The organism is Roseovarius pacificus, from assembly GCF_900142665.1.
In the GTDB taxonomy this organism is placed as follows: domain Bacteria; phylum Pseudomonadota; class Alphaproteobacteria; order Rhodobacterales; family Rhodobacteraceae; genus Roseovarius; species Roseovarius pacificus.
Window position 1 is genome coordinate 1 of sequence record NZ_FRBR01000015.1, and the last position, 96,146, is coordinate 96,146.

At 61.2% G+C, this 96,146-nt stretch carries 100 protein-coding genes, 4 pseudogenes and 1 riboswitch; of the genes and pseudogenes, 58 read left to right on the plus strand and 46 right to left on the minus strand.

The features are described 5' to 3' along the window. Window positions 1-161: 161 nt before the first annotated feature. The 5 genes from urtE to urtA form a co-directional block, all read right to left on the minus strand. On the minus strand, window positions 162-860 hold the full coding sequence (gene urtE, locus BUB53_RS18300) for an urea ABC transporter ATP-binding subunit UrtE (protein ID WP_073036843.1): 699 nt from the start codon (window positions 858-860) through the stop codon (window positions 162-164). A gap of 3 nt (window positions 861-863) precedes the next feature. Beyond that, window positions 864-1,604, minus strand: coding sequence for an urea ABC transporter ATP-binding protein UrtD (urtD, locus tag BUB53_RS18305; protein WP_073036845.1), 741 nt, complete (start codon window positions 1,602-1,604; stop codon window positions 864-866). After that, on the minus strand, window positions 1,601-2,800 hold the full coding sequence (gene urtC, locus BUB53_RS18310) for an urea ABC transporter permease subunit UrtC (protein ID WP_073036847.1): 1,200 nt from the start codon (window positions 2,798-2,800) through the stop codon (window positions 1,601-1,603). Before urtC ends, urtD begins: the two co-directional genes overlap by 4 nt. A gap of 4 nt (window positions 2,801-2,804) precedes the next feature. Beyond that, window positions 2,805-4,745 (minus strand): urea ABC transporter permease subunit UrtB, encoded by a 1,941-nt coding sequence (urtB, locus tag BUB53_RS18315; protein ID WP_073036849.1) that lies wholly within the window; start codon window positions 4,743-4,745, stop codon window positions 2,805-2,807. Between the two features lie 65 nt (window positions 4,746-4,810). Then, the gene (gene urtA, locus BUB53_RS18320; protein ID WP_143163273.1) at window positions 4,811-6,073 is read right to left on the minus strand and encodes an urea ABC transporter substrate-binding protein; all 1,263 of its coding nucleotides are present in this window, start codon (window positions 6,071-6,073) and stop codon (window positions 4,811-4,813) included. 515 nt (window positions 6,074-6,588) lie between these two features. Here urtA and BUB53_RS18325 point away from each other — a divergent pair. Genes BUB53_RS18325 through ureG form a run of 8 tightly spaced genes read left to right on the plus strand, consistent with a single transcriptional unit; the run spans window position 6,589 to window position 11,571 of the window. Beyond that, window positions 6,589-7,323: an urease accessory protein UreD gene (locus BUB53_RS18325; protein ID WP_229709592.1), complete on the plus strand. Its 735-nt coding sequence runs from the start codon at window positions 6,589-6,591 to the stop codon at window positions 7,321-7,323. Window positions 7,324-7,326: 3 nt separating this feature from the next. Next, complete coding sequence (locus BUB53_RS18330) at window positions 7,327-7,629, plus strand: urease subunit gamma (protein WP_073036851.1); 303 nt, start codon at window positions 7,327-7,329, stop codon at window positions 7,627-7,629. A gap of 34 nt (window positions 7,630-7,663) precedes the next feature. Then, a complete protein-coding gene (locus tag BUB53_RS22560) occupies window positions 7,664-7,822 on the plus strand; it encodes a peptidase M23 (RefSeq protein WP_143163274.1) in 159 nt (52 codons plus the stop codon). Continuing rightward, on the plus strand, window positions 7,819-8,124 hold the full coding sequence (locus tag BUB53_RS18335) for an urease subunit beta (RefSeq protein WP_073036853.1): 306 nt from the start codon (window positions 7,819-7,821) through the stop codon (window positions 8,122-8,124). The genes BUB53_RS22560 and BUB53_RS18335 overlap by 4 nt, the downstream gene beginning before the upstream one ends. 1 nt (window position 8,125) lies before the next feature. Beyond that, the gene (gene ureC, locus BUB53_RS18340; RefSeq protein WP_073036856.1) at window positions 8,126-9,838 is read left to right on the plus strand and encodes an urease subunit alpha; all 1,713 of its coding nucleotides are present in this window, start codon (window positions 8,126-8,128) and stop codon (window positions 9,836-9,838) included. 8 nt (window positions 9,839-9,846) lie between these two features. Continuing rightward, window positions 9,847-10,308: an urease accessory protein UreE gene (locus BUB53_RS18345; protein ID WP_073036858.1), complete on the plus strand. Its 462-nt coding sequence runs from the start codon at window positions 9,847-9,849 to the stop codon at window positions 10,306-10,308. Next, window positions 10,301-10,939, plus strand: a complete 639-nt coding sequence (locus BUB53_RS18350) for an urease accessory protein UreF (RefSeq protein ID WP_073036860.1) — start codon at window positions 10,301-10,303, stop codon at window positions 10,937-10,939. The genes BUB53_RS18345 and BUB53_RS18350 overlap by 8 nt, the downstream gene beginning before the upstream one ends. Beyond that, entirely contained in the window at window positions 10,936-11,571 is a 636-nt protein-coding gene (gene ureG / locus BUB53_RS18355) for an urease accessory protein UreG (RefSeq protein WP_073036862.1), read from the plus strand. Before BUB53_RS18350 ends, ureG begins: the two co-directional genes overlap by 4 nt. Before the next feature lie 335 nt (window positions 11,572-11,906). Here ureG and BUB53_RS18360 read toward each other — a convergent pair whose 3' ends face one another. The 9 genes from BUB53_RS18360 to BUB53_RS18400 form a co-directional block, all read right to left on the minus strand. Continuing rightward, a complete protein-coding gene (locus tag BUB53_RS18360) occupies window positions 11,907-12,962 on the minus strand; it encodes a cytochrome-c peroxidase (protein WP_159437870.1) in 1,056 nt (351 codons plus the stop codon). 70 nt (window positions 12,963-13,032) lie between these two features. Continuing rightward, a complete protein-coding gene (locus tag BUB53_RS18365; RefSeq protein ID WP_073036864.1) occupies window positions 13,033-15,687 on the minus strand; it encodes a TonB-dependent receptor plug domain-containing protein in 2,655 nt (884 codons plus the stop codon). A 267-nt stretch (window positions 15,688-15,954) separates the two neighbouring features. Then, window positions 15,955-17,040, minus strand: coding sequence for a TRAP transporter substrate-binding protein DctP (gene dctP, locus BUB53_RS18370; RefSeq protein ID WP_073036866.1), 1,086 nt, complete (start codon window positions 17,038-17,040; stop codon window positions 15,955-15,957). Between the two features lie 24 nt (window positions 17,041-17,064). After that, window positions 17,065-18,390: a TRAP transporter large permease gene (locus tag BUB53_RS18375; RefSeq protein WP_188745032.1), complete on the minus strand. Its 1,326-nt coding sequence runs from the start codon at window positions 18,388-18,390 to the stop codon at window positions 17,065-17,067. After that, complete coding sequence (locus tag BUB53_RS18380; protein ID WP_073036868.1) at window positions 18,387-18,875, minus strand: TRAP transporter small permease subunit; 489 nt, start codon at window positions 18,873-18,875, stop codon at window positions 18,387-18,389. The genes BUB53_RS18375 and BUB53_RS18380 overlap by 4 nt, the downstream gene beginning before the upstream one ends. Window positions 18,876-19,055: 180 nt before the next feature. Further along, window positions 19,056-19,814 (minus strand): DeoR/GlpR family DNA-binding transcription regulator, encoded by a 759-nt coding sequence (locus BUB53_RS18385; RefSeq protein ID WP_073036870.1) that lies wholly within the window; start codon window positions 19,812-19,814, stop codon window positions 19,056-19,058. A 1-nt stretch (window position 19,815) separates the two neighbouring features. Further along, the gene (locus tag BUB53_RS18390) at window positions 19,816-21,507 is read right to left on the minus strand and encodes an ABC transporter permease subunit (protein WP_073036872.1); all 1,692 of its coding nucleotides are present in this window, start codon (window positions 21,505-21,507) and stop codon (window positions 19,816-19,818) included. Then, window positions 21,504-22,532 (minus strand): ABC transporter ATP-binding protein, encoded by a 1,029-nt coding sequence (locus BUB53_RS18395; protein WP_073036875.1) that lies wholly within the window; start codon window positions 22,530-22,532, stop codon window positions 21,504-21,506. The genes BUB53_RS18390 and BUB53_RS18395 overlap by 4 nt, the downstream gene beginning before the upstream one ends. Before the next feature lie 82 nt (window positions 22,533-22,614). After that, on the minus strand, window positions 22,615-23,628 hold the full coding sequence (locus BUB53_RS18400; RefSeq protein WP_073036876.1) for an ABC transporter substrate-binding protein: 1,014 nt from the start codon (window positions 23,626-23,628) through the stop codon (window positions 22,615-22,617). 212 nt (window positions 23,629-23,840) lie between these two features. Between BUB53_RS18400 and hisN the strand changes: the two genes are divergently transcribed. Then, window positions 23,841-24,638 carry a histidinol-phosphatase gene (gene hisN / locus BUB53_RS18405; RefSeq protein ID WP_073036878.1) on the plus strand — a complete coding sequence of 266 codons (798 nt, stop codon included), beginning with the start codon at window positions 23,841-23,843 and terminating at the stop codon, window positions 24,636-24,638. 231 nt (window positions 24,639-24,869) lie between these two features. Here hisN and BUB53_RS18410 read toward each other — a convergent pair whose 3' ends face one another. Both BUB53_RS18410 and BUB53_RS18415 read right to left on the minus strand, forming a co-directional pair. Beyond that, window positions 24,870-25,829 carry a LysR family transcriptional regulator gene (locus BUB53_RS18410; protein WP_073036879.1) on the minus strand — a complete coding sequence of 320 codons (960 nt, stop codon included), beginning with the start codon at window positions 25,827-25,829 and terminating at the stop codon, window positions 24,870-24,872. A 15-nt stretch (window positions 25,830-25,844) separates the two neighbouring features. Further along, window positions 25,845-26,969: a zinc-dependent alcohol dehydrogenase family protein gene (locus tag BUB53_RS18415; RefSeq protein WP_073036880.1), complete on the minus strand. Its 1,125-nt coding sequence runs from the start codon at window positions 26,967-26,969 to the stop codon at window positions 25,845-25,847. 215 nt (window positions 26,970-27,184) lie between these two features. Between BUB53_RS18415 and BUB53_RS18420 the strand changes: the two genes are divergently transcribed. The 8 genes from BUB53_RS18420 (at window position 27,185) to BUB53_RS18455 (ending at window position 35,168) form a co-directional block, all read left to right on the plus strand. After that, window positions 27,185-28,144: a cyclase family protein gene (locus BUB53_RS18420; RefSeq protein ID WP_073036881.1), complete on the plus strand. Its 960-nt coding sequence runs from the start codon at window positions 27,185-27,187 to the stop codon at window positions 28,142-28,144. 28 nt (window positions 28,145-28,172) lie between these two features. Further along, window positions 28,173-29,474, plus strand: coding sequence for an ABC transporter substrate-binding protein (locus tag BUB53_RS18425; protein ID WP_073036883.1), 1,302 nt, complete (start codon window positions 28,173-28,175; stop codon window positions 29,472-29,474). A gap of 73 nt (window positions 29,475-29,547) precedes the next feature. Next, a complete protein-coding gene (locus tag BUB53_RS18430) occupies window positions 29,548-30,453 on the plus strand; it encodes a branched-chain amino acid ABC transporter permease (protein ID WP_073036885.1) in 906 nt (301 codons plus the stop codon). A gap of 47 nt (window positions 30,454-30,500) precedes the next feature. Beyond that, window positions 30,501-31,460, plus strand: a complete 960-nt coding sequence (locus BUB53_RS18435; protein ID WP_073037037.1) for a branched-chain amino acid ABC transporter permease — start codon at window positions 30,501-30,503, stop codon at window positions 31,458-31,460. Next, complete coding sequence (locus tag BUB53_RS18440) at window positions 31,457-32,206, plus strand: ABC transporter ATP-binding protein (RefSeq protein WP_073036887.1); 750 nt, start codon at window positions 31,457-31,459, stop codon at window positions 32,204-32,206. Before BUB53_RS18435 ends, BUB53_RS18440 begins: the two co-directional genes overlap by 4 nt. Beyond that, window positions 32,206-32,886, plus strand: a complete 681-nt coding sequence (locus BUB53_RS18445; RefSeq protein ID WP_073036889.1) for an ABC transporter ATP-binding protein — start codon at window positions 32,206-32,208, stop codon at window positions 32,884-32,886. Before BUB53_RS18440 ends, BUB53_RS18445 begins: the two co-directional genes overlap by 1 nt. Further along, on the plus strand, window positions 32,883-34,349 hold the full coding sequence (locus BUB53_RS18450) for an aldehyde dehydrogenase family protein (RefSeq protein WP_073036891.1): 1,467 nt from the start codon (window positions 32,883-32,885) through the stop codon (window positions 34,347-34,349). The genes BUB53_RS18445 and BUB53_RS18450 overlap by 4 nt, the downstream gene beginning before the upstream one ends. Before the next feature lie 69 nt (window positions 34,350-34,418). Continuing rightward, entirely contained in the window at window positions 34,419-35,168 is a 750-nt protein-coding gene (locus BUB53_RS18455; protein WP_073036893.1) for an SDR family oxidoreductase, read from the plus strand. 65 nt (window positions 35,169-35,233) lie between these two features. Here the strand turns inward: BUB53_RS18455 and BUB53_RS18460 are convergent, their stop codons facing one another. The 11 genes from BUB53_RS18460 to dctP (BUB53_RS18510) all read right to left on the minus strand — a co-directional run bounded on the left by BUB53_RS18460 (window position 35,234) and on the right by dctP (BUB53_RS18510) (window position 47,211). Further along, window positions 35,234-36,727 (minus strand): fumarate hydratase, encoded by a 1,494-nt coding sequence (locus BUB53_RS18460; RefSeq protein WP_073036896.1) that lies wholly within the window; start codon window positions 36,725-36,727, stop codon window positions 35,234-35,236. Next, entirely contained in the window at window positions 36,724-37,533 is an 810-nt protein-coding gene (locus BUB53_RS18465) for an HpcH/HpaI aldolase/citrate lyase family protein (protein ID WP_073036898.1), read from the minus strand. The genes BUB53_RS18460 and BUB53_RS18465 overlap by 4 nt, the downstream gene beginning before the upstream one ends. Before the next feature lie 22 nt (window positions 37,534-37,555). Next, window positions 37,556-38,008, minus strand: coding sequence for an acyl-CoA thioesterase (locus BUB53_RS18470; protein WP_073036900.1), 453 nt, complete (start codon window positions 38,006-38,008; stop codon window positions 37,556-37,558). 113 nt (window positions 38,009-38,121) lie between these two features. Then, window positions 38,122-38,964: an HTD2 family dehydratase gene (locus tag BUB53_RS18475; RefSeq protein ID WP_073036902.1), complete on the minus strand. Its 843-nt coding sequence runs from the start codon at window positions 38,962-38,964 to the stop codon at window positions 38,122-38,124. A 3-nt stretch (window positions 38,965-38,967) separates the two neighbouring features. Next, window positions 38,968-40,062, minus strand: coding sequence for a CaiB/BaiF CoA transferase family protein (locus BUB53_RS18480; protein ID WP_073036904.1), 1,095 nt, complete (start codon window positions 40,060-40,062; stop codon window positions 38,968-38,970). Continuing rightward, on the minus strand, window positions 40,062-41,222 hold the full coding sequence (locus BUB53_RS18485) for an acyl-CoA dehydrogenase family protein (protein ID WP_073036906.1): 1,161 nt from the start codon (window positions 41,220-41,222) through the stop codon (window positions 40,062-40,064). The genes BUB53_RS18480 and BUB53_RS18485 overlap by 1 nt, the downstream gene beginning before the upstream one ends. 293 nt (window positions 41,223-41,515) lie before the next feature. Next, window positions 41,516-43,033 carry a malonate--CoA ligase gene (locus BUB53_RS18490; protein WP_073036909.1) on the minus strand — a complete coding sequence of 506 codons (1,518 nt, stop codon included), beginning with the start codon at window positions 43,031-43,033 and terminating at the stop codon, window positions 41,516-41,518. A gap of 4 nt (window positions 43,034-43,037) precedes the next feature. Then, window positions 43,038-44,294: a malonyl-CoA decarboxylase domain-containing protein gene (locus BUB53_RS18495; protein WP_073036911.1), complete on the minus strand. Its 1,257-nt coding sequence runs from the start codon at window positions 44,292-44,294 to the stop codon at window positions 43,038-43,040. Beyond that, window positions 44,294-45,607, minus strand: coding sequence for a TRAP transporter large permease (locus BUB53_RS18500; protein ID WP_073036913.1), 1,314 nt, complete (start codon window positions 45,605-45,607; stop codon window positions 44,294-44,296). The genes BUB53_RS18495 and BUB53_RS18500 overlap by 1 nt, the downstream gene beginning before the upstream one ends. Further along, window positions 45,607-46,155: a TRAP transporter small permease gene (locus tag BUB53_RS18505; protein WP_073036915.1), complete on the minus strand. Its 549-nt coding sequence runs from the start codon at window positions 46,153-46,155 to the stop codon at window positions 45,607-45,609. The genes BUB53_RS18500 and BUB53_RS18505 overlap by 1 nt, the downstream gene beginning before the upstream one ends. Window positions 46,156-46,224: 69 nt before the next feature. Further along, a complete protein-coding gene (dctP, locus tag BUB53_RS18510; protein ID WP_073036917.1) occupies window positions 46,225-47,211 on the minus strand; it encodes a TRAP transporter substrate-binding protein DctP in 987 nt (328 codons plus the stop codon). Between the two features lie 138 nt (window positions 47,212-47,349). Between dctP (BUB53_RS18510) and BUB53_RS18515 the strand changes: the two genes are divergently transcribed. The 8 genes from BUB53_RS18515 to BUB53_RS18550 all read left to right on the plus strand — a co-directional run bounded on the left by BUB53_RS18515 (window position 47,350) and on the right by BUB53_RS18550 (window position 53,375). Beyond that, the gene (locus BUB53_RS18515; protein WP_073036919.1) at window positions 47,350-48,006 is read left to right on the plus strand and encodes a GntR family transcriptional regulator; all 657 of its coding nucleotides are present in this window, start codon (window positions 47,350-47,352) and stop codon (window positions 48,004-48,006) included. Window positions 48,007-48,131: 125 nt separating this feature from the next. Then, window positions 48,132-48,755 (plus strand): YdeI/OmpD-associated family protein, encoded by a 624-nt coding sequence (locus BUB53_RS18520; protein WP_200797823.1) that lies wholly within the window; start codon window positions 48,132-48,134, stop codon window positions 48,753-48,755. A gap of 165 nt (window positions 48,756-48,920) precedes the next feature. Continuing rightward, window positions 48,921-49,021: riboswitch (TPP riboswitch) on the plus strand. A 60-nt stretch (window positions 49,022-49,081) separates the two neighbouring features. After that, on the plus strand, window positions 49,082-49,885 hold the full coding sequence (gene thiD / locus BUB53_RS18525; RefSeq protein ID WP_073036922.1) for a bifunctional hydroxymethylpyrimidine kinase/phosphomethylpyrimidine kinase: 804 nt from the start codon (window positions 49,082-49,084) through the stop codon (window positions 49,883-49,885). Further along, a complete protein-coding gene (gene thiO, locus BUB53_RS18530; protein ID WP_073036924.1) occupies window positions 49,882-50,868 on the plus strand; it encodes a glycine oxidase ThiO in 987 nt (328 codons plus the stop codon). The genes thiD and thiO overlap by 4 nt, the downstream gene beginning before the upstream one ends. Further along, a complete protein-coding gene (gene thiS, locus BUB53_RS18535) occupies window positions 50,846-51,043 on the plus strand; it encodes a sulfur carrier protein ThiS (RefSeq protein WP_073036926.1) in 198 nt (65 codons plus the stop codon). Before thiO ends, thiS begins: the two co-directional genes overlap by 23 nt. A gap of 3 nt (window positions 51,044-51,046) precedes the next feature. Beyond that, on the plus strand, window positions 51,047-51,820 hold the full coding sequence (locus BUB53_RS18540) for a thiazole synthase (protein WP_073036929.1): 774 nt from the start codon (window positions 51,047-51,049) through the stop codon (window positions 51,818-51,820). Beyond that, the gene (locus tag BUB53_RS18545) at window positions 51,817-52,413 is read left to right on the plus strand and encodes a thiamine phosphate synthase (RefSeq protein ID WP_073036931.1); all 597 of its coding nucleotides are present in this window, start codon (window positions 51,817-51,819) and stop codon (window positions 52,411-52,413) included. Before BUB53_RS18540 ends, BUB53_RS18545 begins: the two co-directional genes overlap by 4 nt. Continuing rightward, the gene (locus BUB53_RS18550; RefSeq protein ID WP_073036933.1) at window positions 52,410-53,375 is read left to right on the plus strand and encodes a HesA/MoeB/ThiF family protein; all 966 of its coding nucleotides are present in this window, start codon (window positions 52,410-52,412) and stop codon (window positions 53,373-53,375) included. Before BUB53_RS18545 ends, BUB53_RS18550 begins: the two co-directional genes overlap by 4 nt. Before the next feature lie 155 nt (window positions 53,376-53,530). On the opposite strand, the gene BUB53_RS18555 is transcribed toward BUB53_RS18550, so the two are convergent. From BUB53_RS18555 to BUB53_RS18570, 4 genes are all read right to left on the minus strand, one after another. Next, window positions 53,531-54,673 carry an ABC transporter substrate-binding protein gene (locus BUB53_RS18555; protein ID WP_073036935.1) on the minus strand — a complete coding sequence of 381 codons (1,143 nt, stop codon included), beginning with the start codon at window positions 54,671-54,673 and terminating at the stop codon, window positions 53,531-53,533. Between the two features lie 40 nt (window positions 54,674-54,713). Next, complete coding sequence (locus BUB53_RS18560) at window positions 54,714-54,950, minus strand: Lrp/AsnC ligand binding domain-containing protein (RefSeq protein WP_073036937.1); 237 nt, start codon at window positions 54,948-54,950, stop codon at window positions 54,714-54,716. 76 nt (window positions 54,951-55,026) lie between these two features. Beyond that, window positions 55,027-55,734, minus strand: a complete 708-nt coding sequence (gene deoD, locus BUB53_RS18565) for a purine-nucleoside phosphorylase (protein ID WP_073036939.1) — start codon at window positions 55,732-55,734, stop codon at window positions 55,027-55,029. A 10-nt stretch (window positions 55,735-55,744) separates the two neighbouring features. Then, window positions 55,745-56,185 (minus strand): GNAT family N-acetyltransferase, encoded by a 441-nt coding sequence (locus BUB53_RS18570; RefSeq protein WP_073037041.1) that lies wholly within the window; start codon window positions 56,183-56,185, stop codon window positions 55,745-55,747. A gap of 187 nt (window positions 56,186-56,372) precedes the next feature. Here BUB53_RS18570 and BUB53_RS18575 point away from each other — a divergent pair, with 187 nt between their 5' ends. Continuing rightward, window positions 56,373-56,762 carry a DUF4168 domain-containing protein gene (locus BUB53_RS18575; RefSeq protein ID WP_073036941.1) on the plus strand — a complete coding sequence of 130 codons (390 nt, stop codon included), beginning with the start codon at window positions 56,373-56,375 and terminating at the stop codon, window positions 56,760-56,762. An 88-nt stretch (window positions 56,763-56,850) separates the two neighbouring features. Here the strand turns inward: BUB53_RS18575 and BUB53_RS18580 are convergent, their stop codons facing one another. Next, window positions 56,851-57,432, minus strand: coding sequence for a hypothetical protein (locus tag BUB53_RS18580; RefSeq protein WP_073036943.1), 582 nt, complete (start codon window positions 57,430-57,432; stop codon window positions 56,851-56,853). Between the two features lie 181 nt (window positions 57,433-57,613). Continuing rightward, window positions 57,614-59,593 (minus strand): protein meaA, encoded by a 1,980-nt coding sequence (locus tag BUB53_RS18585; protein ID WP_073036945.1) that lies wholly within the window; start codon window positions 59,591-59,593, stop codon window positions 57,614-57,616. Between the two features lie 137 nt (window positions 59,594-59,730). Between BUB53_RS18585 and BUB53_RS18590 the strand changes: the two genes are divergently transcribed. The 7 genes from BUB53_RS18590 to BUB53_RS18615 all read left to right on the plus strand — a co-directional run bounded on the left by BUB53_RS18590 (window position 59,731) and on the right by BUB53_RS18615 (window position 66,692). Then, window positions 59,731-61,110, plus strand: a complete 1,380-nt coding sequence (locus BUB53_RS18590; protein ID WP_073036947.1) for a 1-acyl-sn-glycerol-3-phosphate acyltransferase — start codon at window positions 59,731-59,733, stop codon at window positions 61,108-61,110. Window positions 61,111-61,244: 134 nt separating this feature from the next. Next, complete coding sequence (ccrA, locus tag BUB53_RS18595) at window positions 61,245-62,531, plus strand: crotonyl-CoA carboxylase/reductase (protein ID WP_073036949.1); 1,287 nt, start codon at window positions 61,245-61,247, stop codon at window positions 62,529-62,531. Between the two features lie 239 nt (window positions 62,532-62,770). Further along, window positions 62,771-62,965, plus strand: coding sequence for a hypothetical protein (locus BUB53_RS22300; RefSeq protein WP_143163276.1), 195 nt, complete (start codon window positions 62,771-62,773; stop codon window positions 62,963-62,965). Further along, complete coding sequence (locus BUB53_RS18600) at window positions 62,928-63,629, plus strand: helix-turn-helix transcriptional regulator (RefSeq protein ID WP_143163277.1); 702 nt, start codon at window positions 62,928-62,930, stop codon at window positions 63,627-63,629. Before BUB53_RS22300 ends, BUB53_RS18600 begins: the two co-directional genes overlap by 38 nt. 113 nt (window positions 63,630-63,742) lie before the next feature. Beyond that, a complete protein-coding gene (locus tag BUB53_RS18605; RefSeq protein ID WP_073036954.1) occupies window positions 63,743-64,375 on the plus strand; it encodes an acyl-homoserine-lactone synthase in 633 nt (210 codons plus the stop codon). Between the two features lie 50 nt (window positions 64,376-64,425). After that, complete coding sequence (locus BUB53_RS18610; protein ID WP_073036956.1) at window positions 64,426-65,961, plus strand: ATP-dependent DNA helicase; 1,536 nt, start codon at window positions 64,426-64,428, stop codon at window positions 65,959-65,961. Continuing rightward, on the plus strand, window positions 65,958-66,692 hold the full coding sequence (locus BUB53_RS18615; RefSeq protein ID WP_073036959.1) for an SDR family oxidoreductase: 735 nt from the start codon (window positions 65,958-65,960) through the stop codon (window positions 66,690-66,692). Before BUB53_RS18610 ends, BUB53_RS18615 begins: the two co-directional genes overlap by 4 nt. 27 nt (window positions 66,693-66,719) lie before the next feature. On the opposite strand, the gene BUB53_RS18620 is transcribed toward BUB53_RS18615, so the two are convergent. From BUB53_RS18620 to BUB53_RS18640, 5 genes are all read right to left on the minus strand, one after another. Further along, a complete protein-coding gene (locus BUB53_RS18620) occupies window positions 66,720-66,989 on the minus strand; it encodes a Txe/YoeB family addiction module toxin (RefSeq protein ID WP_073036961.1) in 270 nt (89 codons plus the stop codon). Continuing rightward, window positions 66,986-67,237 (minus strand): type II toxin-antitoxin system Phd/YefM family antitoxin, encoded by a 252-nt coding sequence (locus tag BUB53_RS18625; RefSeq protein ID WP_073036963.1) that lies wholly within the window; start codon window positions 67,235-67,237, stop codon window positions 66,986-66,988. The genes BUB53_RS18620 and BUB53_RS18625 overlap by 4 nt, the downstream gene beginning before the upstream one ends. A 179-nt stretch (window positions 67,238-67,416) precedes the next feature. Further along, the gene (locus tag BUB53_RS18630; protein WP_073037043.1) at window positions 67,417-68,223 is read right to left on the minus strand and encodes a mechanosensitive ion channel family protein; all 807 of its coding nucleotides are present in this window, start codon (window positions 68,221-68,223) and stop codon (window positions 67,417-67,419) included. Window positions 68,224-68,360: 137 nt separating this feature from the next. Beyond that, the gene (gene mscL, locus BUB53_RS18635) at window positions 68,361-68,783 is read right to left on the minus strand and encodes a large conductance mechanosensitive channel protein MscL (RefSeq protein ID WP_073036965.1); all 423 of its coding nucleotides are present in this window, start codon (window positions 68,781-68,783) and stop codon (window positions 68,361-68,363) included. A gap of 132 nt (window positions 68,784-68,915) precedes the next feature. Next, window positions 68,916-69,365 carry a YtoQ family protein gene (locus BUB53_RS18640; RefSeq protein WP_073036967.1) on the minus strand — a complete coding sequence of 150 codons (450 nt, stop codon included), beginning with the start codon at window positions 69,363-69,365 and terminating at the stop codon, window positions 68,916-68,918. A gap of 156 nt (window positions 69,366-69,521) precedes the next feature. Here BUB53_RS18640 and BUB53_RS18645 point away from each other — a divergent pair, with 156 nt between their 5' ends. Beyond that, window positions 69,522-69,977 carry a hypothetical protein gene (locus BUB53_RS18645; protein ID WP_073036969.1) on the plus strand — a complete coding sequence of 152 codons (456 nt, stop codon included), beginning with the start codon at window positions 69,522-69,524 and terminating at the stop codon, window positions 69,975-69,977. Window positions 69,978-69,990: 13 nt separating this feature from the next. On the opposite strand, the gene pheT is transcribed toward BUB53_RS18645, so the two are convergent. Continuing rightward, window positions 69,991-72,390: a phenylalanine--tRNA ligase subunit beta gene (gene pheT / locus BUB53_RS18650; RefSeq protein WP_073036972.1), complete on the minus strand. Its 2,400-nt coding sequence runs from the start codon at window positions 72,388-72,390 to the stop codon at window positions 69,991-69,993. Window positions 72,391-72,481: 91 nt separating this feature from the next. Then, a complete protein-coding gene (locus tag BUB53_RS18655) occupies window positions 72,482-72,769 on the minus strand; it encodes a hypothetical protein (protein ID WP_073036974.1) in 288 nt (95 codons plus the stop codon). Between the two features lie 179 nt (window positions 72,770-72,948). Between BUB53_RS18655 and BUB53_RS18660 the strand changes: the two genes are divergently transcribed. Then, window positions 72,949-73,188, plus strand: a complete 240-nt coding sequence (locus tag BUB53_RS18660; RefSeq protein ID WP_143163278.1) for a hypothetical protein — start codon at window positions 72,949-72,951, stop codon at window positions 73,186-73,188. Between the two features lie 91 nt (window positions 73,189-73,279). Continuing rightward, window positions 73,280-73,513, plus strand: coding sequence for a hypothetical protein (locus BUB53_RS22565; protein ID WP_143163279.1), 234 nt, complete (start codon window positions 73,280-73,282; stop codon window positions 73,511-73,513). A 421-nt stretch (window positions 73,514-73,934) separates the two neighbouring features. Here BUB53_RS22565 and BUB53_RS18665 read toward each other — a convergent pair whose 3' ends face one another. The 4 genes from BUB53_RS18665 to BUB53_RS18680 all read right to left on the minus strand — a co-directional run bounded on the left by BUB53_RS18665 (window position 73,935) and on the right by BUB53_RS18680 (window position 76,536). Beyond that, window positions 73,935-74,924 carry a M23 family metallopeptidase gene (locus BUB53_RS18665; RefSeq protein WP_073036979.1) on the minus strand — a complete coding sequence of 330 codons (990 nt, stop codon included), beginning with the start codon at window positions 74,922-74,924 and terminating at the stop codon, window positions 73,935-73,937. A 172-nt stretch (window positions 74,925-75,096) separates the two neighbouring features. After that, window positions 75,097-75,411: a DUF1244 domain-containing protein gene (locus tag BUB53_RS18670; protein ID WP_073036981.1), complete on the minus strand. Its 315-nt coding sequence runs from the start codon at window positions 75,409-75,411 to the stop codon at window positions 75,097-75,099. 23 nt (window positions 75,412-75,434) lie between these two features. Then, a complete protein-coding gene (locus BUB53_RS18675) occupies window positions 75,435-75,776 on the minus strand; it encodes a tautomerase family protein (protein ID WP_073036984.1) in 342 nt (113 codons plus the stop codon). A gap of 19 nt (window positions 75,777-75,795) precedes the next feature. Further along, on the minus strand, window positions 75,796-76,536 hold the full coding sequence (locus tag BUB53_RS18680; protein WP_073036986.1) for an N-formylglutamate amidohydrolase: 741 nt from the start codon (window positions 76,534-76,536) through the stop codon (window positions 75,796-75,798). A gap of 196 nt (window positions 76,537-76,732) precedes the next feature. Here BUB53_RS18680 and pyk point away from each other — a divergent pair, with 196 nt between their 5' ends. The 7 genes from pyk to BUB53_RS18725 all read left to right on the plus strand — a co-directional run bounded on the left by pyk (window position 76,733) and on the right by BUB53_RS18725 (window position 81,974). After that, window positions 76,733-78,178, plus strand: coding sequence for a pyruvate kinase (pyk, locus tag BUB53_RS18685; RefSeq protein WP_073036988.1), 1,446 nt, complete (start codon window positions 76,733-76,735; stop codon window positions 78,176-78,178). A 39-nt stretch (window positions 78,179-78,217) separates the two neighbouring features. Next, window positions 78,218-78,442, plus strand: a complete 225-nt coding sequence (locus BUB53_RS18690; RefSeq protein ID WP_073036990.1) for a hypothetical protein — start codon at window positions 78,218-78,220, stop codon at window positions 78,440-78,442. 168 nt (window positions 78,443-78,610) lie between these two features. Beyond that, on the plus strand, window positions 78,611-78,811 hold the full coding sequence (gene rpmI / locus BUB53_RS18695; protein WP_073036992.1) for a 50S ribosomal protein L35: 201 nt from the start codon (window positions 78,611-78,613) through the stop codon (window positions 78,809-78,811). Window positions 78,812-78,830: 19 nt separating this feature from the next. Next, window positions 78,831-79,196 (plus strand): 50S ribosomal protein L20, encoded by a 366-nt coding sequence (rplT, locus tag BUB53_RS18700; RefSeq protein WP_073036994.1) that lies wholly within the window; start codon window positions 78,831-78,833, stop codon window positions 79,194-79,196. Window positions 79,197-79,548: 352 nt separating this feature from the next. Next, the gene (pheS, locus tag BUB53_RS18710; protein WP_073036997.1) at window positions 79,549-80,622 is read left to right on the plus strand and encodes a phenylalanine--tRNA ligase subunit alpha; all 1,074 of its coding nucleotides are present in this window, start codon (window positions 79,549-79,551) and stop codon (window positions 80,620-80,622) included. A 127-nt stretch (window positions 80,623-80,749) separates the two neighbouring features. Then, window positions 80,750-81,031: a YrhK family protein gene (locus tag BUB53_RS18715; RefSeq protein ID WP_073036999.1), complete on the plus strand. Its 282-nt coding sequence runs from the start codon at window positions 80,750-80,752 to the stop codon at window positions 81,029-81,031. A gap of 313 nt (window positions 81,032-81,344) precedes the next feature. Then, the gene (locus BUB53_RS18725; protein WP_073037003.1) at window positions 81,345-81,974 is read left to right on the plus strand and encodes a helix-turn-helix domain-containing protein; all 630 of its coding nucleotides are present in this window, start codon (window positions 81,345-81,347) and stop codon (window positions 81,972-81,974) included. A 132-nt stretch (window positions 81,975-82,106) separates the two neighbouring features. Here BUB53_RS18725 and BUB53_RS22855 read toward each other — a convergent pair whose 3' ends face one another. Together BUB53_RS22855 and BUB53_RS18730 are read right to left on the minus strand one after the other, a co-directional pair. Then, window positions 82,107-82,256 carry a hypothetical protein gene (locus BUB53_RS22855; RefSeq protein WP_159437871.1) on the minus strand — a complete coding sequence of 50 codons (150 nt, stop codon included), beginning with the start codon at window positions 82,254-82,256 and terminating at the stop codon, window positions 82,107-82,109. Between the two features lie 134 nt (window positions 82,257-82,390). Next, window positions 82,391-83,173, minus strand: a complete 783-nt coding sequence (locus BUB53_RS18730) for a hypothetical protein (RefSeq protein WP_073037006.1) — start codon at window positions 83,171-83,173, stop codon at window positions 82,391-82,393. A gap of 227 nt (window positions 83,174-83,400) precedes the next feature. Between BUB53_RS18730 and BUB53_RS23250 the strand changes: the two are divergent. From BUB53_RS23250 to BUB53_RS22575, 15 genes and pseudogenes are all read left to right on the plus strand, one after another. Further along, a pseudogene (locus BUB53_RS23250) lies at window positions 83,401-83,733 on the plus strand (transposase); the annotation flags it as partial. 73 nt (window positions 83,734-83,806) lie between these two features. Beyond that, a pseudogene (locus tag BUB53_RS23255) lies at window positions 83,807-83,959 on the plus strand (transposase); the annotation flags it as partial. Continuing rightward, window positions 83,887-84,996: an IS3 family transposase gene (locus tag BUB53_RS18745; RefSeq protein ID WP_229709591.1), complete on the plus strand. Its 1,110-nt coding sequence runs from the start codon at window positions 83,887-83,889 to the stop codon at window positions 84,994-84,996. The pseudogene BUB53_RS23255 and the gene BUB53_RS18745, both read left to right, overlap by 73 nt. 329 nt (window positions 84,997-85,325) lie before the next feature. Next, complete coding sequence (locus BUB53_RS18750) at window positions 85,326-86,054, plus strand: GntR family transcriptional regulator (protein WP_073037014.1); 729 nt, start codon at window positions 85,326-85,328, stop codon at window positions 86,052-86,054. Beyond that, on the plus strand, window positions 86,051-87,271 hold the full coding sequence (locus BUB53_RS18755) for a CaiB/BaiF CoA transferase family protein (protein WP_200797824.1): 1,221 nt from the start codon (window positions 86,051-86,053) through the stop codon (window positions 87,269-87,271). The genes BUB53_RS18750 and BUB53_RS18755 overlap by 4 nt, the downstream gene beginning before the upstream one ends. 35 nt (window positions 87,272-87,306) lie before the next feature. Next, window positions 87,307-88,311, plus strand: a complete 1,005-nt coding sequence (gene dctP / locus BUB53_RS18760) for a TRAP transporter substrate-binding protein DctP (RefSeq protein WP_073037018.1) — start codon at window positions 87,307-87,309, stop codon at window positions 88,309-88,311. 63 nt (window positions 88,312-88,374) lie between these two features. Beyond that, window positions 88,375-88,872 (plus strand): TRAP transporter small permease, encoded by a 498-nt coding sequence (locus tag BUB53_RS18765; protein WP_159437873.1) that lies wholly within the window; start codon window positions 88,375-88,377, stop codon window positions 88,870-88,872. Continuing rightward, entirely contained in the window at window positions 88,865-90,175 is a 1,311-nt protein-coding gene (locus BUB53_RS18770; protein ID WP_073037021.1) for a TRAP transporter large permease, read from the plus strand. The genes BUB53_RS18765 and BUB53_RS18770 overlap by 8 nt, the downstream gene beginning before the upstream one ends. Further along, window positions 90,175-90,960, plus strand: coding sequence for an enoyl-CoA hydratase/isomerase family protein (locus BUB53_RS18775; RefSeq protein WP_073037023.1), 786 nt, complete (start codon window positions 90,175-90,177; stop codon window positions 90,958-90,960). Before BUB53_RS18770 ends, BUB53_RS18775 begins: the two co-directional genes overlap by 1 nt. A gap of 117 nt (window positions 90,961-91,077) precedes the next feature. Then, complete coding sequence (locus tag BUB53_RS18780; protein ID WP_084729329.1) at window positions 91,078-92,001, plus strand: ATP-binding protein; 924 nt, start codon at window positions 91,078-91,080, stop codon at window positions 91,999-92,001. A 175-nt stretch (window positions 92,002-92,176) separates the two neighbouring features. Beyond that, on the plus strand, window positions 92,177-93,322 hold the full coding sequence (locus BUB53_RS18785; RefSeq protein WP_073037025.1) for an acyl-CoA dehydrogenase family protein: 1,146 nt from the start codon (window positions 92,177-92,179) through the stop codon (window positions 93,320-93,322). Between the two features lie 5 nt (window positions 93,323-93,327). Continuing rightward, window positions 93,328-94,368: an enoyl-CoA hydratase/isomerase family protein gene (locus BUB53_RS18790; RefSeq protein WP_073037047.1), complete on the plus strand. Its 1,041-nt coding sequence runs from the start codon at window positions 93,328-93,330 to the stop codon at window positions 94,366-94,368. A 3-nt stretch (window positions 94,369-94,371) separates the two neighbouring features. Then, complete coding sequence (gene mmsB, locus BUB53_RS18795; protein WP_073037027.1) at window positions 94,372-95,244, plus strand: 3-hydroxyisobutyrate dehydrogenase; 873 nt, start codon at window positions 94,372-94,374, stop codon at window positions 95,242-95,244. Beyond that, window positions 95,241-96,004, plus strand: a pseudogene (locus tag BUB53_RS18800) (enoyl-CoA hydratase-related protein). The gene mmsB and the pseudogene BUB53_RS18800 overlap by 4 nt, the downstream one beginning before the upstream one ends. Window positions 96,005-96,051: 47 nt before the next feature. Further along, a pseudogene (locus BUB53_RS22575) lies at window positions 96,052-96,146 on the plus strand (electron transfer flavoprotein subunit beta/FixA family protein); the annotation flags it as partial.

Genomic DNA, 96,146 nt, shown 5'->3' on the forward strand with positions numbered 1-96,146 from the left:
CGGATCGGGCGTCCGTCAACTTCGATTGTATCTCCGTCCCGAACATGGGTCACGCGGCCTGAGGTGGGGCCACCAGCCCCGCTACGCCCGGCAATGGCCTGTCCGTCGCCCCTTTGCATCGCATTGACGGTTTAGAACCGGGAAGCGTGCAAGGCGTCTGATCAGACCGATACGTGTTCCAGCAATGCCGCGCGGCTGGTTTCAGCGCGCGGGGCGTTGTGGGTGACTGTGCCACGGGTCAGGGTGACGAAATGATCGCCCAGTTCATAGGCGAAGTCGAAGAACTGTTCGACCAGCAGGATGGCCATGTCGCCCCGGTCGCGCAGATACGAGATAACCTCGCCAATCTGCTTGATGATATTTGGCTGGATGCCTTCTGTCGGTTCATCGAGCAGCAACAGCTTGGGTTTGGTCACCAGCGCGCGCGCAATGGCCAGTTGCTGTTGCTGACCGCCGGACAAATCGCCGCCGCGCCGTGTTTTCATCTCGGCGAGGACGGGGAAGAGTTCGAAAATCTCGTCGGGGACATGGCGTTCGGAGCGGTCCAGGCAGGCATATCCCGTTTCCAGATTTTCCCGCACCGTCATCAGTGGAAACACGTCACGCCCCTGCGGCACGTATCCGACGCCCATCCGGGCGAGCGCATGGGCCGGCACGGTGCGCGCGACGGGATGTCCGTCGAGCACAATGTCGCCGCCCGAACGCGGATGCGTCCCCGAGATCGCCTTGAGCAGGCTGGTCTTGCCCACCCCGTTGGTGCCCATGAGACAGGTCACAGCGCCGGTTCTGGCCGAAAGCGAAACGTCATGCAGGATTTGCGAATGCCCGTAATGCAGGGTGAGATTGTCGATTTGCAGCATGTCCTAGCGTCCCAGATAAACATCGATGACTTCGGGGTTTTGCGTCACGTGATCCAGTGATCCTTCGGCCAGAACAGACCCTTCATTCAGCACGGTCACCTTGCAGTCCAGCCGGCGCACGAAATCCATGTCGTGTTCGACGACCACAACGGCGCGGGTCCGGGCGGCCTCGACCAGAATGTCGGTGGTCTTTTGACGTTCTGCCGGGGTCATTCCCGCGGCGGGTTCGTCCACCAGCAAAAGGCGGGGTTCCTGGGCGAGGAGCATGCCGATTTCCAGCCATTGCTTTTGTCCGTGACTGAGTTCGCCCGCGGTTCGTTCCAGCGCATCGCTCAGCCCGATCTGTTCGGCCACCTTTTCGATCCGTGCCGCCCCTCCGGCGTTCTTGCGGTAGAAAAGCACATCGAACGGGCCACGCGGATTGCGGAGCGCCATTGCAAGGTTGTCGCGCACGCTTTGCGCTTCGAAGACCGTGGGTTTCTGGAACTTGCGCCCGATGCCTTCGCGCGAGATGCGGCTTTCGGACAGGCCGATCAGGGAAATACCCTTGTCACCCCACAGCACCCGGCCTTGATCGGGTTTGGTTTTGCCGGTGACGATGTCCATGAAGGTGGTCTTGCCCGCGCCGTTCGGGCCGATGATGGCGCGCAGTTCGGGCTCGCCGATCTGAAAGGACAGGTTGTTGATCGCCTTGAACCCGTCGAACGAAACGCTGACGCCGGAGATTTCGAGAAGTGTGGTCATGACGATCTCCGCACCAGTTTGTCGAACAGGCTGCCGATGCCACCGGGGAAGAAGAGCGTCACGGCAACGAAGGAGAAGCCCAGAAGCACGAGCCACCAGTCGGTCCACTGGATCGTGTAGAATCCGAGATTGATGGCCGGGGCGCCTCCGCCGGTGAACCAGCTTGACAGAAGCGATACGAGTGCCGCGCCGATCACCGCGCCATACAGCCGCCCGCGCCCGCCAATGGCGACCCAGACCGCGAGATAGATGGATGCGATGGGCGCCACCTCGCCGGGGTTGATGATGCCCGCCTGCGGGTAATAAAGCGCCCCGGCGATCCCCGCGACGATGGCGGTGAGCGTGAAGATGAACAATTTGTAGCTTTCCACGTGATAGCCAAGGAAACGCACGCGCGCCTCGTCATCGCGGATGGCGCGGATCACGTTGCCGAACTTGCCGCGCAGCACCCAGGCGAACATCACGTAGCCCAACCCGAGCGCGACTGCCGAGGCCCAGAAAAAGGCCATGGAAATCTGTGCCTGCGGCACCTGTTCGAAACCGGGGATGTTTTGCAGCCCCGAGAGGCCGTTATTGCCGCGCAGGCCGCTGTCGTTCTGGAACAGGTAGAGCGCCAGTGCCAGTGTCATCGCCTGTGTCAGGATCGACAGGTAAACGCCTGTCACCCGGCTGCGAAAGGCGAGCCAGCCAAAGACCAGTGCCAGAAGTCCGGGGATCAGAACCACCATGGCCAGTTGCAGCACGAGGCTGTGGGAGAACGCCCAGATCGCCGGGAATTCCGACGCGCCCACAACGCCGAAAATCTGCGAGGCGATGGCATCGCTGAGTTCCGCCGGAGTGGGCGGGATGACGGATGCGGACAGGTTTTCGACCACGATGGCCTGGGTCCGGGCATACATCAGCCACATGCCGATGGCGTAACCGCCGATTCCGAAAAAGGCGAAGTGGCCGAGCGAAAGAATGCCGCAATAGCCCCAGACCACATCCATGGCGATGGCAATGAGACAAAGGCAGAGCGTCTTGCCGAGCGTTTTCACGAAAGAGGTGGAGATCACCCCGCTGCCCGTCGCCTCGGACAGGGCGGTCACGCCCAGCGTGAACAGGGCCAGGGCCAGAAGGAACCACAGTACCGAAGGATTGTTCGCGATGAAACTGCGGGGTTTGCTTGTGGGAGTGGCGTCGGATGGTCGGGTCATGGCGTCAGTCTCCTGCTGCGCGGCCCTTGAGGGCGACGATGCCCTTGGGTCGGAACTGGATGAACAGAATGATGAAGAGGATCATGTAGGTCTGGGCGGCCAGGGTGTTCGAGGGATTCAGCCACTCGATCCATTTTTGCAGCACACCAATGAGACCGGCCCCTGCAAGCGTGCCCCAGACATTGCCGACACCGCCCACGACCACGGTCATGAAACTTTGCACGATGTAGTCCGAGCCCATCTCGGAAGTGACCTTGGCATAAAGCCCGATGGCCACGCCCGCGATCCCGGCGATTCCCGAGCCGAGCCCGAAGGTCAGCATGTTGATCTTGTCCGGGTTGATCCCCATGGAGCTTGCCATGCGCGGGTTTTGCGTGACGGCGCGCACTTCGAGCCCGAGGCGGGTTTTCTTGAGAACGAACAGCAGCAGCCCGAGGAACAGAACGGCGAGTACGAAAATCGCGATCCGGATATAGGCGATCTGGATCACGTCATTGATCATCCACGCGCCATCCAGCCACCCTGGCGACGTCAGCGGGCGGGCCTGTGTGCCAAAGATGTTCTTGGCCAGTTGTTGCAGGGCAATCGAGATGCCGAACGTCGCCAGCAGTGTTTCCAGCGGGCGGTGGTAAAGCCAGCGGATCACCAGCCGTTCCATCGCCACGCCCGCGGCGAAGGTCACGGCGAAGGACAGCGGCAGTGCGACAATCAGGGACAGGGTGTAGTCGGGAATGAAAAGCTGAACGACATAGCCCGTATAGGCCCCCATCATGATGAATTCGCCATGGGCCATGTTGATCACGCCCATCACGCCGAAGGTGATCGCCAGACCTATGGCCGCAAGGAAATAGATCGAGGCGAGAGACACCGCATCGAGGCCGATGTCGACCGTCTGGCTGAAGGCGACGCGGGTCGCGACCGACTCCTGAATCCTGGTTGCAGCGGTGGTGACGGCGGTGTCCGTTTCCTCGTACAGTTCTGCGAAGGTCCAGTTCGCCAATATGGCGTCCAGATCGGTAACGCGCGGCGGGGCCAGCCCCTGATCGGCCAGCGTGTCATAGGTGCGATAACGCATGTCCCAGGAGGTCATCGCCGCGAGCGCCACACCGCCCGAGCGGCCGCCGTCGATATTGGCTTCGATCGTCTTCAGAACGTCCTGATCGGTGACGATCGGCGGTAGCCCGGCCTGCGCGACCAGCATGTCATAGGCTGCTGAGCGGCTGAGGTTTTCGTCGCCCGGTGTCAGGATGCGCGCGACATTGGCGTCGTCCGGCAGGTTTTGTGCTGCGGTGAGGCGGGTTCGCAGGATTTGTGACAGGACCGCGCGGCCATCGACGCTGAGATCGTCGGAAAGGTTCTCGATTGCCGCAACACGCGCCTCGGAAGTGTCGCCGAAGCGGGCGATCAGGTAATTGGCCAGCCGTTCCTTGCGAAGCCGCAGCACGGCATCGGGTTCGTCCGCGATGGAGGCCTGAAGCGGGCCGAGCTGTGACGGGTCGAGATTGCGTGAGATGGCGTCCAGAGCTTCGCGGCGCTGCGCCGGATCGGGGGCGGACAGGCGGAATTGCACCAGGGCCTCGCCAATGGCGCGGCGGACGCCGCCATTGGGTTTGATTTGGTCGAGGGTGCCTGCGGCGACGTTTTGTGCGCTGACGTTGCGGGTTTCGATATCAAGCAGCGTGATGGTGTCGCCGTGATCCTCGATATAGAAGAACAGCCCGTCCGAGAGCCGTTGATAGACGTTCTTGCCTTGCCACGCTTCGAGAAAGGCCGGAAGCGCCGGATGACCGGAGGCCACCAGTTCTGCAAGCACCGGACCGACCGAGCGGCGGGAGGGTTTGGCAATCTCGTCCTTGTGGACCTGAAGGAGCGTCTGAAAGTCCTGAGCCGTGGCCGAGAGAGGCAGGAACAGAAGCATCAGCGCCGCAAAAACGACACGGAGCATGGTCAGCTTTCAATATCTGTGAGTGTCGGGGCCCGCGCGTGGCGGACCCCGGAAGATCGGCAGGATCAGTAGTTCGACTTGAGCTGTACGCAGCTTTCGGTTTCGGTGTTGTACATACCGCAACCCAGCTCTTTCCAATCCGATTTCAGGACGGCAGATTCCGGCAGAAAGTCGGTCCAGGCATCGCCGGGCACCTCTGCGGTCTGCGAGATGATGTCGAATTGGCCATCCGCCTGAATCTCGCCGATGAGGACCGGCTTGGACAGGTGGTGGTTGACCAGCATCTCGGCGGTGCCGCCGGTCAGGTTCGGGAAGGTCTGGCCATACATGGCCGAACGCACGGCATCGACATCGGTGGTTCCTGCTTCGGTCACGGCGTTCACCCACATGTTGAAGCCGATATAGTGGGCTTCCATCGGGTCGTTGGTCACGCGTTCTTCACCCATGCGGGCCTTCCAGGCGGCCACCCATTCGGCGTTGGCCGGGGTGTCCGCGGACTGGAAGTAGTTCCACGCGGCGAGGTGGCCGACGAGGTTCGACGTGTCGAGTCCCGAGAGTTCCTCTTCGCCCACGGAGAAGGCCACGACGGGGATGTCGTCGGCCGAAACGCCGGCGGCGGCCAGTTCCTTGTAGAAACCGATATTGGCGTCGCCATTGATGGTCGAGATCACGCCGACCTGTTTGCCGTCTTCACCCAGCGCGACAACATCGGATACGATAGTCGCCCAGTCCGAATGACCGAACGGGGTGTAGTTGACGAAGATGTCCTCTGCGGCGATACCCTTGGATTTCAGGTAGCTTTCCAGGATGTTGTTCGTGGTGCGGGGATAGACATAGTCGGTTCCCAGCAGGGCGAATTTCTCGACGCCCAGTTCCTCGAGAAAATAATCGGTTGCCGGGATCGCCTGCTGATTGGGAGCGGCGCCGGTGTAGAATACGTTCTTGGAGCTTTCTTCGCCTTCGTATTGCACGGGATAGAACAGCAGGCCGTTCAGTTCTTCGATGACCGGCAGGACGGATTTGCGCGAGACCGACGTCCAGTTTCCGAAGATCACGTCGACATTGTGTACGGTCAACAGCTCGCGTGCCTTTTCGGCGAACAGCGGCCAGTCAGAGGCCGGATCGACGATGACCGCCTCAATGTCGCAGCCCAGCAGTCCGCCTTTGTCGTTCTGCTGTTCGACCAGCATTTCGATCGTGTCTTTCAGCGTGGTTTCCGAAATCGCCATCGTGCCGGAAAGCGAATGCAGAACGCCGACCTTGACGGGGCAATCGGCGGCAAGGGCCGGTGCTGCGGCAAACAAGCCTGTAGCAGCAATACTGGTCATGGTTTTTGTCAAACGGTTCATGATTTCTGTATCTCCCGCAGGGCGCCCCGACATTGCGTGCCTGCACGCATGGGCCTAGGGTTTGTCCCCGCAACGTAAGTGTTGCAAATCGTGTGGCGGCCGAAACGAATGCCAACTCTGCTCGGTCGTCACACCCCCGCCCCATCTTGGCTCCCCCAGGCGGCGCAGGTGGGCCAAGCATTCTGCGATGCAGCATCAGTATCAATTTTCGCGAACCGCTTTCCGGGAAATCGCCTTTATTTGCTTAATTATTGGGCGATTATTGCAGTGAGTGCTTGGGGATTGGTCGTTTGAGCGCGGGTTTTCCGCAATTTCCGGTCATGGTCTCGCCAAGTTCCGTTTTCCCGTGCTGAATCCGCCGCGGCACACAATCTTTTGCGGAGAGTCCGATTACACAGTTGCCCCGACATGTGACGCGCGATCGGGCCATTCCGGCCCAACCCCGTACGCGCGGGGTCATAAGGCTGTCGACCAAACGTCTGGGGTCCCGCAGCGTGATCGACCAGCTGCATCAGGCCGGATCGTATAAGGCGCTTTTCCCGCGCACGGGCGACATGCTGCAAAGTATCGTGGTCAACACCTCGGGTGGGATCACGGGCGGAGATCGGTTGCGGCTCGATGCCGAGGTCGCCCCCGGTACGGTGCTGAGCCTGACGACACAGGCCGCCGAGCGCGCCTATCGGTCCCGTGATGGCAGCGATGGCGATGTGTCCAGCCGGACTCGCGTGGCCGAGAGCGGGGTGCTGCATTGGCTGCCGCAGGAACTGATTCTGTATGATGGCTGTGCGCTTGATCGGCGGTTGGAAATTGACCTGGCCCGGTCCGCGCGCCTTCTGATGGTCGAGCCGGTGATTTTTGGCCGCGTCGCCATGGGGGAAACCTTGCGTAGCGGGCGCTTTCGTGACCGGATCGCGATCAACCGGGCCGGTCGTCCGCTTTATCACGATGCGCTGCACCTGAGTGGGGACATCACGGCGCGTCTTGGTCGCCCCGCTGTCGCCGCCGGGGCAACCGCCATGGCAAGCCTGCTGTTTATCGATCCGCGCGCGGAGGCATTGCTGCGGCCTGTTCGTACCCTGCTGCCCGATACCGGTGGGGCGAGTTTGCTGGATGGTGATGTACTTGCCCTTCGTCTGCTGGCCGAAGACAGCCATATGCTGCGACTGCATCTGCTGCCTGTTCTGGACCTCTTGTCGGACGGAACCTTGCCGATTTCCTGGAGACTTTGACGCATGAACCTTACCCCGCAAGAAAAGGACAAACTATTGATCGCCATGGCGGCGCAGGTGGCCCGCAACCGGCTTGCCCGTGGCGTCAAGCTCAACCACCCCGAAGCGATTGCGCTGATCACCGATGCGGTGGTCGAGGGCGCTCGCGACGGGCGCTCGGTGGCCGAGATGATGGAAGCTGGCGCGCAGGTCATCGCCCGAGGCGATTGCATGGAAGGTGTACCAGAGATGATCCACGAGGTGCAGGTCGAAGCCACTTTTCCCGACGGCACCAAACTTGTCACTGTCCACAATCCGATCCGGTAATGTTGCTGGCTCGCCCTTTAACAAGGAGACTCTCATGAAACGCATCTTTCCTCCCCTGCTGCTTGTTTCAGGCAGTCCGGCACTGGCCCATTCCGGAGCGCATCTGCATCCTCATGGTTCTGGCCATTGGATCACCATCGCTTTGACGTTCGGGCTGGTCGCCATCACCGCCGTTCTGTTCGTCCGCAAATGATCCCCGGAGAGCTTTTCCCAGCCGAAGGTATGCTGATCCTCAATGAGGGGGCCGAGGCGATCACGCTGATGGTTGCCAATACAGGGGATCGCCCGGTTCAGGTGGGCAGCCATTACCACTTTGCCGAGGCGAACCCGGCGCTCGAATTCGATCGTGGCGCCGCGCGTGGCCTGCGTCTTGATATTGCCGCCGGGACAGCGGTGCGGTTCGAGCCGGGGCAAAGGCGCGAGGTGCAGTTGATTCCGATCTCCGGCGCGCGCCGCATCTTCGGTTTCAACCAACAGGTCATGGGGAATTTGTGACATGCCCGCCACTATCAAGCGATCCGATTATGCTGCCATGTTCGGGCCCACCACGGGGGACAGGCTTCGCCTTGCCGATACCGATCTGATCATCGAGGTCGAACAGGATTTAACCGGACCCTATGGCGAAGAGGTGAAATTCGGCGGTGGCAAGGTCATCCGCGACGGGATGGGCCAGAGCCAGGCCAGCCGTGCCGAGGGGGCCGTTGACACCGTCATCACCAATGCGCTGATCGTCGATCACACGGGGATCATCAAGGCGGATGCGGGCCTGCGCGACGGGCGTATCGCGGCCATCGGCAAAGCAGGCAATCCCGACACCCAGCCGGGCGTGAACATCATCGTGGGGCCGGGGACCGAAGCCATCGCCGGTGAAGGCCGCATTCTGACGGCGGGCGGGTTCGATAGCCACATCCACTTCATCTGTCCGCAGCAGATCGAAGATGCGTTGCATTCCGGGCTGACCACCATGCTTGGCGGTGGCACCGGGCCGGCGCATGGGACGCTGGCCACCACATGTACGCCCGGCCCCTGGCATATCGGGCGGATGTTGCAGGCGGCGGATGCGTTTCCGATGAACCTTGCCTTTGCCGGCAAAGGGAACGCCTCGTTGGGGGCGGCGTTGGTCGAACAGATCGAGGGCGGGGCCTGTGCGCTCAAGCTGCACGAAGACTGGGGGACCACGCCCGGAGCGATAGATTGTTGCCTGTCGGTCGCCGATGACATGGACGTGCAGGTGATGATCCACACCGATACGCTGAATGAATCGGGGTTTGTCGAGAATACCGTCAAGGCCATGAATGGCCGAACGATCCATGCCTTCCACACTGAGGGGGCGGGTGGCGGTCATGCGCCGGACATTATCAAGCTGTGCGGTAAGGATCATGTGCTGCCCTCATCGACCAATCCAACCCGTCCGTTCACCGTGAACACGATCGAGGAGCATCTCGATATGCTCATGGTTTGCCACCATCTGGACAAGTCGATCCCCGAAGACGTGGCGTTTGCGGAAAGCCGCATCCGCCGCGAAACCATCGCTGCCGAGGACATCCTGCACGATATGGGGGCGTTTTCGATCATCGCGAGCGACAGCCAGGCCATGGGACGTGTCGGCGAGGTTCTGATCCGAACCTGGCAGACTGCCGACAAGATGAAGAAACAGCGCGGGCGTTTGCCAGAAGAAAAGGGCGACAACGACAACCTGCGCGTTCGGCGCTACATTGCCAAATACACGATCAACCCGGCCATCGCGCATGGTATCAGCCGCGAAATCGGATCTGTCGAGGTTGGAAAACGCGCCGACCTCGTTCTGTGGTCCCCTGCCTTTTTCGGTGTGAAACCGGAAATGGTCCTGCTTGGCGGGACCATCGTCTGTGCCCAGATGGGCGATCCGAATGCGTCGATCCCCACGCCGCAGCCCGTCTATTCCAGGCCGATGTTCGGAGCCTATGGGCGTTCGGTGGAAAACTCGGCTGTCACGTTCGTCAGCGCCGCAGGCCAGGCCAATGGCATCGGCGATGCGCTTGGTCTTGCCAAAGAGACCGTGGCTGTCGGGAACACGCGCAAGATCGGCAAGAAGGATCTTGTTCTCAACGATTATGTGCCGGAAATCGAGGTCCATCCTGAAACCTATGAGGTGCGCGCCGATGGTGAGTTGCTGACCTGCCAACCGGCGCAGGAACTGCCGATGGCGCAGCGCTATTTCCTGTTCTGAGGTGTATCATGACCGTCCTTCCCGTTGCCCAGATTCTGCACGATCACGCCCATGAGTGCGTGACGACCGTCACGCTGGATTACGCCAGCCGCTTTTTGCGTCGCAAACGACTGCGGACAGATGCGGGCTGGGCGTTCGTGGTCGATCTGGAAAACACGCGTTCGCTGGATCATGGCGCCGGGCTGGAACTGACGGATGGGCGGATGATCGGGGTGCGGGCGGCGGTCGAGCCCGTTCTGGACGTCACCGGCGACCTGCCACGTCTTGCCTGGCATATCGGTAACCGCCACACGCCTTGCCAGATATTGCCGGATCGGCTTCGTATCCAACGTGATCCGGTGATCCGCCACATGCTGGAACATCTCGGTGCGGGGATTTCCGAGGTCGATGCGCCGTTCACGCCGGAAGGGGGGGCCTATGGTCATGGCCGTACCCATTCGCACGAGCATGGGGCCAGCGCGCATGTTTAGGGACCCGCGTCTGCTGACCCTGACGCAATGGCTTTCTCCGGCCTATCCGACTGGCGCCTTCGCTTGGTCACATGGTCTGGAAACGGCTGTGGCGGAGGGCTGGGCGTATGATGAGGACAGCCTGGAAGGTTGGCTGCGCGATGTGATTTCCGAGGGCACGGGCAGGATGGATGCGATCTGGATCATCCGGAGCTACGGCGCTGAAACGCAAGAGGCTGTCCTTGAAATTCATGGGCTGGCCCGTGCCTATGCCGCGTCCGCCGAGCGCCTTCTGGAAGGCGAGCGTCAGGGCGCGGCTTTTGTCCGTGTCACGCGGCAGGTCTGGGCGCTGGACCTGCCGGACATGATTTTTCCCGTGGCTCTGGGCCGTGCGACACGGCTTGCCGATCTGCCTTGTGCGCCATGTGTCGCGCTTTATCTGCAAGGCGTTTGCACGAACCTCGTTTCCGCCGCACAGCGGCTTATGCCACTGGGGCAGACAGGGGCGCAGCGCGTTTTGCACCGGATGATGGCGCTTTGCGTTATGGTGGCGGAAGAGGCGGCGGAGCAAGAGCCTTGTTCCCAGTCTTTTCTGTCGGACATTGCCGCAATGAGGCATGAAATCCAAAAACCGAGGATTTTTCAGTCATGACAAAGATGAACGGACCCTTGCGTATCGGCATCGGTGGTCCTGTAGGCGCGGGGAAGACCACGCTTGCCGCCCGCCTGGCAGAACGGTTGAAGGCGCAGTTTTCGGTCGCCGTCATAACCAACGACATTTACACGCAAGAGGATGCGGAAGCATTGATGCGTATGCAGATTTTGCCGGCTGACCGGGTGGTCGGGGTCGAAACAGGGGGGTGTCCGCATACGGCGATCCGCGAGGATGCCTCGATCAACCTTGCCGCCGTGGCCGAACTGAGCCAGCGCCACCCCGACCTTGAAATCGTATTGATCGAATCGGGCGGTGACAATCTGTCTGCCACGTTCAGCCCCGAACTGGCCGACCTGACGGTGTATGTCATCGACGTGGCCGCGGGCGAAGAAATCCCCCGCAAAGGCGGCCCGGCCATCACCCGTTCCGATCTGCTGGTGATCAACAAGACCGATCTTGCGCCCTATGTGGGGGCCTCGCTGGAGGTGATGGAGCGCGATGCAACGCGGATGCGATCCGGGCGCCCCTTTGTGTTTGCGTCGCTTCGCCAGCATGAAGGGGTGGACGCCATCATGGCGTCCATATGTGAAGCCGCAGGTTTGTCGGTTCTGGCGTCCAAGGCGGTTTGAGGCGGTTTTTGGGTGCCGGTACGGGGCAGAGCGGTGCAGTCAGGATTCGAACTCAGGGTTTTGTTCTGAGAACGAGAAGTGTGCTGGTTCGACATGGGTCGAATCCTGCTCCCGCAACCAAAATATACAAAATAATATCCAATTCTTACATGGCGTAGTTGAGCTGCTTGTCGTTCGCTCAAAATTCCCGTCGAAGCATACGAGGCAGGGTCAACAGTGCATCTCGGTGCGCTACGGTTGGAGCAGGATATTCGAGCAAAATTTGAGTTGCTGATGTCGCGAAGGTTCGGTGGGCAAGTACAGCCGGAATATGTTGGGCGCTTTGATCCAATTCTTCAGAGCGCCCGGAGGAAGGCTTCGATCTCCCGGATTTCCGCAGGGGTGAGTGTCAGCGGTTTCAAGTGAGGAGAGGGGGTTTTGGCGTTTCGTTCCAGCGCAGGAGAAAATTCGGAAAGGTCGCCCTGACGTGCACCGCCTGCAATGTAGAGGTTGATGATACCTCGCAGGCTGGGGAAAAGGCCGTTGTGCATGTAGGGTGCGGTCCTGGATATATGGCGAAGACTGGGGGTGAGGAATTTTCCGGCATCATTCGAGTTTCCGGTGACTTCGTAGCGCCCCAAATCCTGATACTTTCGGCCAAAATAGGCCAGGCCGAGATTATGGAATTCCCCATCTGACAAATCCGGTCCGAAATGACAATTCACGCAGCGCGCTTTCGTTCGAAACAGGTGCAGCCCGCGGATTTCGGCATCGCTCAGAGCATGGTGTTGACCTTGCAAGAAGCGGTCGAACTGTGAGGGTACGTCGAGATATCTCTGAAATGTCGCAATCGCATCGGCGATCCGTTCAAGGGAAATCGTTTCAAACCCATAGGCGTCTGCGAACAATGCCGGGTATTCCAGGGTGTTTTGCAGGCGGTCTGCTACATCGCCCAGATCGTGGTTGGCCATTTCGGTCGGATCCGCCAATGGGAAAAGCGCTTGTTGTTCGAGGGTTCGCGCCCTGCCATCCCAAAACAATGGATCGCGGCGGGCCGCTGCGAACAGGGCGGGGGCGTTGCGCCGTCCCTCGGTTCGGGCGTGGCCAAAACTGCGCGGAAGTCCGTCGCCCCAGCCAAGTCGCCGATTGTGGCAGCTTTGGCAGGCGACATGTCCGGACGCTGACAGGATCGGGTCGTTGAACAAGCGTTCGCCCAAGGTACGGCGTTTTCCGGTTTGACTGTTCGGTTTGGGGCGGGTTGGCAAATCCGGCGCAGCCAGTTCGATATAGGCAACGCTGGAATCGATCCATGGGGTGGGCCAATTGCCGGAAGGCCCGGAATAGACCCGGCGCAAATCGGCAGGGTTATCCAGATCGGGCTGCAACGCAGCCACGCCGCCGATGACGATCACCGCCGCAGTAGCTGCGGCGATGATCCAGCGCCATCGCGCTGCGATAGGGGACAATACGCTTATATCGGGGTTACCAACTGACATTGGTGCCCAGGTAGAAGCTGCGCCCGGCCATCCATGGGTTTGAATTGGTTGCCGTGCGGTTGCCCGCTTCGTTGAAGAGATTGGAGACCTTGAGGTTCAGGTCGATGGCCTTGCCCCGAATTTCCGCGATGCGGGCGCTGGCAGACAGGAAAGCGGTTGCATGGGCCTTGAACCGCTTGTCGACGAAGATGTCATGCCGTTGCGATCCGTGAACCGGATGGGTGAAAATACCGGTCTGGTCACTGAAAACCACCCCGTCATAGCCGAACACAACGTCCGCACCGAGACCGAGCGAATATTTGCCGCCGGCCCATTTGGTCCGCAGTTCGACCGTCGACCGTACCGGGATATCCATATTGCCTGTAACCTGGCCGAATTCATCCAGTGTGTAGCTGTTTCCAGCATAATAGATAAATTCATCAACCCCGTCTCCATCGGTGTTGAAATAGGTCAGACTCGAGGTTTCCCGCTCGGCCCAGACGCCCGAAACGTAGAAGCTCACACTGTCGAGGACCTTGCTGTGCCGCCGCATGTCCCAGGCCTTGCTGTACTCCAGTGAGATAGAATTGTATTCGCTTGTCCCGTCATTGGTGAGATAGCTTTCGCGCGAGTTTGCACCCGGGGACCGCGAGAACTGATCCTTCCCTTTACGGTGTTTACCCCGCAACCGCCATGTACCGTCGGTCCATTTGTCACGGTAGGTCACACCAAAGGTGAACTCGTCGGTATAGGGGGTTTTCAGGTTGCCCTGAGTGTAAGAATATTGCCCTTGGTTGATGCTGCGCGCACTGCTCCATGGATCGACAACACCTGTAGTGCTATCATGATCGCGAAGCTGAGTATTTCCGCGCGGCATTTCGTCATGCAACGCATAAGCCATGTAATTGTCGCTGTAATAGCGGTTGGCCCCCAAAGTGAATCTAAGGTTGTCATGCGGCGACCAGCGGCCTGTCAGGCGTGGCGACCAATCCCAGTTGTCCAGAACGTCATTGTGGTCAAGGCGCAGACCGGCATGCAGCCCGAAGTCACCCCATGTCTGGTCGATTTCGGCCCAAAGTTCAGTTTTAATGGCATCGACGGATACGTTGTAGGGGTCTTGCTTGACCCGCACATCGATATATTGCTCCGCGAAACAGCTTGTATCACCGGGCGGGCAGGTGAAGCCAGCGAACGGATCCAACGGATCATAGCGTTCGTTGGCACTGTAAAAAGTAAAGCCGGTGCCCCGACGCTTTGCCTTGACTTCCTGAATAGAGGCACCAAGCGTGAAGCTGCCGCGCGCAATCTCACCCGTGAGTTCGGCAATCAACTGCTTGCGGTTGTCAGTATAGTACGTGCTGCCCAACCCGCCCGTACGGCAGGCTGTATGGTTCTCGGTTGTATCAGCCGTACACCACGCGTCGAATGCGTTGGTGAGATAATTCTCACGTTGGTACCATGCGTACCAGTTGTACATTTCAGTTCGCGGATTGATGTTGGTCGTTTCGTTATCCTGCCATGCGCCGCGCAACGTCAGATTCACATCCCGCGCGTTGATCCCGGCAAAAGACAGGCTGTCCCATTCCTTTTCGTACTTGGCATCCACAGACAAGCCCTGGGTTTCGACATCGAGATGGAAATCCTCTACGTCATTGCTGTCCCAGCCTTGGGAGTAACTGGTCAGTTTACCCGATACGGTCAGCTTGTCGCCATTTCCGAACTCGTGCAATACGCCAAGCGTATAGAAGTCGCTGTGGGAATCATTCTTGACGATGCGATCCTTGTACTGAACATCCATTTGTTTGCGCGACTCCGCCTCGCGGCGACCGTAGCCGAACAGGATAGCGGTGCGCTCGGACACGGGTTGATTGTGGACTACCGAATAAGACAACTTCGTCCAGCTTGGTTTTAGGCGAAAATCGGGGTTTAGCCCATCGGGAGTTCCCAGAACGTAATCGGTCATCTCGTCGGTCGAGTAACTGAACGACAACTGCCCCGAGGCTTTATCAAGCTTGGGTTGCTTACTGGTATAGTTCACGACACCCCCCTGAAACCCGCCATAGCGGGCGGAGACGTCAGAATCGATAACCTCGACCTCGTCTACCATTGATGTGGGTACAAATTGGGTTTGTGAGTGCAGGCCGTAGATTGCATAGGTGTTGGGCACGTTATTCTCGCGGCTTAGCTCGGGGTTGCCGAGGGGGTCCTCATTGCCGGTCAGCGAGTTGATGCCAATTCCGTCCAGAGTAAAGTTGTTCTCGGTCACGCGCCCACCCGAGATCGACAGCTCAAGGGGTTTGAGGTCCAGCACATCGTCGTTGTTTTCGCCAGCGTCAGTATCGGCGTCGTTGCGGTATTGCACGCCGGGCAGGCTGGTCAAGGCTGTATTGGCATCGCCCGATCCATCGGCGCGAATAACGACACCCTCTGAATCTATCGTTGTCGCACCTGGGCCTTCTTGCGATCCCGTTATACGTGTCTGGGGTAGGCCTGCTCCGTCGCGATCATCCGTTTCCTGCTCGATGTTGATCGGGTCGAGTATGATATCGTCCTGTGCCTGAACCTCTACGGGCATCGCTATCGCGAAGGCCATTCCAATGGCCCAAACGTTTTCTTTCAGCACAAACGGTTCCCGTTTGTGTGTCTCTTTGTGGTGTGGCATTTTTCCAGCGTCCCCATGCGTGATATTAGTCGCTGGCTGAAACGCTTGCTTGCGGACTTAAGTGTCCGTTTTTAAATGCGATATAATACCAAAGTATTTTAGTCAACATATAGTCGGGAAAGCGTAGGACCGATCTGAACCATTCTGTAAAAAGGCGGGCCTGGTATCGGGCCAAAGCGTGAAACGCTTCCAATAGAAAGGGTATCCCAATGAAAAATGCCCGCCAAACTGGCGGGCATTCTCGGGTTCTGCGGGATGTGCGGTGCTTTACTCGATGCAGGCCCGCAGCGCTTCGGCATCCGGGCCGTTCGGGGTGCGCCCGAGGTTGAACGGAGCCGACGCATCGCGCCACTGGGCATAGTCGTTCAGGTATTCCACCATGCTCAGGTACACCTTGGCCGAGTTGGGGTTCTCACACGCCGTTTCGACGATGACTTCGTTTGCCATTTTCTGAACTTCGGCAAGCGTTTCGTCGTCGTAGCGGTTGATTTCAACGACTTCGTCGAATTTCGCATAGGCTTCGGTGGCCCGTTTTTCAGTGAAGGCCAGTGACCACAGCAGGGTTGCGTCAGCCGCGATCCGGAGCTTCTCCTGGGTTTCTGCGCTCAGCGCATCCCAAGACGCCTGGTTGATCATGACACCGAAAACCGATGCCGACTGGTGCCAGCCGGGGGTCGCCCAATACTCGGTAACCTGCTGGAAACCGCCGGACCAGTCCACGTTCGGGGTGGAGAATTCAGCACCGTCGATCACGCCGCGTTCGAGCGACTGATAGATTTCGCCGCCCGCCATCGAGACCTGATTGCCACCGAGACGCTCCAGAAGTTTGCCTTGTTCCAGCCCGGACAGGCGCAGGCGCTTGCCTTGCAGATCGTCAAGAGAAACAATCGGTTCCTTCGTGCGGAAGCCGGATTCGTTGTTGGTCACGCCATAGGGCAGATAGACCATGCCGAAGTTGCCGTAGATCTCGTTATAGAGTTCCGCACCGCCCCATTGCTGAATCCAGTTCACGTAGTCCACCGCATTGAACAGCGAGGGCGTGGTGGCCAGCGGCGAAAAGGCCGCGTCACGGCCCGCCCAGTATCCAGGCCAATCTGCACCGGCCTGAATGGTCCCGGATTCAACCGCGCCGAAAACTTCGCCGGACGGAACAAGTGATCCGCCGTCAAAGAATTCGATGGTCAGTTCACCCGCAGTCAGCTTGTTGGCGAGCTCGACAAAATGCCTGTCGGTCTCGATCAGTTCCAGCGACGAGGGCCATGTCGTCGTCATTGTCCAGCTTTCCTGAGCCATGGTTTGGCTTGCCATGGCCGTTGCCGCAGTAGCGGCAAGAGCAATTGCTTTGAAAGTCATACTTATCTCCTCTCTGGGTTAACGTTACTTCGTGTAGAGAACATCCGGCAGCCAGGTCACCAGTGACGGGAACAGCGCAACCAGCAGACACATGATCACGATCAGCCCGATGAACGGCATCACGCCCCGGATGATGGCGCCAGTGCGAACCTCGGGTGGGGCGATCGCGCGCAAATAGAACAGGGCATAGCCGAATGGCGGGGTGAGGAATGAGGTTTGCAGAACCACCGCCATGAGCACCACGAACCACAAGAGGCTGACATCGGGCATTTCCTGAATGATCGGCAGGAAGATCGGGAATGACAGCAGTACGATCCCGGTCCAGTCCAGAAACGCGCCAAGGATGAAGACAACGAACATCATCATGCTGATCAGCATCCATGGTTCCATGTCCAGTGCCCGGATCAGTTCCTGCGTGGCGCGCAGACCGCCGGTGATGTTGAAAACGCCGGTAAAGGCCGTTGCCCCTACGACGATAAACAGGATCATCGCCGAAGTCCTGCCCGTTTCCAGCATCGCGCTATAGAATGTTTCCAGTTTGAACTTGCCACGCAGGATCACGATGATCAGGGCCAGTGCCGCGCCGATGGCCGATGCCTCGGTCGCTGTCGCGATTCCGGCGAGAAGCGACCCGAGGATACCGAAGATCAAGGCCAGCGGCGGCAGGGCTTCGACGATCAGCATGCGCAGCAATTCACCGCGGGAGAGTTTCTCGTCCGGCTCGACCGAGGGCGCCAGTTCGGGACGCACGACAGAGACCACATAGACATAGAGTGCATAGCTCAGCCCGAGCAAAACACCCGGGATCATCGAGCCTGCGAAAAGCTCGCCGACGGATAGCGGCGAATAGCTGGCCATGAGGATCAGCATGATGGACGGTGGAATGAGGATGCCAAGACATCCCGAGGCTGCGATGACCCCTGTCGTCAAGGTTTGAGCGTAACCGTATTGCAGCATGGGCCGCAGGGCCATGACTCCCATGACGGTGATCGAGGCACCGATGATTCCGGTCGTCGCGGCCAGCAGGATCGAGATGAAGACCACCGCCAGCGCCAGCCCGCCCCGAACCCGGCTCAACAACAAGCGTAAAGTTTCGAACATCCTGTCGGTCACGCCGGAATCCGACAGGAAACGCGCCATCAGGACAAAAAGCGGGATCGCGATAAGCGTATAATTGTCCAGAACGTCGCCGAAAATCCTGTTGATCACGATACCCAGCACCATCGGCTTGCCGGCGATGATGGCGGTCAGAACGGCGGTGCCGCCCAGTACGAAGGCCAGCGGATGCCCCATGAACAGGCCCACAACCAGCAGGCCGAACATTAATGCGGCGATATACTCGGGACTCATCTGGAGGCCTCCTGATTTCCGAACAGCAGTTTGAGAACCTCCGAGATTCCCTGCAATAGCAGGAGCCCCGCGGCGACACACATGGCCATCTTCAAGGGATAGACAGGCATCTGGATGGCTCCGTAGGTCACTTCGCCCTGCGCCCAGGAGCGGGATGCGAACTCCCACGAGCGGGTCAGGAATACCCATGTGAAGGGAAAGAAGAAGATGACATAGCCCAGCAATTCAACAACCTTATGCGCGCGGTCGCCCAGTGTTTCGGTCAGAATATCGACCCGCACATGGGCGTTATGGCGCAAGGCATATCCGCCGAGCAGGACAAAGTAGAAACCGAACATTTGTTTGGATACATCGAAGGCCCATCTTGTGGGCTCGCTGAGCGCGTAACGCATTACGACATCGAAAATGATGATTGCGGCGAACAGAATCGCCACAACTGAAACGAGCTTGCCTACGATCTCATTCAGGCCGTCGATTAAACGCATAATCCTACGATCCCCCCTTTACCCCAATAACCTGTTCGCGGCGCTCGGTCAAAAGCGCGCAAACGGCCTGTAATCCCTGCGCGCAAGTTGAACCGTTTGGAAGGGGAGCGCAAGTGATTTGCATGCCATAGCATGCTGCGGCGGGATGCCGTGATGCAGAGCGAGGGCTTGTGGATGCAACTAGTTCACAAGCCGGATACCGACTTGGCGAAATGGATGGAGGATGTCGTCGCTGGTTGAATTGTCAGTGACGATTTTGTCTATCGCGTCGGTGTCGCAAATGCGAACCCGGCTGGTTTGGCCCATTTTCGTATGATCGACCAACAGAACCGTTTCGTTCGCCTGCTCCAGCATGGCGCGGGCAATTTCCGCCTCGTGCAGGTCGTAGGAAAACGCGCCCTGTGCGGAATCCAGCGCCACAGGTGCGATGAAGGCCGTATCGACCTTGAAACGCCGGATTTCGGAGAGGGTCAATTCGCCAAATGTGGCGGGTACGTCGCTCATCATCTGTCCGCCCAGGAGGAAAAGGTCGATGTTCGATTGTGCACTCTGGATGGTGTTCGCAATATCGAAGGAGTTTGTGATTACCGTCATATCCGAAAGCCCGGCCAGGGCCTGCCCGAAAATCGATGTCGTGGTGCCGGCATCCACAAAGATCGAACAGCCCGGCACAAGAAGCGCCGCCGCCTTGCGCGCGATGTCGCGTTTGGCCCGGGTTTGTGCCGTGCGGCGTTTTTCAAACGGGGCTTCGCCGCCGGTCTGGCGCAACACCGCGCCGCCATGCACCCGGTCGATCGTGCCGTCGCTTTCCAGATCGACCAGATCGCGGCGCACCGTTTCGCGCGAGACGCCCAGAACCTGCGCCAGATCGCCCGCCGAAATCTGCTGGTTTGTCGCCAGCATCGCCAGAATGCGGCGGTGACGTTCTTTTGACCACATGCTACCCGTCCGATCCGGTTCCCGCGTTTCGGCCCAGATAGGCCAGTATCGCCTTCATGCCAAGCAAGGCCGCTGCCACCACCGCCATGACGCAGCATGAAAATGCCGCCGCCTGCGAGGTCAGCCCGGCATCGTCCAGCCGCATGATGGTGACGGCGGCCACCGACAAATCCGGCGTGGTCAGGAAAACCACGGCTGAAAGCGTGACCATAGAGCGCATGAACAGGAAGAAAAACACCGAGATCAGCATCGGCGCGACGAAAGGCGCGATGATGTTGACGGCTACGCGTCCTAGTCCCGCGCCAAGGCTGCCAGCCGCCTCTTCCAGTGCCGACGGCAGTTGCCGAAAGCCGGTCATTACCGTCAGGAAGGCCTGTGTGTGGTAATGATAGAAATTCACGATCCCGATCAGGGCCGCCGTGCCATACAGCAGGTAGAGTGGCGTCGCCGTGGAATTGAAGGTCAGGATATAGGCCAGGCCCAGCACCATCCCCGGCACCGCCGCAGGCATCGCCGCCAGAACCTGCAGCGGCTGAGCCAGCATGGCCGGAGCGCGGCGCAACCCGACCGCCAGCAGGAACACCAGGAATGTGCCGCCCGCCGCTGCGGCCAGAGAAATCCAGATCGTGATCCAGAGCGAGGAATACCCGCCGGCAAGCGTGATGTCGTAATGTTTCAGCGTCAGCGACATGTTATAGGGCCAAAGCCGCACGAAGCTGGCGTAGAACACGATGGCGATCACCGACAGGACCGCAAGACAGATCAACAGGTTCAGCCCGGCCATGGGCAGATCGCGTGCCGGGGTGAAGCGAGGTACGAAGCGCTGCGCATTGACAGGGTGCCGTCCCTGAAGCCGCATCGCGCGGCGTTCAATGTAATAGGCCGCCACCGTGGGCAGCAGCAGCATGATGCCCACGACCGCGCCCATGTTGAAATTCCGCTGTCCGATCACCTGAGAATAGATTTCCGTGGCCAGAACGGAGTAATCCCCGCCGATCACCGCGGCATTGCCGAAATCGGTGATGGTGATGATGAACACCACGAAAGCAGCATTCAGGATGCCGAAACGCGCGGCGGGCAGGGTCAGGTCGCGAAACTGGCGCATGGGCGATGCGCCCATGACCTCGGCGGCTTCATAGGTGCGCGCATCCAGCAGAACCAGCGCCGCGCCGATGATCATCACGGCCTGCGGCAGGGCGTAAAGGGTATTGGCGATCAGCAGGCCCCAGAACCCGTAAATCTCCATCTCGACGCCGAATAGCTGATTGACCACGCCATTGCGCCCCAGCAGGAAAATCAGCCCGAGCGCCTGCACCAGCGATGGCGCCAGCAATGGCAGGACGATCACCGCCCGGATCAGACGCTTGCCCCGAAAGGCGCAGCGATAAAGCCCGTGCGCGATGATGAATCCCAGAACGACACTGAGGAGTGTTGTCGCGCCGCCCATGATCATCGAGTGGCGTGTCGCCCGCCAGAAACCGGACGATCCCAGTACCTCGGCATAGTTTGACAGGCCGTATTCTCCGTCGACCGTAGTGATCGAGCGCAGGAACACGATGGCCATCGGATAGAGAAAGAACAGCACCAGCCCGATCAGGGGAACGCCGACACAGACCAGTGCAAGTGCTTTGTCGCCGTCGAAGCGGGCAGGGGGTGCGCCCGAAGTGCCACGCGGCAGGGTCTTGTCCGTCATGCCGCCGCCCCGATCACGTCATCCCGGACCCACACGCAATGCTCCGGCGCGATCCCCAGTGCCAGCTTGTCACCGGGGCTGAACCCGCCGGCGCCGTGGGTTTCCACCAGAAGCGGGCCAAGCGGGCTATCCAGTTCGATGCGTTTGAGATTGCCCAGAAAGCTGATCTCGCGCACGGTTGCGGTGCCATCGGCATCGGGCGTCAGCTCGATATGTTCGGGACGGATGCAGGCGATGTAATCCGCATCCGGCGCGTCGGGCCGTGTTTGCAACAGATCGGGCTGAACCCGGCGGATCACGTCGGTTTCGATCAGATTGCTGGTGCCCATGAAATCGGCCACGAAACGGGTTTCAGGCCGGTGATACAGGTCTTCAGGGGTGCCTGCCTGCACCACGGTGCCGTGGTTCATGCAGATGATCTTGTCGGCCAGCGCCAGCGCCTCTTCCTGATCGTGGGTGACCATCAGGGTCGGAATGCCCAGAGTTCGCTGAAGCTGTCGGATTTCGCTGCGCAGATCGGCGCGCACTTTCGCGTCGAGCGCCGAAAGGGGCTCGTCCAGTAACAGAACGCGCGGATCGACCGCGATGGCGCGGGCCAGGGCGATGCGCTGTTGCTGACCGCCCGAAAGCTGGGAGGGAAACTTGTCGGCCAGTTGCGGTAGTTTGACCAGTTCCAGAAGTTCGCGGACCCTGGCGGCGATCTGATCGTTTGCCGCGCCCCTGATCCTGAGGCCATAGCCGATATTTTCGGCCACGGTCATGTTCGGGAAAAGCGAATAGGATTGAAAAACGATGCCGAACCCGCGCTTGCGTGCGGGTTGATTGGACAGGGTTTCCCCTTCGATGGTGACGACGCCCGAGTCGGTTTCGGCCAGGCCCGCGATGATCCGCAACAATGTGGTCTTGCCACAGCCGGAAGGCCCCAGAAGGCAGACGAATTCGCCTTTCTCGATGGCGATGGATACATCATCGAGGGCCACGAACGGGCCAAAAGTTTTGGTCGCATGCTCGACGGTAAGATACATGTGGGATCTTCCGATACCTGAAATGAATTCTGCTAGGATGGTGTGACGGCGGGTTTCCCCACCGTCACATGAGTGGCGTGTCTTAGCGACCGAAGCGTTCGCGCCATTCTTTCTTGGTCTCGACCTGGCTTTTGGCGGAGGCGTCGAAATCGACATCGGCCAGAACGGTGCCAATATCTTCCGGCAGGCCCGCAGCGGCGGCGGCCTCGGACTGACCCACACCCGGCACGGTCACCAGTGCCTTGTACTCGCCGTAGAGCGCGATGGCTTCGTCCGACATCGTCCAGTCGAGGAACTTTTGCGCATCCCCGGCATTGTCGGTGCTGGACAGGATGCCATTGGCCTCAAGCTCGTAGCCGACGCCGCCTTCGGGGAAGACCATGGCCAGAGGATAGCCTTCCTGAATCGATTGCATCGCTGTGAATGCCAGCGAGATACCCACCGTGTATTCGCCGATCCGGGCGGATTTGCACGGTTTCGATCCTGACGAGGTATATTGCGCCATGTTGGGATCGACCGCCTCAAGCTGCGCCCAACCGGCCTCTGCGCCCATGGATTGCAACACTGCGTTGACGTGCAGATACCCCGTCCCGGACGAATTCGGATCGGGCATCAGGACTTCATTCTTGAAGCCTTCTTGCGCCAGATCGGCCCAGCTTGTCGGCATGGGCAGGCCTTTTTCCTCGAGCCGGGGTTTATTCACGCAAAAGGCACCCATATAGCCGATGGGCGCAAACCAGCGGTTTTCAGGGTCGCGGAACCGGTCGGGCAGAACGTCGACGCCCGCCGCTTCGTAGGAGCTCATCATTTCGAGAATGCGGGGGTCCATCATCGCGGTCACGGCCCAACCCCAGATCAGGTCGGCCTGCGGGTTGTCGGCCTCGGCCAGAATGCGGGCCCCGAGCTTGCCGGTGGACAGGCGCAGCACGTTCAGTTCCACATCCGGCAGGGCCTTTTGGGCGGCTTCGGTGTAGGCGGCCAGTTCTTCTTCTTCCAGTGCGGTGTAAATGGTCAACTCACCGGCGGCAGCGGGCATCGCCAGGCCAAGCGCCAGAAGAGATGCGGTAATTCGCGAAACGGAAACAGGTGTGGTCATTGTCTTCTCCTTGTTGTCGGTTCCCGCAGGATTGAGCGGGCAGGCAGCGGCCTTTGGGCCGTTCTTATGGTTTCCAACCCCTCCGGCGAGCGCGGGTCGGGCCGGATTGCGTGGGTATTTGTGTAGTCTTGCATTTTTTTGCGTTTTGTCTATGCCTAATTGCATCCGGGCGTGACAAAGGCGCAAGGGGTTGCCCCAATTGAGGAAAAACCATGCAAGACACGACACTTCCCTCAAACGACGAGGCGCTTTGTGCATTCGCGCAGGAGCTTGCGGATATGGCCCGGTCGATCTCGATGCAATATTTCCGCACCGAGCTGGATGTGCTGGAAAAGGACGATCTTTCGCCCGTGACCATAGCCGACCGTGCTGTCGAGGCGGCGATGCGGGAGCGAATCGCGCAGGTGTACCCGGATCATGGAATTTACGGCGAAGAGCAAGGTCAGCAGGGTCTGGACCGTGCCCATATATGGGTGGTCGATCCGATTGACGGGACGAAGAGCTTTGTGACGGGTATGCCCACGTTCGGAACGCTTATCGCTCATCTCGAAGAGGGGACACCGGATCTGGGACTCATCTCGATTCCTCCGACGGGTGAATGCTGGACCGGGCAGGCGGGCATGCCTACGACTTTCGGAGATTCCCGTTGTTTAACAAGCGGTTGCACCTCACTGGCCGACGCGCGTTTCTACACCACATCGCCGGATATTTTCGACGAAAACGGATTGCGGTGTTTCGAGGCGTTGTCGCGGCGTGCGCGCATGCGGCGCTTTGGGGGGGATTGTTATGCCTATGGGTTGTTGGCCTCGGGGTATGTCGATGCTGTTTTCGAAATGGACCTGCAACCCTATGATTACATGGCCCTGGTGCCGGTGGTCGAAGGGGCGGGCGGTGTCATAACCGACTGGCAGGGAAGGCCTTTGTCGCTTGACTCGGATGGGCGGGTCGTTGCGGCGGCGACGGGGGAGTTGCATCGCGAAATGCTGGAGATCATCGCGACCGTTTCCTGAGTGTAACGCGTATTTCATGCCGGTTCGGATGGCTGACGCGGGTCTGGGCAGGTAGGTGGACCGGGCGTGAGATTTGTACGAAACGTACGAAGTGTACGCGGGTTTTGTACGAAACTCCGGGCCAATCGGAACGGGTGCATACATCATGGACGCAACCGGGGGCGAGCAGGCACAGGATATCATTCCCGCGACGACCTTTCCGGTGTCGGGTCTGCCGGGTCTTGTCCGGGATCAGGACCGCCGTCTGCCGGGTTGCGGGCGGCTTTTTTGCAGTTTGCCTTCCCAGATTCCGCGGCGGACCAGTTCGCGGGCGACGTCCAGTGTCATGGATTCCACCGCGTGGCAGGCGCGTGTCATGACGCGCGCGGGGCTTTTCACCAGATAGACGGGGCGCGTCATGGTGGGCTCGATGATCGGGGCGCGCAGCAGGTCGCCGCGTTCGACGAAATCCTGCGCGGCGACCGGCGCGAAAATGGTGTAGCCGGAGCCGCGCGCGACCAGTTCCTTGATCTGGGTCATCGCGTCCATTTCGACCACGACGTTCAGGCGCACATCGTGTTGCTTGCAATAGGCCTCGATCTGGTTGCGCAAGCCGCTGGAGGGCAGCACCATGTCCAGCTTTTCCAGGGCCCGCAACGGCACCGGCGTGCCCGGCGGCGTATCCAGCGGCCAGGCGTCCGGGGCGGAATAGAAGAACAGTTCCTCGTCCAGAACATGGGTTCCGCGCAGCTGGCCGCCGCTTTTCAGGTCATAGAGAAAACCAATATCCACGGTCCCGTCGAGCAACCACTTTTCGAGATAGCCGCTCATCGCTTCGACGGCGCGCAGGCGGACCTCGGGCATCTCGAGGCGCACGGTTTCCGCCAGAGGTACGGACACGATCATCGAACAGGATGGCGGCATGCCGAAAACCACCCGTCCGCTTATGGTGCCGCCGCGTTCGCGCATGTCTTCTATGCAACGATCCAGACTGTCGCAAATCCCCCGCGCATGTTCGAGGAGAATGCGGCCTTCGTCGGTCAATGCCGTGCCGCGGGCGGAGCGTTCGACCAGTTTGACCGAAAGTTCCTCTTCCATGCGGTGCAGGTGTTGCGACAGCGAGGGCTGCGCCACGCCGATGGCCTGAGCCGCCGCCGAAATCGACGGCGCCTCGGCGACGGCAAGGAAATAGCGCAGATGCTTGATATCCATTGTCCGGCCTGCCCGTCAGTTGAACTCGATAACCTGCCGGATGGCCGTGCCGTCGTCGAGCTGATCCATGGCGAGGTTGATCTGGTCCAGCCGCAAGCGGTGGGTCAGCATTTTTTCGACGGGAAGCTTGCCTTGCTGGTGCAGCGAGAACATGCGCGGCAGGTCGCGTTGCGGTACGCAGGAGCCGATATAGCTGCCCTTGAGTGCGCGTTCCTCGGCCACCAGTTTCAGGGCGTTGAGGGGCATCCGCGCATCCGGGTGCGGCAGGCCGGCGGTGACGGTCGTGCCGCCACGGCAGGTGCAGTCATAGGCGGTTTCCAGGGCCTTGACCGATCCGGCCAGTTCGATGGCGTAATCCACCCCGCCGCCGGTCAGGTCGCGGACCGCTTCGGTTGTGTGTTCGTCGGCCTTGACAGTATGGGTTGCGCCCATGTCCATTGCGGTTTCCAGCTTGGAGTCGAACGGGTCGATCACCACGATCTGCCCGGCCCCCGCCGCCTGTGCGCCCAGCACTGCGGACAGGCCGACGCCGCCGAGGCCGACAACCGCAACCTTGCTGCCGGGTGTGACCCTGGCGGTGTTGAAGACCGCGCCCGCGCCGGTCAGCATCGCGCAGGAGAACAGCGCCGAAATATGGGTTGGAATATCCACGTCGACCTTGACCAGCGACTGGCGGGCGAGAACGGCGTGGGTGGCGAAGGCAGAGACGCCGACATGATGGTGCACGGGCTTGCCGTCCATCGACAGGCGGCGATGGCCGGTCATCAATTCGCCGACGCCGTGGTGTTTCGCGGCACGGGTGCACAGCGCGGGCCGTCCTTCGGAACAGGGCAGGCAGGTGCCGCAACCGGGGGCGAAGATGCATACCACATGATCGCCGGGGGCCAGATCGTCGATGCCGGGGCCGACCTGTTCGACGATGCCCGAGGCTTCGTGTCCGAGCACCATCGGCACCGGGCGGGGACGCGTTCCGTTGATCACGGACAGGTCGGAATGACAGACTCCGGCAGCGGCGACACGGATCAGAACCTCGCCACGGCCCGGCTCGTCCAGTTCGACATCGCGAACGGTCAGGGCCTTGTTTTTTTCGAAGTCGCGTTCGATATTCTCGCGCTCCAGTACGGCCGCCTGGATTTTCATGGCATGTCCTCCCGTAGTATGAATTCCCACCGCACGGATCGTGCGTTCTGGGGGTATAAAGCGAAACATTTCCACTTTAATTGTGTTATAGGATAGTGCCGCTTTATTTTGCGCTGCAATAGCAAAAACGTATAACTGGAATAGCGCTATGCTATTGGCGTAGGCTTTAGCTCTCGGTCTACGATCGCATGCAGGCCAATGGGAGGGGCCTGACAATGGAATCCATTCTTTCGAAATCCGCGATTATTTTGTCCGTTTGCCTGACCGGTGGCGCCATTGCCGCCAGTACGGAGTCGGCTATGGCCGACAGCAAATGGGGCGCCGACGATCAGCTGGGCGCGGCGAATCTTATGACTTCCGAAAGAGTTAAGGCGGCGGCGGGCCTTGTGACCGAAGGCAAGGTTTACAGCCTTGGCATGACGGTCGGACCCGATACGCCGGCCTTTCCGCCGCGCAGCCTGTCGGTGACGGTCCTGCAACCGAATCAGAACGGCAACAGCGGGCTGGGTGAGAACAACTTTACCTATAACGACGATATTTTCATGGGATGGCTGGGTATCGGCTCGCAAATCGACGGGCTGGGCCATTCCGGTATCGATCATGTCTATTACGGCGGGCGCACCTATGACGATTTCGCGCCGGCCTCGGGGCTGACCGAGCTGGGGCTGGACAACCTGCCGGGTCTTGTGGGGCGCGGGGTCATGCTGAACATGGCGGCGCATTTCGGCACCGACATGGTGGAAGAGGGCGTTGCCTATACCGATGAAGACATCAAGGCGGCCGCCTCGGCGCAGGGTGTCGAACTGCGTGAGGGGGATGTCGTTCTGTTCCATTCCAACTGGATGGAGTTGCTGGACGGGGAGAACCCCGATCCCGAGCGTTTCGGCGCCGCCGAGCCGGGGCTTGGCGTCAGCGGGGCCGAGTATCTGGCCGGGATCGGCGTGATGGCCGTGGGGGCCGATACATGGGGCATGGAGGTCGTGCCTGCCGAAGAAGAAGGCCAGGCCTTCCGGGCGCACCAGATATTGCAGCCCGAAAACGGCATCTACATTCTCGAAAACATGGATACGCGTGAACTGGCCGCCGATGGCGCACACGAGTTCCTGTTCGTTCTGGGGCAGGCCCGTATCGAGGGGGCCGTCCAGATGATTATCAATCCAATCGCGATCCGCTGATGGATCGCACCTAAAGGGAGGAAACCAGATGAAGACCCAATTCGTGAAACGAGTCGTGGCCGCGACGATCGCGGCTGCGCTGCCGCTGGCGGCCAGTGCGGCGGACAAGCCCAAGAGCCTGAATGTCGGGATGACCACATTCCTGACCGGCCCGGCGTCGGTCTTTGGGGTGCCGGCGCGGAATGCCGCCGAGATCCTTGTCGAGAACATCAATGCGGATGGCGGCATCAACGGTGTGCCGGTCAACATTTCGTTCATCGACGAGGGTGCAGGCGCCGAGGCGCTGACCTCGGAATATCGCCGCATGGTGGAATCGGGCAGTGTCGAAGTGATGATGGCGGCGATTTCGTCGGGCAACTGCCAGACGCTGGCGCCGCTGGCGGAAGACCTGCAAGTGCCGAACCTGATGTGGGATTGCGGTACGCAGCGGATTTTCGAGGAAAACGACTATAAATACGTTTTCCGCACGCAGGCCAACGCGACGCCGGAAATGCTGGCCACGGTGCTGTATCTTCTGAAGACGACCCCGGATTTCAAGACCATCGCGGTGGTCAACCAGGACTATGCCTGGGGCCGGGACAGCTGGGATATCTTCCGCACCGCTCTGAAGGCGATGAAGCCCGATGTCGAGGTCGTGGCCGAGTTCTTCCCGAAATTCGGGTCGCCCGACTTCTCGACCGAAATCTCGCGTCTTCAGGCGCTGCGCCCCGACGTGATCCTGTCGACCTCGTGGGGCGGCGATCTGGATACCTTCGTGCAGCAGGCGTCGCAGCGCGGGCTGCTGAACACCTCGACCTTCGTTCTGCCGCTGGCGGAATCGTCGCTGGAGCGTCTGGGCTCGGCCCTGACGGCAGGGCATATCGTGGGCGCGCGGGGCGATCATTACTTCCTGCACCCGGATCGCCGTGACGACGAGGACTTCCAGACGTTCATGCAGCAATATCAGGACAAGACCGGTGAGATCAGCGTCTATCCCGTGTTCCACGCCAGCCAGGCCATTGCCGCACTGAAGGCCGCCTATGAAAAGGCGATCGAGGAAAACGGCGTCGACTGGCCGAGCGAAGATCAGCTTCTGGCCGCGCTGGAGGGTCTGACCTTCCAGGGTCTGGGCCGCGAAGTGACGATCCGTGAGGACAACCAGGGTATCGAGGATCAGTTGCTGGGGGTCAGCGTGCAAACCGGGGACTACCCGTTTGCCACGATGGAAAACATCATGATCTTCGACGGCGACGAACTGACCACGCCGGTCGGCCAGAAGTCGATCGACTGGGTCGGTACCCTCGATGCGGGCTTTGTCGACAGTGTGACCGTCGATAGCTACGAGAACTGATCGTCGCTTGTGAAACTGTCGGAGAGGGCATGCAATGCCCTCTCCGCACCATTAAAAACTCCCGGATAAACACATGAATCTCGCGATTTTCCTCCTCGCCTTGTTCGACGGTGTCGCCTATGCCGCGCTGGTCTTTATCGTGGCGCTCGGGCTGACCCTGATCTTTGGCGTCATGCGAATACTGAACGTGGCGCACGGATCGCTCTATGCGATCGGGGCTTATGCCACCGTCTCCCTGACCGGCTACTTTCTTGCCCTCGGGTTCGCGCCGGTCTTTGCGTTTCCATTGATGATCGTATCGGCCGTGCTGGTCGGGATCCTGATCGGTGGGCCGCTGGAATATTTTCTGCTGCGCCGGATCTACGACAAGTCCGAAGTGCTGCAATTGCTGGTGACCTTCGCGGTGTTCATGATCCTTGAGGATGTGCAGCGCCTTGTCTGGGGGACGCGGCCCTATTTCGAATCCTCCGCGTTGCAGGTTCTGGGCAATGTCAGCGTGTTCGGCGTGACCTATACGGCCTATCAGCTGATCCTGCTGCCGCTGATCGCGGTGGTGCTGTTGCTGGGCATGCGGTTTTTCCTGCGCCATACGATCACCGGCAAACTGATCACCGCCACGACGGAGGACCGCGAGGCCGCGCAATCCATCGGTGTGGATGCCGACAAGGTGTTCCTGTTCACCTTCGTGATCGGGGCGGTTCTGGCCGGTCTGGGCGGGGCGCTGGCATCGCCGACAACCTCGATCCTGCCCGGTATGGGCGCTGACATGATCGTGCTGTCCTTTGCCGTGGTGGCCACGGCGGGGCTGGGCCAGATCGAAGGCGCGGCGCTGACCGCGCTGATGATCGGGCTGGGACGTTCGTTCGCGGTGTACCTGTATCCCGAAATCTCGGTTCTGGTGCCGTATCTCATCATGGTTCTGGTTCTGCTGGTGCGCCCCGAGGGGCTGTTCGGCAGCCCGGCCGCACGCAAGATCTGAGGCTCGGGATGACCACAAAAACACATTCAACCAAGGCGAAGGCCAGCATGAAGTCTCCTCTCACCTTTCTCTGGGTCATCGGGGTCCTGGCGGTTATCGCGGTGCCCTTCACGACGCCTTCGATCCAGCTGTTGTTCAATTTCGCGATGGCCAAGGGGCTGGCCGTGCTGGGCGTGACGGTGCTGCTGCGTGCCGGGCAGGTCTCGTTCGGTCATGCGCTTTACTTCGGGATCGCGGCCTATGCCGGGGCGTTCCTGATGGCGTCGATGCCGGCGGCGGATTTCTTTGTCGTGCTGATTGTCGGCGTGGCCGGTGCGGTTCTGGCGGGTCTTTTCGTGGGACTGTTCGTGGTGCGCTATCGCGGTATCTTCTTCGGGATGCTGAACCTGGCGTTTTCGATGATCTTCTGGTCGATCCTCGAGAAATTCTATCACTACACCGGCGGGGCCGACGGTATCCGGTTCGCACGTCCGACGGTTCTGGGACAGGTGCTGACTCACGGCCAGTTCGAGATGATGCTTTATTATTCGGTGGTCGTGCTGATGGTGGTGCTGGGATGGTTCACGCAGCGCTGGTTCGCTTCGCCCATCGGTCAGCTGTTCCAGACCATCAAGACCAATGAGACCCGGCTTGAATACCTGGGCATCTCGCCCCGGCGGGCGCTGTTGTCGGGGTATCTTCTGTCGGCGGCGCTGTGCGGTGTCGGCGGGGTGATGATGGGCATGGCCCAGGGCGTGGTGACGCCGGAATACGTGTGGTGGGTCCGCTCGGCAGAGATGGTGTTCATCGCGGTCCTCGGCGGTGCGGGTTCGGTTCATGGCGCCTTCCTCGGGGCTCTGATCTACGAGGTGGTGCGAACCTATGCCTCGGTCTATGCCGGTGACATCTGGCAGATGATCCTTGGCGGGTTCCTGTTGATCATCATCCTGTTCGCGCCCGGTGGGCTGATCGGTATTCTCGAGTCGCTCTTTCGGCGTGGCTCTGGCAAGGAAGGAGCGCGGAAATGAGTGACGTTCTTCTGGAAACCCGCAATCTGGTGATCAAGTTCGGCGGCGTGACCGCGGCCGACAATGTGTCGCTCAAGATTCATGCGGGCAGGAACCTGGCCATCATCGGGCCGAACGGTGCGGGCAAGACGACCTTTCTGAATATCTGCACGGGGTGGCTGAAACCCAGCAACGGGCAGGTGTTGTTCGAGGGGCAGGATGTCACCCCCCTGCCGCCGCGCAAGATTGTGGATCGCGGCGTGGCGCGGGCGTTTCAGATTCCGCAGTTGTTCACCGAGCACACGGCGCTGGAAAACCTGCTGATTTCGGTGTCGGCGCGGGACAAGCTGCGCAATCCGCTGATGGACATGCACCGGATTCCCGAACGCGATGAAATGCTGCACCTGCTGGACATGGTGGGCTGTGCGGACGTGGCCGATACGCTGGTGGTCGAACTGTCCGAAGGTCAGCGCAAGCTGATCGACATTGCCGTCGCCCTGGCGCTGAAGCCCCGGCTGTTGCTGATGGATGAGCCGACCTCGGGCGTGGCGTCTTCCGAGAAGCATTCGATCATGGAAATCCTGATCGGCGCGTTGAAGGAGGCCAATGTCACGTCGGTGTTCGTCGAGCACGATATGGGCATCGTCGAGAACTATGCCGACGAGGTGGCCGTGTGGAACAGCGGCAATGTGCAGTTGCGCGGCTCGCCCGCGGAAATTCTGGAGCATCCCGACGTGATCCGGGACGTGATCGGGGAGGTGGTCTGATGCTGGAATTGCGTGATGTGAATGCCTCGATCGGGAATATCCCGATCCTGCGGAACCTGACGTTCAGTATAGACGAGGCCGAAACCGTGGCCCTGATCGGGCGGAACGGCGCGGGCAAGACGACGCTGCTGCGCACGATCATGGGCTTTACCAGGGCCAGCGGGGAAATCCTGTTCGACGGCAAGCCGATCACCGAACTGCACCCGCCGAAACGGCCCGGTCTGGGGATCGGATATGCCCCGGAAGACCGGCGGCTTTTCTCGGCCTTCACGGTGGAGGAAAACATTCTGCTGCCGGCGCAGGCCGCGCGGCTGAGCGCGGCGGAAACCGCGAAGCGGCTGGAGCGTGCCTATACCGTCCTGCCCGAACTGCGCGAGATGGCGGGACGCCCCGGCGGCACCGTATCCGGCGGGCAGGGCAAGATGGTGGCGCTGGCCCGTGCCCTGATGCTGGGCACCAAGCTGATCATGCTGGACGAACCGTTTCAGGGGCTGGCCCCGGCACTGGCGCAGCGCTATGCCGAAGCCTTGCGCACCCTGCGCGATACGGACCGTTCGGTCACGCTGATCATTACAGAATCCAACCCCTCTTTGCTGCGCGGCTTTGCCGACCGCACGCTCGTTATCGAGCGGGGCGAGGTCGAAGAGGGTAGTCTCGAACCCGAAGGAACGAACGCATGAAAGACTCCGACGTGAATGCAAAACTGGTCATTCCCGAGCCCCTGAACCTGATCGGCAACGAATGGGTTCCGGCGATTTCCGGCAAGACGATGGATGTGCTGTCGCCCATCGACGGGCTGCCTTTTGCGCAGATCGCCGACAGCGACGAGGCCGATATCGACGCGGCGGTCGCCGCCGCGCGGGCGGCATATGACGGTGGCGAATGGTCCACGCTGACGGCCGCCGAACGTGGCCGCCTGATGATCCGCCTGTCCGAGCGGATTCTGGAAAACGTGGAAGGCCTGGCGCAGCTCGAAACCCGCGACAACGGCAAGCCGATCAACCAGGCGCGCGCCGACATGAAGGTGACGGCCCGCTATTTCGAGTTCTACGGCGGGGCCGCCGACAAGGTGCATGGCGAGGTCATTCCCTTTCTCAACGGTTACAATGTCGAGGTGCACCGCGAGCCCCATGGCGTGACCGGTCATATCATCCCCTGGAACTACCCCGCGCAGATGTTCGGGCGGTCGGTCGCTCCGGCGCTGGCCATGGGCAATGCGACGGTCCTGAAACCGGCGGAAGACGCCTGCATGACCGCGCTGCGTATCGGGCAACTGGCGATCGAGGTGGGCTTTCCGCCCGGTGCGATCAATATCGTCACGGGGCGCGGCAATGTCGCGGGTCAGGCGCTGGCCGACAACAAGAAGATCGACTTCATCTCGTTCACCGGCTCGCCCGAGGTGGGGGTCATCATCCAGACGGCTGCCGCAAAGAACTTCATCGGTTGCACGCTGGAACTGGGTGGGAAATCGCCGCAGATCGTGTTCGACGACGCCGATCTGGAGGCCGCGTTGCCGGTGCTGGTCAATGCCGTGATCCAGAATGGCGGGCAGACCTGTTCGGCGGGCACGCGCGTTCTGTTGCAGCGCGGGATTTACGACAAGGTGGTTGCCGAACTGACCGCGCGTTTCAAGGATATCGCGGCGTCGGATTCCGGTGAGGACGCGGTGCTTGGGCCGCTGATTTCGGCCAAGCAGAAGAAGCGTGTGGAAACCTATATCGAAGAGGCCGACGCGCCGCTGATGGCCCGTGGCAGCGTGCGTCAGGACGCGCCCGAGGGCGGCTATTACGTTGCGCCCGCCATTTTCGGCCCGTGCGATCCGCATGCGAAGATCGCGCAGGAAGAGGTGTTTGGCCCGGTTCTGTGCATCATTCCGTTCGAGGACGAGGCCGAGGCGATCTCGATTGCCAACGACACCGATTATGGCCTGGTCGCCGCGATCTGGACGCGTGACGGCGGGCGGCAGCAGCGGGTGTCGAAAGCGATGCATTGCGGCCAGGTCTTCATCAACGGCTATGGTGCCGGAGGCGGGGTGGAATTGCCGTTCGGCGGTATCCGCAAATCGGGGCATGGCCGCGAAAAGGGCTTTGCCGCGCTGCACGAGTTTTCGCACATCAAGACCATCATCAACAATCACGGCTGACCCTTGCCGTGTGTCTCCGGCCCAGCCTGAACGGGGCCGGAGCAACGACAGTAAAAAGGAAAGAACAATATGAGACTTGAAGGAAAACGCACGCTCGTCACCGGCGCGGCCTCGGGCTTTGGCAAGGGGATCGCGGAAACCTATATCCGCGAAGGCGCGAAGGTGGCGGTTGTCGATCTGAACGAAGAGGGCGCCAAGGCCGTTGCCAGGGAACTGGGCGAAAACGCCATCGCGGTGACATGCGATGTGTCGAAGGGCGATCAGGTTCAGGCCGCTGTCGATGCGACCGTCGAAGCCTTTGGCGGGCTCGATATCGTGGTGAACAACGCGGGCTGGACCAACCCCAACAGCCCGCTGATGGAAACCGACGAAGAGACCTTTCGCAAGATCTATGACATCAACGTGGTGTCGATCTTTCACATGACCAAGGTCTGCGTTCCGCTGTGGCGCAAGTCCGGCGGTGGCGTGATGCTGAATATCGGCTCGACCGCCGGTATCCGCCCGCGTCCGGGCCTGACGTGGTACAACTCGTCCAAGGGCGCGGTGAACCTGATGAGCCGCTCGCTGGCGGTGGAACTGGCACCCGACAATATCCGCGTGAACTGTATCGCGCCGGTGATGGGTGCGACGGCGCTTCTGGAGCAGTTCATGGGGGTTCCCGATACGCCCGAGAACCGCGAGAAGTTCATCGCGACCATTCCGATGGGCCGCATGTCGCAGCCGCGCGACATCGCCAATGCCGCGCTTTACCTTGGCTCGGACGAGGCGGATTTCATCACCGGTGTCGTGCTTGAAGTCGATGGCGGGCGCACCGTCTGAACGGGGTTGCACCGTGAATTGAAACAGGGCGTCCGTAGCGGGCGTCCTGTTTTCGTTTCAGGGGGTTAACGGGTGCGCGCCCATTGGCGCGGGCCGCTGTCATGGATGGAGGCGCCCTTGGTGTCCACGGCCACGGTGACCGGCATATCCCTGACCTCGATCTCGTAGATCGCCTCCATCCCCAGATCCTGATAGGCGACGGGGCGGGCGCTCTGGATGGCCTTGGACACGAGATAGGCGGCACCGCCCACGGCGATCAGGTAGACAGCGCCGTGATCCCTGATGGCCTCGATCGCCTGGGGGCCGCGTTCGGCCTTGCCGATCATGAGTTTCAGCCCCGAGGCGGCCAGCAGCGGGCCGGTGAACTTGTCCATCCGTGTCGAGGTGGTGGGGCCTGCGGGGCCGATCACCTCGTCCCCCACGGCGTCCACCGGGCCGACGTAATAGATCGCGCGGCCCTTCAGATCGACGGGCAGGGGCTTGCCCTGATCCAGTTCGTCCAGCATCCGCCGGTGGGCGGCGTCGCGTCCGGTATAGAGCCGCCCGGACAGCAGGAGCGTATCGCCCGGCGACAGGGAGGCGAGCGTGCTATCATCGAGCGCGTCAAGGTCGATCCGCCGCCCATCGACGCTTGCATCGCCCAGATCGGGCCAAAGCGACAGGTCAGGTGGGGTGAGCTGCGCGGGGCCGCTGCCATCCAGCGTGAAATGCACATGCCGTGTGGCGGCGCAATTGGGGATCAGCGCGACGGGAAGCGAGGCGGCATGGGTGGGAAAGCTGTTCACCTTGACGTCGAGAACCGTCACCAGCCCGCCAAGCCCCTGCGCGCCGATGCCAAGGGCGTTGAGCCTTTCGTAGAGGTCCAGCCGCAATTCGTCTTCTGCGGATTGCGGGCCGCGCGCCTGCAATTCGGTCATGTCGATGGGATCGTTCAGGGATTCCTTGGCCATGGCCATCGCCTTGTCGACGCTGCCGCCGACGCCAAGCCCGATGATCCCCGGCGGGCACCAGCCGGCGCCGAGTTTCGACACGGTGTCCACCACCCAGTCCGCCACCGAATCCGACGGGTTCAGAACCGTGAACCTGGTCTTGTTTTCCGACCCGCCCCCTTTGGCCGACACGGTGACGGAAACCTTGTCACCGGCCACCAGTTCGGTCTGGATCATGGCGGGCGTGTTGTCCTGCGTGTTGCGGCGTTTGCCCAGGGGGTCCGCGACGATCGAGGCGCGCAACGGGTTGGCCTTGAAATTGTAGGCGCGGCGTGTGGCCTCGTCGATCAGCTCTTGCGGGGAGCGGCGCCAGTCGATGGGGGCCTGAACGCCGACTTTCAGAAACACGTTGGCGCTGCCGGTGTCCTGACAGATCGGGCGGTGGCCCGTGGCCGCCATGCGCGAGTTCAACAGGATCTGACGCATCGCGTTTCGGGCCGCGGTGCTTTGCTCGGTTTCATAGGCGCGGGCCATGGCCTGAATGAAATCCGGCGTGTGGTAGTACGAGACATACTGAAGCGCATCCGCGATGCTGTCGATCAGGTGGTCTTCGGTGATCTTGCCGGTCATCGTGTCCCTCCGGCGCGGGCGAGGATCTGTTCGGCGCGCTTGACCACCGGCGCGTCGATCATCTGGCCGTCCACCTTGATGGCGGCCGCGTTTTCGGCGGCGGCGGCGGTGACGCGCGTGGCCCAGTCGAGTTCGTCCGGCGAAGGGGCGAAGCCGCGCCGCGCCGGGGCGATCTGAGCGGGGTGGATGATCAGCTTGCCGCCAAAGCCCATGGCGACACTGTGCCTGCAATCGGTTTCGATGGCGGTTTCGTCCTTGATTCCCGGTGTGACCCCGTCCCACGGGGCGGGGCGGTTTGCCAGACGCGAGGCGAGAACAAGCTCGGATCGCGCATGGAGCAGCGGCTCGCGTTCATGGGCGAGGCCAAGGTCGGCGGCATAGTCGATGGAGCCGAAGGCCAGCCGCAGGCAGGCCCCGGCCACGGCTTCGGCATTGCGAAGGCCGCGGGCGGTTTCGATCAGCCCGATCACCGGCAGGCCGGTTTGTCGGGACAGGGTGGCGCAGGCTGCGGCGTCTTCGGCCTTGGGCAGGATCAGCCCGTCGATGGGCAGGCCCTTCATCGCGGCGGCGTCTTCGGTGAAAAAGGGGCTGTCCGTGGCATTGATACGGACCAGCACCGGCACGTCGCCGGGGGTGTGTGCGGGCAGGTCGGCCAATGCGTTGCGCGCGGCGTGTTTGTCCTCCCCGGCGACGGCATCTTCGAGATCGAGGATGACGGCATCCGCACCGGCCCCCTGCGCCCTGGCAAAGCGATCCAGTCGTGTGGCGGGCAAAAACAGCGGCAGGGTGATCCGGGTCAGGGGCATGGAGGGGTCCAATCGTGATGGGTCAGGGGGTATCGGCGGGCATGACCAGCGGCTCGAGCAGGGCGCGCATGTTGTCGGGGATGGCGACCGGGCGGCTGGTTTCGCGGTCGACATAGACATGAACGAACCGGCCCTGCGCGGCGGCGGTGTCGGATTCTTTCTGAAAAACGCCCAGTTCGTAGGTCACGCTGCTGCGGCCCAAGCGGGCCACGCGCAGGCCCACGTCGATGGCTTCGGGAAAGGCGACGGGGCTGAAGTAGCTGCATTCGCTGTGGGCGACCAGTCCGGTTACCGTACTGCGCCGTATGTCCAGAACGCCGCCCTGGATCAGGTAATCGTTCACTGCCGTGTCGAAGAACGAGTAATAGGCCACGTTGTTGACGTGCAGATAGGCGTCGTTGTCCATCCAGCGTGTGCTGATCGGGCAGAAATGCACGAAGGCATCGCGATGTTCGGGGGCGGGGCGTTGGCTCATGCGGGGTCCGATCCGTGGTTAACGTGCCGCGCGGGGCGTCGGCATCATCGAACAGCAGCACAGAATCGCACCGCCTGTCCAGCCGGGCCGGACAATGCGGCGCGATCCGCCGGTTACCATTCGGCGAAGGCTTCCATCGCCAGCGGGCCGCCCACCTTGGCCGTCCACAGGCGCAGGCCGGTGTCATGCGGTTCGGCGTTGACCGTGAAATCGGCGTCGTCGAAGATCGGTGACAGGCTGCGGAACCGGAAGCGCGCGGGCGTGGCGCCGTGCAGGTCGGCGGCCATCTGGCACAACATCGTGGCCTGCATCGGACCATGCACCACGAGGCCGGGATACCCCTCGTCCTCAATGCAGAACGGCTTGTCGTAATGGATGCGGTGGCCGTTGAAGGTGAGCGCAGAGTAGCGGAACAGCAGCGTCGGATGCGGAGTCACGGTGCGGGAATGCTCTCCGGTCGTGGCGGGGGCGGGATCGGCCTTGGGCTTGCCCGGCGCGGCGGCGGGGATATCGCGGTAGACGATGTCCTGACGTTCGCTCAGCACATGGCGGCCATCGGAGGTGACCTCGTGCTGGACCGTGACGAAGCACAGCGCGCCCGAGCGGCCCTCTTTCAACTGGACATCGGTGATTTTCGAGTGGCGCGTGACCTCGTCGCCGATCCGGATATCGCCATGGAACGTGAAGGCCCCGCCGGCCCACATGCGGCGCGGCAGGGGCACCGGCGGCAGGAAGCCGCCAAGGGCCGGGTGACCGTCGCGGCCCAGTTCGGACATGGGCGCGATGGGTTGGGCCAGGCAGAGATGGATCAGGAGCGGAGCCTTGCCCCCCTGATCGGTGTCGGACCTGCGATCGAACGTGGCGTTGAACTGGCGCACCAGCGTGGGCGACAGGGTTTCGCTGTCGATTTGTTCGCGGCCGATCCAGGTTTGCAGATGGTCAATGTCGAGGGTCATCGCCTAGTCCTTCAGCGGGTTCAGGGCCGGAATTGCGCCATAGGTCCGATCCTCGCCGACAAAGACCGCGCCGGGGGCCGGGTAGGACACCGGGCCGTTCGGGCTGTCCACGGTGATGCGGCGCAGGTGCGGATGGGTCGACAGCCCGGCCATGTCGTTGACCGAGGCCAGGGCGATCTTGCATTTTTCCAGCAGTTGGATGGCGGTTTCGGCATCGTAACGGGTAAAGGCCTCGGCGACGATGGCGTCGGTTTCATCGCGGTTTTTCACCCGCTCGACATTGGTGGCAAAGCGCGGATCGGTCCCGAGGTCTTCGTTTCCGACGAAATCCTTGCACAGCATGCGCCATTCCCGGTCACTCTGGATCGAGATCAGGATATCGGCACCGGATTTGGGCGTGAACACACCGTAGGGCGCGATGGAGGGATGGGCCAAGCCGATGCGTTTGGGGCTGTTGCCGCCTTCGTGGTTCAGCAGCGGAACAGTCAGCCAGTCGGCCATGACATCGAACATCGACACCGAGATGCGCGCGCCCTGTCCGGTGATCCCGCGGCGGATCAGCGCCTCGAGAATCGCGGCATGGGCGGTTGCGCCCGTGGCGATATCGACCAGCGAGACACCCACCCGCGCCGGTTCGGACGGGCCGCCGGTGATCGAACACAGCCCGCTTTCGGCCTGAATCAGCAGGTCATACGCCTTGCGGTCGGACATCGGGCCGTCTTCGCCGTAGCCCGAGATCGAGCAGGAGATCAGCCTGGGGTAATCGCGGTGCAGACGTTCGAGATCGAAACCGAGCCGCGCCAGCGCGCCGGGCTTGAGATTCTGCATCAGGACGTCGGCCTTGGCCAACAGCCCTTCGAGCGCCTGTTTTCCGGCGTCCGAGGTCAGATCCAGCGTCACGCTGTCCTTGCCGCGGTTGAGCCAGACGAAATAGCTCGACTGTCCCTGGGCCACGTCATCGTATCCACGGGCGAAATCGCCTTCGGGGCGTTCGATCTTGGTGACATGCGCCCCGGCATCGGCCAACCGTCCGGTGGCGAATGGTGCTGCCACGGCCTGTTCGATGGCGACGACTTCGAGACCTTCCAGTGCCTGCATCAGAACGACCTCGGCATACCGAGGAGATGCTCGGCCACATAGGACAGGATCAGGTTGGTCGAGATCGGGGCGACCTGATAGAGCCGTGTCTCGCGGAACTTGCGTTCGACATCGTATTCGCAGGCAAAGCCGAATCCGCCATGGAACTGGATGCAGGCATTGGCGGCGTCCCAGCTGGCCTTGGCGGCCAGGTATTTCGCCATGTTGGCCTCGGCGCCGCAGGGCTGACCGGCATCGTACAGTGCGCAGGCCTTGTAGCGCATCAGGTTCGCGGCCTCGACTTCGATGAAGGCCTCGGCGATGGGGAACTGCACCCCCTGGTTCTGGCCGATGGGGCGGCCGAAAACCTGCCGTTCGCTGACGTATTGTGTGACCTTGTCGGTGAACCAGTAGCCGTCCCCGATACATTCCGCCGCGATCAGGGCGCGTTCGGCGTTCAGGCCGGTGAGGATGTATTTGAATCCCTTGCCCTCTTCGCCGATCAGGTTTTCCTCGGGGATTTCCAGATTGTCGAAGAACAACTCGTTGGTTTCGTGGTTGACCATGTTGAGGATGGGTTTGACCTCCATCCCGTTTTTCATGGCCTCCTTGATGTCGACGAGGAAAATCGACAGGCCTTCGGATTTCTTCTTGACCTCGGCCAGCGGGGTCGTGCGGGCCAGCAGGATCATCAGGTCGGAGTGCTGCACGCGGCTGATCCAGACCTTCTGCCCGTTGATCACGTAACGGTCGCCCTTCTTGACGGCGGTGGTCTTGATCTTGGTGGTGTCGGTGCCGGTGGTGGGTTCGGTCACGCCCATGGATTGTAGGCGCAACTCACCGCTGGCCAGTTTGGGCAGGATACGCTGGCGCTGTTCTTCGGAGCCGTGGCGCACCAGTGTGTTCATGTTGTACATCTGGCCGTGGCACGCGCCTGAGTTGCCGCCCGCGCGGTTGATTTCTTCCATGATGACGCTGGCCTCGGTCAGGCCAAGGCCGGACCCGCCGTATTCCTCGGGAATCAGGGCCGCCATCCAGCCTTCGCGCGTGAGGGCATCGACGAAGGCTTCGGGATAGCCGCGCTCTTCGTCGATTTTACGGTGATATTCTGCGGGAAACTGAGCACAAAGTGCCTGCACGCCGTCGCGGATATCTTGATAATCGTCGTCTGGGAAATTCATGCTCTGCTCTTGTGTCGGGTGGGGGTCCATCAGGGATAGCGTGCCTGTCACCTATCGGGCAAATATATGTTTCCGATGTTTGGCATAGGATTATCATATCGCTTCAATCCGCCGCTTGAAACATGCGGTCGGGCCCCGATATGCGAAACGGTTTCTCATGCCGATTGGACCGCCCGCAAGGAGATGGGGCGAAACAAAGGCCCATAGGCCATTTCCCGCAGGGCAAATGCCTGACATGCGGCGCGCAATTCCTGAGCGTTACCGCATGTCAGGCATGCCCTGTCCGGTCCTGGTCAGGCGGTTGCGAACATGTCCTTGTAGCGCTCGCGCAGGATGTTCTTCTGAACCTTGCCCATGGTGTTGCGCGGCAGTTCGTCGATCACTTCGATGCTGCGGGGGTGTTTGAACCGTGCAAGCGATTGGCCGACATTCTCCATGATCGCCCTGGTGTCGGGGGCGGCCCCCGGTTGCGCCACCAGAACCGCCACCACGGTTTCCCCGAAATCGGGATGCGGCACGCCGATCACGGCGCTTTCCAGAACGCCGGGCTGTTCGTCCAGCACCAGTTCGATTTCCTTGGGGTAGATGTTGTAGCCGCCGGAAATGATCAGGTCCTTGTTGCGGCCCACGATGTGGACATAGCCGTCCTCGTCGATCTTGCCCAGATCGCCGGTGATGAAGAACCCGTCTTCGCGCAGTTCGGCGGCGGTTTTCTCGGGCATCTGCCAGTAGCCCTTGAACACGTTGGGGCCGCGTACCTCGATCTGGCCGATTTCACCATTCGGCAGCGTATTGCCGCTGTCCGGGTCGGTGACCTTCAACTCGACGCCGGGCAGGGGGAAGCCCACGGTTCCGGCGCGGCGTTCGCCCTCGTAGGGGTTCGAGGTGTTCATGTTGGTTTCGGTCATGCCGTAGCGTTCCAGAATGCGATGGCCGGTGCGGTTTTCGAACTGCACATGGGTTTCCGCCAGCAGCGGGGCCGAGCCGGAAATGAACAGGCGCATGTGCTGCGCCAGGTCGCGGGTGAAACGCGCATCGTCCAGCAGGCGGGTATAGAAAGTGGGCACGCCCATCATCGAAGTGGCGCGCGGCAGCCATTCGATGACCCGATCCAGGTCGAATTTGGGCAGGAAGATCATGCTGCCCCCGGCCGCCAGCGTCACGTTCGTCGCCACGAACAGCCCGTGCGTGTGAAAGATCGGCAGGGCGTGCAGCAGAACGTCATCGGATGTGAAGCGCCATTCCTTCACCAGCGTCTGTGCGTTCGACAGCAGGTTGTCCTGCGTCAGCATCGCGCCTTTCGAGCGCCCGGTCGTGCCCGAGGTGTAAAGGAAGGCGGCCAGATCGTCCGCCTTGCGGTCCACGGTGTCGAACGAGGCGGGGCAATCCCCGGCCTTGTCGGTCAGCGAGCCCGAGCCGTCGGCATTCAGAGTTTCGACCTGCGCGCCAAGGCGGCCGGCAATCGCGGACAGCCCGGACTGGCGGCTGTCGTCGCACACGATCAGGGACGCGCCGCTGTTCTCGATGAAATAGGCCAGTTCGTCTTCGGTATAGGCGGTGTTGAGCGGCAGGAAGATCAGCCCGGCCTGCACGCAGGCGGCATACAGCGCCAGCGCCTCGGGCGATTTTTCGACCTGCACGGCAACGCGGTCTCCGGCGCTCAGGCCCAGCCCGGTCACGGCGTTGGCGATTCGAGCGGCCTGTTGCAGAAAGGCGCTATGGCTCAGCGTGGTGCCGTCGGGCAGGAAGAGGAACGGCGTGTCCTTGCCGGCATGCGTTCCGAACAGATGGTCATAAAGGGGATTTGCCATGGTTCTACCTTTCTTTTGCCTGCCCGGTATTGGCTGCGTTGGCGGCTGATTTCACCTCGGAACTGGCGACGACCTTGCGCGTCGTGACGAAAGCCTCGTGGTTCTGGGCGACTTTCCCGAGGTCATACAGATAATTCACCATTGCGCCACCCGATTGCGCGCGCCCCTTGTCCGAGGTGTCGGCATCCGCATGCACGGCATGCACCGTTGCGCCGTTGCCAAGATGAAACCGCGCCACCGGATCGTCGGGCAGGTCATCCTCGCGCTTGGCGTTGATCAGGTAATGCGCCGCCAGCGCGCGCATCTGTTTGGGGTCGTCGGAGGGCAGGTCAAGACCCTGCCCGGCGGCCCACGGGCCAAGCCCCGGAATGGGCGACAGGGTGACGAAGGTCTTGAGATTGCCCATCTCGGAGGCCAGGTCCGAGGCGACCTGCTTGATCAGGAAATTCCCGAACGAGATGCTGGCCAGCCCCGTCTGGCAGTTCGAAATCGAATAGAAAACGGCGGTGTCGGTGTCTTCCGGCTGGACGGTGTCGCGATCCTCGGCCAGCAACGCCTGGATCGAGCCGGGGGTGCCCTTGGTCAGCGCGACCTCGACGAAGATCAGCGGCTCGTCCGGCATGGCCGGGTGAAAGAAGGCGAAACACCGGCGGTCGCGCGGTTCCAGCCGTCGGCGCAGGTCGTTCCAGCTGTCGATGGCGTGGACGGCCTCGTAGGCGATGATCTTTTCCAGAATATGTGCCGGGCTTTCCCAGTTGATCGGGCGCAGCACCAGGAAACCGCGATTGAACCACGATGCGAAAAGGTGCCTGAAATCAAGGTCCAGCGCCTCGAGTTCCGGTTCGCCCCGGCCAAGCCGCAGCAGATCGGCCCGCATCCGCACAAGCGCCCCTGTCGCGCCGGGCAGCCCGTTCAGCCGCCGGATCAGTTCCTGCCGCCGGGGTTCGGACGCGGCCATGAAGGCGCGGTAGCTGTTCTTGGAGGGGGTCTGTTCGTAGGCCTCCAATGCGCTGCGCACCGCTTCGGCGTCGATGTTCATGGCGTTGGCCAGGTGGCGGAAAAAGCCCAGTTTTTCATCGTCCGACATGGTTTCGAACCGGGACAGGATGCGCTCGGCCAGCGCCAGCCCGGAGGTTTCCCCGGACGAGCCGACCAGTTCGTTCGCCATGTCGTCCATCGGTCTGGTCTCGGCGCCTTTCAGGCCAAAGGGCCGATAGCGCCGTTCAAAGACCGTGGACAGGACATCAGCCAGAAGGGTCATCAGGCGCCTCCCATCACCATGTCGGGCAGCCATGTGGCCAGACCGGGGAACAGGCACAGCAGAACGATCGCGAGGACCATGCAGGCCACGAAGGGCAGCGACCCGGTCAGGATCGTCTTGAGCGAGATATCCGGCGCGATGCCGTTGATCACGTAGAGGTTCAGGCCAACGGGTGGTGAGATCAGGCCGATTTCCATGTTGATGGTCAGCACCACGGCGAACCAGATCGGATCGAACCCGGCGGTGGTGATGATCGGCAGCAGGATCGGAGCGGCCATCAGGATGACGGCAACCGGCGGCAGGAAGAAGCCGGCGACCAGCAGGAAGACGTTGATCGCGCCCATCAGAACCCAGCGGTTGACCTCGAGCGTGCCGATCCATTCGGCAATCGATTGGGTGATGAACAGCGAGGACAGCATGTAGCTGAACACGCCCGCCGCAGCGATGATGAACAGGATCATCACCGACTCTTTGGTGCTGTCGCGCAGCACCACCCACAACTGGCGGGGATCCCACAACTTGTAGATGACCATCGCGATGACAAGGCACAGCAATGCGCCGACGGCCGCGGTTTCGGACGGCGTGGCGACGCCGCCATACATGGCGTAAAGTACGCCGATGATGATCAGCAGGAAAGGCAGGACACGCGGCAGGATCTCGAACTTTTCGCGCCACGTGTATGCGCCCGCGCTGAGGACCGAGGCCGAGCCGGAGCGCCATGTCGAATAGAGCGACCACGCCATGAACAGGCCGACCAGCATCAGGCCGGGAATGACACCGGCCAGGAAGAGCCGCCCGATCGAGGTTTCGGTGGCGATGCCGTAGACGATCATGGTGACGGAAGGCGGAATAAGGATGCCCAGGGTGCCGCCTGCGGCGATGGACCCGGCGGCAACGCCATCGGGATAGCCGCGCTTGCGCATTTCGGGGATGCCCATCTTGCCGATGGCGGCGCAGGTTGCGGGGCTCGATCCCGACATGGCGGCGAACAGCGCGCAGGCCCCGAGGTTGGACACGACCAGCCCGCCGGGGATACGCGTCAGCCAGCGTTCAAGGGCCTCGTAAAGGTCGGCACCCGCTCGGGTCGAGGCGATGGACGCCCCCATGATGATGAACATCGGGATCGACAGCAGGGCGAAATTGTCCAGCTTGCCAAAGAACATTTCGGGCAGCAGTTCGAGCGAGCGCATCCCGTCGAAGATGATCAGGAATCCGGCCGAGACGATCAGCAGGCCCATGGCCACCGAAACGCCGGAGAAAAGAACGAGGATCGTTGCAATCGCAACCAGAGCCCCAAGCATCAGAGGGTCCATCAGGCGTTCTCCAGTCCAAAGGGCTTGTCGACTCCGGTGATCAGGGCGACAAAATCAGCGATCAGTTGCAGCAAGAGCAGGGCAAAACCGACTGGCAGAGACAGGTAGGGAATCCACAGCCGGACATCCCAGACCGACCCCGAGCGCCAGCCGCGATCCCACGCGAAATGCCAGAACTCGTAACCGTAAAACAGCATCACCGCGACGATGGCGATGGACAGCGACAGCGTCACCAGCGCCAGCACGAAACGGGGGCGGGGCCGCAGTGTGAGCGGGAACAGGTCGACATTCACATGGCCGCGCAACCGCTGCACATAGGGCAGCCCGATCAGGGTGGCTGCGATCATCAGATAGACGACGGCTTCGGTCTGCCAGATGGTCGATTTGTTCAGAACGAAGCGGATGAAGATCATCTGGCAGGTGATCGCCACCGCGGCCACGATCATGGCCGCCGAACACCATCCCGCAAAGGTCGATATGGCGGCGACGAAACGCAGGAACGGGTTGTTGCCTGTATGCGATGTAGCTGCCGAACTGTGACCGGCCATGGCTGCCTCCGTTGATGTGTGTGAAATCGGGTGTGGGGGCAGCGCGCGCAACGCTGCCCGCCGGATCGGTTATTCTACGGCCAGCGCCATATCCAGAAGCGCCTGCCCGTCAGACACTTCTTCGACGAAGGCCTTGTAGGAGGTTTCCGTGGCCAGGGTGCGCCAGGCTTCGAAATCCTCGGGCGACATCTGGACGACCTCGACGCCAGCGTCGCTGAACACCTTGACCGAGGCGGCGTCCTGTTTCTTGGCTTCTTCGAGATAGAAGGCCTCGGCCTTTTTCGACGCGTCCAGCAGGGCGGTTTGCTGTGCTTCGGTCAGGCCCTCGAAGGTGGTCTTGTTCATCAGCAGGGGCTGATACATGAACCACAGCGCGATATCGCCGGCAGGCGTATAGCACGCCACCTGTTCGTAGATGCGATAGCTGACGAAGGACGAAGACGAGGTATTGGCCGCGTCCAGAACGCCGGTTTGCATCGCGTTATACATTTCCGACGAGGCCATCGACGCGATCGAGGCGCCCGCGCCAGCCAGCATCTGTTCGAATGCCTTGCCTGCGGCCCGCATTTGCAGGCCATTCACGTCCTCGGGCCTGGTGATGCACTTGTCCTTGCCGGCAAAACCACCGGCCAGATAGCCGTGCACCAGCACGATCACGTCGTCCTCGGCCATCTTGGCTTCGAGCGCCTCCATGAAGGGGCTTTCGGACAGGCGTGCGGCGTGGTCATGGTTTTTCACGAGACCCGGCATCAGGGTCAGGTTGTAGGCGGGCTGCTGACCGCCGGCATAGCTGAGCGGCAGAACGGCCATATCCAACTGGCCGCGGCTGAGCGGCGTGTATTGTTCGCGCGGCTTGAACAGCGATTTCGACCCGAAGATCTTGATGTCCAGATCCACGTCTGCGGCGGCGACCTCGTCGGCCACCATCTGCGCGACCTTGTGTCGGACGTCCTGATTGGACCACTGGTGCGACAGGCGCAGTTCGGTGGCGCTGGCCAGGGTGCCGGTTGCAACCAGAGCCGCCGCCGCCACGGCGGTTTTCAGAAAAGCTTTCATTTTTCTCCTCCCAAAGATGGACCCCGGCAGAGCCGGGTGTCCCGGAGAGAGTAAGAGCGGATTGTTTTGTAAGTCAATCGTTTTGTATACAAGATAAGAAATCTTGCATCTTTCTGATGGGGCCGGTAAAAAAAATCCATGGAACAGCGTCGCGCCGATAGCATTGCCGAAGAACTGGAAGAGCTGATTTTCGCCGGCACCTATCGGGATGGCGACCGGCTGGACGAGATGCGCCTGGCCGAGCAGTTCGGCGTGTCGCGCACGCCACTTCGCGAGGCTTTTCAACGCCTTGCCCTGTCCGGCCTGGTCGAACTGATCCCCCGTCGCGGCGCCTTTGTGCGTCAGCCCGGCCCGGTCGAACTGATGGAGATGTTCGAGGTCATGGCCGAACTCGAAGCCACTTGCGGGCGGCTGGCCGCCATGCGGATTTCGGATGCGGCCCTGGATGAACTGCGCAGTGCGAACGCCAACTGCAAGGCGGCGGTGGAGGTGCAGGATTGCGATGCTTATTACACCGAGAACGAGCGGTTCCATCGAATCATCTATCAGCAATCCGGTAACCGGTTTCTCGAACAGGAAACCGCCAAGCTGCATAAACGGCTCAAGCCGTTCCGGCGTCAGCAATTGCGGTTTCGCGGGCGTATGGCGCAATCCATGGCCGAGCACGAGGCGATCGTCGATGCGCTTGTGCAAGGCGATGCCGCCGGGGCGGGCGAGGCGTTGCGCGCCCATGTCGCCGTGCAGGGCGAGAAATTCCACAACCTGATGGCCAGCCTGCAAAGCGCGGCGGAATAGGACGCCGCCAAAGGGCAAGCGCCGCATCTGCGCCAGCCATGCGATTTCGCGAAAATCCGCAGGTTCGTTCAGGGTCCGGGCCTGCACCTTCAAGTGATCTACCAGAAAGTGGTATTGTGGGCCGCATGATGATCACCGATATCGAAGACTATTTTACCAAGGGCTGTGGGCGTTGCGAGCGCTTCGGAACAGGGAGCTGTTCGACAAGGATATGGGGGCAGGGTCTTGCCAGGTTGCGGGACATCTGCCTCTCTGCTGAACTGAGGGAGACAGTAAAGTGGGGCCATCCCTGCTATATGCATGCCGGGCGAAATATCGTGATTATCGGCGCACATAGAAAGGACTTTCGTCTCAGCTTTTTCAATGCTGCGCTCATGAAAGACCCCGAAGGTGTATTGGAAAAGCAGGGTCCGAACACGCAACACCCCGATATGATAAGGTTTACGGCCAGTGATGGGCCGGAAAAGATGGAAGGCGTGATACGCGCCTATCTGGAGGAGGCCAGGGAGTATGCGGAAACGGGAAAGAAGCCTCCAAAGGACGACAGGAAACTGGTGTTGCCCGATGAACTCGTGGACGCGCTCGATGCGGACCCGGAGCTTGCCGAGGCTTTCGAGGCGCTGACGCGCGGGCGCAAGAAGAGCTATGTCATCAACCTTAATTCGGCCAAGAAAGCAGAAACCAGAATGAACCGGATCAGGACGTTCCGTGCAAAGATCCTTGACGGGAAGGGCGCGATGGAGCGCTGAAGGCGATAGTGCGCCAGCGCCCGGTTTGGGTCGCATGACTGCCCTCCCGTAACAGGCCCCGCAGGGTCGACGGCCCGGCAGGTGGCGAAAGGAACAGGCGGGGTGGTGTCCGGCATATGCGTTTGCCGGGTTGAACGCCCTCGAGCAAAGGACTACGTTCTGATTCACGATCCGTTGGGGTGCCCTGTGAGGGGGCTGAGAGGCGTAGCCAACCCATCGAACCTGATCCGGACAATGCCGGCGGAGGGAACGGAGCATGACCGAAGGTCCGACATATCAGTTTGACGTCCTGTGTCTCCTGCCCCCGATGCCGCAGGAGTGAGACAATGCAGACACACCCAAAGGCCCTGACAATCGCCGGTTCCGACAGTGGCGGCGGCGCGGGCATTCAGGCCGACCTGAAAAGTTTTTCCGCCCTTGGCGTTTATGGCGCGAGCGCGATCACCGGTATCACCGCGCAGAACACGACAGGCGTGCAGGCCGTCGAGGCGGTGAGCGAAAAGATGGTGCGCGCGCAGATTACCTCGGTTCTGGACGATATCGAGATCGGCGCGATCAAGATCGGGATGCTGGGCACACCGGGGATTGTCCGGGCCGTGGCCGAGGCGCTTGGCGATTACGATGGTTCTGTCGTTCTCGACCCGGTGATGGTGGCAAAATCGGGCGATCCGCTTCTGGCGGACGAGGCCGTGGCGGCCCTGATCGAATACCTGCTGCCGCGTGCCGATGTGCTGACCCCGAACCTGCCCGAGGCCGCGCGCCTGCTGCAAACCGACGCGGCCGAAACGGCGCAGGATATCGAGGCGCAAGGGCAGGCCCTGCGAGCATTGGGGGCAAAGGCGGTGTTGATGAAGGGCGGCCATGGGTCGGGCGATATCTGTGTCGATCTGCTGATCGCCGCCGATGGGACCGAACGGTTCGAGGCGCCGCGTATCCACACCGGCAATACCCACGGGACCGGATGCAGCATGTCTTCGGCCATTGCGGCGGGGCTGGCCTCGGGGCTGGATCTGCGGGCCGCGACGGCGCGCGCGCATGGCTGGTTGCAGGGGGCGATCCGGGCGGCCGATGGCCTGAATGTCGGGCAGGGGCACGGCCCGGTTCACCATTTTCACGAGGTGTGGTCATGACGCAGGACATCACGATCATCGGGGCCGGGGTTGTCGGGCTGTGCGTGGCAACGGAACTGACGGCGCGGGGCGTGCCGGTGCGGCTGGTGGATCATCAGGCGCAGCCGGGCCCGCATGCCTGCTCATGGTGGGCCGGTGGCATGTTGACCCCGTTCTGCGAAGGCGAAACCGCCGAAGAGCCGGTCGTGAGACTGGGGCAGGAGGCGGCCGACTGGTGGGCGCGCGCCGGGGTCGAGGTGCATCGCAAGGGGTCGCTCGTGGTCACGCTTGGGCGCGACCGGGCCGAGCTGGATCGTTTCGCGCGCAGGACCGAACGGCATAGTCTGCTGGACCGCGATGCCCTGGCCGAGGTCGAGCCGCAGCTTGACGGGCGGTTCGACCGGGCCCTGTTTTTCAGGGACGAGGCGCATATCGTGCCGCGCCCGGCCCTGACGCATCTGCGCGACCGGTTGGAGGATAACGGGATCGAGGTAGCGTCAGAGGCGGTGCATGACGGGCTGACCATCGACTGTCGCGGGCTGGCGGCGCAGGATGTGCTGACGGATTTGCGCGGGGTCAAAGGCGAAATGGTGATCCTGCGCGCGCCGGATGTCGCATTGTACCGGCCCGTGCGCCTGCTGCATCCGCGTCATCCGCTGTATATCGTGCCGCGCGGTGACGGGGTGTTCATGCTGGGGGCGACCCAGATCGAAAGCGGCGAGCGTTGCCGCGCGACTTTGCGGTCGGTGGCCGAATTGCTGAATGCGGCCTATGCGCTGCACCCCGCTTTTGGCGAGGCCGAGATACTGGAAATCGGCGTCGATGCGCGCCCGGCCTTTCCCGACAATCTGCCGCGCATCCGGCGGCGGGGTGATACGATTTACGTCAATGGCCTGTTCCGGCACGGTTTTTTGCTGGCCCCCGCGCTGGCGCGGATGGTGGCGGAACTGGTTCTCGATGGCAAAACACCGGAGGTGATGGATGAAGATCAACGTGAACGGTGAAGGCCGGGAAGTCGCGCCCGGCACGCTGGACAAGGTGCTGGACGAGCTTGGCTATGGCGGGGCCAGGGTGGCCACTGCCATCAATGAAACCTTCGTGCCGACAGCGGCGCGGGGGCAGACCGAACTGAGCGACGGTGACCGGCTGGAAATCGTCGCGCCACGGCAGGGGGGCTGATCCATGGTGGCGTTTTATGGAACCGAGGTGACCTCGCGGCTGATGCTGGGCACGGCGCAATACCCGTCGCCTGCCGTGCTGGAACAGGCGTTTCGCCGGTCGGGGGCGGGGATCGCGACGGTGTCGGTGCGGCGTGAGGCCGGGGCCGAGCGGGCGGGGGCCGCGTTCTGGGATCTGGTGGCGCAACTGGGGGTGCGGGTTCTGCCCAATACCGCCGGGTGCCATTCGGTGCGCGAGGCGGTGACGACGGCGCAGATGGCGCGCGAACTGTTTGAAACCAAATGGATAAAGCTGGAAGTGATCGGCCATGCCGATACCTTGCAGCCCGATCCCTTCGGGCTGGTCGAGGCGGCGCGGATCTTGACCGACGAGGGGTTCGAGGTGTTCCCCTATACCACCGAGGATCTGGTGCTGGCCGAGCGGTTGCTGGAGGTCGGATGCAAGGTGTTGATGCCCTGGGGCGCGCCGATCGGAACCGGGCTGGGCCTGACGAATATCTATGGATTACGGACACTTAGGGCGCAATTTCCCGATGTGCCGATGGTCGTCGATGCGGGGCTTGGCCTGCCCAGCCAGGCGGCGCGGGCGATGGAGATGGGGTTTGATGCGGTGTTGCTGAACACGGCGGTGGCGCGGGCGGGCGATCCGGTGGGTATGGCTGAGGGGTTTGCCCGCGCGGTCGAGGCCGGGCGGCTGGCGTATGAGGCCGATCCGATGGAGCCGCGCGATATGGCGGCGCCATCTACCCCTTTGATCGGAAAGGCATTTCTGGAATGACGCTGGATCGTTTCTATCCGATTTTCGATGATGTGGACTGGCTGCACAGGATGCTGCCGCTGGGGGTGAAGCTGGTGCAGTTGCGGATCAAGGACCAGCCGGGGCAGATTGTCGCGGATCAGGTCGCGCAGGCGCGGGACTTGTGCCGGGAACATGGTACGACATTGATTGTAAACGATTATTGGCAGGCGGCGATTGATACGGGTTGTGACTGGGTTCATCTGGGGCAGGAGGATCTGGACGATGCCGACATCGCGGCGATTCGCCGGGCCGGGATAAAGCTGGGGATCAGCACCCATGATCGGGGCGAACTGGACCGCGCTCTGGCGCTGGAGCCGGATTATGTGGCGCTTGGGCCGGTCTATCCGACAAAGCTGAAGCAGATGAAATGGCACCGGCAGGGGCTGGAAAAAGTCAGTGAATGGAAGGGGTTGATCGGTGATCTGCCGCTGGTCGCCATTGGCGGCATGAGTGTCGAGCGGGCGGCTGGCGCGTTTGAGGCCGGGGCCGATATCGTGTCGGTGGTGACGGATATCACGTGGAACGACGACCCCGAGAACCGGGTGCGCGACTGGCTGAAGGCCACCAGATGAGCCGCTATGCCCGCCAGATGGCCGTGCCCGGCGTCGGCGAAGACGGGCAAACCCGTTTACAGGCCGCGCGCCTGTTGGTGGTGGGAGCCGGAGGGCTGGCCGCGCCAGTGCTGCAATACCTTGCCGGGGCCGGGGTGGGGTATATCCGGCTGGTCGATTGCGACCGGGTGGAGCTGTCAAACCTGCACAGGCAAACGATTTTCCGGGAGCACGATCTGGGCCGGTCCAAGGCGCGTGCGGCCGCCGATGCGATGCGCGCGCTGAACCCCGAGTGCAGGATCGAGCCGGTCGAGGCCCTGCTGGGCCCGGACAACGCGGCTGATTTTTGCGCGGGCGTTAACCTTGTGGTCGATTGCGCGGACAGTTTTGCGGTCAGCTATATCCTGTCGGATCATTGCAAGGCTGCGAATGTGCCTCTGATCAGTGCATCCGTCACGCAAACATCGGGTTATGCGGGCGGATTTTGCTGCGATGCGCCGAGTTTGCGGGCTATCTTCCCGGAATTGCCGCAAAGACTGGGGAGTTGCGCCGAGGATGGGGTGCTGGGCCCTGTCGTGGGGCTGTTGGGCAGCCTTCAGGCGCAGATGGTCATGGCCGTGGTGATGGGGCTGAAGCCCAGTCCGCTGGGGCAGATGGTGACCTGCGATGCGGGGGCCATGCGGTTTGGCGGGTTCCGGTTCGATGGGGCGCCCGAGCCGGACTGGCAGCCCGGTTTCATCGCGCTGGGGGCAATGCAAAGCACTGATTTCATTGTGGATTTGCGGGCCGAGGATGAGGCCCCGTTGATCTGCGAAACAGCGCTGCGCCTGCCGGTCGAGGCGTTCGGGCCGGAGGGGCCGCGCCCGGAAACCGGGCAAAGGGCGGTGATGGTGTGCCGGTCCGGTCTGCGGTCGTGGCAGGCGGCTGAACGGCTGAAACAGGTCTGGGACGGTGAGATCGTTCTGGTCGCTGCCGGGGACTAGGCGGGGAGCAGGCGTTTCGTACGTTTTGTACGAGGTGTACGCGGGTTTTGTACGAAAATCGGGGGCTTTGGGGAAAGATGCGCCCATGATGGACGCAACGCGCACAAATTGCGCGAAGCGGGCGGGCAAGCCGGAGCCTGCCCGCCGCGATCGGATCACATGCTGCATTCGTCGACATAGGCGTTGGAGTGGTCCTCCAGCGCGGTGCCGATGATCTTGTTGGTGAACACGTCACCCTCCTTGATCACCTCACGGACATAAATGTCCTGAATGGGGTGATTGTTGGCGGCGAAGGAGAAATCGCCCCGGACGCTGTCGAACTCGGCGGCCTTAAGCGCGGCGCGGAAGGCATCGGCATCCGAAACATCGGCCTTCGCCATCGCCGAGAGCAGCAGGTTGGCGGTGTCATACCCCTGCGCGGCGTACAGCGAGGGCAGGCGGCCGTATTCCTTCTGGAACTCTTCGACGAAGGTGGCGTTGGCCGCGTTGTCGATATCCTTGTTCCATTGGCTGGTGTTCTTCACGCCCATCGCCGCATCGCCCACGGCCTGAAGGATGCCCTGATCGAAGCTGAAGGCCGGGCCGACCACCGGCAGGTCGAGCCCGCTGTCGGCATATTGCTTGAGGAAGGAAATCCCCATGCCGCCGGGCAGGAAGAAAAAGATGCTGTCGGCGCCGCTGGCGCGGATCTGGGCGATCTCGGCGGCATAGTCTGTCTGCCCGAGCTTGGTATAGACCTCGCCCGCCAGGTCACCGTCATAGAGGCGCTTGAAGCCTGTCAGGCTGTCCTGACCCGCCGGGTAGTTGGGGGCGAGGATGAAGGGCTTGGTATAGCCCGCATCCCTGACATAGGCGCCTGCGGCCTCGTGCAGGTTGTCGTTCTGGTAGGAAACCGAGAAATAGTTCGGATTGCAGCCCTTGCCCGCCAGCGCCGAGGGCGCGGCGTTGGTGGACAGGTAGAACTTGCCCTGCGCGGTGGCGGCGGGCACCACGGCCATGGCGAGGTTGGACCAGACGATGCCGGTCAGCACATCCACCTTTTCGGACTGGATCATCTTGTCGGCCAGTTGCACGGCGATGTCGGGCTTGCGCTGATCGTCTTCGACCACGATGTCGAGGTTGTCATTGCCCGCCAGTTTTGCGGCCAGCAGGAAACCGTCGCGCGTGTCGATGCCAAGCCCGGCCCCACCGCCGGACAATGTGGTGATCATGCCGACCTTGACCGGCGCGTCCTGCGCCAGGGCCGCGGTGCCGGTCAGCGCCATGCAGGCGGCGGCCGCAAGTGATTTGAGTTTCATGTGTTGGTCTCTCCCTTGGTGTTTTTTTGGTGCCGGTGTCTCAGAAGGCCTTGAAGGTGAGCGTGGTTTCCGTGCGCTCGATGCCGTCGATGTCCAGCAGGTGATCGTTGATGTATTTGCCCACGTCCTCGCCGTCGGGGATGTAGAGCTTGAGCAGCAGGTCGAAGGGCCCGGATGTCGAATAGAGTTCGGAGTGGATTTCGCGCAGGGCGATTTCTTCGGCGATTTTATAGGACTTTCCGGGTTTGCACCGGATGTTGACGAAGACGGGGCGCATGGTCTGACCTCATTTGAATGCGGGCGTATTTAAACGCGAAAGGCGGCTGAATGGAAACCGTGATTTTGGGGCGGGTTCAGCCGGGGAAGGCCGCGGCAAGGGCGATTTCGACCATCGCGGCAAAGCCGGTTTCGCGCTGGTCGCCGGGCAGGGCCTGCCCGGTTTGCAAATGGTCGCTGACGGTCAGAACGGCCAAGGCGCGGGCCTTGTGGCGGGCGGCCAGCGTGTAGAGCTCGGCGGCTTCCATTTCCACGGCCAGGGTACCGTGGCGGGTGAGCTGGTCTGTCAGGTCGGGGCGTTCGTCATAGAAGGTGTCGGTGGACCAGATGCCGCCGACATGCGGGGTGACGCCCTGATCCTGCGCGGCGGCGGCGGCGGCCTGCAAAAGGCCCCAGTCGGCGCAGGGGGCGAAATTCACCTCGCGCAGGATGGTGGAGGAGGGGGTGCCGATAGAACTGGCCGTCATGGCGAGGATCACGTCGCGCAGGGCGACATGGGGCTGCATCGCGCCGCAGGACCCGATGCGGATCAGGGTGGTCACGCCATACTCGCGGATCAGTTCACTGGCGTAGATCGACAGGCTGGGCATGCCCATGCCGCTGCCCTGAACGGTCACCGGGTGGCCGCGCCATGTGCCGGTATAGCCCAGCATGCCGCGCACCTCGGTCACGCAGCGCGGCGCGTCGAGAAAGGTTTCGGCGGCCCATCTGGCGCGCAGCGGGTCGCCGGGCATCAGGACGGTCGGGGCGATGTCGCCGGGGGCGGCGCCGATATGGATGGTCATGGGCGGGCCTTTAGCGCTGGTACTTGATGAAGGGCGTCAGGGTGGCGATGCGATCGTAGAGCTTGCGCGCCTCTGCGTTGAAATCCTGTGTCATCCAGTAGACCGAGGGCGTGCCGTTGGCGTCGGCGGCGCGATAGACGGCCTCGATCAGGGCGCGGCCCACGCCGGTGCCGCGCACGGAGGGGTCGGCGTAGAGATCCTGAAGGTAACAGACATCCTCGATCCGCCAGTTATGGGGATGGTAGATGTAATGCACCAGCCCCACGGGGGTGTCGCCCTGCACGGCCAGAAACGCCTGTTGACGGGGGGTGTCGGGGCTGATCAGGCGGGCGAAGGTGGTTTCATAGACCTCGTCGGGGACGCTGGTTTCGTAGAATTCCAGATAGGCCTTCCACAGGTCGCGCCATGCCGGTTCGTCGTGATTCTGAAGCGGGCGGATTGTGATGGTCATGGCGGGCTCCTTGTGCATGGGTTCGGGTCAGTTTGGCGCGAAATGCGGCCTCATGCCAGCCGATTGTGCCACGACCGTTCCGGCGTTTTTCCGCTGAGGTGATTTGCACCGTCCGCCGCGATACCCCATGTCGGAACAGGCAGCCCGGTGCATTTGCCGGGTAACGCAATGCAAACGGAGACATGGATTGACCCTGATACCCAAGATCGCCCCCGTTCTGACCGCCGTCGCGCTGGCGCTGGCGACCCCGCTTGTGGCGCAGGACAGCGCCCCTGCCGAAATCACTGCGGACAGCATCACCGATACGCAGATCGAGGCCTTTGCCAATGCCGTTATGGCTGTGCAGGCCGTCAGTGAGGAATACATGCCGCGCATCCAGCAGGAGCAGGATCAGGAACAGCGGGAAGAAATCATCGCCGAGGCCGAGGCCGCGGCCCTTTCGGCCATCGACGAGGTCGAGAACATGACCGCCGAGGAATACCGCGCCATCGGTGGCATCGCCCAGAACGACGAAGAGCTGAATCAGCGCATCATCGCACGACTGGAAGAGATGCAGGCCGAGGGCGAGGGCGAATAAGCCTTTCCCCGGATGGAACGACGCGCAAAGGCCCGGTCATGCGACCGGGCCTTTGGTTTTGGTGGGCCGGATCTGTGGGGCTGTCGCCTTATTCGCTCCAGTCGTGAACATGCACGTCACGGCCTGAATGGCCTTCGAGTATCGTGGTCGCCAGGTGTTCGCGTTCCTTGTCGCGGGTGCGCACCCACATCAGGATACCGCCGTGCCGGATCTGGTTTTCGTAATAGTCCCTGTGTCGTTTGCTGACGCGGTTGGCCAGAATCGTGCCGATGACGGCGGCGGGGCTGCCGCCGATCGCAACGGCCGCGATCGAGGCGATCAGGCTGCTGGCGGGGGTCAGCATCGCCAGCATGGCGATGGACGAGCCGACAAAGAAAAAGCCGCCGGCGATTGCGCCCTCCAACTCGCCCATCGCCTCTTCCGAGACGAAGACCGCGCGGGGCGCGCGTGGATCGTCTTCCAGTTCCGGGGCCTGCCAGAAGGCCGAGCCGAGTTTTTCTTCCAGAACCTCCTGCCGGGCCAGAAGGCTGATGTCGGAATGGTGAAACCCGACACTGCGCAAATCGTAAAACGCGGTCTGCAAGTCTTCGAAACTGTCGAAGACGCCGACCGCTTCGGGCACCTTGATGACGGTGACGTGTTCGTTTTGTCCGGGTTCGGGTGATGTCATGTCGTCCTCCTTGGCCGTTGTGCGATCCTGACCGATCCGGGACTGGCGAGGTCCGGTCGGTTTGAAATATACAGCATAGAGGGCGCAAATGCTCTGTGTTCATGAGATGCGTCAATGAACACCGTATCGGGGGCTGCTCTGAAGGCGTGGCCCGGTTCCCTTGGGGGGGATCGAGCGGGCGTTACTCGGCGGCCACGGCCCTCGGATCGGCGAGGGTCACGATGTCCATCATGATGGTGTTCAGCTCGAAATCCTTGGGCGTGTAGACGCGGGCGACGCCCATGTCGCGCAGGCGTCGGGCGTCGTCCTCGGGGATGATGCCGCCGACGATCACCGGCACGTCGCCAAGCCCGGCCTCGCGCATGCGCTTCATCAGGTCTTCGACCAGCGGGATGTGCGAGCCCGACAGGATCGACAGGCCGACGACATGGGCCTGATCCTCGATTGCGGCATTGACGATTTCCTCGGGGGTCAGGCGGATGCCCTCATAGCTGATATCCATGCCGCAGTCGCGGGCGCGGAAGGCGATCTGTTCGGCGCCGTTGGAATGGCCGTCGAGCCCCGGCTTGCCGACAAGGAATTTCAACCGGCGGCCCAGATTGTCGCTGACCGCATCCACCGCATCGCGGATATCGTCCAGCCCTTCGGTCTTGTTCGAGGGGCTGCCCGACACGCCGGTGGGGCCGCGATATTCGCCATGCACGGCGCGCATCTGCGCGGCCCATTCGCCGGTGGTGACCCCGGCTTTGGCAGCCCTGATCGAGGCGGGCATGACATTGCGGCCCTCGGCGGCGGCGGCGCGCAACTCGGCCAGGGCCTCTTTGACCGCGGCATCGTCGCGCTGGGCGCGCCATTCGTTCAGGCGGTCGATCTGATCCTGCTCCACCGCCGGATCGACGACCATGATGCCGCCGTCTTCGCCCATCAGGGGCGAGGGTTCGCCCTCGGTCCATTTGTTGACGCCGACGACGACCGTTTCGTTGCGCTCGATCTTGTTGAGGCGGTCGGCGTTGGACTCGACCAGACGGGATTTCATGTAGTCGATGGCGTCCACCGCGCCGCCCATGCTGTCGATATTGGCCAGTTCGTGGCGCGCGCCCTCCTTGAGGGCCTCGACCCTGGCATCGACCGCCGGGTTTCCGTCGAACAGGTCGTCGAATTCCAGAAGGTCGGTTTCATAGGCCAGGATCTGCTGCATCCGCATCGACCATTGCTGATCCCACGGGCGGGGCAGGCCCAATGCCTCGTTCCATGCGGGCAGTTGCACGGCGCGGGCGCGGGCCTTTTTCGACAGGGTCACGGCCAGCATCTCGATCAGGATGCGGTAGACGTTGTTTTCGGGCTGCTGTTCGGTCAGACCGAGGGAGTTCACCTGCACGCCATAGCGGAAGCGGCGGTACTTGGCGTCTTCCACGCCGTAGCGGGTGGCGCAGATCTCGTCCCACAGGTCCACGAAGGCGCGCATCTTGCACATTTCGGTGACAAACCGGATGCCGGCATTCACGAAGAATGAAATCCGCCCCACGAGGCGCGGGAAATCCTCGGCGGGGACGCGCGGCTTCAGCTCGTCCAGAACGGCGGTGGCGGTGGCCAGCGCAAAGGCCAGTTCCTGCTCGGGCGTCGCGCCGGCCTCTTGCAGGTGATAGGAACACACGTTCATCGGGTTCCATTTGGGAATGTTGGTATAGCAATATTCGGCCACGTCCCCGATCAGTTTCAGCGAGGGCTTGGGCGGGCAGATATAGGTGCCACGGCTGAGGTATTCCTTGATCAGGTCGTTCTGCACCGTGCCTTGCAGTCTGGTGGTGTCGGCGCCCTGTTCCCCGGCTACGGCGACGTACAGCGCCAGCAGCCACGGCGCGGTGGCGTTGATCGTCATCGAGGTGTTCATCTGTTCCAGCGGAATGTCGTCGAACAGGGTGCGCATATCGCCCAGATGGCAGACCGGCACGCCGACCTTGCCGACCTCGCCGCGCGCCAGCACGTGATCGCTGTCATAGCCGGTTTGCGTGGGCAGGTCGAAAGCCACCGACAGGCCGGTTTGCCCGCGCGCGAGGTTGGAGCGGTAGAGCGCGTTTGAGGCTTTGGCGGTGGAGTGGCCGGCATAGGTGCGGATGAGCCAGGGGCGGTCCCGTTGGATTTCATTCTGCGTCTGCGACATGGGCGGGCCTCGTGAATCAGGGTGCGCAATTTTGTTACGTCAGTGCGTGTTTATATGGAATAATGTGGCGCTGTCAATTCGCTGCATTGCGGCATGGGGTCATTTACCGCGCCGTCAAACCCTGTATTGCTGTATATATGAGCAAGATGGTCGAAATGCCGCTTTGGGCGCTGAGTCTTCTGGTCGCCTTTGCGGCGGTGACCTTTGCGTCGCATTTCCTGTTTCCTTCGGTACGCTGGTTCTTTCGCCGCCGGATGGAGCGCGCGGTGGCCAGGCTGAACGAGCGGCTGGAGCGCCCGATCGAGCCGTTCAAGCTGGCGCGGCGGCACGACATGATCCAGCGGCTGATCTACGATCCCGAGGTCAGCCGGGCGATTGCCGATCATGCGAAGGCCGAGGGCATTCCCGAGAACGTGGCGTTCGAGCAGGCCAAGCGCTATGCCCGCGAGATCGTGCCGGGGTTTTCGGCCACGGCCTATTTCGGGGTCGCGATCCGGGCGGCAAAATGGCTGTCGCGCTCGCTCTACCGGGTGCGGCTGGCGCATTTCGACGAAGAGGCGCTGGCGCGGGTGGATCGCAAGGCGACGGTGGTGTTCGTGATGAACCACCGCTCGAACATGGATTACGTGCTGGTGACGTGGCTGGCTGCCGAACGCTCGGCCTTGTCCTATGCGGTGGGGGAATGGGCGCGGGTCTGGCCGCTGTCGCGGCTGATCAAGGCGATGGGCGCGTATTTCATCCGCCGCAAATCGCGCAACGACCTGTATCGCCGGGTTCTGGCGCGCTATGTGCGCATGGCCACCGATGGCGGCGTGGCGCAGGCGGTGTTCCCCGAAGGGGGGCTGAGCCTCGATGGCGGGCTGGCCCCGCCCAGGCTGGGTATCCTGAAATATATCGTCGAGGGCCGCGCGGGGGATGCGCGTGACGTGGTGTTTGTGCCCGTGGCGCTGAATTACGACCGGGTGTTCGAGGATCGCATCCTTGTGGCCGCCGGGCAGACGGGCGAGCGGCGGTTTCGGGCGCGGATCAGCGTGGTGGGGCGGTTCATCGTGAAACAGCTGTGGCTGTGGCTGCGGCGGCGCTATCACCGGCATGGCTATGCCGCGGTCAGTTTCGGCGCGCCGGTGTCTCTGGCCGGGTTCGAGGCCACGCATCCCGGTGCGCCGGTCGAGGTGCTGGGCGATCTGCTGATGCAGCGGATCGGGCAGGAGGTGCCGGTGCTGCCCGTGCCATTGGTGGCGCGGGCGCTGGAGGAAGAGGGCGCCCCGATGACGCGCGAGGGTCTTGAGGCGCGGCTGGCCGCGATGGTGGGGCAGCTTCCGCAGACGGTGCTGCACCTGCCGCGCGAGGATATCGCCTATGCCGTGGAGGTGGGGCTGCGCAACCTGACCCGCCGCAAGATCGTGACCGAAGCGGGCGGCAAGGTGGCCATGGTGCCCGAACAGCGGCCCCTTCTGGCGTATTACGCGCGCTCGATTGCGCATCATTTTTGCAATTGCAGCAAGGATGACGCCTGATTTCTGCAATTGCGAGGTCATAAAATTACAAAAACAGCCCTCTTGGCATTGCATTGTTTCGCGTTGGATTATATTCCCAAGGGCAGGGCCGCGATTCTGCGTTGCGGCAAGTGACATCATTTAGGAGGCTGAAAATGGCTCTGGACACCGATACCGGGATCGCACCCTACGACGCGCCCGAGAAGGACCTTTACGAGGTCGGCGAAATGCCCCCGCTGGGCCATGTGCCCAAGCAGATGTACGCTTGGGCCATTCGGCGCGAACGCCATGGACCCCCCGACAAATCCTTTCAGGTCGAGGTGGTGGACACCCCCGTTCTGGACAGCCACGAGGTGCTGGTCCTGGTGATGGCGGCGGGCGTCAATTACAACGGTATCTGGGCCGGTCTGGGCGAACCGATCAGCCCCTTCGACGGCCACGGGGCCGAGTACCATATCGCCGGGTCGGATGCCTCGGGTATCGTCTGGGCCGTGGGCGACAAGGTGAAGACCTGGAAAGTGGGTGACGAGGTCGTGGTTCATTGTAACCAGGACGATGGCGACGACGAGGAATGCAACGGCGGCGATCCGATGTATTCGCCGAGCCAGCGCATCTGGGGTTATGAAACCCCGGACGGGTCGTTTGCGCAGTTCACCCGCGTGCAGGCGCAGCAGCTTCTGCCGCGTCCCAAACACCTGACATGGGAGGAGTCGGCCTGTTACACGCTGACGCTGGCCACCGCGTACCGGATGCTGTTCGGTCATCACCCGCATGAGCTGAAGCCCGGTCAGAACGTGCTGGTCTGGGGCGCATCGGGCGGTCTGGGCTCGTTCGCGATCCAGTTGATCAACGCGGCGGGCGGCAACGCGATCGGCGTGATCTCGGAAGAGGACAAGCGCCAGTTCGTGATGGACCTTGGCGCCAAGGGCGTCATCAACCGCAAGGATTTCAATTGCTGGGGGCAACTGCCCAAGGTCAACACGCCGGAATATGCCGCATGGTTCAAGGAAGTGCGCAAGTTCGGCAAGGCGATCTGGGACATCACCGGCAAGGGCAACAACGTGGATATCGTGTTCGAACATCCCGGCGAGGCGACCTTTCCGGTGTCCAGTTTCGTGTGCAAGAAGGGCGGGATGGTCGTGATCTGTGCGGGCACCACCGGCTTCAACTGCACCTTTGACGTGCGGTATGTCTGGATGCACCAGAAGCGTTTGCAGGGCTCGCATTTCGCGCATCTGAAACAGGCCGCCGCCGCCAACCGCTTGATGGTGGAGCGCCGGATCGACCCGTGCATGTCCGAGGTGTTCCCGTGGGATCAGATCCCGGACGCGCATGTGAAGATGTACAAGAACCAGCACAAACCGGGCAACATGGCCGTTCTGGTGCAGTCGCCCAGGACGGGGCTGCGCACCGTCGAGGACGTGCTGGAAGCCGGAAAGTAACCTGTCCGCCCTCGTGGCGGTAGATTCAACGCCCGCGAATCGGATGGCCCGGTCGCGGGCGTTTTGCCGTTTCCGGGCCGGTGTAACGGAATCAGGGGCTTGGCCGGACCTGCCCCCGCTATTTCTGGGGAGTGGAAATGCGTGAATTCCTGAAAAATCAGGCTCGTGCTAAAGTTGTATTAACCCTCCATTAACACGTTCTGCGGAGTCTGGCGATGCAAAATGAATGGATACTCGACGTGCTGTCCGATCTGAAAGGATTCGCCGATCAGAACGGCATGTCCGCGCTGGCCGACAAGCTTGCCGATACGCGGCTGGTGGCCACGCTGGATCTGGCGCGCCAAGGGAAAGGAACACCGGCGGATGACCGCAGCCCTGCCTTTGCGGCCGGACAAAATGGACAGGATGTTGCGTGCATTGGAAGGCGCGTCTGAACTTTCCGATCTGCAACAGGTCATCGAGACCTTTCGCGATCATTTCCGTGTCGATCACATGGTCTATCACTGGGTCAGCGGCGGGGGCGATCAGTATGGCTGTGGCACCTATGCGCAGGATTGGGTGCAACTGTATCTGGAACGGGATTTCCTGCGCATAGATCCGGTCATTCAGGGTTGTTACCAGCACTTTCACCCGGTGGACTGGAAGCGGCTGGACTGGTCGGGCCGGGCCGCGCGGGAGTTTCAGCGCGAGGCCATCGCGCATGGTGTGGGCAATCAGGGTTATTCGGTGCCGTTGCGCGGCCCCAACGGCCAGTTCGCCCTGTTCACCGTCAGCCATAATTGCGACGACGAAACCTGGGCCCGTTTTACCGAAACCCATCGCCGCGACCTGATCCTGATCGCGCATTATTTCAACCAAAAGGCGCTCGAGCTGGAGCCCGACCGCAAGCCCGAACCGGCGCAGCCGCTGTCACCGCGCGAGGTGGATGCCATGACCCTGCTGGCCATGGGCTATAGCCGGGCGCAGGTGGCGCAGACCCTGTCGATTTCCGAGCATACCTTGCGCGTCTACGTGGAATCCGCGCGTTTCAAACTGGGCGCGATGAACACGGTTCATGCGGTGGCGCGCGCGCTCAGCCGGGGGCTGATCGTGATCTGACGCCCCCGGACGGGTGGCATTCGACTAAAATCCCGTAAAAACAGCGCCCGCCCCGTCAGGGGCCGGTTAACCATGCCTGCCTGACCTTTCCGTCCTCAAACGGAGGGTTCAGAATGCTGCGCTATATCCATGGAACCGATTTGCACCGCTTTGCGCGCCTGCGTGACGGGATGTTTCGCGACCGGGCCGATCAGTTCAAGACCCGGCTGGGCTGGGAGGTGACGGTGGATGCCGACGGGTTCGAGCGGGACGAATACGATGCGCTCGATCCGCTCTATGTCATCTGGGAGGGGCCGGATGGGCGGCATCAGGGCTCGATGCGGTTTTTGCCGACCACGGGGAGGGTGATGGTCAACGATCATTTCGGCCATCTGCTGAACGGGCAGGCGGTGTGCAGCCCCGACATCTGGGAATGCACCCGGTTCTGCCTGTCGCGCGGGGCGCCGTCGCGGGTGGCGGCGGGCCTGATGCTGGGCGGGGGCGAGATCATGCGCCATTTCGGGATCAGGCATTTCGCGGGCGTGTTCGATGCGCGGATGGTGCGGATCTACCGCCATATCGGATCGTCCCCCGAGGTCTTGGGCAGCCAGGGCACGGGGCGCGACCGGATCAGCGTGGGCCTCTGGGCGTTTTCCGATGCGGCGCGGATGCGCGTGGCGCAGCGCGCGGGCATCTCGCCGGCGCTGTCGGACCTGTGGTTCCGCCGCAGTCTGGGCGATGCGATACCGATGCCTTTGAGCGCCTGACCGGGCGTTCTGCTCTGGTGCATGGCGGGGCGCTTGGATAGGGTCACGCCATGCAACAGAGCGCGCTCACATTTTCCCACGATCAGGCCGAGGCCCATGACCGCATCGCCGAGATGCTGCGCGCGGCGGGCGTCGATCTGGATGAGGGCGTGGTGCTGCCCGCGCGCGAGGGCGCATCGAAGGTCATGGCGGTGACCGGCAAGGCCGGATCGGGCAAGACGCTGCTGCTGGCGGCGCTGACCCGCGCGATGGAGGAGGCGGGCGTCGATATCGTGTCGGGCGACTGGGAGGGGCGCAAGCGGCGCGACCGGCGCACGCTGGCCATTCTGGCCCCCACGAACAAGGCCGCCAGCGTGTTGCGGATGCGCGGCGTGCCCGCCACCACCATTCACCGTATCCTATATACGCCGGTCTATGACCCGGAATACGAAAAGATCGCCGAATGGCTGGCCGGAAACGGCGAGCGCCCCGAGATCGAGGGCCTGACCGACGAGGCGCTGGACCGTGCGCTGGCCTTTTACCAGTCCAACAAATCGGTGCCGGGGGCGCTGGCCGCCGCCGGGCTGCGCGGCAGCGATTTCATCACCGGCTGGAAGCGGCGCGAGGAGCCGCTGGATATCGGGCTGGTGGACGAGGCCTCGATGCTGGACGACCGGCAGTTCGAGGATTTGCAGGAGATTTTCCCCAACCTGTTGCTGTTCGGCGATCCGGCGCAGCTTGCGCCGGTGAACCAGTCGGGCTCGATGGTGTTCGACAAGCTGCCCGACAATGCGCGGCTGGAATTGCACCGCATTCACCGGCAGGATGCCGATAACCCGATCCTCGATCTGGCGCATGCGCTGGCCGATCCGGCGCTGGGCTTCGAGGATTTCGAGCGCATGGTGCAACAGGCCGCGCAGCGCGACGAGCGTGTGCAATGGGCGCAGCGGGTCGAGGTGGACCTGATGGCGCGCTCGCCCGTGCTGGTCTGGCGCAACGCCACGCGCATCCGCCTGATCAACGCCTTTCGCGCCGTGCATGGCGCGCCCGAGGATGCGTTGCTGGAGGGTGAGCCGCTGATCTGCGACGGGATCGAACTGCCGCTCAAGCATCGCAAGAAACGGCTGGACCTCGAAGCGCGCGGCCTGATCAAGGGCGCGCAGGTGATCTATCTGGGGCCGGGTAACAAACCCGGCTTTTCCCGCCTGCATGTGATCGGCGCCGAAGACCCGCGCGTCAGTGCCGCGAGCATCGTGAAGATCGAGAAACCCGACGAGGAAGAGCCGTTCATCCCCTTCGCCGCCCGCATGGGCGCGACGTTCCTGCATGGGGCGGCGGTGACGATCCACAAGGCGCAGGGCTCGCAATGGCGCGACGTTCAGGTGTTTGCCCCCGATCTTTATGCCGCCGCCCGGATGGGCCGGAGCGAGGCGGGCCAGCCCCTGTGGAAGCGGCTGGCCTATGTCGCGATCACCCGCGCCGAGGAACGCCTGCACTGGGTGGTGCGCAACCGGCTGGCCAAACCCACCGGGCCGCTCAGGGTGGACGATCTGCGCGCCGCGCCGGTGCCGCTGGAACTAGAAGTGCAAGAGGAGGCCGGGGTATGAAATCCATCCTGATCACCGGGGCAAGCTCGGGCATCGGGCGGGCGACCGCGCTGGAATTTCTGAATGCCGGGTGGCGCGTGGGGCTGGTTGCGCGCCGTACCGGGCGGCTGGAGGAAATGGCGGGCGATTACGCCAATGCCGAGGCCCTGCCCGCCGACGTGACCGACCCGGCCGCGATGGAACGGGTCTTTGAGCGCTTTGTCGGCATGGCGGGGCGGCTGGACGTGTTGTTCAACAATGCGGGCATGTTCGGCCCCGCCGGCCCGATCGACGAAATCCCGGTCGAGGCGTTCGACGAGGTGATTGGCGTCAATATCCGAGGCATGTTCATCGCCGCGCGGCTGGCCTTTGCGCAGATGCGCCGCCAGCAGCCGCAGGGCGGGCGGATCATCAATAACGGGTCGCTCTCGGCGCATAACCCGCGCCCCGGCTCGGTGTGCTATACCAGCTCGAAACACGCGATCACCGGCCTGACGCGCAGCCTGTCTCTGGACGGGCGGGACTTCGGCATCGCCTGCGGGCAGATCGACATCGGCAATGCCCGCACCGAACTGGTGGACGATCTGAACCGCCGCGCGCTGGAACAGAACCCCGAGGCCGAACTGATGCCGATGATGGATGTGGGCGACGCGGCGCGCTCGGTCCTGCATATGGCGCAGATGCCGCCCGAGGCCAATGTGCAGTTCATGACGGTGATGGCCACCACGATGCCTTATATCGGGCGCGGTTGACCGGCGAAAAAGGCCCGATCCCGAGGTTTAGTAGTGGTATCGCAACTGGGCGATCTCAAGGCTTTGGGACTCCCCTTTGCCGCTGACGCGATAAACGAAACGGTGTTCATCGGTAATGCGCCGCGACCACCAGCCGCTAAGATCGCCCTTGAGCGGTTCGGGTTTTCCGATCCCCTTGAACGGCATCCTCCGGGCGGCCCTGATCAGGTCATTGACCCGTTCCAGCCCCTTTTCCTTGCCTGCGGATTGCCACCAGAGATAATCCTCCCAGGCGTGATCGGAAAAGACCAGTTTCAAAGTTCGGGATCGCGTTCGGTGCCGTGTCCGGCGTCCAGCTGAGAGATCGAGGATTTCAGGCGCCGCGCATTCTCGGGGCTTTTCTGGAGATGCAGGGTTTCCTGGATAGCGTTGTATTCGTCGAGCGATATCATCACCACCGCCTCGCGGTTCTTGCGTGTAACGACGACTTCGACATGATCGTGAATCACGCGGTCCATCACGTCCTTCAGCGAAGCACGCGCATCGGTATAGGTCATGACATCCATGAGAGCCTCCTGAGCTTTCTTTCTATATGCACAGAATTCTGTACATATCAAGTGGCGTGCCATGTCATTTCCGCGCAGATTTGGCGCGTTCGGGCCAGTGAGATTGGAAACCTGGTATCAGGAGAATGACCGCGCCAGATGCCATGGCGCGGTCATCGAAACCGTTTGCCGCAGGCGGCTTAGCCCGCCTTCTGGATTTCCACCGAATGGGGGTAGGGGATCGAGACGCCGTTCTTGTCGAAGGCCTCTTTCACGGCCTTGGTCATCTCGAACTTGATGTCCCAGTAATCCGCCGCGTCGCACCACAGGCGCGCGGTCAGGTCGACGCTGCTGTCGCCCAGGCTGGTCACCCGCACCCAGGGTTCGGGATCGTCATGCACACGGGCATCGGCGCGGGCCAGGTCGAGGATGATCCCCATCGCCTTGTCCACGTCATCGCCGTAGTCGATGCCGAACGCCAGGTCCACGCGGCGCGTGTCGTGATGCGAGAAGTTGGTGATGATCGACCCCCAGGCCTGACCGTTGGGCACGATGATCTGCACGTTGTCGGGGGTGGCCAGTTCGGTGATGAACAGGTTGATATCCTTTACCGTTCCGGCGGTGCCCGCGACCTCGACATACTGGCCCAGCTTGTAGGGGCGGAACAGGATCAGCATGAAGCCCGCGGCCAGATCGCTGAGCGTACCTTGCAGCGCCATGCCGATGGCCAGCGTGGCGGCGCCCAGCACGGCCACCAGCGAGGTCGCCTCGATCCCGAACAGGCCCAGAATGGCGATCAGGACGACCAGCAGGATCACCCATTTGATGATCGAGGCCACGAAATTGCCCAGCGTGTCGTCGATCCGGGGGTTGGCATTCACCTTGCGGCGGATCGCGCCGCTGACGATACCGGCGACCATCCAGCCGACGATCAGAACGACAAGCGCCTTGACGGCGTTGATGATCAGCGGCGCATAGCTGCCCGCCTGTTCCAGCAGAGTTTCCATATCGAACATACCCTTCGATTGCGGTTTGCGTCTCTGTGACCTGTCTCACAGCACAAGGGGCGCGTGCAAGCATCGTGGCCCCGGACGGGAAGAGGGCCCGCGCAGGCGCAGGCCCCCGTGGCGATCCGAGGATCGGGTTACTTCTTCAGCGCGTCGCGGATTTCCATCAGCAGGTCCAGCTCGGTCGGGCCTGCGGGCTCCTCGGCGGCTTCCTCTTCTTTCTTTTCGGTGGCTTCCCTGGCGCGGTTGACGGCCTTGACCAGCAGGAACACCACGAAGGCGATGATCAGGAAGTTCAGGACCGCCATGATGAACCGGCCCCATGCAAAGACGGCCGCGCCGGCCTCTTCCGCGTCGGCGATCGAGGCGTAATCGCCATCGCCCAGCAGGACATATTGACCGGCGAAATCGACGCCGCCCATGAACAGGCTGATGATCGGATTGATCAGGTCGCCCACCAGCGATGTGACGATGGCGGTAAAGGCCGCCCCGATGATGATGCCCACGGCCATGTCCATGACATTGCCCTTGGAGATGAAGTCCTTGAATTCCTGAATCATTTTATGTGTCCCTCGTCCCGGTTCTGCGTGCAGCCGTGGGGGGTGTCCGGCCCGCACGTAAATATTGTGCCGCTTTTCCACAGAAAAGCGAGACTTATGATGGGAAAGGGACGCGGAATTTCCCCGCAGGTCTCAGCCGGGCAGGCCGCCGTTCAGCACATAGCGCAGGATCTGCACCACCTGGTCGGGTTCGCGCGCCATGGCCAGCGCGGCGGCGTTCACCTCTTTCAGGGCGTGGTCGTGCTCGGGCGGTTGCAGGACGATCAGCGACTTGCCGAGCGCGCTGGCATAGCCCGCGTCGAAGGCGGCGTTCCATTGCTTGTACTTGTCGCCGAACCGCACCACCACCACGTCGGCCTCGGCGATGCCCTTGCGGGTGCGGATGGCATTGACCATCGCGCCCTTGTGATCGTGCCAGTACTTGTCGTCCTCGGCCCCCAGGATCGCCACGCCGCAATCGTCGCTGGCGGCGTGATCGGTGACCGGGCCGCTGAACCTCACGTCCAGCCCCTTGGCGCCGTCGATGATGCGTTCGCGCCAGTCGGTATGAATCTCGCCGGAAAGATAGACGTTGAGTGTCATGGAACCTCCTGATCTGCTGATTTGCGTTTGCCCGATACATAGCCCGCAATCGGCGCGGCGTCATCCGTCCTGCGCGGCTTTCGGGTTTTGCAGGGCGTCGCGGGGGTGGTATCGTGTGGTGACCGCGCCACGGTCATTGCCTGAAGGAGCTTGAAAATGGGTGTTCGCCATATCGTCCCCGTCTGTGCCGCCGCCGCTCTGGCCGCTGTTCCGGCCCTGGCCGCCGATCCGGTCACGGTGATCCTGGACACGGCCCGAGAGGTTTGCACCAGTTACGAGAACGGCCAGTTCGATGCGGGCGATGCCGTCATCGAGATCGACCTGACGGGCGACGGTGTGCCGGATCGCGTGGTGGACGAAAGCAGGTTCGGTTGCAGTTCCGCCGCCTCGATGTATTGCGGCAGCGGCGGGTGCATGCTGCATGCCGTCGTGGGCGAGGACAGCTGGCGCTTTCAGGCCGAAGGCTGGCGCGTCATCGACTGGGACGCGCAGCCGATCCTTCTGATCGCGCGCGATGGCGGATGGTGCGGCGGTATCGGCGCGCAACTTTGCTTCGAGGCCGTCACATGGAGCGACGGCGACATGCTCAGCGTCATGCCGCCGCCGCAGTAACCGGTAACGCGGATCACCCGCGCAGCGTGCCGCCCGTGGCCTTTTCCACCTTTTCGACGATCTTCTTGCTGACGGCCTCGATATCGGCCTCTTTCAGCGTCGTTTCGGTGGGTTGCAGGCGCACGGTGAGGGCCAGCGATTTCTTGCCCTCGCCGAGGCTGCCGCCGATGAATTCGTCGAATACGCGCACATCCTCGATCAGCGCCTTGTCGGCCCCGGCGGCGGCGTTGACCAGCGTCAGCGCCTCGATGCCGTCATCCACGACAAAGGCGAAATCGCGCTCCACCGCCTGCAAATCGCGCAGCTCCAGCGCGCCGCGCCCGGTGGTCTTCTTGCGCGGCATCGGGATATCGGCCGGGAACAGGGTAAAGGCCACGGCGGGGCCTTTCACGTCCATCTGGTCCAGCACGCGGGGGTGCAACTCGCCGAAGATGCCCAGCACCTTTTTGGGGCCAAGGCAGATGCGCCCGTGGCGGCCGGGATGGAACCATGCCGGACCGTCGCGCAGGATCTGCACCTTTTCGGGGGCGCCAAGCGCGTTCAGCACCGCCTCGGCATCGGCCTTGGCGTCGAACAGGTCCACCGGGCGCGATGCGCCATGCACGTCCTTGGGGCCGGTGCGGCCCACCAGAAGGCCGCTGACCTGCACATGCTGCTCTTCGGGCTCGCCGCCGTGGAAGGCATGGCCCACCTCGAACAGCGCAAGGTTCATCTGCCCGCGCGCCTGATTGCGCGCGGCGGCCTGCAACAGGCCCGGCAACAGATCGGGGCGCATATGGCTCATCTCGGAACTGATCGGGTTGGCCAGCATGGTCGCATCGCCGCCGCCGCCGAACAAATTGGCGCTGGCGCTGTCGATGAAGCTGTAGGTCACGCATTCGTTGTAGCCCAGTGCGGCACTGGTGCGGCGGGCGATCTGCTCGCGCTTCTGCATTGGCGACAGGATCGGCTTGGGGACGCCCACCTGCGCGCGCGGCAGCGGCTTGCCCTGCAACTTGGTCAGCGAGGCGACACGCGCCACCTCTTCCACCAGGTCGGCCTCGCCCATCACGTCGGGGCGCCAGCTTGGCACATGGGCCATGTCGCCCTCCAGCGTGAAGCCGAGCGCGGTCAGCGTCCGGCGCTGTTCGGCCTCGGGGATGTCCATGCCCACCAGAGACTGCACGCGCGCCGGGTCCAGACGATAGGCGCGGCTGACATCGGGCACCTCGCCCGCGACGACCACCGAGGACGGCTCGCCGCCGCACAGGTCGAGGATCATCTGCGTGGCCAGGTCGATGGCCTCCATGTTGAAGGCCGGGTCGATGCCGCGCTCGTTGCGATAGCGCGCGTCGGAATTGATCTTCAGGCCACGGCCCGTGGCGGCGATCTGAACGTGATCCCAGACCGCGGCTTCGAGGAACACGTTCACCGTCTCGCCGGTGCAGCCCGTGGCCAGCCCGCCCATGATGCCGCCGATGCTCTCGATCCCCTGATCGTCGGAGATCACCACCATGCCGGGGGCGAAGGTATAGTCTTTCTCGTCCAGCCCGGTCAGGGTTTCGCCGCCCTGCGTGCGATGCACGCGCAGATCGCCCTGCACCTTGTCGGCATCGAAAACGTGCAGCGGGCGGTTGCGGTCATAGGTGAAGAAATTGGTGATATCCACCAGCGCCGAGATCGGCCGCAGCCCGATGGCGCGCAGCCGGTCCTGCAACCATTGCGGCGAGGGGCCGTTCCTGACCCCCCGGATCACGCGCCCGGCGAACACCTCGCAGCCCGCATCGCGGGTGTCTTCGTCAATCGTCACGTTGATCGGGCAGGGGAATTGCCCCTCGATCTGTGCCTGTGCTGCGGGCTTCATCACGCCCAGCCCCCGCGCCGCCAGATCGAGCGCAATACCGCGCACGCCCAGGGCATCGGGGCGGTTGGGGGTGATGGCGATCTCGATCACCGGGTCCACCTTGGCCGGGTCGTGGTCCGCCAGCCAGTCGGTGAATTTCTGCCCCACCTCGCCCGAGGGCAGTTCGATGATGCCGTCATGTTCCTCCGACAGTTCCATCTCGCGCTCGGAACACATCATGCCGTGGCTTTCGATGCCCCGGATCTTGCCCACGCCGATGGTGGTGTCGATGCCGGGGACGTAGACGCCGGGGCTGGCGATCACCACGGTGATCCCCTCGCGGGCATTGGGGGCGCCGCAAATGATCTGCGTCTCGCCCTGCGCGGTCTCGACCTGACAGACCTTCAGCTTGTCGGCATCGGGATGCTTTTCGGCCTTCACCACCTTGCCGATGGTAAACTCCGACAGGCGTTCGGCGGGGTTCGAGATCTCCTCGACCTCCAGCCCCAGATCGGTCAGCGCCTCGGCGATTTCGGCCACGCTGGCCTCGGTCTCGAGATGGTCTTTCAGCCATGACAGGGTGAATTTCATCGGGTGTCATCCAAGCAAGAACTACGGTTGATCCCGCGTTTAGCCCATCTGCGGGACAGGGAAAACCCCGCAGCGGCCACCGGGTGCGCGCTCAGTCCTCGTCGCGGATGATGTCGGGCACGCCCAGCCGTTCGATCAGGCGGTTGGTTTCGCGTTCGACCAGCGCGATATTGCTGTCGCGCACCGTGGGCAGCAGCGCACGCGCGCGCCGGACCTCGCCATACGCCACCTCGGCGGCGATCAGTTCGGGGTCCTGCCCGGCAATGGCCAGCGGATGTCCGAACGGGTCCAGAAATTCAGGTCCAGTTCCGGGCCGACCCGGTTCACCCTCACCGAGGGCGCGCCATACATCATCGAATAGAAATGCATCACCCCGCACAGTCCTGCATGGCTCACCACTTCTTATAATGTGACGACTCGTGATGTTTGACCATTCGGGTCATGTTTTTGGTCATTCTGGCCACCAAGTTTGATCACTCGTCAGGTTGAACGCGGTTGCACATGGTCAGGGGGTCGGCGACTCGCGCGGGGATGGTCCGCACTGCAATCGGGTATCCCATGAGACTTATTGCCTTTCGATGGCTTGACAAAAATGAGTTCAGAATCTCGCTGGAGGCGACAAGTGGCGAGGGAGTTAGCTGGTTTTCCAATGCGTTGGAGTATGCGGTACTTGCGGATTACGTTGATTGGGACGAACAAGAAGCCGACGATGTTCAGGGAACAATCGACAGCACGCCAGAAGCCACGATCTGGTACTTTAGCGACGACAACTCACCTCAGAGCTTGGCGATCACATAAAGGCGGCTTTAGAAAACTCCGAGCGAATGCTGACAGCTGTTGAACGGTTGGAACGCGGTGCAACAAATCCTGATGCGCATTCGACGTCGACATGACTGATGAATTTTATTTCGTCGGCGATACAGGTGTCCATTACACTACAGAAATAGAGAATGGAGTGGCAACAACCACATTCACTGGTTTCGTAACAACCGAAAACGGCCAAATAACGGGCGCCGACAATTTTTCCGATCCTTTTGACATGGGAGTCGATGTGGCAGTTCCGTATGATTTCATCCCTCATACTTGGACACATACCTACGAGGCGCCCGATGCGTGGTTTTAAGTCGACCAAGGCGATCGCAGCATGAATTACGAGCTTTTGATCGCCCGGAATATGCCCTGGATATTCTATCTGATCCTCCGGGTGTCAGTGGTGTTCATTTCCGTCCGGAACGTCCGGCGCAACGGAAAGAGCCTGTTCTTCGGAGTCGTTTCACAAATATGCCTCTTGGCGGGTCAGCGTCTACGATGAAAACGGCGATCAGTTTTTTGCCAATACTGGCCGCCTCGATGACCGGCTTTACAGTCATCTGATGGATGTCGTGGTAAACGACTCCGGACAGGCGTTGCAGCCGCTTGGTGCGATTATCGTTTCGGCTGGTCTTGTCATCCTGGCCTGGAGGTTGACGTTTGCCGTGACGCGATACCGGGTCGGGGCGGACAAAAAATAAGCCCCGGCGCAGGCGGCTTTGCGGACGAATCCGTCATTCGGCGGCTTGGATGGTTTCTCCCTTTTGGGGCTCTCCCCGGCCGATTAGCGTGCCATTTGCCTGATAGTTCGTGAACTGCGCCGGCAGACCTTCGCCCTGCTCAAGCCTCGGGCTTGTCTGCATATGGAAATGCAGATGCGGCTCGGATGAGTTGCCGCTGTTCCCGCACAGGCCGATTTCCTGTCCCGCCGTGACGGTATCCCCCTTCGCGACGCGAACGCTGTTCTGTTGCAAGTGGGCCAGAAAGCCGAATTCATCGTTTCCGAAATCAACAACGACATGGTTCCCGGCTGGATTCGCCGGATCAGACTCGCCGATGGCCTTATCCGGCAAGCCATCGACAGCACGCACCACGACGCCTTCCGCAGGAGCCAGGATCGGGCGTCCCCAGCAATGATAACTTTCCAGCTGCGACGTGTCACCCGAATGGCTCTGGCCGTCCCGCATAACCACGAGGTCCAAGGCAAATCGCTGCCCTGCATCCGCGGCATGGTAATTTTTCTCGATATCGCGCCCGCCCCAGTAGACGAACCAGTCACCATCCACGGGCAAACGCAATGTCGCCTTGGTTTCGTAGTCCAGAAACTGGCTGGGCGCTGCGACCGGCTGGGGTCTTATCAAGAAGCCCGCGATCCGCTCCGCGCTATCGAAGGAGATGACGAGCTCCAGCGGCGCCGGGGCCTGCGTCCAGAGCGAGACACGCGTGTAGACATCGTGGCCCGCCTGTGCGTCCACGCGCTCGGACAGGATGGCATCTTCCGTGCCGAAATCTGCCAGAAGGTCATCGTGCAACGCCGCCAGATTTCCGGTGGAACCGAATGCCTGCTGCATCTCCGGCGTAGACGCCGACCAGATGGCATCGAAATCCCCTTGCAGGAAACGCTCCGCAATCCGTTGCCCTACCGAAAACGGGTCTGCCTGTGCTGCAACCGACAAGCCAGCCAGAGCCAAGACCGTTGCGATCACGAGGGGGCGCTGCGTCATATTTCTGCCTATGCCTCCGTTTCTGCCTGCACCTTCTGCCAGATTCAGACCGTCCGCAATACGCCCCGCGCCGACCTTCAGATTTTCACGAAGCGGCGCACCCGCGTGGCGGGTGCAGGCACGGTGATTGCCCTCTGGTGGCGGGCAGACCGGGCCGGGGCGCAGGGGCGGTCTATCCCTTGTCGCCCACGTTTTCGGCGAAGGCCTGTTTGAAATCGGCCTGTTTTTCGGCGCTGGCTTCGGTCTGGTATTTCGCCTTCCAGTCGTCATAGGGCATGCCGTAGAAGATTTCGCGCGCCTCGTCCTTGGTCATGTCGATGCCGCGGTCGTTGGCGGCCTCCTGATACCAGCGCGACAGGCAGTTGCGGCAGAACCCGCCAAGATTCATCAGGTCGATATTCTGCACGTCGGTGCGTTTTTCCATCAGGTGTTCGCGCAGGGCGCGAAAGGCGGCGGCTTCGAGTTCGGTCCGGGTCTGGTCGTCCATGGGGTCCTCCGTTCGGGTGCTGGTTACAAGGTGCGCTTGAGATAGGGCGGGTTCAAGTCCTGCACCCGCACCGAGAGGCTGCCGATATCGGGAAGGTGCGCATCCAGCACGTCCAGCACCTGCCGGGCCATTTCGGTTTGCGTGGCCTCGTCGCGCCCCGGCAGAAGGTAGAGCGCGGCATGGGCGAAGGTTTGCGGCGCAACGCCCACACGCGCGGCGGTGGCGGCAAAGCAGCGGGCGCGCACGGCTTGCGGCCCCGACACGGAGGGATGCGCGGCGACGGTCTCAAAAAGCGCGTCGCAGAGGGCTTGCAGGTCGTGGCTGTGTTCCAGCCCGGCGGAATGTTCGATGACGATATGGGGCATGGGGGCTCCTTTGGCGGGGTCAGACGCCGGCGGTGGCGGCGGCGCGTTGCAGGATCGGCGCAAGGCGCTGGCCCCAGGCCTGTTGATCGGCGGTGTCGCGGATCAGGTCGTTGCGCAGTTCCAGCAGGGCGTTGGGCCGTTGATAGGCGATGGCGTGGCGGGCGATGGCATCGCCGGGCAGGTGGCCGCCGTAAGGTTCGTTGACGCCGATGCACAGGTCCTGTTCGGCGCGCAGGTGATCGACCAGCGGATCGGTCAGGCGCGTGTCGGCGGCGTGCAGTACCCCCACATGCCACGGGCGCGGCGGACGGCCCTGCAATTGCGGGGTGAAACTGTGGACCGAGATGATCACCGTATCCGGGCGGCGCGCGGCCAGTTCGGCCAGTGCCGTGTGATAGGGCCGGTAACAGCGGTTGAGCCGGGTTTGCAGCTCGGCCTCGTTGGCGTGGCGGTTGCCGGGGATGATCGTGCCGTCATAGAGTTTCATCAGCAGGGTCGGGTCGTCCTCGCCTCGGTTCGGGTCGATCACGAGGCGCGAGAAATTCGACAGGATCGCGGGCGCGTCCAGTTGCCGGGCCAGTTCACGGGTCAGCCCCGCCGCACCCACGTCATAGGCGATGTGGCGGGTCATGTCGGCCTCGGCCAGGCCCAGCGTGCCGCCGTTCACGAACTCGGGCACGGTGTTGGCCGCGTGGTCGCAGGTGATCAGGAAACGGGCGGGGCGATCGGCCCCTTCGATGAAATAGGGATGGTACGTCATGCGCCTGTGATGTCCTTTGTTCATCGTCTAGGACAGTTGAACGGGGAAGTGAATTGGGTAATAAGGACTGCAACGCCTGTTAGCGATAACACGGGCGGTGACCCCCGAGCAGGCGCCGCCTTTTGCGACAGCCCATTGACATAGCGGCCCGCTCGGACAAGACCGGGCCGTAACGACAAGAACAGGACATACCGGAATGAGACGCCACCGCAACGTCAAGATCGTCGCCACGCTTGGCCCGTCATCGTCGGATTACGACACGATCCGTGCCTTGCACGAGGCCGGGGCGGACGTGTTCCGCCTGAACATGAGCCACGGCATCCACGAGGAAATCGCCGAAAAGCACCGGATCATCCGCCAGATCGAGGATGAGCTGGACAGCCCGATTTCCATTCTGGCCGATCTTCAGGGGCCGAAACTGCGCGTCGGCGTGTTCGCCAATGGCGAGGAAGAGCTTGAGGAGGGCGCGGCGTTCCGTCTGGATCTGGACGAGGCCGAGGGCGATGCCGGGCGCGTCTGCCTGCCCCATCCGGAAATCTTCGAGGCGCTGGAGCCGGGCGCGACCCTTCTGGTCAACGATGGCAAGATCCGCCTGAAGGTCACCGACTGCGGCAGGGATTTCGCGCAGACCGAGGTGATCAACGGCGGCACCATTTCCAACCGCAAGGGGGTGAACGTGCCCGACGTGGTGCTGCCGCTGGCCGCGCTGAGCGACAAGGACCGCGCCGATCTGGAATTCGTCTGCGATCTGGGGGTGGACTGGCTGGCGCTGAGTTTCGTGCAGCGCCCGCGCGACGTGGAAGAGGCGCGCGAGCTGGCGGCGGGCCGGGCCGCGATCCTCAGCAAGATCGAGAAACCCTCGGCGGTGGAGCATTTCGATGCGATCCTCGCGGCCTCGGACGGGGTCATGGTGGCGCGCGGCGATCTGGGGGTGGAACTGCCGGTGCAGAACGTGCCGCCCATCCAGAAACGCCTCGTGCGCCGCTGCCGCGCCGCCGCCAAGCCGGTGATCGTGGCCACGCAGATGCTGGAATCGATGATCGAAAGCCCGATGCCCACCCGCGCCGAAGTGAGCGATGTGGCCACCGCGATCTACGAAGGTGCGGACGCGATCATGCTGTCGGCGGAATCGGCGGCGGGCGAGTACCCGGTCGAGGCCGTGACCACGATGGACAATGTCGCCCGCGAGGTCGAGGACGACCCGACCTATCGCGAGGTGATCGAGGCCTCGCGCCGGGCCGAGCGCAATTCGGTGGCCGACGGCATCGTCGCCGCCGCCCGCGAGATCGCGGAAACCACCGATATCAAGGCGATCTGCTGTTTCACCCAGTCGGGCACCACCGCCCTGCTGACCGCCCGCGAACGGCCCCGCGTGCCGATCATCGCCATGACCAACCTGCGCGGCACCGCGCGGCGGCTGGCGCTGACATGGGGGGTGAACTGCGTCATGACCGGCGAACTGGAGCGATTCAAGCAGGCGGTTCTGAGCGCCGCCCGCGCCGCGCGCGAGCAGGGCTATGCCGAACCGCTGGATCAGATCGTGGTGACGGCGGGCGTGCCCTTCAACGTGCCGGGCACCACCAACATCCTGCGCGTGGCGCCCTGTCAGGAAAGTTTGATTTATGCCAGCGAACCGGGATAAGCTGCTGTATCGTTACCAGTATCCAGCCGGAGGATCTCAATGGATCCCGACTTGTCGCTTATCATCGGGTTGATTCTGATCATCCTGTCCATTCCCTCGATCATGGCCGCCTTCAGCGAAGGGCACGCGCCGCGTGTCGCCTCGGTCGTGATCATCGCGGGCGGGGCGCTGATCGTCTGGGCGATGACCAGCAAACCGGGCGGGTATTCCCTTCTGGAAATCCCCGATATCTTCATGCAGGTCGTGGCGCGGTATCTGACATAGCGCTGGCCCGGCCGGTCGCGCCGGGCAATCCCCCCATCGCACCAGATTCCCCATCATCCCCCCTTGCGAAATACGGACAGGCGGCGTATACGGCGCGCTCAGTCCCGTGCGTCCGGCCTCAGAGGCATGCCGAGTCGCACGTTCAACCGACCGAAAGAGGAGCCGGAAATGCCCAAGATGAAGACCAAGTCGAGCTGCAAGAAGCGGTTCAAGGTGACGGCCAACGGAAAGATCAAGACCGGTCAGGCGGGGAAACGCCACGGTATGATCAAACGCACCAACAAGTTCATCCGTGATGCCCGTGGCACCACGGTAATGTCCGAGGCAGACGCCAAGATCGTCCGCCCGATGATGCCCTATTCCCGTTAAGGCCAAGGAGACCTGAGATATGTCACGCGTCAAAGGTGGAACCGTCACCCACGCCCGTCACAAGAAAATCACCAAGGCCGCCAAGGGTTACTATGGCCGCCGCAAGAACACCTTCAAGGTGGCCACGCAGGCCGTCGACAAGGCCAACCAGTACGCCACGCGCGACCGCAAGAACCGCAAGCGCAATTTCCGCGCGCTGTGGATTCAGCGGATCAACGCCGCCGTGCGTGCCCATGACGAAGCCCTGACCTATTCGCGCTTCGTCAACGGCCTGTCGCTGGCCGGTATCGAAGTCGACCGCAAGGTTCTGGCCGATCTGGCCGTGCGCGAACCTGCGGCCTTCGGCGCTATCGTCGATCAGGCAAAAAGCGCCCTGGCAAAATAAGCCAGTCGCTTTCGAGGGACAAAAAGAAGCGCCGCCGGGTCGTACCGGCGGCGTTTTTCGTTGTTAACCATTTCTTAAAATTATCCCGCGGCTGCCCTGTTTTCGGCACGATCCGGCGGCATGGTTCCTTTGGAAACCTGGCCGACATGCCGCCAGCCCTGGAGGAGTGACAGATGCAGGATACGGCGAAACAGCCCGATTTGAGCGTCCTCAGTGAAAAGGCCCGCCGCCTTCTGGCCGCCCATGATCGCGAAGCCGGCACCGCCCGGACAGCCGCGCAAGGCTGAGCCTCTCTCTTGCGCTGAGACGCCAAGCGCTGTAACCCGCCCGTAACGCCAAACGGGTGAGACAGATGGACGATCTCAGAGACAAGTACCTGACCGCAATCGCCGATGCCGGGGACGAGGCCGCGCTGGAAGACCTGCGCGTGCAAGCCGTCGGCAAGAAGGGCGAAATCAGCCTGAAAATGCGCGAACTGGGCAAGATGACGCCGGAGGAACGGCAGGTCATGGGCCCGAAGCTGAACGCGCTAAAGGACGAGATCAACAGCGCGCTGGGCGCCCGCAAGCAGGGGCTGGCCGATGCCGCGCTGGACGAACGCCTGCGCACCGAGTGGCTGGATGTCACCCTGCCCGCGCGTCCGGGGCGGTCGGGCACGATCCACCCGGTTTCCCAGGTCACCGAAGAGGTCACCGCGATTTTCGCCGATATGGGATTCGCCGTGGCCGAAGGGCCGCAGGTGGAAAGCGACTGGCACAATTTCGACGCGCTGAACATTCCCGGCCACCACCCCGCGCGCGCCGAGATGGACACGTTCTACATGCACCGCGCCGAGGGCGACGCGCGCCCGCCGCATGTGCTGCGCACCCATACCAGCCCGGTGCAGATTCGTTCGATGGAATTGCAGGGCGCGCCCTTGCGGGTGATCTGCCCCGGCCGCGTCTATCGCGCCGATTACGACCAGACCCACACGCCGATGTTCCACCAGATCGAGGGGCTGGCCGTGGATAAGGACATTTCCATGGCCAACCTGAAATGGGTGCTGGAAGAGTTCGTGAAGGCGTTTTTCGAGGTCGATGGCGTCGATCTGCGCTTCCGCGCGTCGCATTTCCCGTTCACCGAACCCTCTGCCGAGGTGGATATCCGCTGTAGCTGGGAAGGCGGCACGCTGAAGGTGGGCGAAGGCGACGACTGGCTGGAAATCCTGGGCAGCGGCATGGTGCATCCCAAGGTGCTGATGGCGGGCAATATCGACCCGGCGGCCTGGCAGGGCTTTGCCTTCGGCATGGGGATCGACCGGATCGCGATGCTGAAATACGGCATCCCAGACCTGCGCGCATTCTTCGATTCCGACCTGCGCTGGCTGCGCCATTACGGATTCAGCGCGCTGGACGTGCCGACGATACGCGGCGGGCTGAGCCGGTAGGACACGGGCGGAACCTTGAAAAGGTTCCGTTTCGTTTTCCTTTCAGGAAAACGGGTGCGGCGGGTCTCTTGCCTGGTCTGTGAGAACCGTCCAGTCTGGGACGAACCGTATCGTCCCGGAGCGCCTCATGCATTTGTTTACCAACGAAGCCCGCCAGCGAAACGCCGAGACCCGCAAGGTCTATGCCGCTTACGAAATCGCCCATACGGCTGTCGATTTCGTGGCGGCGATCTGTTTTCTGATCGGCTCGATCCTGTTCCTGTGGCCGGTTTACGAAATCCCGGCCGTGTGGCTGTTCATCGTCGGGTCGGTGTTTTTCTGCCTCAAGCCCACGTTGCGGCTGAGCCGTGAAATCCATCTGTGGCGCATGGGGCGGCTTGATACGCTGGCCGAACGCGCCGGCGATTGACGCGCCGTCGGGAAAGGACGCACGGATGCCCCGCAGCCTGATCGTTGCCGCCGCCCAGTGCGGGGGTCGAGGCGGTGAGCGATGCCTTGGACAACCCCGCCGGACGGGGGAAATCAACGGCTTGCGCTGGCGAACCGGAAAATCCTGCTCCTTGATTTGATTGGGCTTTTCGCACCTCTGGCGAACCGTATCGGGTGCTCTGGAAACCGCAAGGCCGCTGACTGGGCTGGCACCCGCGTCAACGGCCAGATCGAAAAGTTTGCTCGGATTGGATACGAGAATGGGGGCGTGATCGCAATCGCGGGAGGGGCCGATGTCTGAGCTTTTGCCCTTCTGCAAGATCAAGTTGCAATATCTGCTTGAGATGGTCGCAGACCACGAGTTGGACGACAACGCCCTGCGCGTGGCGCTCTACCTGGCGCTGGCCCATGCGGATCATGAGACCGGCGAAAGCCACCCCTCCTTTGAGACCATCGATGCAGCTATCGGCAAGCATGCCAAATCCGTCAAGCGGGCGCTGAACAAGGTTGAGGCGGCGGGCTATATGACCGTGGAGCGCGGGACCAACAAGGGGAAATCCTCGCGCTACCGCCCGACCGAAGTGGCTATGCAGCGGACCACGGATCGGCGCCGTGAGGGGGACAAGATTGTCCCCCGAACAGAGAACAAGAACTTGGAAAAGAACGGCTGGTCGCGTCTGCGCCGGATTTGCCTGATGAGGGGCAATCCGGCGAAACACGCCCAGATGGTCGGCGGCTGGTTTTCGTGCCGAGGGGGATCTGTTTCGTCAGGGATTGGGATAAGAGGCTGGAAGCATATGGTATGGGGGCGTTGGAGCGAAACCTGTCTGTATCGCCTCATGGTCAGCATGTCGGTTTCTGGTTGCCTGCACGGACTCCCGCACCACGGGACAGCTCAGAATGGCGAGAACAGCTTGTCGTGATGCGCGATATGTACCGGCAGGCATGGGCACATAAGGATTATCGCCATGTTGGCTGAACTTGGCCCCATGATGCCGCTGCCTCATCGACCGTCATGAATACGTCCTGAACGTCTCTGGCGCTTGACGACCGTGCTACTTTCGCGGGTCTTCTTGCGCTGGAGGAGAGCCAGAAACATCCTCATCATGAGCTTTGAACACCCATTCCCGGGCCGGTTCGGCTTTGCCTTGCGCGATCTCCAGGGCTTCCTCAGCACTCCGAACCAAAGCTTTGCCAAACTTCATCTAAGACGCTCCTCGATTCAGGCAGCAACTGATCGACCGGTGCTTGCGCCCCGGCCGTCGCGGCCATGGGCGTCTCCGCCTGTTCCGCTCGATCAGGTTACTGGCCGGGCCATCAAAAGCAACCCGGCGGGGCGTCAGTTTTCCGCCAGTGCGGCGCGATAGTCCGCTGTGACGGCTTCGACCTGTGCAATCTGCCCGTCGATCTCGTCGAGATTGATGCGCGGCAGCGGCGGCACGGACGAGAAAATGCGGTCACCGGGCTCCGGCAACTCAAAGCCGTCTATCCGAGCCTCGAATCTTTCAATCTGCTCGACCTCGCGCCGCAGTGGCTCGCCAGCGCAAACCCCCGGCAGACCCCGGTTGAACAGGCTATGCACCCTGTTTACCTGTTGCAGTTCCTCACGAAGCCCCCGCAAGGTTGTGCAGGCGGGGGCCAGAATATCGCGCCGCTCCTGAAGCCCGGCCTTCAGTTCCTGCCCTGCGGCGGCGGCCTCGGCCAGTTCTGCTTTCATGGCCTCGATCTTTGCGGCGTCCTCAGCCGCGCGCTGCTCGGCCCGCGCCGTTTCCTGCGCATCATCCAGCGCAACGATCCGTTCGGCCAGCTCCGCACGTTCGAAATCTTCCAGGGTCAGCTCCGTGCTGTTGCGCTCTGAATCGTTCAGCCAGCCTTGAAACCGCTTGCGGCATTCGGTTTTCACCATGCCCAGCATGTCCTCGGGCACGTCCTGATAAACCGCCTCATTGATCCCGCCCAGGACTTCGGCGCATTCGCGCGTTTTCGTCGTGATCTGCGCAGGCTCACCGCCGTCGCCCAGAAGGACGATAAGTTGTTCATCGCTGATTTCAGCCAGGTCTTGCTTGCAAGCCGCAAGAGCCAGCGCCGCACATCCAGAAATGAAAATTGTGTTAAACCGCATTCCTACCTCACTTTTCTGTTCTGGGACGGAATAGAAAATCACAGCCCATAGTTGAATCCACGGAAGCGCCATAGGCGAAATTGCGCCTGTTCCTCACCTTCTGGAAATATCCTCGGGGGAGCGCGCAACGCGGCCTGTTTGAAGGCAGAGATGGATTATCTCGGGTTTTGTTGCGCAAATCAGCCGCCGGGTTTCATCTTATGACCCCAGCTTGATACCTAGTATGCATGAGCAGATCAAATCCACCAACCTATAAGGCGAAGAACTAGCCGGACTACAACGCAGTACTCAAGTAGAGTCGCTCCCTGACAATCTGCTTTGATTCCGAGATGATTTGGGCGGCGGACCCATCCGGCGGATGAGGTCGACAGCAAACCTACAGCGATGCTGCGATCCAATCCTGCCTGACGATGAGAGTGTTGTTTGGGATGGCGCTGTGGTAGCCGACCGGGTTGGAGGAAAGTTTGCTAAGTCTGATCGGTCTGGCTTGGCCCGCTCCGGATTTCAGTACCTTGTGCCGACGGATAAAGGCGTTGGCCGTGAACATCCCATATCGTGGATGACAAGGCCTGACCTGCCACGGGATTTTTCCTCCACCGGCGATTAGAGTCCGACCCACCGAAGGGACGGACAATGAAGCGATCAAGATACAGCGAAGAGCAGATCATCGGCATCCTGGCCGAGCATGAGGCTGGGGCGAAGTGCGCGGACCTGTGCCGCAAGCACGGCATGTCGGAAGGCACGTTCTACGCCTGGAAGGCGAAGTTCGGCGGCATGACGGTGTCGGATGCCAAGCGGCTGAAGGCGCTCGAGGACGAGAACGCGAAGCTGAAGAAACTGTTGGCCGAGCAGATGCTCGACGTGGCGGCGATGAAGGAACTGCTCTCAAAAAAATGGTAGGGCCCGCCGTGAAGCGTGCTGCCGTTGCGCATCTTCAGGCCGAACTGGGCCTGTCGGAACGGCGGGCCTGCCGTCTTGTCGGGGCGGATCGCAAGATGATCCGCTACCGCTCCTGTCGTCCCGCGGATACCGAGCTGCGGGCCAAGTTGCGCGATCTGGCGAACGTGCGGCGCCGGTTCGGCTATCGGCGTCTGTTCGTGCTGCTGCGTCGCGACGGCGAGCCCTCGGGGATCAACCGGATCTATCGTCTCTACCGCGAGGAAGGGCTGACGGTGCGCAAGCGGCGCGCCCGGCGTAAGGCTGTTGGGACGCGGGCCCCGATCCTGGTCGAGGCGCGGCCCAATGCGCGCTGGTCGCTGGATTTCGTCCATGACCAGCTCGCCTGCGGGCGTCGGTTCCGCATCCTCAACGTCGTGGACGACGTGACCCGGGAATGCCTTGCGGCGATCCCGGACACCTCGATCTCGGGGCGACGGGTGACACGGGAACTGGGGGATTTGATCGAGCGGCGTGGCAGGCCGGAGATGATCGTCAGCGACAATGGCACCGAACTCACCAGTAACGCGATCTTAACCTTTGCCGCCGAACGCGGCATCGAATGGCATTACATCGCGCTGGGCAAGCCGATGCAGAACGGCTTCGTCGAGAGCTTCAACGGGCGCATGCGCGACGAGCTTCTCAACGAGACGATGTTCCGCAACATGGCCCACGCGCGGGCCGTGATCCGGGCCTGGGCCGCCGACTTCAACGAGGCACGCCCCCACTCGGCGCTTGGCTACGATACGCCCAAGGCGTTCGCCGAGCGCCTGTTCACCGCAACCGACAGCCGCGCTGCGCGATCTGAAAGCTCCGCGCGGATGTCGGTTGCTCCACCTGCGCCGGAAGGCGTATCAACCAAACGGGCTCTGGTTCCGACTGGATGACAGTTCAGTGGCAGGTCAGGCCCGCTACACCTCCTGATCGACAGCACAGGGATCAAGACCAAAGGTGAAGGCGAGTGGCTGCCTCACTTCGGAAGCGCCTGCGCGACCGTCCTTCGAAAACCACGATTCTGCCCATGTTGCCATCTGTTGCGCGATCCAAAGAAACGCCCATTTTACCGTCCTATCCTGTCTCACTTCGAAAGTAGGACTCGCACCGTCAGCATCAGCGCGGCAGGAGTAGGCTGGTGTAGTAGTCATGGTGAAATAACGCGCTTTACAGGCTAAAAAACATGTTTTATATATTTTAAAACACGATAATAAGGTAAAAAATGACAAAACAGCAGAATGAGAGCCAAGCAAGCGCTATATATAGATGGCTGGAAGAAGAGATTATGTCTGGCAGATTGGCGCCGGGTGACCGCCTTGATGATGCCGCCATCGCGGAGCGTTTCGCTGTTTCGAAAACGCCAGTGCGGGATGCGTTTCTGCAACTTGCTGCCATTGATTTCGTGACGCTCAAGCAGCGTGTGGGCGCGATCGTAACGCCCCTTTCTCTGCAAAAGATGGTTCAGATGTTTGAGGTGATGGCAAAGCTCGAAGGTACTGCGGCGGCGCTTGCAGCAGAGCGGATGACCGGTTTGGAAAAAGAAGCGTTGGTGACGAGTTCCGAAACCTGCATGGCAATTGCTGAGAGAGGGGGCGAAAAAGCACAGGAGGTCTATGCGGAAGCGAATTTCGATTTTCACGAGATTGTCTATCGGGGCTCACACAATGATTACCTTCGGGAGCAGGCCTCGATGTTACGTCGTCGATTGGCGCCTTATCGTCGCTTCTGGCTGTCTACTGATGCTCGACGGCAAAAATCAAGTTCAGAACATGCTGAGGTGACGCGGGCCATTGTTGAAAGCAATATCGAGCGAGCGCGGCTTGCAATGGAGGCGCATCTTGACCTGACATCGGGTCTCTTGTCGGAACTGCTCGGGGTGCTGCCATCCGGATATCTGGCCGGAATTCGCGAATCCGACGAAACGGCTGAAATCAGGGATTATCGGACGTGACAGAAGCGCTTTCAAAACAATTTTCAGGTAACTTACCCTTGGCGGGCATGCGGGTATTGGACTTGACGCGTGCCCTTTCTGGGCCTTTTTGCACCATGATCATGGCTGATCTTGGCGCTGATGTGATCAAGGTCGAGCCCGTTTCGGGTGGAGACATGATCCGGTCTTGGGGTCCATTCGATCAAGGCGAAAGTGTCTACTATCTGTCGTCCAATCACAACAAACGTAGCTTGGCTCTGAACTTCCGCAGTCCCGAAGGCTTGGTCCTATTACGCCGACTTGCTCTTCAGTCCGATGTAATAGTTGAAAATTTTAAACCAGGCACGCTTAGCAAGATGGGATTGAATCCAGGTGAATTACGGGCGGAGCGTCCAGAGATTATCATTGCCAGTGTCAGTGGGTTCGGATCGTCTGGACCTCTTGCTGATAGACCAGGTTTTGATCAGATCGCACAGGGGTATTCCGGCTTAATGAGTGTCACAGGGTCTGTCGAAAGCGGGCCGGTTCGGACGGGTGTCGCAATCGGTGATCTGACATCGAGCCTTTGGATCGCCATCGGAATTCTGGCAGCTTGGATCAGTCGGCAGAAATCAGGAAAGGGCATGGAAGTCGAGACCTCACTTCTTGCGAGTTTAGTGTCGTTAACCAGCGTCCAGGGGCAGCGGTATCTGAATCTGGGTGACGTGCCGGGGCCATCCGGGAATGTTCATCCCGTGATCGCCCCTTATGGCGTGTTTACTGCTGGAGACGGCGAATTGAACATCGGAGCGGCGACGCAGGGTATGTGGTTACGGCTTTGCGATGTCATCAACAGGCCGGACCTAAAGGCGGACGACCGGTTTGTGGAGAACGCTGATCGCATGGCGCATAGAGATGAGCTCAAGGAGATTATTGAGGGAGAGCTTGTTCACAAAGGCAAGGCGGTGTGGACTGAATTGTTGGTTAAAGCGGGTATCCCCGCTGGTCCGATCAACACGGTCGAAGATGTCTTTAACGACGTTCAAGTCCGGCACCTTGGATTGGTTCAGACTGTCAAGCACCCACGGCTTGGAGACCTTCCACAGATTAGCTTGCCAATCAACTTAGATGGCCATGGGCTCCCTAAGGTCAATACTGCGCCGCCTGATTTGGGAGAACACAGCGAGGAAATTCTTTCGGAATTTGGTCTAGCGAACTCAGAGATTCTCATGATGCGCGAAAAGGGCATCATTGGATAGAGCAACTAACTTAACTTTCAAATGGGAGGAGAACCATGAAACTATTTAAGCTGAAGGCTATCGCAATCGGAGCCTTATCCGTTGTACTCACTCTCGGAGCATTGTCGGCCGAGGCTCAGACGTTCAAGCTGACTCATCAGTGGAAAGAGGGCGTGGACGCGCGAGACAAGGCGGCACGGCTCTTTGTTGAAGAGGTCAACAAGTCGCTGCCCGATCTCAAGGTCCGGATTTACCCCGGGAGTTCACTGATCTCGCATCCAAAGGCCCAATATGATGCGCTATTGCAGGGTACAATCGAGATGTCAGTTTTTCCGCTGATTTACGGATCAGGCAAGGTCCCTGAATTCTCAGGTACAATTCTTCCAGGAGCTGTCAACAGTCTCAATGATGCAGAGAAACTGAAACACTCAGTTTATCATGAACAGTTACAGAAAATCGCCGAAGCGAACGGTATTCATATCTTGACCTGGTGGTGGACCGAAGGTGGCTTCGCAACAAGTGCCAGCCCTGTAACCAGTCCTGACACCGTTGCGGGTACAAAACTGCGCGGATCAGACAAGGCTGTCGACAATATGCTATTAGCCGCTGGCGCTTCTGTTTTCTCGATGCCTTCGACTGAAATTTACAGTGCCCTGCAGACTGGCGTGCTTGATGGCGCGATGACCTCCTTCGAGTCGTTCCAATCAATGAGAATTTTCGAACAGACCAAATACGCCACGCTCGGAGGGGACTACAGTGTTTTCATGTTGCTCCAGCCGCTCGTGATCTCCATGTCCGCGTGGGAAGGTCTAACGGACGAGCAGCAAGCGGTTTTCGAAAAAGCTGCTGAAATCTCGGACATGTTTTTTAAGGAACAGCAGGAACAGGCTGGACAGAAGACTATTGAAGCTTTTGAGAAGGCCGGTGTCGAGGTCCGTCAGATGACCGAGGAGGAACACAAAGAATGGGTTGACCTCGCGAAGAGATCTTCTTGGGTCGAGTTTGCCAAGATTAGCCCTGATGCGAATGCCCTGATCGAGGCGTTGGAAGCGTCAAAGTAACCACCCTTAAGTGGTGACATGCGCCTCTCGGATATCCGGGAGGCGCTCTTGCAGGGAAATCACATGAAAGCGTTTGAGAAAATCGTGGCTACCACGGGGAATATCCTAATTGTCATCGCGGCTTTATGCCTCGCTGGCGCCATCGCCATAGTCTCTTGGATGATCTTATGGAGATGGTTCGGGGGTACTAATCACTGGGAACTTGAAACAAGCATATATCTGATTGTTGCTGCCGTTTTTCTTTCCTCACCTTACACCTTAAGAACCGGTGGCCATATCGGAATGGAGCTGCTGGAGGCTACCATCCACGGTTCGGCAGAAAAATGGCTTGGCCTGATCGCGGGATTTGTTGGGCTCACCATGTGCCTGTTCCTGACTTGGTATGGCGCTGAGATGACTTGGACAGCTTTTGTCATGGATGAGCGCGAGCTTGGATTATTCTCTCCGCCTGTATGGCCAAAGTACATGACTGTACCGATAGGGATGTCCCTAACCGCTGCGCAATACCTCTGTGGAATATCTGCAACAATCGTTAGCCTTAAAGGTAGTGCAAATGTCTGAACTTCAAATTGGTCTGTTGCTGTGTGTCGTGACGTTGATCGTACTGTTTTCGGGCGTCTCCATCGCTTTCGGTTTGCTTGCTGTTTCCATAGCTTTTCTTGCGATTTTTGACGGTTTTAAGTCAGTAGCGCTTTTGCCTGACATCCTTATGGGTGAGCTTTCAAGTTTTGCTCTCCTTGCTGTGCCAATGTTCATTACCCTAGGCGCCGCTATCGGTAATTCTAGGGCTGGGTCAGACCTCTATGAATCCTTTTATCGCTGGCTGTCGCGGGTTCCAGGTGGTCTTGTTGTGGCGAATATTATGGCTTGTGGCTTGTTCTCGGCTCTTAGTGGCTCCAGTCCAGCAACAGCCGCCGCAGTTGGCAAAGTCGGAATTCCCCAGATGATCGCCCGGGGCGTTTCCAGCCGTCTCGCCTCTGGCTCTATAGCAGCAGGGGGTACGCTCGGCATCTTGATCCCCCCTTCCCTCACCTTTATTATCTACGGATTGGCGACTGAAACTTCGATTGCCAGACTTTTCCTGGCGGGAATCCTGCCGGGCGTATTATTGATCGCGATATTCTCATTTTACGCATTCGTGTCCAGCCGACGAATGGAGCGCGCCAAGGAAACGGAACCTGTAACTTTTTCAATACGTGAGAAATTCTCAGGCTTCCTGAGGGCGGGGCCATTCCTCTTGCTCGTCGCCGCAGTCACCTTTGCGATGTATGGTGGCATCGCTACCCCCTCTGAAGTCAGTGCCTTGGCCGCGCTGCTATCCATAGTCCTGGTAATGGCAATGTATAGTGTTACTCCGCGTCAGACGGGGCGTATCATGATTTCCTCGGCCAGGGAATCCGCGATGGTCCTGATGATCATTGCGGCATCCGCAGCCTATGCGTACATGATGTCCTATCTTTATATCACTCAAAGCTTAGCACAGTGGATAAGTAGCCTGCCATTAGGTTTTTGGGGTTTGCTCTTCGTGATAAACATTTTCTTGTTTATCATGGGCTTCTTTCTCCCTCCGGTTGCCATAATTCTGATGTCGATGCCAGTACTGCTACCAGTACTTGAGGCAAACAATGTGGATCTGATCTGGTTCGCGGTTGTACTGACCATCAACCTTGAGATAGGTCTCATTACTCCACCCGTAGGCCTGAACCTCTTTGTAATTCGCGCCGTGGCTCCCAACCTTTCTCCACGTGCGATTCTATTGGGAGCTATGCCTTTCGTATTGTTGATGACCGGCTTCATCGTGCTTTTGTGTTTCGTCCCACAGATTGCCACTATTGTTCCGGATTTAGTCATGGGGACGCAATAATGAGCGGAAGCATTAAGGTTATACGTGAAGGAATGATCGCCCAGATCGTAATATCGAATCCAACAAAACGAAACGCGCTTTCTATTGCCATGTGGCAGGTATTGAGGCAGGAACTCTCGGTTCTCTCAGCAGACCGGAACTTGCGTTGCATCGTGGTGCGAGGTGAGGGTGATCGAGCATTCGCAGCTGGCGCAGATATCGGAGAATTTGAAACCGAGCGCAACACAGTAGAACAGGTAGCACGATATCATGAAGAGATTGTTGGACCGGCGCTTCACGCGCTGATCCAGAGCGATCTGGTTTCAGTCGCTGCGATAAATGGAGATTGCACCGGTGGGGGGTTGGAAATTGCCGCCGCATGCGATCTCCGCGTAGCGGTTCAGGGCGCACGACTCGGAGCGGCGGTCGCGCGTTTGGGTTTTCCGCTCGCTCTTGGTGAGACAGAGATCATGGTTCGAAAGTTCGGCTTCCCAGTAGCGGCCGAACTATTGCTCGAAGGGCGTTTGCTTGAGGCGGAGGAGGCTCAGACAAAGGGTTTGGTCGGCCGTGTGGTAGCACAGGAACATTTTGCGAAAGAGATCGAGCGGACTGCTCAGGAAATCTCTACTTTGTCGCCAGTGTCGCTTGGAGCGATGAAGAGTCAATTTCGACGCCTGCTCACTAATGCCAGCCAAACCACCGCCATGGAGCGGGCAGAGTACTATGACTTTGCTTCATCCGCCGATTACAGAGAGGGCCGCAACGCGTTTTTGGGAAAGCGTCGTCCGCAATTTTCCGGTCAATAAAGTTCCAACAAAACTGACTGGAAAATTGCATCCTTCTACTAACAAAACAGAGCCCTGCCTAATGAAACCTCGTGACCTTCTAACGCTTTGGTCACACTTGGCAATCTAGAGGAAACGATGAAACTAGATGAAACTGATCAAGATAACCGCCAAGGTCTGAATGCAGAAATAAAATACGGCCAAGGACATGCTATAGGAGAATTATTGGACCTCCTGAAACGTGGCGTCGCCGCTTTGGAGCGCATTAGCCCTGAGCCACAGCGCACAGATTTCTTTTCGTCGGACATATTTCTCTGGCGGGGGGACGGCTATTTGGAGCCAATCAAGCAAAGCAATGGTTTGGATTTGCTTCTTTTGCACGGCATAGACCGGGCACGTGATACTTTGTATGACAACACGCGTATCTTTGCAGACGGTTTGCCAGCCAACCATGCTTTGCTCTGGGGGGCAAGGGGGTGCGGAAAGAGTTCGCTGGTCAAAGCCGTCCACAGGAAGATCAACGAAAATGAACCAGGCTCCCTTGCACTCGTCGAATTGCTTTCCGACGATATTGAGAGCCTGCCTGAGCTTTACGACCTGCTAAGAGACACAGATAGACGATATATCATCTTTTGCGATGATCTGGCCTTTGACGATGGTGACAAGACATACAAAGCTCTGAAATCCGTTCTCGATGGCGGCGTTCGCGGAAGCCCGTCAAACATCTTGCTCTATGTTACCTCAAATAGGCGTCACCTGCTTTCACGAGACATGATCGAAAATGAGAAATCCACCGCGCTGCATGCCGGTGAGGCCACCGAGGAGAAGGTATCGCTTTCTGACAGATTCGGACTTTGGCTTGGTATTCACAGCATTGATCAATCAGCTTACCTCGAAATCGTCGAGAAATATGCTGATTATTTCAATCTTAAGATCGCCCGAGAGGAACTACGCAAAGAGGCGCTGGACTGGGTTTCGCAACGCGGCAGCAGGTCCGGACGGGTAGCATGGCAATTCATTCGTAGTTTTGCGGGCCAACATGGCACTGCGATCCCGGAGTGATTGTGGAGGCTCGCAAGTCCGTGCCTCATTGCCGGCAATTGAGACTCTCCCTTACGCATTGCGATAGTCAATTTTCCGTAAACCTGCGGCGCAGTTCAGACAGGGCCGTCTAAGGATGTGATCTGATGCAATGTATCGCCGCTATAAGAGTCATAATATCCGATAAGGAGACCACATGGATTATGCATTAACCGAAGAACAAGGGGCCATTTTCGACATGGCCCGCGCCTTTGGCGAGGAACATATCGCACCCCACGCCGACTATTGGGAACGGCAGGGCACAATCCCGCGCGAACTGTGGCCCGAAGTGGGCGCTTTGGGGCTGGGCGGTATCTATGTCAGCGAAGAGTCAGGCGGCGCGGGCCTGTCGCGTCTGGACGCCACCCTGGTCTTCGAGGCACTGAGTATGTCCTGTCCCTCGGTTGCTTCCTTCCTGTCGATCCATAACATGTGCGCCAAGATGCTGGACGTCTTTGGCAGTGACGAAATCAAGGAACGCTATCTGGCACCGGCAATCAGCATGGAAACCGTGCTGTCCTATTGTCTGACCGAACCAGGATCGGGCAGCGACGCCGCCGCCCTGAAAACTCGTGCCGAACGCACTAATGACGGCTATACGATGAACGGCACCAAGGCCTTTATTTCCGGTGGTGGTTATTCGGATGCGTATGTTGTGATGTGCCGCACCGGCGGTGATGGTCCCAAGGGGATTTCTACAGTGGTAGTGGAAACCGGCACCGACGGGCTGTCCTTTGGCGGATTGGAAGACAAAATGGGCTGGAAATCCCAACCCACGCGGCAGGTGCAATTCGATGATTGCAAAATCCCCGCCAACAACCTTGTTGGGACCGAAGGCGACGGGTTCAAATATGCGATGATGGGGCTGGACGGCGGGCGGCTCAACATTTCGGCCTGTTCGCTGGGTGCAGCGCAATCGGCGCTGAAAAAGACGCTGCAATACATGGGCGAACGCAAGGCCTTCGGCAAGACCATTGACCAGTTTCAGGCGCTGCAATTCCGACTGGCGGATATGGAAATTGAATTGCAGGCGGCCCGTACCTTCCTGCGTCAGGCAGCATGGAAACTGGACCAAGGGGCGCCAGATGCCACCAAATTCTGCGCGATGGCCAAGCGGTTCGTAACTGAGGTCGGATCGAAAGTAGCCAATGAATGCCTGCAATTGCATGGCGGTTATGGTTATCTGGCCGATTACGGAATCGAAAAAATTGTGCGCGATCTGCGGGTGCATGAAATTCTGGAAGGCACCAATGAAATCATGCGTATGATCGTGGCGCGGCAATTGCTGGCGGATCGGGCATAATGAATATGAGTGATATTTCCATCCGCACCGAAGGCCACGCAGGCCGTATCACCCTGACCCGGCCCAAGGCGCTGAATGCGCTGTCCTATGGCATGTGCATGGCGGTGGAACAGGCACTGGACAACTGGCATGACGATCCCGTCGTGGCACTGATTATAATCGACGCCGAAGGCGACAAGGCATTCTGCGCCGGGGGCGATATTGTCGAATTGTACGGCACCGGAATGGACGGCGACTATCACTATGGCCGCAAGTTCTGGCGCGACGAATACCGGATGAACGCAAAGCTGGCCGAATATCCCAAACCCATCGTCAGCCTAATGCACGGCTTTACCATGGGCGGCGGCGTGGGTCTGGGCGGACATGTCAGCCACCGCGTGGTCTGTGATAGCTCGCAAATCTCGATGCCGGAATGCGAGATCGGGTTCGTGCCGGATGTAGGGGGCTCTTATCTGCTGGCGCAGGCATCGGGGCGGTTGGGTGAATATCTGGGCCTGACGGCTGCGCGGATGGGGCCGGGCGACGCGATCCATGCAGGCTTTGCCGATTACTATATCCCGCAGGATCAATGGCCCGAGCTGATAGATTGGCTGGCGGTCTCGGGCGATGTTGGGGCCGTGGCGTCGGCCGCGCAGCCCGTCCCGGATAGTCCCCTTGCCGCGCAGCAGCCACAGATCGACGCGCTATTTGGTGGCGATGGCCTGCAGGACCTGCTGAACGCCCTGCGCGGCGATGACAGCGATTTCGCCGCCAAGACTCTGAAAACCTTACTGCGAAACGCGCCCTTGTCGATGGCCGTTGCTCTCAAAATGATCCATCGCCTGCGCGGTCCCAGCCTGACCATCCGCAAAGCGCTGGAGATGGAATACCGAGTGTCGCATCGGATCATGGAGAACGGAGACTTTCTCGAAGGTATCCGCGCGGCCATTATCGACAAAGACCGTAACCCCCGTTGGAAACATGCTCCGGACGTCGTGCCCGACGACGCCGTGGCGCAGATGCTGACCCCACTGGGTACAGACACACTCGGGTTTGAGGAGGATTGAGCTATGCAAATTGCATTCATCGGACTCGGCAACATGGGTGCGCCCATGGCAACTAATCTGGCTAGGGCCGGTCATACCGTCATTGGGTTTGACAGCGCTGGCACCACCGCCGAAGGCGTCACCAACGCTGCCACCGCACAGGACGCGGTGAAAGACACCGATGTCGTTATCACCATGCTGCCGAATGGGCAAATCCTGCGCGCCGTCGCGGATCAGATCGTGCCGGTCATGAAATCCGGTGCGACACTGGTCGATTGTTCGACCGTCGATGTCGAAAGCGCACACGCAGTGGCACAACATGCGGCGGATGTGGGGCTTGGCTTTGTCGATGCGCCGGTCTCGGGCGGCGTGGGTGGGGCCTTGGCGGGCACGCTGACCTTCATGTGTGGTGGCTCGACAGATGCCTTTGCCAAGGCAGAGTTGCTCTTCGACATCATGGGTCAAAAGGCCGTGCATTGCGGTGATGCGGGCGCTGGGCAGGCCGCCAAGATCTGCAACAACATGATCCTTGGCGTGACCATGATTGCCACCTGCGAGGCCTTTGCGCTGGCCGACAAGCTGGGCCTTGATCGGCAGAAGATGTTCGATGTGGTGTCCACATCCTCGGGATATTCCTGGTCTATGAACGCCTATTGCCCGGCCCCAGGTGTCGGCCCGCAAAGCCCTTCGGATAATGACTACAAACCCGGCTTCGCATCGGAGTTGATGCTGAAAGATCTACGGCTGTCGCAACAGGCTGCGGAAAGCGCCGATGCCGATACCCCGATGGGTCAGATGGCTGCAGCATTGTACGAAAAATTCGTCGAAAATGAGAACGGCTTAGGTATGGATTTCAGCGCCATGCTGCCACGGTTCGAAAAGCGAGGCCGGTCGTGAGCGAACTTGTCGAAGTCAGTCGCGAGGGGCGCGTGGCGCTCCTTCGCCTTACTCGCCCGAAGCAACTCAATGCGTTGAATGCGTATTTGGCCACTGAACTGATTTCCATCGTCCGCGAACTGGACACCGATAAATCGGTCGGGTGCATAGTGATCACCGGATCGGAGAAGGCCTTTGCCGCCGGGGCCGATATCTCGGAAATGGTGAGCATGAGCGCCGAAGAGATGTCTGAGCGCGATTATTTCGGTGAATGGATGCAATTTGCGACTGCCCGAACTCCCCGGATTGCTGCGGTTCAGGGTACGCCTTGGGGGGTGGCTGTGAATTGATGATGATGTGCGACTTTGCAATTGCCGGGCAAAGCGCAAAGTTCGGCCAGCCCGAGATAAAGCTGGGGGTCGTGGCAGGAATTGGCGGAACACAACGCATGACGAAACTCATCGGTCGGGCTCGGGCGATGGATATGCACCTGACCGGACGGATGATGGACGCGGATGAAGCCCTGTCCTCAGGGCTGGTCTCCAGAGTCGTGCCGGATCAAGAGGTGGTATTGGAAGCCATGAAGGCAGCCAGGGATATTGCCGGGTATTCACGTCCGGCCGTCAGGCTCGCGCGTGAAGCTGTGTTGCGGGCTGAAGAGGGCAGTCTTTCGGAAGGGTTGCTATACGAACGGCGCATGTTTCATCAACTCTTTGGCACGAAGGACCAGAAAGAGGGGATGTCTGCATTCCTGGAAAAAAGATCACCCCGGTTTGGCTAAAAGCCCAACTGTCAGGATGAATTTCTGAATGGAGAGGAAAATAGCTGATGAAGGTACTCGTACCTGTCAAGCGCGTGATTGACTACAACGTGAAGGTTCGCGTTAAGGCGGACGGGAGCGGTGTCGATCTGGCGAATGTGAA

Bases quoted from the DNA above. Each gene is read 5' to 3' on its own strand.
- urtE (WP_073036843.1), bottom strand. From the start codon at position 860: ATGCTGCAAATCGACAATCTCACCCTGCATTACGGGCATTCGCAAATC.
- urtD (WP_073036845.1), bottom strand. From the start codon at position 1,604: ATGACCACACTTCTCGAAATCTCCGGCGTCAGCGTTTCGTTCGACGGG.
- urtC (WP_073036847.1), bottom strand. From the start codon at position 2,800: ATGACCCGACCATCCGACGCCACTCCCACAAGCAAACCCCGCAGTTTC.
- urtB (WP_073036849.1), bottom strand. From the start codon at position 4,745: ATGCTCCGTGTCGTTTTTGCGGCGCTGATGCTTCTGTTCCTGCCTCTC.
- urtA (WP_143163273.1), bottom strand. From the start codon at position 6,073: ATGACCAGTATTGCTGCTACAGGCTTGTTTGCCGCAGCACCGGCCCTT.
- BUB53_RS18330 (WP_073036851.1), top strand. From the start codon at position 7,327: ATGAACCTTACCCCGCAAGAAAAGGACAAACTATTGATCGCCATGGCG.
- BUB53_RS22560 (WP_143163274.1), top strand. From the start codon at position 7,664: ATGAAACGCATCTTTCCTCCCCTGCTGCTTGTTTCAGGCAGTCCGGCA.
- BUB53_RS18335 (WP_073036853.1), top strand. From the start codon at position 7,819: ATGATCCCCGGAGAGCTTTTCCCAGCCGAAGGTATGCTGATCCTCAAT.
- ureC (WP_073036856.1), top strand. From the start codon at position 8,126: ATGCCCGCCACTATCAAGCGATCCGATTATGCTGCCATGTTCGGGCCC.
- BUB53_RS18345 (WP_073036858.1), top strand. From the start codon at position 9,847: ATGACCGTCCTTCCCGTTGCCCAGATTCTGCACGATCACGCCCATGAG.
- BUB53_RS18350 (WP_073036860.1), top strand. From the start codon at position 10,301: ATGTTTAGGGACCCGCGTCTGCTGACCCTGACGCAATGGCTTTCTCCG.
- ureG (WP_073036862.1), top strand. From the start codon at position 10,936: ATGACAAAGATGAACGGACCCTTGCGTATCGGCATCGGTGGTCCTGTA.
- BUB53_RS18365 (WP_073036864.1), bottom strand. From the start codon at position 15,687: ATGCCACACCACAAAGAGACACACAAACGGGAACCGTTTGTGCTGAAA.
- dctP (WP_073036866.1), bottom strand. From the start codon at position 17,040: ATGACTTTCAAAGCAATTGCTCTTGCCGCTACTGCGGCAACGGCCATG.
- BUB53_RS18375 (WP_188745032.1), bottom strand. From the start codon at position 18,390: ATGAGTCCCGAGTATATCGCCGCATTAATGTTCGGCCTGCTGGTTGTG.
- BUB53_RS18380 (WP_073036868.1), bottom strand. From the start codon at position 18,875: ATGCGTTTAATCGACGGCCTGAATGAGATCGTAGGCAAGCTCGTTTCA.
- BUB53_RS18385 (WP_073036870.1), bottom strand. From the start codon at position 19,814: ATGTGGTCAAAAGAACGTCACCGCCGCATTCTGGCGATGCTGGCGACA.
- BUB53_RS18390 (WP_073036872.1), bottom strand. From the start codon at position 21,507: ATGACGGACAAGACCCTGCCGCGTGGCACTTCGGGCGCACCCCCTGCC.
- BUB53_RS18395 (WP_073036875.1), bottom strand. From the start codon at position 22,532: ATGTATCTTACCGTCGAGCATGCGACCAAAACTTTTGGCCCGTTCGTG.
- BUB53_RS18400 (WP_073036876.1), bottom strand. From the start codon at position 23,628: ATGACCACACCTGTTTCCGTTTCGCGAATTACCGCATCTCTTCTGGCG.
- hisN (WP_073036878.1), top strand. From the start codon at position 23,841: ATGCAAGACACGACACTTCCCTCAAACGACGAGGCGCTTTGTGCATTC.
- BUB53_RS18410 (WP_073036879.1), bottom strand. From the start codon at position 25,829: ATGGATATCAAGCATCTGCGCTATTTCCTTGCCGTCGCCGAGGCGCCG.
- BUB53_RS18415 (WP_073036880.1), bottom strand. From the start codon at position 26,969: ATGAAAATCCAGGCGGCCGTACTGGAGCGCGAGAATATCGAACGCGAC.
- BUB53_RS18420 (WP_073036881.1), top strand. From the start codon at position 27,185: ATGGAATCCATTCTTTCGAAATCCGCGATTATTTTGTCCGTTTGCCTG.
- BUB53_RS18425 (WP_073036883.1), top strand. From the start codon at position 28,173: ATGAAGACCCAATTCGTGAAACGAGTCGTGGCCGCGACGATCGCGGCT.
- BUB53_RS18430 (WP_073036885.1), top strand. From the start codon at position 29,548: ATGAATCTCGCGATTTTCCTCCTCGCCTTGTTCGACGGTGTCGCCTAT.
- BUB53_RS18435 (WP_073037037.1), top strand. From the start codon at position 30,501: ATGAAGTCTCCTCTCACCTTTCTCTGGGTCATCGGGGTCCTGGCGGTT.
- BUB53_RS18440 (WP_073036887.1), top strand. From the start codon at position 31,457: ATGAGTGACGTTCTTCTGGAAACCCGCAATCTGGTGATCAAGTTCGGC.
- BUB53_RS18445 (WP_073036889.1), top strand. From the start codon at position 32,206: ATGCTGGAATTGCGTGATGTGAATGCCTCGATCGGGAATATCCCGATC.
- BUB53_RS18450 (WP_073036891.1), top strand. From the start codon at position 32,883: ATGAAAGACTCCGACGTGAATGCAAAACTGGTCATTCCCGAGCCCCTG.
- BUB53_RS18455 (WP_073036893.1), top strand. From the start codon at position 34,419: ATGAGACTTGAAGGAAAACGCACGCTCGTCACCGGCGCGGCCTCGGGC.
- BUB53_RS18460 (WP_073036896.1), bottom strand. From the start codon at position 36,727: ATGACCGGCAAGATCACCGAAGACCACCTGATCGACAGCATCGCGGAT.
- BUB53_RS18465 (WP_073036898.1), bottom strand. From the start codon at position 37,533: ATGCCCCTGACCCGGATCACCCTGCCGCTGTTTTTGCCCGCCACACGA.
- BUB53_RS18470 (WP_073036900.1), bottom strand. From the start codon at position 38,008: ATGAGCCAACGCCCCGCCCCCGAACATCGCGATGCCTTCGTGCATTTC.
- BUB53_RS18475 (WP_073036902.1), bottom strand. From the start codon at position 38,964: ATGACCCTCGACATTGACCATCTGCAAACCTGGATCGGCCGCGAACAA.
- BUB53_RS18480 (WP_073036904.1), bottom strand. From the start codon at position 40,062: ATGCAGGCACTGGAAGGTCTCGAAGTCGTCGCCATCGAACAGGCCGTG.
- BUB53_RS18485 (WP_073036906.1), bottom strand. From the start codon at position 41,222: ATGAATTTCCCAGACGACGATTATCAAGATATCCGCGACGGCGTGCAG.
- BUB53_RS18490 (WP_073036909.1), bottom strand. From the start codon at position 43,033: ATGGCAAATCCCCTTTATGACCATCTGTTCGGAACGCATGCCGGCAAG.
- BUB53_RS18495 (WP_073036911.1), bottom strand. From the start codon at position 44,294: ATGACCCTTCTGGCTGATGTCCTGTCCACGGTCTTTGAACGGCGCTAT.
- BUB53_RS18500 (WP_073036913.1), bottom strand. From the start codon at position 45,607: ATGGACCCTCTGATGCTTGGGGCTCTGGTTGCGATTGCAACGATCCTC.
- BUB53_RS18505 (WP_073036915.1), bottom strand. From the start codon at position 46,155: ATGGCCGGTCACAGTTCGGCAGCTACATCGCATACAGGCAACAACCCG.
- dctP (WP_073036917.1), bottom strand. From the start codon at position 47,211: ATGAAAGCTTTTCTGAAAACCGCCGTGGCGGCGGCGGCTCTGGTTGCA.
- BUB53_RS18515 (WP_073036919.1), top strand. From the start codon at position 47,350: ATGGAACAGCGTCGCGCCGATAGCATTGCCGAAGAACTGGAAGAGCTG.
- BUB53_RS18520 (WP_200797823.1), top strand. From the start codon at position 48,132: ATGATGATCACCGATATCGAAGACTATTTTACCAAGGGCTGTGGGCGT.
- thiD (WP_073036922.1), top strand. From the start codon at position 49,082: ATGCAGACACACCCAAAGGCCCTGACAATCGCCGGTTCCGACAGTGGC.
- thiO (WP_073036924.1), top strand. From the start codon at position 49,882: ATGACGCAGGACATCACGATCATCGGGGCCGGGGTTGTCGGGCTGTGC.
- thiS (WP_073036926.1), top strand. From the start codon at position 50,846: ATGAAGATCAACGTGAACGGTGAAGGCCGGGAAGTCGCGCCCGGCACG.
- BUB53_RS18540 (WP_073036929.1), top strand. From the start codon at position 51,047: ATGGTGGCGTTTTATGGAACCGAGGTGACCTCGCGGCTGATGCTGGGC.
- BUB53_RS18545 (WP_073036931.1), top strand. From the start codon at position 51,817: ATGACGCTGGATCGTTTCTATCCGATTTTCGATGATGTGGACTGGCTG.
- BUB53_RS18550 (WP_073036933.1), top strand. From the start codon at position 52,410: ATGAGCCGCTATGCCCGCCAGATGGCCGTGCCCGGCGTCGGCGAAGAC.
- BUB53_RS18555 (WP_073036935.1), bottom strand. From the start codon at position 54,673: ATGAAACTCAAATCACTTGCGGCCGCCGCCTGCATGGCGCTGACCGGC.
- BUB53_RS18560 (WP_073036937.1), bottom strand. From the start codon at position 54,950: ATGCGCCCCGTCTTCGTCAACATCCGGTGCAAACCCGGAAAGTCCTAT.
- deoD (WP_073036939.1), bottom strand. From the start codon at position 55,734: ATGACCATCCATATCGGCGCCGCCCCCGGCGACATCGCCCCGACCGTC.
- BUB53_RS18570 (WP_073037041.1), bottom strand. From the start codon at position 56,185: ATGACCATCACAATCCGCCCGCTTCAGAATCACGACGAACCGGCATGG.
- BUB53_RS18580 (WP_073036943.1), bottom strand. From the start codon at position 57,432: ATGACATCACCCGAACCCGGACAAAACGAACACGTCACCGTCATCAAG.
- BUB53_RS18585 (WP_073036945.1), bottom strand. From the start codon at position 59,593: ATGTCGCAGACGCAGAATGAAATCCAACGGGACCGCCCCTGGCTCATC.
- BUB53_RS18590 (WP_073036947.1), top strand. From the start codon at position 59,731: ATGAGCAAGATGGTCGAAATGCCGCTTTGGGCGCTGAGTCTTCTGGTC.
- ccrA (WP_073036949.1), top strand. From the start codon at position 61,245: ATGGCTCTGGACACCGATACCGGGATCGCACCCTACGACGCGCCCGAG.
- BUB53_RS18600 (WP_143163277.1), top strand. From the start codon at position 62,928: ATGGACAGGATGTTGCGTGCATTGGAAGGCGCGTCTGAACTTTCCGAT.
- BUB53_RS18605 (WP_073036954.1), top strand. From the start codon at position 63,743: ATGCTGCGCTATATCCATGGAACCGATTTGCACCGCTTTGCGCGCCTG.
- BUB53_RS18610 (WP_073036956.1), top strand. From the start codon at position 64,426: ATGCAACAGAGCGCGCTCACATTTTCCCACGATCAGGCCGAGGCCCAT.
- BUB53_RS18615 (WP_073036959.1), top strand. From the start codon at position 65,958: ATGAAATCCATCCTGATCACCGGGGCAAGCTCGGGCATCGGGCGGGCG.
- BUB53_RS18625 (WP_073036963.1), bottom strand. From the start codon at position 67,237: ATGGATGTCATGACCTATACCGATGCGCGTGCTTCGCTGAAGGACGTG.
- BUB53_RS18630 (WP_073037043.1), bottom strand. From the start codon at position 68,223: ATGGAAACTCTGCTGGAACAGGCGGGCAGCTATGCGCCGCTGATCATC.
- mscL (WP_073036965.1), bottom strand. From the start codon at position 68,783: ATGATTCAGGAATTCAAGGACTTCATCTCCAAGGGCAATGTCATGGAC.
- BUB53_RS18640 (WP_073036967.1), bottom strand. From the start codon at position 69,365: ATGACACTCAACGTCTATCTTTCCGGCGAGATTCATACCGACTGGCGC.
- BUB53_RS18645 (WP_073036969.1), top strand. From the start codon at position 69,522: ATGGGTGTTCGCCATATCGTCCCCGTCTGTGCCGCCGCCGCTCTGGCC.
- pheT (WP_073036972.1), bottom strand. From the start codon at position 72,390: ATGAAATTCACCCTGTCATGGCTGAAAGACCATCTCGAGACCGAGGCC.
- BUB53_RS18660 (WP_143163278.1), top strand. From the start codon at position 72,949: ATGAGACTTATTGCCTTTCGATGGCTTGACAAAAATGAGTTCAGAATC.
- BUB53_RS22565 (WP_143163279.1), top strand. From the start codon at position 73,280: ATGACTGATGAATTTTATTTCGTCGGCGATACAGGTGTCCATTACACT.
- BUB53_RS18665 (WP_073036979.1), bottom strand. From the start codon at position 74,924: ATGACGCAGCGCCCCCTCGTGATCGCAACGGTCTTGGCTCTGGCTGGC.
- BUB53_RS18670 (WP_073036981.1), bottom strand. From the start codon at position 75,411: ATGGACGACCAGACCCGGACCGAACTCGAAGCCGCCGCCTTTCGCGCC.
- BUB53_RS18675 (WP_073036984.1), bottom strand. From the start codon at position 75,776: ATGCCCCATATCGTCATCGAACATTCCGCCGGGCTGGAACACAGCCAC.
- BUB53_RS18680 (WP_073036986.1), bottom strand. From the start codon at position 76,536: ATGACGTACCATCCCTATTTCATCGAAGGGGCCGATCGCCCCGCCCGT.
- pyk (WP_073036988.1), top strand. From the start codon at position 76,733: ATGAGACGCCACCGCAACGTCAAGATCGTCGCCACGCTTGGCCCGTCA.
- BUB53_RS18690 (WP_073036990.1), top strand. From the start codon at position 78,218: ATGGATCCCGACTTGTCGCTTATCATCGGGTTGATTCTGATCATCCTG.
- rpmI (WP_073036992.1), top strand. From the start codon at position 78,611: ATGCCCAAGATGAAGACCAAGTCGAGCTGCAAGAAGCGGTTCAAGGTG.
- rplT (WP_073036994.1), top strand. From the start codon at position 78,831: ATGTCACGCGTCAAAGGTGGAACCGTCACCCACGCCCGTCACAAGAAA.
- pheS (WP_073036997.1), top strand. From the start codon at position 79,549: ATGGACGATCTCAGAGACAAGTACCTGACCGCAATCGCCGATGCCGGG.
- BUB53_RS18715 (WP_073036999.1), top strand. From the start codon at position 80,750: ATGCATTTGTTTACCAACGAAGCCCGCCAGCGAAACGCCGAGACCCGC.
- BUB53_RS18725 (WP_073037003.1), top strand. From the start codon at position 81,345: ATGTCTGAGCTTTTGCCCTTCTGCAAGATCAAGTTGCAATATCTGCTT.
- BUB53_RS22855 (WP_159437871.1), bottom strand. From the start codon at position 82,256: ATGAAGTTTGGCAAAGCTTTGGTTCGGAGTGCTGAGGAAGCCCTGGAG.
- BUB53_RS18730 (WP_073037006.1), bottom strand. From the start codon at position 83,173: ATGCGGTTTAACACAATTTTCATTTCTGGATGTGCGGCGCTGGCTCTT.
- BUB53_RS18750 (WP_073037014.1), top strand. From the start codon at position 85,326: ATGACAAAACAGCAGAATGAGAGCCAAGCAAGCGCTATATATAGATGG.
- dctP (WP_073037018.1), top strand. From the start codon at position 87,307: ATGAAACTATTTAAGCTGAAGGCTATCGCAATCGGAGCCTTATCCGTT.
- BUB53_RS18765 (WP_159437873.1), top strand. From the start codon at position 88,375: ATGAAAGCGTTTGAGAAAATCGTGGCTACCACGGGGAATATCCTAATT.
- BUB53_RS18770 (WP_073037021.1), top strand. From the start codon at position 88,865: ATGTCTGAACTTCAAATTGGTCTGTTGCTGTGTGTCGTGACGTTGATC.
- BUB53_RS18775 (WP_073037023.1), top strand. From the start codon at position 90,175: ATGAGCGGAAGCATTAAGGTTATACGTGAAGGAATGATCGCCCAGATC.
- BUB53_RS18780 (WP_084729329.1), top strand. From the start codon at position 91,078: ATGAAACTAGATGAAACTGATCAAGATAACCGCCAAGGTCTGAATGCA.
- BUB53_RS18785 (WP_073037025.1), top strand. From the start codon at position 92,177: ATGGATTATGCATTAACCGAAGAACAAGGGGCCATTTTCGACATGGCC.
- BUB53_RS18790 (WP_073037047.1), top strand. From the start codon at position 93,328: ATGAGTGATATTTCCATCCGCACCGAAGGCCACGCAGGCCGTATCACC.
- mmsB (WP_073037027.1), top strand. From the start codon at position 94,372: ATGCAAATTGCATTCATCGGACTCGGCAACATGGGTGCGCCCATGGCA.